This is a genomic window from Velazquezella soli (genome assembly GCF_977018685.1).
Genome location: NZ_CDRNXF010000004.1, coordinates 663,917 through 777,032, shown reverse-complemented (window position 1 = coordinate 777,032; position 113,116 = coordinate 663,917). Strand labels below are relative to the sequence as shown.

103 protein-coding genes, 1 tRNA gene and 2 riboswitches (2 of these 106 cut by a window edge) are annotated in these 113,116 nt (G+C 60.8%); of the genes, 46 read left to right on the top strand and 58 right to left on the bottom strand.

Translation table 11 applies throughout. From position 1 onward, the window contains the following. A protein-coding gene (locus AC0JZ8_RS07320; RefSeq protein ID WP_471893338.1) for a multidrug effflux MFS transporter crosses the window boundary here: on the top strand, positions 1–823 show its 3' portion. The gene continues 353 nt to the left of window position 1, outside the view; only the last 823 of its 1,176 coding nucleotides appear in the window; its start codon lies off the left edge, out of view; its stop codon occupies positions 821–823. 56 nt (positions 824–879) lie between these two features. On the opposite strand, the gene AC0JZ8_RS07315 is transcribed toward AC0JZ8_RS07320, so the two are convergent. From AC0JZ8_RS07315 to AC0JZ8_RS07305, 3 genes are all read right to left on the bottom strand, one after another. Beyond that, positions 880–2,103, bottom strand: coding sequence for an argininosuccinate synthase (locus AC0JZ8_RS07315; protein WP_113111722.1), 1,224 nt, complete (start codon positions 2,101–2,103; stop codon positions 880–882). Between the two features lie 111 nt (positions 2,104–2,214). Next, on the bottom strand, positions 2,215–2,505 hold the full coding sequence (locus AC0JZ8_RS07310) for a type II toxin-antitoxin system RelE/ParE family toxin (RefSeq protein ID WP_062462402.1): 291 nt from the start codon (positions 2,503–2,505) through the stop codon (positions 2,215–2,217). Continuing rightward, the gene (locus AC0JZ8_RS07305; protein ID WP_471892165.1) at positions 2,502–2,756 is read right to left on the bottom strand and encodes a type II toxin-antitoxin system ParD family antitoxin; all 255 of its coding nucleotides are present in this window, start codon (positions 2,754–2,756) and stop codon (positions 2,502–2,504) included. The genes AC0JZ8_RS07310 and AC0JZ8_RS07305 overlap by 4 nt, the downstream gene beginning before the upstream one ends. A 149-nt stretch (positions 2,757–2,905) precedes the next feature. Here AC0JZ8_RS07305 and AC0JZ8_RS07300 point away from each other — a divergent pair, with 149 nt between their 5' ends. Both AC0JZ8_RS07300 and AC0JZ8_RS07295 read left to right on the top strand, forming a co-directional pair. Then, positions 2,906–3,763 carry an SDR family NAD(P)-dependent oxidoreductase gene (locus AC0JZ8_RS07300; protein ID WP_471892164.1) on the top strand — a complete coding sequence of 286 codons (858 nt, stop codon included), beginning with the start codon at positions 2,906–2,908 and terminating at the stop codon, positions 3,761–3,763. A 72-nt stretch (positions 3,764–3,835) separates the two neighbouring features. Next, positions 3,836–4,477 (top strand): LysE family translocator, encoded by a 642-nt coding sequence (locus AC0JZ8_RS07295; protein WP_062462396.1) that lies wholly within the window; start codon positions 3,836–3,838, stop codon positions 4,475–4,477. A gap of 54 nt (positions 4,478–4,531) precedes the next feature. Here the strand turns inward: AC0JZ8_RS07295 and AC0JZ8_RS07290 are convergent, their stop codons facing one another. The 3 genes from AC0JZ8_RS07290 to AC0JZ8_RS07280 all read right to left on the bottom strand — a co-directional run bounded on the left by AC0JZ8_RS07290 (position 4,532) and on the right by AC0JZ8_RS07280 (position 7,913). After that, on the bottom strand, positions 4,532–5,602 hold the full coding sequence (locus AC0JZ8_RS07290) for a hypothetical protein (RefSeq protein ID WP_471892163.1): 1,071 nt from the start codon (positions 5,600–5,602) through the stop codon (positions 4,532–4,534). 307 nt (positions 5,603–5,909) lie between these two features. After that, entirely contained in the window at positions 5,910–7,148 is a 1,239-nt protein-coding gene (gene rlmN, locus AC0JZ8_RS07285) for a dual-specificity RNA methyltransferase RlmN (RefSeq protein ID WP_430241824.1), read from the bottom strand. Between the two features lie 237 nt (positions 7,149–7,385). Next, on the bottom strand, positions 7,386–7,913 hold the full coding sequence (locus AC0JZ8_RS07280) for an invasion associated locus B family protein (protein ID WP_062462391.1): 528 nt from the start codon (positions 7,911–7,913) through the stop codon (positions 7,386–7,388). Positions 7,914–8,330: 417 nt separating this feature from the next. Here AC0JZ8_RS07280 and AC0JZ8_RS07275 point away from each other — a divergent pair, with 417 nt between their 5' ends. Continuing rightward, on the top strand, positions 8,331–8,894 hold the full coding sequence (locus AC0JZ8_RS07275) for a sigma-70 family RNA polymerase sigma factor (RefSeq protein WP_062462388.1): 564 nt from the start codon (positions 8,331–8,333) through the stop codon (positions 8,892–8,894). 18 nt (positions 8,895–8,912) lie between these two features. On the opposite strand, the gene AC0JZ8_RS07270 is transcribed toward AC0JZ8_RS07275, so the two are convergent. The 4 genes from AC0JZ8_RS07270 to AC0JZ8_RS07255 all read right to left on the bottom strand — a co-directional run bounded on the left by AC0JZ8_RS07270 (position 8,913) and on the right by AC0JZ8_RS07255 (position 11,021). Beyond that, positions 8,913–9,314, bottom strand: a complete 402-nt coding sequence (locus AC0JZ8_RS07270; protein ID WP_471893337.1) for a YkvA family protein — start codon at positions 9,312–9,314, stop codon at positions 8,913–8,915. 64 nt (positions 9,315–9,378) lie between these two features. Continuing rightward, positions 9,379–9,696, bottom strand: a complete 318-nt coding sequence (locus AC0JZ8_RS07265; RefSeq protein WP_192087067.1) for a 4a-hydroxytetrahydrobiopterin dehydratase — start codon at positions 9,694–9,696, stop codon at positions 9,379–9,381. Positions 9,697–9,716: 20 nt separating this feature from the next. Beyond that, the gene (gene thpR / locus AC0JZ8_RS07260) at positions 9,717–10,304 is read right to left on the bottom strand and encodes an RNA 2',3'-cyclic phosphodiesterase (RefSeq protein ID WP_062462385.1); all 588 of its coding nucleotides are present in this window, start codon (positions 10,302–10,304) and stop codon (positions 9,717–9,719) included. Between the two features lie 66 nt (positions 10,305–10,370). Beyond that, a complete protein-coding gene (locus AC0JZ8_RS07255; RefSeq protein WP_062462382.1) occupies positions 10,371–11,021 on the bottom strand; it encodes an arylesterase in 651 nt (216 codons plus the stop codon). 75 nt (positions 11,022–11,096) lie between these two features. On the opposite strand from AC0JZ8_RS07255, the gene AC0JZ8_RS07250 reads away from it, so the two are divergent. The 4 genes from AC0JZ8_RS07250 (at position 11,097) to AC0JZ8_RS07235 (ending at position 15,931) form a co-directional block, all read left to right on the top strand. Beyond that, positions 11,097–11,807 (top strand): ABC transporter ATP-binding protein, encoded by a 711-nt coding sequence (locus tag AC0JZ8_RS07250; protein WP_062581638.1) that lies wholly within the window; start codon positions 11,097–11,099, stop codon positions 11,805–11,807. Then, positions 11,804–14,347 (top strand): ABC transporter permease, encoded by a 2,544-nt coding sequence (locus tag AC0JZ8_RS07245; RefSeq protein ID WP_471892162.1) that lies wholly within the window; start codon positions 11,804–11,806, stop codon positions 14,345–14,347. Before AC0JZ8_RS07250 ends, AC0JZ8_RS07245 begins: the two co-directional genes overlap by 4 nt. Before the next feature lie 156 nt (positions 14,348–14,503). After that, a complete protein-coding gene (locus AC0JZ8_RS07240; protein ID WP_062581634.1) occupies positions 14,504–15,250 on the top strand; it encodes a Bax inhibitor-1/YccA family protein in 747 nt (248 codons plus the stop codon). Positions 15,251–15,373: 123 nt separating this feature from the next. Then, positions 15,374–15,931 (top strand): GNAT family N-acetyltransferase, encoded by a 558-nt coding sequence (locus tag AC0JZ8_RS07235; protein ID WP_062462370.1) that lies wholly within the window; start codon positions 15,374–15,376, stop codon positions 15,929–15,931. Between the two features lie 6 nt (positions 15,932–15,937). Here AC0JZ8_RS07235 and AC0JZ8_RS07230 read toward each other — a convergent pair whose 3' ends face one another. The 4 genes from AC0JZ8_RS07230 to acnA form a co-directional block, all read right to left on the bottom strand. Continuing rightward, positions 15,938–16,327, bottom strand: coding sequence for a DUF2794 domain-containing protein (locus tag AC0JZ8_RS07230; protein WP_062462366.1), 390 nt, complete (start codon positions 16,325–16,327; stop codon positions 15,938–15,940). A 326-nt stretch (positions 16,328–16,653) separates the two neighbouring features. After that, positions 16,654–17,421, bottom strand: coding sequence for a DUF1223 domain-containing protein (locus tag AC0JZ8_RS07225; RefSeq protein WP_471892161.1), 768 nt, complete (start codon positions 17,419–17,421; stop codon positions 16,654–16,656). Positions 17,422–17,599: 178 nt separating this feature from the next. Further along, positions 17,600–18,337, bottom strand: coding sequence for a TSUP family transporter (locus AC0JZ8_RS07220; RefSeq protein ID WP_471892160.1), 738 nt, complete (start codon positions 18,335–18,337; stop codon positions 17,600–17,602). Positions 18,338–18,563: 226 nt separating this feature from the next. Then, positions 18,564–21,257 carry an aconitate hydratase AcnA gene (gene acnA, locus AC0JZ8_RS07215; RefSeq protein ID WP_062462356.1) on the bottom strand — a complete coding sequence of 898 codons (2,694 nt, stop codon included), beginning with the start codon at positions 21,255–21,257 and terminating at the stop codon, positions 18,564–18,566. 281 nt (positions 21,258–21,538) lie between these two features. Between acnA and ccmA the strand changes: the two genes are divergently transcribed. The 5 genes from ccmA to AC0JZ8_RS07190 are packed head-to-tail and all read left to right on the top strand — an operon-like array spanning position 21,539 to position 24,457. After that, on the top strand, positions 21,539–22,183 hold the full coding sequence (ccmA, locus tag AC0JZ8_RS07210) for a heme ABC exporter ATP-binding protein CcmA (protein ID WP_192085688.1): 645 nt from the start codon (positions 21,539–21,541) through the stop codon (positions 22,181–22,183). Continuing rightward, a complete protein-coding gene (gene ccmB / locus AC0JZ8_RS07205; protein ID WP_192085686.1) occupies positions 22,183–22,842 on the top strand; it encodes a heme exporter protein CcmB in 660 nt (219 codons plus the stop codon). Before ccmA ends, ccmB begins: the two co-directional genes overlap by 1 nt. A 40-nt stretch (positions 22,843–22,882) precedes the next feature. Further along, positions 22,883–23,665: a heme ABC transporter permease gene (locus tag AC0JZ8_RS07200; RefSeq protein ID WP_471892159.1), complete on the top strand. Its 783-nt coding sequence runs from the start codon at positions 22,883–22,885 to the stop codon at positions 23,663–23,665. 1 nt (position 23,666) lies between these two features. After that, the gene (gene ccmD / locus AC0JZ8_RS07195; protein WP_062462343.1) at positions 23,667–23,846 is read left to right on the top strand and encodes a heme exporter protein CcmD; all 180 of its coding nucleotides are present in this window, start codon (positions 23,667–23,669) and stop codon (positions 23,844–23,846) included. Then, the gene (locus AC0JZ8_RS07190; protein WP_062462340.1) at positions 23,843–24,457 is read left to right on the top strand and encodes a DsbE family thiol:disulfide interchange protein; all 615 of its coding nucleotides are present in this window, start codon (positions 23,843–23,845) and stop codon (positions 24,455–24,457) included. The genes ccmD and AC0JZ8_RS07190 overlap by 4 nt, the downstream gene beginning before the upstream one ends. 36 nt (positions 24,458–24,493) lie before the next feature. Here AC0JZ8_RS07190 and AC0JZ8_RS07185 read toward each other — a convergent pair whose 3' ends face one another. The 7 genes from AC0JZ8_RS07185 to AC0JZ8_RS07155 all read right to left on the bottom strand — a co-directional run bounded on the left by AC0JZ8_RS07185 (position 24,494) and on the right by AC0JZ8_RS07155 (position 31,217). Beyond that, positions 24,494–25,066 (bottom strand): DUF2585 domain-containing protein, encoded by a 573-nt coding sequence (locus tag AC0JZ8_RS07185; RefSeq protein ID WP_471893336.1) that lies wholly within the window; start codon positions 25,064–25,066, stop codon positions 24,494–24,496. A gap of 11 nt (positions 25,067–25,077) precedes the next feature. Further along, positions 25,078–25,728 (bottom strand): septation protein A, encoded by a 651-nt coding sequence (locus AC0JZ8_RS07180; protein WP_471892158.1) that lies wholly within the window; start codon positions 25,726–25,728, stop codon positions 25,078–25,080. Between the two features lie 55 nt (positions 25,729–25,783). Further along, positions 25,784–27,160 carry a signal recognition particle-docking protein FtsY gene (gene ftsY, locus AC0JZ8_RS07175; RefSeq protein WP_471892157.1) on the bottom strand — a complete coding sequence of 459 codons (1,377 nt, stop codon included), beginning with the start codon at positions 27,158–27,160 and terminating at the stop codon, positions 25,784–25,786. Between the two features lie 16 nt (positions 27,161–27,176). Continuing rightward, the gene (gene mtaB, locus AC0JZ8_RS07170) at positions 27,177–28,463 is read right to left on the bottom strand and encodes a tRNA (N(6)-L-threonylcarbamoyladenosine(37)-C(2))-methylthiotransferase MtaB (protein WP_471892156.1); all 1,287 of its coding nucleotides are present in this window, start codon (positions 28,461–28,463) and stop codon (positions 27,177–27,179) included. After that, positions 28,460–29,380 (bottom strand): diaminopimelate epimerase, encoded by a 921-nt coding sequence (gene dapF, locus AC0JZ8_RS07165; protein ID WP_471892155.1) that lies wholly within the window; start codon positions 29,378–29,380, stop codon positions 28,460–28,462. Before dapF ends, mtaB begins: the two co-directional genes overlap by 4 nt. Before the next feature lie 112 nt (positions 29,381–29,492). Then, positions 29,493–30,080, bottom strand: a complete 588-nt coding sequence (locus AC0JZ8_RS07160; RefSeq protein ID WP_471892154.1) for a biliverdin-producing heme oxygenase — start codon at positions 30,078–30,080, stop codon at positions 29,493–29,495. Positions 30,081–30,143: 63 nt separating this feature from the next. Further along, on the bottom strand, positions 30,144–31,217 hold the full coding sequence (locus AC0JZ8_RS07155; RefSeq protein ID WP_430255322.1) for an MBL fold metallo-hydrolase: 1,074 nt from the start codon (positions 31,215–31,217) through the stop codon (positions 30,144–30,146). A gap of 406 nt (positions 31,218–31,623) precedes the next feature. Between AC0JZ8_RS07155 and ffh the strand changes: the two genes are divergently transcribed. From ffh to trmD, 5 genes are all read left to right on the top strand, one after another. Next, positions 31,624–33,201: a signal recognition particle protein gene (gene ffh, locus AC0JZ8_RS07150; protein ID WP_471892153.1), complete on the top strand. Its 1,578-nt coding sequence runs from the start codon at positions 31,624–31,626 to the stop codon at positions 33,199–33,201. A 12-nt stretch (positions 33,202–33,213) separates the two neighbouring features. After that, entirely contained in the window at positions 33,214–33,528 is a 315-nt protein-coding gene (locus tag AC0JZ8_RS07145) for a chorismate mutase (RefSeq protein WP_062462309.1), read from the top strand. 58 nt (positions 33,529–33,586) lie between these two features. Continuing rightward, complete coding sequence (gene rpsP, locus AC0JZ8_RS07140; protein ID WP_062462306.1) at positions 33,587–33,952, top strand: 30S ribosomal protein S16; 366 nt, start codon at positions 33,587–33,589, stop codon at positions 33,950–33,952. A 131-nt stretch (positions 33,953–34,083) separates the two neighbouring features. Then, the gene (gene rimM, locus AC0JZ8_RS07135; protein ID WP_325265485.1) at positions 34,084–34,650 is read left to right on the top strand and encodes a ribosome maturation factor RimM; all 567 of its coding nucleotides are present in this window, start codon (positions 34,084–34,086) and stop codon (positions 34,648–34,650) included. Between the two features lie 5 nt (positions 34,651–34,655). Beyond that, the gene (gene trmD / locus AC0JZ8_RS07130) at positions 34,656–35,336 is read left to right on the top strand and encodes a tRNA (guanosine(37)-N1)-methyltransferase TrmD (RefSeq protein ID WP_471892152.1); all 681 of its coding nucleotides are present in this window, start codon (positions 34,656–34,658) and stop codon (positions 35,334–35,336) included. Here the strand turns inward: trmD and AC0JZ8_RS07125 are convergent. Beyond that, the gene (locus AC0JZ8_RS07125; protein ID WP_062462303.1) at positions 35,333–36,079 is read right to left on the bottom strand and encodes a sulfite exporter TauE/SafE family protein; all 747 of its coding nucleotides are present in this window, start codon (positions 36,077–36,079) and stop codon (positions 35,333–35,335) included. The two genes, trmD and AC0JZ8_RS07125, sit on opposite strands and share 4 nt — an antisense overlap. A 270-nt stretch (positions 36,080–36,349) precedes the next feature. Between AC0JZ8_RS07125 and rplS the strand changes: the two genes are divergently transcribed. The 3 genes from rplS (at position 36,350) to AC0JZ8_RS07110 (ending at position 38,766) form a co-directional block, all read left to right on the top strand. Then, complete coding sequence (rplS, locus tag AC0JZ8_RS07120) at positions 36,350–36,886, top strand: 50S ribosomal protein L19 (RefSeq protein WP_062462300.1); 537 nt, start codon at positions 36,350–36,352, stop codon at positions 36,884–36,886. Between the two features lie 205 nt (positions 36,887–37,091). Beyond that, complete coding sequence (locus AC0JZ8_RS07115) at positions 37,092–37,889, top strand: transporter substrate-binding domain-containing protein (RefSeq protein ID WP_471892151.1); 798 nt, start codon at positions 37,092–37,094, stop codon at positions 37,887–37,889. Between the two features lie 40 nt (positions 37,890–37,929). After that, on the top strand, positions 37,930–38,766 hold the full coding sequence (locus AC0JZ8_RS07110; protein ID WP_471892150.1) for an amino acid ABC transporter permease: 837 nt from the start codon (positions 37,930–37,932) through the stop codon (positions 38,764–38,766). Between the two features lie 25 nt (positions 38,767–38,791). Here AC0JZ8_RS07110 and AC0JZ8_RS07105 read toward each other — a convergent pair whose 3' ends face one another. Then, entirely contained in the window at positions 38,792–39,820 is a 1,029-nt protein-coding gene (locus tag AC0JZ8_RS07105) for a sensor domain-containing diguanylate cyclase (protein ID WP_092659257.1), read from the bottom strand. 329 nt (positions 39,821–40,149) lie between these two features. On the opposite strand from AC0JZ8_RS07105, the gene leuC reads away from it, so the two are divergent. Both leuC and AC0JZ8_RS07095 read left to right on the top strand, forming a co-directional pair. Continuing rightward, entirely contained in the window at positions 40,150–41,559 is a 1,410-nt protein-coding gene (gene leuC, locus AC0JZ8_RS07100; RefSeq protein ID WP_471892149.1) for a 3-isopropylmalate dehydratase large subunit, read from the top strand. Between the two features lie 212 nt (positions 41,560–41,771). Then, on the top strand, positions 41,772–42,602 hold the full coding sequence (locus AC0JZ8_RS07095) for an EamA family transporter (RefSeq protein WP_471892148.1): 831 nt from the start codon (positions 41,772–41,774) through the stop codon (positions 42,600–42,602). Positions 42,603–42,617: 15 nt separating this feature from the next. Here AC0JZ8_RS07095 and AC0JZ8_RS07090 read toward each other — a convergent pair whose 3' ends face one another. Then, positions 42,618–43,169 (bottom strand): L,D-transpeptidase family protein, encoded by a 552-nt coding sequence (locus tag AC0JZ8_RS07090; protein WP_471892147.1) that lies wholly within the window; start codon positions 43,167–43,169, stop codon positions 42,618–42,620. A gap of 123 nt (positions 43,170–43,292) precedes the next feature. On the opposite strand from AC0JZ8_RS07090, the gene AC0JZ8_RS07085 reads away from it, so the two are divergent. The 3 genes from AC0JZ8_RS07085 (at position 43,293) to AC0JZ8_RS07075 (ending at position 44,897) form a co-directional block, all read left to right on the top strand. Next, a complete protein-coding gene (locus tag AC0JZ8_RS07085) occupies positions 43,293–43,973 on the top strand; it encodes a response regulator transcription factor (protein ID WP_062462280.1) in 681 nt (226 codons plus the stop codon). 24 nt (positions 43,974–43,997) lie between these two features. Continuing rightward, complete coding sequence (locus AC0JZ8_RS07080; RefSeq protein WP_192085657.1) at positions 43,998–44,453, top strand: cyclic nucleotide-binding domain-containing protein; 456 nt, start codon at positions 43,998–44,000, stop codon at positions 44,451–44,453. Positions 44,454–44,534: 81 nt separating this feature from the next. Continuing rightward, on the top strand, positions 44,535–44,897 hold the full coding sequence (locus AC0JZ8_RS07075) for a hypothetical protein (protein ID WP_471892146.1): 363 nt from the start codon (positions 44,535–44,537) through the stop codon (positions 44,895–44,897). A 14-nt stretch (positions 44,898–44,911) separates the two neighbouring features. On the opposite strand, the gene AC0JZ8_RS07070 is transcribed toward AC0JZ8_RS07075, so the two are convergent. From AC0JZ8_RS07070 to tesB, 6 genes are all read right to left on the bottom strand, one after another. Beyond that, on the bottom strand, positions 44,912–45,715 hold the full coding sequence (locus AC0JZ8_RS07070; protein ID WP_471892145.1) for an exodeoxyribonuclease III: 804 nt from the start codon (positions 45,713–45,715) through the stop codon (positions 44,912–44,914). A gap of 111 nt (positions 45,716–45,826) precedes the next feature. Next, positions 45,827–46,486 carry an outer membrane lipoprotein carrier protein LolA gene (locus AC0JZ8_RS07065; protein WP_062581593.1) on the bottom strand — a complete coding sequence of 220 codons (660 nt, stop codon included), beginning with the start codon at positions 46,484–46,486 and terminating at the stop codon, positions 45,827–45,829. 93 nt (positions 46,487–46,579) lie between these two features. Next, complete coding sequence (locus tag AC0JZ8_RS07060) at positions 46,580–49,261, bottom strand: FtsK/SpoIIIE family DNA translocase (RefSeq protein ID WP_471892144.1); 2,682 nt, start codon at positions 49,259–49,261, stop codon at positions 46,580–46,582. Between the two features lie 224 nt (positions 49,262–49,485). Continuing rightward, complete coding sequence (locus AC0JZ8_RS07055; protein WP_062462266.1) at positions 49,486–50,847, bottom strand: ammonium transporter; 1,362 nt, start codon at positions 50,845–50,847, stop codon at positions 49,486–49,488. A gap of 28 nt (positions 50,848–50,875) precedes the next feature. Beyond that, positions 50,876–51,226, bottom strand: a complete 351-nt coding sequence (locus tag AC0JZ8_RS07050) for a P-II family nitrogen regulator (protein WP_062462263.1) — start codon at positions 51,224–51,226, stop codon at positions 50,876–50,878. 210 nt (positions 51,227–51,436) lie between these two features. Then, entirely contained in the window at positions 51,437–52,324 is an 888-nt protein-coding gene (gene tesB / locus AC0JZ8_RS07045) for an acyl-CoA thioesterase II (RefSeq protein ID WP_471892143.1), read from the bottom strand. A 114-nt stretch (positions 52,325–52,438) separates the two neighbouring features. On the opposite strand from tesB, the gene AC0JZ8_RS07040 reads away from it, so the two are divergent. Next, positions 52,439–53,653, top strand: a complete 1,215-nt coding sequence (locus AC0JZ8_RS07040; RefSeq protein ID WP_471892142.1) for a ubiquinone biosynthesis hydroxylase — start codon at positions 52,439–52,441, stop codon at positions 53,651–53,653. Between the two features lie 26 nt (positions 53,654–53,679). On the opposite strand, the gene AC0JZ8_RS07035 is transcribed toward AC0JZ8_RS07040, so the two are convergent. The 4 genes from AC0JZ8_RS07035 to AC0JZ8_RS07020 form a co-directional block, all read right to left on the bottom strand. Next, complete coding sequence (locus AC0JZ8_RS07035; RefSeq protein WP_062462256.1) at positions 53,680–53,868, bottom strand: Trm112 family protein; 189 nt, start codon at positions 53,866–53,868, stop codon at positions 53,680–53,682. Positions 53,869–53,882: 14 nt separating this feature from the next. Continuing rightward, complete coding sequence (locus AC0JZ8_RS07030; protein ID WP_062462253.1) at positions 53,883–54,557, bottom strand: LON peptidase substrate-binding domain-containing protein; 675 nt, start codon at positions 54,555–54,557, stop codon at positions 53,883–53,885. Between the two features lie 162 nt (positions 54,558–54,719). Further along, positions 54,720–55,733, bottom strand: a complete 1,014-nt coding sequence (trxA, locus tag AC0JZ8_RS07025) for a thioredoxin (protein WP_471892141.1) — start codon at positions 55,731–55,733, stop codon at positions 54,720–54,722. An 81-nt stretch (positions 55,734–55,814) separates the two neighbouring features. Next, complete coding sequence (locus tag AC0JZ8_RS07020) at positions 55,815–56,312, bottom strand: prolyl-tRNA synthetase associated domain-containing protein (RefSeq protein WP_471892140.1); 498 nt, start codon at positions 56,310–56,312, stop codon at positions 55,815–55,817. 50 nt (positions 56,313–56,362) lie between these two features. Between AC0JZ8_RS07020 and AC0JZ8_RS07015 the strand changes: the two genes are divergently transcribed. After that, a complete protein-coding gene (locus AC0JZ8_RS07015) occupies positions 56,363–56,575 on the top strand; it encodes a hypothetical protein (RefSeq protein WP_209902384.1) in 213 nt (70 codons plus the stop codon). Further along, a tRNA-Gly gene (locus AC0JZ8_RS07010) sits at positions 56,576–56,650 on the top strand. Between the two features lie 139 nt (positions 56,651–56,789). Here AC0JZ8_RS07010 and AC0JZ8_RS07005 read toward each other — a convergent pair. Beyond that, entirely contained in the window at positions 56,790–57,812 is a 1,023-nt protein-coding gene (locus AC0JZ8_RS07005; RefSeq protein WP_062462241.1) for an aldose epimerase family protein, read from the bottom strand. Positions 57,813–57,933: 121 nt separating this feature from the next. Beyond that, the gene (gene metA / locus AC0JZ8_RS07000; RefSeq protein ID WP_062581576.1) at positions 57,934–58,857 is read right to left on the bottom strand and encodes a homoserine O-acetyltransferase MetA; all 924 of its coding nucleotides are present in this window, start codon (positions 58,855–58,857) and stop codon (positions 57,934–57,936) included. A 62-nt stretch (positions 58,858–58,919) separates the two neighbouring features. Further along, a riboswitch (SAM riboswitch) is annotated at positions 58,920–58,997 on the bottom strand. A 118-nt stretch (positions 58,998–59,115) separates the two neighbouring features. Between metA and AC0JZ8_RS06995 the strand changes: the two genes are divergently transcribed. The 7 genes from AC0JZ8_RS06995 (at position 59,116) to AC0JZ8_RS06965 (ending at position 67,603) form a co-directional block, all read left to right on the top strand. Continuing rightward, positions 59,116–59,766, top strand: coding sequence for a thiamine diphosphokinase (locus tag AC0JZ8_RS06995; RefSeq protein WP_471892139.1), 651 nt, complete (start codon positions 59,116–59,118; stop codon positions 59,764–59,766). 7 nt (positions 59,767–59,773) lie between these two features. Then, positions 59,774–61,588, top strand: coding sequence for an ABC-F family ATP-binding cassette domain-containing protein (locus AC0JZ8_RS06990; RefSeq protein WP_471892138.1), 1,815 nt, complete (start codon positions 59,774–59,776; stop codon positions 61,586–61,588). A gap of 168 nt (positions 61,589–61,756) precedes the next feature. Further along, positions 61,757–62,230: a response regulator gene (locus tag AC0JZ8_RS06985; RefSeq protein WP_062462225.1), complete on the top strand. Its 474-nt coding sequence runs from the start codon at positions 61,757–61,759 to the stop codon at positions 62,228–62,230. A gap of 167 nt (positions 62,231–62,397) precedes the next feature. Beyond that, positions 62,398–62,505, top strand: a riboswitch (TPP riboswitch). A 27-nt stretch (positions 62,506–62,532) separates the two neighbouring features. After that, positions 62,533–63,570 (top strand): thiamine ABC transporter substrate binding subunit, encoded by a 1,038-nt coding sequence (gene thiB, locus AC0JZ8_RS06980; RefSeq protein ID WP_471892137.1) that lies wholly within the window; start codon positions 62,533–62,535, stop codon positions 63,568–63,570. Between the two features lie 15 nt (positions 63,571–63,585). After that, entirely contained in the window at positions 63,586–65,208 is a 1,623-nt protein-coding gene (thiP, locus tag AC0JZ8_RS06975; protein ID WP_471892136.1) for a thiamine/thiamine pyrophosphate ABC transporter permease ThiP, read from the top strand. Further along, entirely contained in the window at positions 65,201–65,875 is a 675-nt protein-coding gene (locus AC0JZ8_RS06970; protein WP_471892135.1) for a thiamine ABC transporter ATP-binding protein, read from the top strand. Before thiP ends, AC0JZ8_RS06970 begins: the two co-directional genes overlap by 8 nt. 213 nt (positions 65,876–66,088) lie before the next feature. Next, on the top strand, positions 66,089–67,603 hold the full coding sequence (locus AC0JZ8_RS06965; RefSeq protein ID WP_471893335.1) for a M48 family metalloprotease: 1,515 nt from the start codon (positions 66,089–66,091) through the stop codon (positions 67,601–67,603). A gap of 107 nt (positions 67,604–67,710) precedes the next feature. Here AC0JZ8_RS06965 and AC0JZ8_RS06960 read toward each other — a convergent pair whose 3' ends face one another. The 5 genes from AC0JZ8_RS06960 to AC0JZ8_RS06940 form a co-directional block, all read right to left on the bottom strand. After that, complete coding sequence (locus AC0JZ8_RS06960) at positions 67,711–68,574, bottom strand: RNA polymerase factor sigma-32 (RefSeq protein WP_062462213.1); 864 nt, start codon at positions 68,572–68,574, stop codon at positions 67,711–67,713. 297 nt (positions 68,575–68,871) lie between these two features. Next, complete coding sequence (locus AC0JZ8_RS06955) at positions 68,872–69,447, bottom strand: CarD family transcriptional regulator (RefSeq protein ID WP_062462212.1); 576 nt, start codon at positions 69,445–69,447, stop codon at positions 68,872–68,874. A gap of 385 nt (positions 69,448–69,832) precedes the next feature. Further along, positions 69,833–70,171, bottom strand: coding sequence for a ferredoxin FdxA (gene fdxA, locus AC0JZ8_RS06950; RefSeq protein ID WP_062462209.1), 339 nt, complete (start codon positions 70,169–70,171; stop codon positions 69,833–69,835). Positions 70,172–70,353: 182 nt separating this feature from the next. Then, the gene (locus AC0JZ8_RS06945) at positions 70,354–70,761 is read right to left on the bottom strand and encodes an RNA-binding S4 domain-containing protein (protein WP_062462206.1); all 408 of its coding nucleotides are present in this window, start codon (positions 70,759–70,761) and stop codon (positions 70,354–70,356) included. 4 nt (positions 70,762–70,765) lie between these two features. Further along, on the bottom strand, positions 70,766–73,966 hold the full coding sequence (locus tag AC0JZ8_RS06940; RefSeq protein WP_062462202.1) for a helicase-related protein: 3,201 nt from the start codon (positions 73,964–73,966) through the stop codon (positions 70,766–70,768). A 375-nt stretch (positions 73,967–74,341) separates the two neighbouring features. Between AC0JZ8_RS06940 and AC0JZ8_RS06935 the strand changes: the two genes are divergently transcribed. Together AC0JZ8_RS06935 and AC0JZ8_RS06930 are read left to right on the top strand one after the other, a co-directional pair. After that, positions 74,342–74,497, top strand: a complete 156-nt coding sequence (locus AC0JZ8_RS06935; RefSeq protein ID WP_082471964.1) for a DUF3309 family protein — start codon at positions 74,342–74,344, stop codon at positions 74,495–74,497. A 40-nt stretch (positions 74,498–74,537) separates the two neighbouring features. Further along, on the top strand, positions 74,538–74,792 hold the full coding sequence (locus AC0JZ8_RS06930) for a YMGG-like glycine zipper-containing protein (protein WP_062462199.1): 255 nt from the start codon (positions 74,538–74,540) through the stop codon (positions 74,790–74,792). Between the two features lie 63 nt (positions 74,793–74,855). On the opposite strand, the gene phbB is transcribed toward AC0JZ8_RS06930, so the two are convergent. Beyond that, positions 74,856–75,584: a beta-ketoacyl-ACP reductase gene (gene phbB / locus AC0JZ8_RS06925; protein WP_192077880.1), complete on the bottom strand. Its 729-nt coding sequence runs from the start codon at positions 75,582–75,584 to the stop codon at positions 74,856–74,858. 81 nt (positions 75,585–75,665) lie between these two features. Beyond that, positions 75,666–76,847, bottom strand: coding sequence for an acetyl-CoA C-acetyltransferase (locus AC0JZ8_RS06920; protein WP_113111682.1), 1,182 nt, complete (start codon positions 76,845–76,847; stop codon positions 75,666–75,668). 230 nt (positions 76,848–77,077) lie between these two features. On the opposite strand from AC0JZ8_RS06920, the gene phaR reads away from it, so the two are divergent. Beyond that, the gene (gene phaR / locus AC0JZ8_RS06915) at positions 77,078–77,680 is read left to right on the top strand and encodes a polyhydroxyalkanoate synthesis repressor PhaR (RefSeq protein WP_113165692.1); all 603 of its coding nucleotides are present in this window, start codon (positions 77,078–77,080) and stop codon (positions 77,678–77,680) included. Positions 77,681–77,771: 91 nt separating this feature from the next. Here phaR and rpmF read toward each other — a convergent pair whose 3' ends face one another. The 4 genes from rpmF to mtgA all read right to left on the bottom strand — a co-directional run bounded on the left by rpmF (position 77,772) and on the right by mtgA (position 80,368). Continuing rightward, entirely contained in the window at positions 77,772–77,957 is a 186-nt protein-coding gene (rpmF, locus tag AC0JZ8_RS06910) for a 50S ribosomal protein L32 (RefSeq protein ID WP_062462189.1), read from the bottom strand. Between the two features lie 168 nt (positions 77,958–78,125). Beyond that, positions 78,126–78,773 carry a glutathione S-transferase family protein gene (locus AC0JZ8_RS06905; protein WP_062583007.1) on the bottom strand — a complete coding sequence of 216 codons (648 nt, stop codon included), beginning with the start codon at positions 78,771–78,773 and terminating at the stop codon, positions 78,126–78,128. A gap of 14 nt (positions 78,774–78,787) precedes the next feature. Continuing rightward, positions 78,788–79,510, bottom strand: coding sequence for a DUF1868 domain-containing protein (locus tag AC0JZ8_RS06900; protein ID WP_471892134.1), 723 nt, complete (start codon positions 79,508–79,510; stop codon positions 78,788–78,790). A 111-nt stretch (positions 79,511–79,621) separates the two neighbouring features. Then, on the bottom strand, positions 79,622–80,368 hold the full coding sequence (gene mtgA / locus AC0JZ8_RS06895) for a monofunctional biosynthetic peptidoglycan transglycosylase (RefSeq protein WP_471892133.1): 747 nt from the start codon (positions 80,366–80,368) through the stop codon (positions 79,622–79,624). A gap of 131 nt (positions 80,369–80,499) precedes the next feature. On the opposite strand from mtgA, the gene AC0JZ8_RS06890 reads away from it, so the two are divergent. Together AC0JZ8_RS06890 and AC0JZ8_RS06885 are read left to right on the top strand one after the other, a co-directional pair. After that, complete coding sequence (locus tag AC0JZ8_RS06890) at positions 80,500–81,414, top strand: polyprenyl synthetase family protein (protein ID WP_471892132.1); 915 nt, start codon at positions 80,500–80,502, stop codon at positions 81,412–81,414. 49 nt (positions 81,415–81,463) lie between these two features. Next, positions 81,464–82,105 carry a LysE family translocator gene (locus AC0JZ8_RS06885; protein WP_471892131.1) on the top strand — a complete coding sequence of 214 codons (642 nt, stop codon included), beginning with the start codon at positions 81,464–81,466 and terminating at the stop codon, positions 82,103–82,105. A gap of 25 nt (positions 82,106–82,130) precedes the next feature. Here the strand turns inward: AC0JZ8_RS06885 and AC0JZ8_RS06880 are convergent, their stop codons facing one another. The 3 genes from AC0JZ8_RS06880 to AC0JZ8_RS06870 all read right to left on the bottom strand — a co-directional run bounded on the left by AC0JZ8_RS06880 (position 82,131) and on the right by AC0JZ8_RS06870 (position 85,454). Then, the gene (locus AC0JZ8_RS06880; protein ID WP_062462176.1) at positions 82,131–82,790 is read right to left on the bottom strand and encodes a YiaD family glycine zipper/OmpA-like lipoprotein; all 660 of its coding nucleotides are present in this window, start codon (positions 82,788–82,790) and stop codon (positions 82,131–82,133) included. Between the two features lie 114 nt (positions 82,791–82,904). Then, on the bottom strand, positions 82,905–84,155 hold the full coding sequence (gene ispG / locus AC0JZ8_RS06875; protein ID WP_471892130.1) for a flavodoxin-dependent (E)-4-hydroxy-3-methylbut-2-enyl-diphosphate synthase: 1,251 nt from the start codon (positions 84,153–84,155) through the stop codon (positions 82,905–82,907). Positions 84,156–84,260: 105 nt separating this feature from the next. Continuing rightward, a complete protein-coding gene (locus tag AC0JZ8_RS06870) occupies positions 84,261–85,454 on the bottom strand; it encodes an MFS transporter (RefSeq protein ID WP_209902410.1) in 1,194 nt (397 codons plus the stop codon). Between the two features lie 219 nt (positions 85,455–85,673). Between AC0JZ8_RS06870 and AC0JZ8_RS06865 the strand changes: the two genes are divergently transcribed. After that, positions 85,674–86,585: a DMT family transporter gene (locus tag AC0JZ8_RS06865; protein WP_471892129.1), complete on the top strand. Its 912-nt coding sequence runs from the start codon at positions 85,674–85,676 to the stop codon at positions 86,583–86,585. Positions 86,586–86,605: 20 nt separating this feature from the next. Here the strand turns inward: AC0JZ8_RS06865 and pyc are convergent, their stop codons facing one another. Next, complete coding sequence (pyc, locus tag AC0JZ8_RS06860; RefSeq protein ID WP_471892128.1) at positions 86,606–90,067, bottom strand: pyruvate carboxylase; 3,462 nt, start codon at positions 90,065–90,067, stop codon at positions 86,606–86,608. A gap of 100 nt (positions 90,068–90,167) precedes the next feature. Beyond that, positions 90,168–90,905, bottom strand: a complete 738-nt coding sequence (locus tag AC0JZ8_RS06855; protein ID WP_062462620.1) for a helix-turn-helix transcriptional regulator — start codon at positions 90,903–90,905, stop codon at positions 90,168–90,170. A 315-nt stretch (positions 90,906–91,220) separates the two neighbouring features. On the opposite strand from AC0JZ8_RS06855, the gene AC0JZ8_RS06850 reads away from it, so the two are divergent. Then, the gene (locus AC0JZ8_RS06850) at positions 91,221–92,996 is read left to right on the top strand and encodes a glucan ABC transporter ATP-binding protein/ permease (protein ID WP_062581549.1); all 1,776 of its coding nucleotides are present in this window, start codon (positions 91,221–91,223) and stop codon (positions 92,994–92,996) included. 368 nt (positions 92,997–93,364) lie between these two features. On the opposite strand, the gene AC0JZ8_RS06845 is transcribed toward AC0JZ8_RS06850, so the two are convergent. Beyond that, entirely contained in the window at positions 93,365–101,860 is an 8,496-nt protein-coding gene (locus AC0JZ8_RS06845; protein WP_471892127.1) for a glycoside hydrolase family 94 protein, read from the bottom strand. A 261-nt stretch (positions 101,861–102,121) separates the two neighbouring features. Between AC0JZ8_RS06845 and AC0JZ8_RS06840 the strand changes: the two genes are divergently transcribed. Next, the gene (locus AC0JZ8_RS06840; RefSeq protein WP_471892126.1) at positions 102,122–103,291 is read left to right on the top strand and encodes a M20 aminoacylase family protein; all 1,170 of its coding nucleotides are present in this window, start codon (positions 102,122–102,124) and stop codon (positions 103,289–103,291) included. Positions 103,292–103,675: 384 nt separating this feature from the next. Here AC0JZ8_RS06840 and AC0JZ8_RS06835 read toward each other — a convergent pair whose 3' ends face one another. From AC0JZ8_RS06835 to AC0JZ8_RS06815, 5 genes are all read right to left on the bottom strand, one after another. Continuing rightward, complete coding sequence (locus AC0JZ8_RS06835; protein ID WP_062462154.1) at positions 103,676–104,650, bottom strand: threonine ammonia-lyase; 975 nt, start codon at positions 104,648–104,650, stop codon at positions 103,676–103,678. A gap of 88 nt (positions 104,651–104,738) precedes the next feature. Further along, positions 104,739–105,551: an endonuclease/exonuclease/phosphatase family protein gene (locus AC0JZ8_RS06830; RefSeq protein WP_062462152.1), complete on the bottom strand. Its 813-nt coding sequence runs from the start codon at positions 105,549–105,551 to the stop codon at positions 104,739–104,741. A gap of 25 nt (positions 105,552–105,576) precedes the next feature. Continuing rightward, complete coding sequence (locus AC0JZ8_RS06825) at positions 105,577–107,037, bottom strand: phospholipase D-like domain-containing protein (RefSeq protein WP_062462148.1); 1,461 nt, start codon at positions 107,035–107,037, stop codon at positions 105,577–105,579. 72 nt (positions 107,038–107,109) lie between these two features. After that, the gene (locus AC0JZ8_RS06820; RefSeq protein WP_092659196.1) at positions 107,110–108,465 is read right to left on the bottom strand and encodes an aspartate aminotransferase family protein; all 1,356 of its coding nucleotides are present in this window, start codon (positions 108,463–108,465) and stop codon (positions 107,110–107,112) included. 126 nt (positions 108,466–108,591) lie between these two features. After that, positions 108,592–110,025 (bottom strand): M20 family metallopeptidase, encoded by a 1,434-nt coding sequence (locus AC0JZ8_RS06815; RefSeq protein ID WP_092660909.1) that lies wholly within the window; start codon positions 110,023–110,025, stop codon positions 108,592–108,594. Between the two features lie 497 nt (positions 110,026–110,522). On the opposite strand from AC0JZ8_RS06815, the gene AC0JZ8_RS06810 reads away from it, so the two are divergent. Both AC0JZ8_RS06810 and AC0JZ8_RS06805 read left to right on the top strand, forming a co-directional pair. After that, positions 110,523–112,118: an ABC transporter substrate-binding protein gene (locus AC0JZ8_RS06810; protein WP_062581538.1), complete on the top strand. Its 1,596-nt coding sequence runs from the start codon at positions 110,523–110,525 to the stop codon at positions 112,116–112,118. Between the two features lie 156 nt (positions 112,119–112,274). Beyond that, positions 112,275–113,116, top strand: the 5' portion of a protein-coding gene (locus AC0JZ8_RS06805) for an ABC transporter permease subunit (protein WP_062462141.1). Its footprint extends 163 nt past the window's final position; only the first 842 of its 1,005 coding nucleotides appear in the window; it begins with the start codon at positions 112,275–112,277; the stop codon falls past the right edge of the window.

The following is a 113,116-nucleotide window of genomic DNA, read 5'->3' as shown; positions in this document are numbered from 1 at the left end:
TCGCGACCAGTTCGTCGGCTTCGAAGCCACCCGCATCATGAACATGATCGGCATCATGCTGGCGGTGGGTCCGGCAATCGGCCCCACGATCGGCGGCCTGTCGCTGTCCGCATTCGGCTGGAAATCTGTCTTCGTGCTGATGGTCATCTTCGGCGTGATCGTGCTCGCCAGCTGTCTGCTGTTCCTCAAGGAAACAACGGTTCCCGACCGCAGCCGGCTCAGACCCTCGATCCTCGTTTCGACCTACTTCTCCCTTCTCACCGACCTGAGGTTCCTTCTTCCGTCTCTTGTCCTCGGCGGCGCGATCGGCGCGCTCTATGCGCAGGGCACGATGCTGCCCTTTGTGCTGATCGGTGAAGTGGGGCTGACCCCGACGCAGTTCGGCCTCGGCATGCTCGTCCAGACCGGCGCTTTTCTCAGCGGGTCGATTGCACTGCGGCTTGTGTCCGGGCGCATCAGCGGGCCGACGACGGTGGTGATCGGGCTCATGTTCAGCGGTATCGGGGGCACGATGATGGCCATCTCCGTTCATCTGCTGCCACCGTCCTTCCTATCGATCATGCTACCGGTCGGTGTCTCCACCTTCGGCATCGCGTTCATCTCACCCTACACGGTGACGGTCGGCCTTGCGCCCTTCCCAAAGACGGCGGGGTCCGCTTCCGCTCTAATGGGTTTCATCCAGATGGGCGGCGGCTTTGTCGGCGGCCTTCTCGCCGCTTTTTTCGGCGATCCGCTGACGGCGATCGGCACGATCATTCCCGCCATGGAATATATCGCCGTCGGCAGCTACATCGCCTACCGGATCATCAACCGCCGCCAATAAAAAGGCCCGCCTCCGTTTCCGGAAGCGGGCTTTGATGATGACAGGTGCAAAAGCGCTTAGCGGAGCTGGTTGCGCTTAGCGAGCGTGCGCAGGCGCAGTGCATTGAGCTTGATGAAGCCGGCTGCATCCTTCTGGTCGTAGGCGCCCTGGTCGTCCTCGAACGTGACCAGCTGGTCGGAATAGAGCGACTTCGCGCTCTCGCGGCCGATGACCATGACATTGCCCTTGTAGAGCTTCAGCGTCACTTCACCTTCGACATGCTCCTGGCTCTTGTCGATCATGGCCTGCAGCATCTCGCGCTCTGGCGAATACCAGAAGCCGTAATAGATGAGCTCGGCATATTTCGGCATCAGCTCATCCTTTAGGTGAGCTGCACCCCGGTCGAGCGTGATGGATTCAATGGCGCGGTGAGCGGTGAGCAGGATCGTGCCGCCGGGGGTTTCGTAGATGCCGCGCGACTTCATGCCGACGAACCGGTTCTCGACCAGATCGAGACGGCCGATACCGTTGTCGCGACCATAGGTGTTGAGCGCGGCAAGCAGCGTTGCCGGAGACATCTCGACGCCGTTGATCGAGCAGGCATCGCCCTTGCGGAAGCCGACCTTGATGGTTGTCGCCTGATCCGGTGCAGCTTCCGGCGAAATCGTGCGCATATGCACGTATTCGGGAGCCTCGACCGCCGGGTCCTCCAGAACCTTGCCTTCGGAGGACGAGTGCAGCAGGTTGGCATCGACCGAGAACGGCGCTTCGCCCTTCTTGTCCTTGGCAACCGGGATCTGGTTCTGTTCGGCGAAGTTCAAAAGGTCCGTGCGGCTCTTGAAAGCCCAGTCGCGCCAAGGCGCGATGACCTTGATATCCGGGTTGAGCGCATAGGCCGACAGCTCGAAGCGGACCTGGTCGTTGCCCTTGCCGGTCGCGCCGTGCGCGATGGCATCAGCACCGGTCTTGCGGGCGATCTCGATCAGGTGCTTGGAGATCAGCGGCCGTGCGATCGACGTGCCGAGCAGGTAGACGCCTTCATAAACGGCATTGGCACGGAACATCGGGAAGACGAAGTCGCGGACGAATTCCTCGCGGACGTCCTCGATATAGATCTCCTTGATGCCCAGCATCTCGGCCTTCTTGCGCGCCGGTTCCAGCTCTTCGCCCTGACCGAGATCGGCGGTGAAGGTCACCACTTCCGCATTGAGTTCGGTCTGCAGCCATTTCAGGATGATCGAGGTGTCGAGACCGCCGGAATAGGCGAGAACGACCTTTTTTACGTCTTTCGGAAGTGCCATGTCGAATTGTCCGTCTGCGGGTGGCGGCGGTTGGATCAACCGTCGTGTCTGGGATGGCGCACTTTTAGCGAGTTTCAAAAGCCGCGCAAGAAAAACCCGGAAGCGACCGCGTCAGAGATGGCGCGACAGGTTCATGCGTTGATGCAGGATGCGGATGATCACGACCTGGGTTTTTGTCTCACGATAGATGATGAAGTGAGACCGATAGGTCAGCGCCAGATACCCGGTCTTGATCCCGCGCACATGCCGGCCCCGTCGCTCGCCGGCAGCGAGGATCCGGCACGCCTGCCTCAGGCTGAAGGTATAGTCCTCAGCCTGTTCGAAGCCCCAAAATTCTTCAGTATGATCGTAGATTCCATCGATATCGGCGACGGCGTTCGGCGCAAAAACCAGCGCCTTCATGGCTGCAGGCGCCGCGCCCGCTTCTGCTCTATGAATTCATCGAAATCAAACGGCTCTGGCTCACCAGAATCTTCGCCTTCTTGGATTGCCGCGCGGATGGCCTCGAGCGAAGCGGCGTCGCTTTCCTGCATCAGGCGCAGCGCGTCCTCGATCACTTCACTGGCGGAGCCATAACGTCCGTTCTCGACCTGCTTTTCAACAAAGGCGGCCAGTTTTTCGTCAACTTTGATAGATCTAAGTTCGCCCATCATGCCGGCTCCGGTTTGATCTCGCGTCATGTTGACGGATCCCGCGGAGGATACCATATCGCGCCGAGCCGTTGAACACCTTTGGTCTCAGAATAGCCCAAACCTTCGAACGCCAAAACCTTTCAACAGAAGCGTCAAAGAGGAGACTTTCCATGTCCATCACTCACCCTGCTCTGAAGAAAGACAATGTCGCCGTCGTCACCGGCGCCGCCTCCGGTATCGGCCTTGCCGCTGCCAAGGAATTTGCGAAACTTCGCATGTGCGTCGTCCTCGCGGATCTCGAGGGCGACCGGCTTTCAGAGGCGTGCCGCGAGGTTGCTGCCCTTTCCGGCGATGGCGAGGCCGATGTCGTGGCAATCGGCACCGACGTCTCGAAGCCGGCGGAGATCGAGGCTCTGGAACGCGCCGTCCTCCAGCGCTTCGGCCGCGTCCACGTGCTGATGAACAATGCCGGCATCCAGCCCGGCAGCAGCCTGTTCGGACCGCAGGTCAACTGGGACAACGTTCTGGCCGTCAACCTGATGGGCGTCGTCAATGGCAGCAGGACATTCGGTCCCGGCATGATTGGCCATGGCGAACCGGCCCTCATCATCAACACCGGCTCGAAACAGGGCATCACCACGCCGCCCGGCGATCCCGCCTACAATGTCTCCAAGGCCGGCGTGAAGGCCTTCACCGAAGCCTTGCAGCACGAATTGCGCAATATGCCCGAACGCAAGGTCAGCGCTCACCTTCTCATCCCCGGCTTCGTCTATACCGGCCTGACCAAGGGCGACCGCACCGAAAAGCCCGATGCCGCCTGGACCTCCGAACAGACGGTGCAGTTCATGCTGGAAAGCCTCGAACGCGGGGATTTCTACATCCTTTGCCCGGACAACGACGTCGACCGCAAGACGGACGAGCGGCGTATGGCCTGGGCGATTGGCGACATCATCGAAAACCGTCCGCCTCTGTCGCGCTGGCATCCGGACTTCACGGATGCATCAAAAAAATTCATCAGCGGCAGTTGATCGGCAGGTTTGGCAGGACTTCGAAAGCCGGATAAAAAGCGACAACCGTCATCCGGCTTTCGAGGACACTTAATGGAATTCCTGCCAAGCCTTGCATCGCTTCTGGCCTTCACCGCAGCCGGCTTGCTTCTGGCTCTGACGCCTGGGCCTGATATGACGCTGTCGATCAGCCGGGCGCTTGCGCAAGGGCGCAGATCGGCACTGTTCGTGGTGCTCGGCACCAGTCTTGGCGTCGTCTGCCACACGCTTCTGGTCGCCTTCGGAATCTCGGCGCTGATTACCGCATCGCCCACCGCCTTCTTCATCCTGAAAACCGGCGGCGCCGCCTATCTGCTGTGGCTGGCGATCCAGGCGATCCGCTTCGGCTCCAGCTTCTCCGTCGAAACCGTGGAGCGCGCAACGGCAAGCCCGCTCGCAAATATCTCGATCGGCTTCTGGGTGAATATCCTCAATCCGAAGGTGATCATCTTCTTCATGACCTTCCTGCCGCAGTTCGTGACGGCGACAGATCCGCATGTGACGGGAAAACTGGTCTTCTTCGGGATCTTCTTCATCGCCATCGGCATGCCGGTGAACCTGATCGTCGTGCTTGCCGCCGATCGGCTTGCGAACTGGCTGCAAAGAAATCCGAAAGTCCTGCGCGGCCTCGACTACACCTTCGCCGGCGTGTTCTCGGTCTTCGCCGTGAAGATCTTCATGACGCAGTCGAGATAAGCTCGCCCTTTCGTTTCAACTACCTTCGCTTCGCGTCGAAGGACGACTCTTCTCTTACTCCCCCTGGCCGCGGGTGGGCGGGGCACCAATTCCGATCTCGGACTGTGGGCCATGCGGGTATTCGACGCTGTGGGAATGGGTGGTCTTTTCGGCCGCCGCCGGCCCGGAAAAGCCTCCGGCACCATAGAAGGCGAGATGCAGGCCCCAATAGCCACTCAAGAAAACCACGATGGCGACAGCCAGCCCGGCAGGGATGGCCGAAAGCTTTTGTTTCAGTCCGGGCAGCAGCCCGTCTGCCCGGTTCTGGTCGCAGGCAACCGCCACCAGGATGGCGGTGATCAACCCGTGGCCGATCAGATCTATACGCCCGAACGGCAAGACGGCCGAGGTGAAGATGACGATCATTGCGATGGCCGAAAGGCGGCGGATAAGCGCGGTCCAGAGAAGACCGAAGCCCATGGTGAATTCGGCGATACCGGCCATGGGAATAAAGACATCGCGGGGCATGCCCATCGTGAGAAAGGGCTTTTCCAGCACCAGCGGATAGAACCATTCGGGATAGGCGAATTTTTCGAGGCTCGACCACATGAGCGCGATGGCTAGCCCCCAGCGCAGCACTTCAAAACGGTGGATACGCCAGTCGTCTTTCATCGGCTCGACGATCAGGTAGGCGGCAACGCCGAGCCCGAGCGCCAAATAGTCGAACAAGTGGAAGAGATCGTAGTCCCGCGCCGCGAGCAGCCATAGGGCAACAATTCCAAGGCCGGCGAAAGGCATGGTCCGCCGCGAGAAGATCAGGGCAGCGATCAGCAACTGCAGCCAGGACACCCATTCGGCAGGCGTCTTCAGGTCCGGCGTCAGGTAAACGCCACCCGTGGCAAAGATCGCGACGAAGAACGAGGCAATGACGACGCGGACATAATCGTCGATCCTCGCCCAGAGCGGCGAGGTAAAGCGATCAAGCGCTTCGAAGACCAACGGTCCAAAACGGCTAGTTTCGATCGCCCGGGCTGCGGCGAAACAAACGAGAACGAGTGCGATCGCTACCCAAAACCAGATATCACGCAGAACAGTTTCGACCGGCTGCAGTGGCGCACCCACGATGTAGGGTGCGAACCATTTCACATGCGCTTCTGCGGTTGTGGAAATTAAGGCAGCAACTATCGTTCCGCCTGTTAGTGAGACATAAAATGCAGACTTCCTAATGGGATGCTGAAACATGGCGGCATCTTCCGGTTGCACCTGGATGAGCCACATCGATATCAGATTATTGCAGTCTGCATATGACCCCTACAACGGAATCAAGCGCATTTGCGCCGCGCCAGGCGGCATTTTTGCCGCCCCTCGAGCGCTCGGTGTCAGAAACGAAAGGACTGATGAGAGGTTTCCAGGCTTCGAGCCGGTTCAGCCAGCAATCGAAGCCCTCCCGGCGTCAGTCGTCTTCGCCATGGCCGGCGATCATCATCGCTTCGAAGGCGAGGCGATCGGTCTTGCGCATGCGCTCCGATTCCGACTTCAGCTGGCCACAGGCGGCGAGAATGTCGCGGCCGCGTGGCGTGCGGATCGGCGAGGCATAGCCTGCCTGGTTGATGAAGTCGGCAAACTTGGTGATCGTCTCCCAGTCCGAGCACTGGTAATTGGTACCGGGCCACGGGTTGAACGGGATGAGATTGATCTTCGCCGGAATGCCCTTCAGCATCTGGGTCAGCAGCTTGGCATCCTCCAGGCTGTCGTTGACGTCCTTCAGCATCACATATTCGAATGTGATGCGACGGGCGTTGGACAGGCTCGGATACTGGCGGCAGGCTTCCAGCAGTTCCTTCAGCGGATACTTCTTGTTGATCGGCACCAGCATGTCGCGCAGCTCGTCGCGCACCGCATGCAGCGAGATCGCCAGCATAACGCCGATCTCCGTGCCCGTCCGATAGATTTCCGGCACGACGCCCGACGTCGACAGCGTGACACGACGCTTCGACAGCGAAAGCCCGTCGCCGTCTGTCGCGATCAGCAGCGCCGTCTTGACGCTTTCGAAATTGTAGAGCGGCTCGCCCATGCCCATCATGACGACATTCGTGACCTTGCGGTCGCCGGTCGGCACGAAAGCGCCAGGCGGCGTATCGGCACCGGGAAAATCGCCCAGCCGGTCGCGTGCCAGAAGCAACTGGCTCAGAATTTCCTCGGCCGTCAGGTTGCGCACGAGGCGCTGGGTGCCGGTATGGCAGAAGGAACAGGTCAGCGAACAGCCGACCTGGCTTGATATGCAGAGCGTGCCGCGGCCCTCTTCGGGAATGTAGACCGTTTCGACCTCGACCGGACGGCCGGCACCGCGCGGCGGGAAGCGCAGCAGCCACTTGCGGGTGCCGTCGTTGGAGATCTGCTCTTCCACCACTTCGGGACGCGCGATGGTGAAATGCGTCTTCAGCATCTCACGCATGTCCTTGGCGACATTCGTCATCGCGTCGAAATCCGACACGCCGCGAATGTAGAGCCAGTGCCAGAGCTGGCTGACGCGCATCCGCGCCTGCTTTTCCGGTATGCCCTTTTCTCGCAGCGCCGCGCCCATATCCTCGCGCGACATACCGATCAGCGACGGCTTTTCGCTATAGAGGTCCGGATTGGCGACGAGCGGCTTCTTGATGGCGACAGGCGCAAAGGCCTCGGAGACCGACATTTCTTCATATCCCGTTCGAATAACATGCCTTCGCCCAGCGCAGGTTTCGCGCATCGCCGTGGCATGTCTTTCTGTGAAATCATGGCGTCCCGGGTAAGCGACTTTCCGAGGAACGGTCGCGCAGGACTAATCTTGACGGGCGCTTTATCATAAAAACGACGCCACGTCACTATTCTTCGTCAAACGCAAAAGGCCGGTCGATGACCGGCCTTCCAATGCGGTGGTGGCAATCTCTGCTTACTTGCAGGATTCGACCTGCTTCAGAGCTGCTGAAATGCCCTGCAGCGAATAGGCGTAGGACGTCTTGGTGCCGCGACCGGATACGGCGCTGACGCTCATCTTCTGACCGGTGCGCATCGCTGCAACGAGAGCCGGTTCTTCGGCGGCGTTCTCGACCCAAGCGGCCTTGTCCTTGGTGAACATCGTGAAGTTCTTGTTGTCGATCGTCACGGTGACCTTGGAATTGGTCTGCATCGTGTAGCCCATCATCGCCTGCGGTTCGTAGGAGATGTTCTGGCCCGGGCGCTGCGACACGATGAAGAAGATATCGCCGTGATCGACGCTTGCAGGCTCCTTGGTCGTCGGGACGGACAAGACGTAGCAGACCGTAGCCGCGCCCTGCTTGTAGGAATACGCACCCCACGCCTTGAACTGCTGGATGCGGTTCGGCGTCTGGGCGGAAGCGGTACCCGTGCCGGCGCCAAGTCCTGCGCCAATTCCGGCGAGAGTAAGCGCCAATGCGATTGCGACGGTTCTAGCGGCCATGATCTCCTGCCAATTTTCGTAATTTCAAGGGCCCGAGCCGGGCCAGTACGGACATGCCTTCTCGGCGTCATGTCTGGGCGTCATATGCGGCGTCCCAACGGTCGGGTCCCATTTTGACTTCATTCCGGTTACCAAAGAGTCAACACTATCGGTTGGATGCTGAATATGTAGTGAACCGGGATGTGGTCGAATGCGGCGCAGGGTTGCGTTTGATGATGCCCGTTCCAGACGTCGGGTTTTCTGGGCGCATCACTCAACAACGATTTGGGCAAGAGTTTGTCCGTCCGATGACGCAGGCCGCAGCACTTTGAAACTACGTATAAATCCTGCTTAAAACCGCTACCCGTTTTTCTACCGATACGGTAGGATAGTCGCAAAGCTGACGCCTACTCACAAAGAAAGCCTACTGCCGGTTAGATGCTAGGGGACGAGAGAGACCGCTTCGCCCGCCTGGTCAGGGCAGTGGCTGCAACGCGTGATCAAGACGCGTTCACTGCGCTTTTTGATCATTTCGCGCCACGCCTGAAATCCTGGCTGATGAAGCGCGGCATGAATTCGGACGAGGCAGAAGAACTCGTCCAGGATGTCATGACCATCCTTTGGCATCGTGCCAGCCTCTATGATCCCGCAAGATCAAGCCTGTCGACCTGGCTGTTCCGGGTCGCACGAAACCGCCACATCGATGCAAAGCGCCGCGCCCGAAACCGCAAGTTTGACGGCCAGGAGACATTTCTTGCCTTGGCGGAGGTACCGGGCGTCGACACCCTGTTTGAAAGCAAGGAGCGCGACGAGCGGGTCCGTGATGCCCTTTCTCAGATTCCGGACGAGCAAATGAAGCTGGTGCGGGCCGCCTTTTTCCTGGGTCAGTCCCATTCCGAAATCGCCGCTTCGACTGGGCTTCCGCTGGGCACCGTAAAGTCGCGCATCAGGCTGGCGTTCGAGCGCCTGCGGCGAGCACTGGAAGAGACTTCACCGAACTGAAGCGGCGGGGCGGCCGGATCAGCCGCTCGTCTTCATTCCGGCTGCAATATCGGGGTGATCGGCAAGCGCGCTGTCTGCTGCGTCGTAATGTCCGTCGTTGATATGGCCCTGGATCATGCGCAGAGCCGCAGCAAGAACCGCGATATCATCGCTGAACCCGACGACCGCAAAGAAATCTGGGACGATGTCGATGGGGAGAATGAAATAGGCAAGCGCTGCCAGCAAGGTCCCGCGAACGCGCAAGGGTGTTTTTCGGTCCACGGCGCAGTAATAGGCGGCGACCAGATCGCGGCTGAATGGAATTTGCCGCGCGGCTCGCCGCATCGTCGGCCAGAACCTGGCACGCACCTGCTCTTCCCGGCGATCCTGCGTTTTTTCGTCGCCGGGCAGAAGGATCTCGCCGATCTTGACGTCATCCACGCTCATTCCGTCACTCCAGATGCTCGCTTCAATGCATCAGCATATGGGAATGCCGGTGTGAAGTTCAATTCCGGGGCGTGACGATCCGTGCGCGAAATGCCTCGTCCATGGCTCGCGCCAGCTTGAAATCACGATCTGTCAGTCCCTTCTTCGCATGCGTGGTGAGCTGCACCTCGACTCGCGAATAGCTGTTGGACCAATCCGGATGATGGTCGAGTTTTTCGGCCGCCAACGCGCATTCCGTCATGAACCCGAAGGCTTGGGGAAACGACGCAAAGACAAAGCTCCTCGTGATCGCGTCGCCATCCAGGCCCATCGTCCAGCCATCGAGAGTGGCGATCTCGCGCTCGATCGCTTCTCTGTCCAGCACCTCATAGGCCATCAGCATACCTTCGCCAGAGACTAGAAACGGTGCTCGGCTGTTTCCATCTCGTCCTGGGCATAGCCGTAGCTGAGCTCGCGCAGCGGGAAGATTTCCTCCGTCAGGTAGGGCCCGCCACCGCAGGATTCCTTGGAAGACATCAGCACGAAACGCGGAACGAGAAAGGGCGCGGTGTGAAAATTCCCGCGCCCTGAAAGGTAATGTACGACTTCATCGAGTCGGCAGTGTTTGAGACGTGCCAAAGTGACATGCGGCGTGAATTTCCGCGGATCCGGCGCCAGTCCGAGACGCTGGCAGATCCGCTCGGTTTCCCCCTGCAGCGCGTGAAGTTCGGGCGACGGGGAGACGCCGGCAAAGATGGAATGCGGCTTCTTCGATCCGAACGAACCGATACCTGTCAGCTTTAGCTGGAATTCCGGACGGTCGATCCGGTCCAGCCGGTCGACGATCTCGTCTGCGGTCCGTCCGTCGATGTCGCCGATGAAGCGAAGGGTGATGTGATAGTTCTCCACATCGATCCACCGTGCGCCGGGGATGCCGCCACGAAGCAGCGACAGGCTCATGGCGACATTGCGTGGAACTTCGAGGGCGATGAAAAGTCTCGGCATAGGGACCTCCTCGAATCTTTTGCAGATGCTAACAGCGGAACATGCAACTCGCTTCCGCGCAAGATATTATTTTTGCTGACTACCGATGTCCCCAAGGAAGGCTTCGACGGAAGGAAGGCTCTTTTCGACCATGGCCGCGACACCCTTTGCGTTTGGATGCATGCCGTCTTCAAGCTGCATTCCGGCAACCGTGGTCACGCCATCAAGGAAGAACGGATAGAGCGGCAGCGCGTGTTTCTTGGCGAGCCTTTCGTAGATCGGGTTGAACTTCTGCGCATAGTCGCTGCCCATGTTCGGCGGCGCCATGATGCCAACCAGATAGATCGCAATGTTGCGCGCCTTCAGCCGCGTGATCATCGCATCGAGGTTCTTTTCCGTCTGCTCGGGTGCGATGCCGCGCAGCGCATCGTTGGCGCCAAGCTCAAGGATCACGCCATCAGTGCCATCTGGAACCGACCAGTCGATGCGTCCAAGCCCGCCGGAACTGGTGTCGCCGGACACGCCGGCATTGTTGATCGCCACATTGAGGCCCTTCGCCTTCAGCGCTGCCTCGAGCTGGGCGGTGTAGGATTCTGCCGGCGCCAGTTGGTAACCGGCCATCAGACTGTCTCCAAAACCGACGATCTGGAGGGTCTTGTTCTGGGCGAAAACCGGGGCTGCGGTCAGTGCTGCCAGTATCATGACGAGGAATTGAAGCGGTCTTGCTTTAAAACGCACGATCGGTCTCCTAGATTTGGGCTTAACCGCAGCGCGGCATGAATTGCTCTTGAAGCCTATATAGGACGGTCTGCATTGACTAAAACCATCATCACGCTGCGAAAAGCCGATCTCACCCTCGGCAGCGCGGCGGCATCCGTTCACGTTTTGAAGAGCATGGATCTTGACGTCGACGCAGGAGAAGCGGTCGGCATCGTTGGTCCCTCCGGTTCCGGCAAATCGACACTGCTGATGGTGCTGGCCGGCCTCGAACGCCTCGACAGCGGCGAGATCGTCATTAACGGCCAGGCGCTTCACAACCTTTCCGAAGATGCGCTGGCGGATTTCCGCGGCCGCAATATCGGTATCGTCTTCCAGTCGTTTCACCTCATCGCCAACATGACCGCGCTCGAAAACGTCGCGGTCCCGCTGGAGCTTGCGAATGCGAAAGATCCGTTCGAGATCGCCCGCCGCGAGCTGACAGCCGTTGGCCTCGGTGAGCGGCTGCACCACTATCCCGGCCAGCTCTCCGGCGGCGAGCAGCAGCGCGTGGCGATCGCCCGCGCACTCGCCCCCTCGCCTGCCGTGCTGATCGCGGACGAACCAACCGGCAATCTCGATACCGAGACCGGGCGCCAGATCGCCGACCTTCTGTTTTCCAAGCAGGCCGAGCGCGGCATGACGATGATCCTCGTCACCCATGACATTTCGCTTGCTGCCCGCTGCTCGCGCCAGATCCGCGTCCGCTCCGGCGAAATCATCGACGACGGAGCAGGCGCTCCGGCCGTTCAGGTCGCATCCGTATGATGGTCGCGGTCCCCCGGCTGAAAATTGCACTGCGCCTGGCATTGCGGGAAATGCGCGGCGGCCTTAGCGGCTTCTACATCTTTCTCGCCTGCATCGCGCTTGGCACCGGCTCCATCGCCGCTGTCAATTCCGTTTCGCGCGCCATTACCGAAGCGATTGCCGGCCAGGGCCAGCAACTGCTTGCCGGCGATATTCGTTTTGAGCTGAACAACCGCGAAGCGACCGAACAGGAACGCGCCTTCTTGAGCGGGCTCGGCGAGATGTCTGTCTCAACCGGCCTTCGCTCCATGGCCCGCAAGCCGGATGGATCCGAACAGGCGCTGGTCGAGGTCAAGGCCGTCGACGGCGCCTATCCACTCTACGGAGAGTTTAAGGCCGAGCCGGCCGCGCCCCTGCAGGAACTCGTCGCCAAACAGGGCGAGACCTTCGGCGCACTGGCCGTTCCGCTTCTGCTCGAGCGCCTCGGCATCAAGACCGGCGACGAACTGTTGCTCGGCAATATCAGGCTCGTCCTGCGCGGCACGATCGCGTCGGAACCGGACGCGGTGTCCGATGGCTTCGGCTTTGCGCCCCGCCTGATGGTCAGCCGGGAAGCGCTGCAGGCGTCGGGCCTGATGGCAAACGGCAGCCTTGTCGAACACGCCTACAAGATCAAGCTGCGTGATCCTGCCAGCCGGACCGGGTTGGCCGATCGCGCCAACCGCGAATTCCCGGCAGCCGGCTGGTCGATCCGAAGCAGCGACCGCGCAGCCCCCTCGCTTACCGAAAACGTCGAGCGCTTCTCGCAGTTTCTGACGCTGGTCGGCCTCACCGCGCTGATCGTCGGCGGTGTCGGCGTGGCGAACGCCGTGCGGGCCTTCCTCGATGCCAAACGCACCACGATCGCCACGTTCAAATGCCTCGGCGCACCCGCAACTGTTGTCACGCTGATCTACCTGTTCCAGATCATGGTTCTGGCAGTGATCGGCATTCTGGCCGGCCTCGTCATCGGCGCCGTTTCGCCCATCGTGGCACTGCGCTTTCTCGAAGGCGTGCTTCCGGTACCGGATGGCATCAACATCTATCCGTCGGCGCTTGGGCTTGCCGCCCTGTTCGGTCTGCTGATCACCTTTGCCTTCGCCATTCTGCCGCTTGGACATGCGCGCGAGGTCCCTGCCACAGCTTTGTTCAGAGAACAGAGTTTCGACACGGGCCGGCTTCCATCCTGGCCGTATCTGGCAGCCGCAGGCGCAGCACTCGCCGCTCTCGCAATCCTTGCGATCTTCTCGTCCGAAAATCACTTCGTCGCCTCGGTCTTCCTCGGCGCGGTCGCCTGCGCGTTCGTGCTGCTGCGGCTTGTGGCGGCGCTCATTGCGTGGCTTGCCCGTCGTGCCCCGCGCGTCAGTTCGCCGGCCTTGAGGCTGGCACTCGGCAATATCCACCGTCCCGGCGCCCTGACGCCCTCGGTCGTGCTCTCGCTCGGCCTCGGTCTGGCACTCCTGGTGACGCTGGCGCTGATCGACGGCAACATGCGCAACCAGCTGACCGGCAACATCGCCCGCAACGCGCCGAACTTCTTCTTCGTCGATGTCCAGAGCGCCGAAGTCGATGGTTTCCGCAAGCTGCTGCAGGAGCAGGCACCCGGCGCCAAGCTGTTCGAGGTGCCGATGCTGCGGGGTCGCATCCTCGCCTTCAACGGTCAGGATGTCAGTCAGATGAATGTTCCGGCAAAGGGCCGTTGGGTTCTGCGCGGCGATCGCGGCATCACTTACGCCAAGAACAAGCCGGAAAGCTCGACCCTGACGCAGGGTGAATGGTGGCCGGCCGACTATGACGGCGAGCCTCTCGTTTCATTTTCGGCGGAAGAGGCAGGCGAACTCGGACTGAAACTCGGTGATACGGTCACCGTCAACGTGCTCGGCCGCAACATCACCGCCAAGATCTCCAGTTTCCGCAACGTCGAATGGGAATCGCTGTCCATCAACTTCGTCATGGTCTTCTCGCCCAACACGTTCCGCGGCGCGCCGCATGCCTGGCTTGCGACCCTCACCGATCCATCGGCAACGGCGCAGCAGGAAGCGACAATCCTGCGCTCCGTCAGCAATGCCTATCCGACCATCACGAGTGTTAGGGTCAAGGATGCGATCGATATCGTCGATCAGTTGATCGGCCAGCTGGCAACCGCGATCCGGGCAGCGGCCGCCGTGGCGCTGATCGCTTCGGTGCTGGTGCTTGCCGGGGCGCTTGCGGCCGGAAACCGCGCCCGTACCCACGATGCCGTGATCCTGAAGACGCTGGGCGGAACGAGATCCATGCTCATTCGTGCCTTTAGCTACGAATACATGATCCTCGGCTTCGCCACCGCCGTGTTTGCGCTTCTGGCCGGCGGCGTATCCGCCTGGTTCATCGTGTCGCGCATCATGCGCCTTCCCTCGACCTTCCTGCCAGATGTGGCGATCATCACGGTTGTGGCCTCGCTGGTGCTGACCGTCGGCATCGGGCTTATCGGCACGTGGCGGGTGCTGGGCCAGAAGGCGGCGCCGGTCCTCCGGGAATTGTGATCGGGAGCTTTGGGATCCATTGCGTTCCTTCCCCCTTGTATAGGCGTGGTTATCGCCTCATATTTGATGGTAGGCTTGCTGGGCTCCGCAGCGGCGCCTGGGTCTGACCGTTAGGGCCCGACACCGTGACAAATTCCGGAGCTTGAAGAGGATACTATGGCTGACTTCAACAACTATCAAAACCGAGCCGCCCAGACGGGTGCGCAGTCCGGTGCGATGATCGATGAAGGCCTGCGCGCCTATATGCTCAAGGTCTACAACCTGATGGCACTCGGCCTGGCAATCACCGGCATCGCGGCATTCGCGACCTGGCAGATGGCCGTCGCCGATGGCCAGCTGACCCCCTTCGGCCAGCTGCTGTTTGCAAGCCCTCTGCGCTGGGTCGTGATGCTGTCGCCGCTCGCCGTCGTGTTCTTCCTGAGCTTCAGGATCAACAAGATGAGCGTAAGCGCCGCCCAGGCAACCTTCTGGGGCTACGCTGCCCTGATGGGTCTTTCGCTGTCGTCGATCTTCCTGGTCTTTACCGGCCAGAGCATCGTGCAGACGTTCTTCGTGACCGCAGCTTCGTTCGGCGCTCTGTCGCTCTACGGCTACACGACGAAGAGAAGCCTGTCGGCAATGGGCTCGTTCCTGATCATGGGCCTGTTCGGCCTGATCATCGCCTCGATCGTCAACATCTTCCTGGCGTCTTCGGCACTCGGCTTCGCGATCTCCGCGATTGGCGTGCTGATCTTCGCAGGCCTTACCGCCTACGACACGCAGAAGATCAAGGAAATGTACTACGACGCGGATGATGCGACGGTCATGGGCCGCAAGGCGATCATGGGCGCCCTGACGCTCTACCTCGACTTCATCAACCTGTTCACCTTCCTGCTTCAGTTCATGGGCAACCGTAACAACTGATCCACGAAGTGGAAGACAGACCAGACGACAAACAAGAAGGCGGCCGCAAGGTCGCCTTTTTTGTTGCCCGCCGGGAGGCTGCGTCATAGGCTTGCTGCCTCACCTCAAGCCCCAAGTCCTGCCATGCCCCAGCACCTTCGCGACGTCACAACCGACGACCTGCCCGCCATCACGGCCATCTACCGGGACAGTGTGCTGAACGGCACCGCAAGCTACGAGATCACCCCGCCTGATCTGAAAGAGATGACCGCGCGCTTCCACGCCATCCGCGAGAAGGGCTATCCTTACATCGCCGCCATCGACGACGCCGGCGTCCTCATCGGCTATGCCTATGCATCCGCCTTCCGCACGCGGCCGGCCTATCGCTGGCTGGTAGAGGATTCGATCTATCTCTCTCCGGGGGCGCGTGGAAAGGGTGCCGGGAAGGCACTGCTGCAGGAACTGCTCAGCCGCTGCACAGCGCTCGGCTTTCGCCAGATGGTGGCCGTGATCGGTGGCGCAAGCCCCGCATCCGTCGCGGTCCACAAGAGCCTAGGCTTCGAAATGACCGGTACGCTGAAAGGCACCGGCTTCAAGCACGGTCAGTGGCTGGACACGGTCCTGATGCAGATTGCACTCGGCGAGGCTAGGGATACACCGCCTGACCCGACGGTCTATCCCGGTTCGCTGTTCACCGAGTGAACCAGTTCAGTCGATGAGCTTCAGCGCCTTGTCGAACACTTTCAACACCTGTGGCAGCTCGTGACCACGCTTCAGGATCACGCCGTTCGTGTTGATGACGGAATAGGCACCCTGCTTGTTGGCAAGCTTGGGGTTCTTCTCGATCCTGAACAGCGGCAGCTCGCCCGATCGCTTGAAGATCGAAAAGACGGCCTTGTCCTTCAGGTGGTCGATCGCGTAATCCTTCCACTCGCCCTCGCCCACCATCCGACCATAGATCCACAGGATGGAGTCGAGCTCTCGACGGTGAAATGTCACGGGCGCAGGATCGAGGCTCTGTCGGTATTCGCTGAGATTGACGACGACGGCAGCATCGTGAGGCCGGTGGCCCCTCGGAAATTCAGGCTGATCGGTCATCAAGACTCCCAATCATAGATGTCAAAGCAGTGACAGTGTGCCCCGACATTTTAGAAATTGCAACGCTGCCATACCAGGTTACCGGCTGCCGCGATGTTTTCTGAGAAAGCCGTATTTCGGTCAAAACAGCGCCCGAATTGCAAGCGAGATTGCAGATGTTGGTTTGGCGCGTTCTTTAGCGCCATTTGGCCCGGTTCGGTTCGCTGACCCTTACCCCCAGCCCCCCAGTGGATTTGGACCGGGCCGCCAACAAACTTCCCGTCGAAAAGAATGAGCGCGCGGCGCTCCGCGACCAGCTTGCTGGTGAGCGGTGTTGGTATGCCCTGTCAGTCGTCCAGCTTCTTGCGCCCGGCCATCAGGATTGTTGCGCCGATGATCTCGGCCGGCTCGCCATTCGGGCCCGATGCCTGAAGCAGGATTGCGCAACCGTCCTTCTTGGACTTGCCCATCAGCTTGCCTGGCAGCTTCAGCGACATGGTCTGGCCGTTCCACATGCCAACGGACTGCACGTCGTAGACGCTATGCCAGTAATCCATGTTCTTGCCGCTGTTTTCGCCCTTCGTCACCTCGACCTGCTGCTTCTTCGTGAAGTAGGCGACGACGACTTCGGCCTCGGCCGGTATCTGTGCATTGCCGGCGCCGATCTCGATCTCGATCTCGTCTCCGTGCATGGCAGCCGAGACGGGAACAACCAGCCCCTCTCCCTTGCTGCGCATACCATCGACCTTGGAGTTGATGCCGACCAAGTCCGTACCTTTGACATGGTCGCGACCGTTGATGATGGCCTGCGGCGTGTACACGCCGCTGCGGCCCATCGTCTTGGCATAGCCGTACTGACGCTCGGTATTCTCTTTGGAGGCAAGCGTATCGGTCCAGCCGAGATAGTTCCAGTAGTCGACGTGATAGGACAGCGCCACGACGTCGCCCTGGGCCACAAGCTGGCTGAACGTGGTGTCCGCAGGCGGACAGGAGGCACAGCCCTGCGAGGTGAACAGTTCCACGACGCCCTTCGGGGCCTTCGATTCCCCTGCCGAAGCCGTACCTGCCATCAGCAGACCGGCAACAAGGAGCATGGAGCGAAAACGAAGCAGCATGAATGGCAAACCCTTTGATAGGTTGTTTGTTATCCACGATTGCGAGGGGCAATCAAGGCCATAACGGTGGGACGCCGGATAAGTAACCGCGGCACCGGTTCAAGAGGAAGTCACGAACGGGTGAGGATCCGACATGTGATCGCTCTCTCAAGATACCGTGTCCGATCTGTTTTGCCGGTCAAAACAGGCTGAGCAACCCCTGGGTCAGGTAGACCGCGCCGACGCCGGTCACCACCCATCGGGTCCAGCTCCGAAAATTGGCGTCCGTCATCTTTTGCAGGATACCATTGCCCGCCCGAGCGCCCAGGATGGCGATCGGCGCGGCGATCAGCACCGCCACCATGTCGACGGTCGGAAGGTTCGAAGCGGCATCCCAGTAGAAGGCGATCTTTGCCAGATGCGAGATCGTCTGGATCGACGCCTTGGTGGCGATGACCTTGCGCCGGTCCATCTCTGTGCGAATGAAGAAGATATCGACCGTCGGACCTGCCACGCCGACGCTGATCGTCATGCCGCCGGACAGCAGTCCAGCCAGAAACGCATGCGAGGGACGGGACGCATCGAGCTGCAGCCTGTTGACCGGCAACCAGACGAGAACAGGCATCAGGCCGACACCGATCAGAACCACGATCAGGCTTGGCATATAGCTCGTCAGAAACAGGATGAGGGCGGAAACCGCCACACCAGAGCACAGGATCGAGAGGATCTTCCAGTCGATATAGGCACGGGAGAACCAGGCGCGGGATCCGTTGGAGACCATCTGGATGACGCCCTGGATCGCGATGGCGGTGCCGACCGGATAGAGAAACAGCAGGACCCACAAGAGGATCAGCCCGCCCGCCATGCCGAAAATCCCAGACAGAAGCGACGTCAGGAAAACCGTAACGGCCATGCCGATAAAAATGATGAGGGACAAGGAATGAAGACCTTAACGTCGGTGGCCAAGGCGAAATGCTCACCACCGCATCCCCGTGCTGGTCAGGGGAATTGAGCGACCCGGCACATGCAAGGTCGGAAAACCGGTTCTCCAGCCCAGGAGTTTAGGCTGACGAAGTCTTGCGAAAAGCACATCCAGGCGGGTGAGCCGATCGCCGTCAAAGAATGTCCACCCGCCGGTCTGACCGGCGGGTGGAGGATTTTCATTAAGCGACAAGATCGCGAAGAACGGTCTGCAGAATGCCGCCGTTGTTCATGTAGATCACCTCGTCCAGCGTATCGATGCGGCAGAGGATGTTGATTTCCTTCACCGAACCGTCGCCATAGGTGATCTTTGCGATCTTCCATTCGCGCGGCTTGATATCGCCTTCGAGACCGACGATCTCGACCGTCTCGTCACCCTTGAGGTCGAGCGAAGCCCAGGTCACGCCCTCTTCGAAGACGAACGGGACGACGCCCATGCCGACCAGGTTGGAGCGGTGGATACGCTCGAACGACTGGGCGATGACTGCCTTGACGCCGAGCAGGTTGGTGCCCTTTGCAGCCCAGTCACGCGAGGAGCCGTTGCCGTATTCGACGCCGGCGAAGATGACCAGCGGCGTGCCCTCGTCCTTGTACTTCATGGCCGCATCGTAAATCGACATCTCTTCCTTGGACGGATAGTGGATGGTGTAGCCACCTTCCTTGCCGTTCGGGCCGAGCATGTGGTTGCGGATGCGGATGTTGGCGAACGTGCCGCGCATCATGACTTCGTGATTGCCGCGACGCGTGCCGTACTGGTTGAAGTCGGCAACGGCGACGCCGTTCTCCGAAAGGTAAGCACCAGCTGGCGAAGCAGCCTTGATCGAACCGGCCGGCGAGATGTGGTCGGTGGTGATCTTGTCGCCGAACAGGCCAAGCACGCGTGCGCCGTGGATGTTCTTGAGACCGGTTCCCGTCTTGCCCATGCCGACGAAATACGGCGGGTTCTGCACATAGGTCGACTTGTCGTCCCATGCATAGGTGTCGCCGTCAGGGATCTGGACTGCCTGCCAGTTCTCGTCGCCCTTGAACACGTCCGCATACTTGCTCTCGAACAGTTCGCGGGTGACGTATTTCTGGATGAACTCCTGGACTTCCTTGGAGGTCGGCCAGACGTCCTTGAGGAATACCGGCTGGCCATCGCTGCCGATGCCGAGCGGTTCCGTGGTCAGGTCCTTGCGTACCGAGCCGGCCAGCGCGTAAGCGACGACGAGCGGCGGCGAAGCCAGGTAGTTGGCCTGGACGTCAGGCGAGATACGGCCTTCGAAATTGCGGTTGCCGGAGAGAACGCCGGCGGCAATCAGGCCCTTGTCGTTGATCGTCTTGGAGATCGGCGCCGGCAGAGGACCGGAATTGCCGATGCAGGTCGTGCAGCCGAAGCCAACGAGGTTGAAGCCGATCGCATCGAGCGAATCCTGCAGGCCCGACTTGGCGAGATATTCGCCAACGACCTGGGATCCCGGTGCAAGCGACGTCTTCACCCAAGGCTTGGACGTCAGACCCTTGGCGACTGCGTTGCGGGCGAGAAGGCCTGCAGCGATCAGCACCGATGGGTTGGACGTGTTGGTGCAGGACGTGATGGCGGCAATCGCCACATCGCCATGGCCGAGATCGTAATCCGTGCCTTCAACCGGGTAGCGGTTTTCAAGCTGGCCCGGCTTCTTGTAGTCGGTGTCCATCGAACCGGCAAAACCGGAGGCGATGTTCTCGAGCGAGATGCGACCTTCCGGACGCTTCGGGCCCGCCATCGACGGTACGACGTCGTTGAGGTCGAGTTCCAGCGTGTCGGTGAAGACCAGCTCGGCACCATCGGTGTCGCGCCACATGCCCTGAGCCTTCGAATAGGCTTCGACGAGCGCAATGCGCTCCTTGGTGCGGCCGGACATGTGGAGGTAGCTGACGGTTTCGGCGTCGACCGGGAAGAAGCCGCAGGTTGCGCCGTATTCCGGACCCATGTTGCCGATCGTCGCGCGGTCTGCGACCGGCATGTTGTCCATGCCCGGGCCGAAGAATTCGACGAACTTGGAAACCACGCCCTTCTTGCGCAGCATCTGCACGACGGTCAGCACGAGGTCGGTCGCGGTAACGCCTTCCTTGAGCTTGCCGGTCAGCTTGAAGCCGATGACTTCTGGCAGAAGCATCGAGACCGGCTGGCCGAGCATCGAGGCTTCCGCTTCGATACCGCCGACGCCCCAGCCGAGAACGCCGAGACCGTTGATCATGGTCGTGTGCGAATCGGTGCCGACGCAGGTATCCGGATAAGCGACGGTTTCGCCGTCCTCTTCACTGGTCCAGACCGTCTGACCGAGATATTCGAAGTTCACCTGGTGGCAGATGCCGGTGCCGGGCGGAACAACGCGGAAGTTCTTGAACGCCTGCTGTCCCCACTTGAGGAAGCGGTAACGCTCGCCGTTGCGCTCGTATTCGAGCTCGACGTTGCGGGCAAAAGCGGTCGGCGTGCCGAATTCATCGACAATGACCGAGTGGTCGATGACGAGATCGACCGGAACCAGCGGGTTGATCTTTTCAGGATCGCCGCCGAGTGCCTTGATGCCGTCGCGCATGGCTGCGAGATCGACGACTGCCGGAACGCCGGTGAAGTCCTGCATCAGCACGCGGGCTGGACGATAAGCGATCTCAGCCTCGGCCAGACCCTTGTTGTTGAGCCATTCGGCAACCGACAGGATCTGGTCCTTGGTAACGGACTTTCCGTCTTCGAAGCGCAACAGGTTTTCAAGCAGAACCTTCATCGAGAAGGGCAGTTTGGAAACGTCCGGCAGACCATTCTGCTCGGCTTTCGGAAGGCTGTAATAGACATAGTCCTTACCGCCTACGGTAAGGACGGAGCGACAATTGAAACTGTCGACAGATTTAGCCACGGATAAACCCCGCTGATGTAAGAGCCAACACGCGCGTGCGGACGCCTATGCACTTCATGCACATCAGGATGCGGGTACGACCATTTCCGCTGTCCGCACGAAAGGACTTTTGATGATCCTCAAGTTCGGCGCTAGATGAAAATCACGCCGGCCGCTGGCGTGTTGCGATGCTTATAGATAATTTCTAAGAAGCGTTCCAGACACTTTGACGCAGGTCGCCAAACATTTTTTGGTAGCGGTGTGATCGAAGGCTTAATCGGGTCCAAAAAGGCATAGACCATATGCGGCTGATTGCCGAAAATCTGAGCGCCCGGCGCGGCGAAGATCTGATCTTCCAGGGCGTCTCCTTCGCACTGTCTGGCGGCGAAAGCCTTGTTCTGACGGGGAAAAACGGATCAGGAAAATCCACGCTGCTGCGCGTCGTCGCAGGCCTCCTGCGCCCCGAAAGCGGCACCGTCACCTGGCAGGCGGACACGGCTGACAAGGGCATGCGGGCCGCCGAAGCCTGTCATTACCTCGGCCACCGCAACGCCATGAAAGCCGAGCTTTCCGTGCATGAGAACCTGACATTCTGGCAGAAGTTTTTCGGAGCCTCGCCGCAGGGCAAATCTCTTCCGGTCGACGAAGCGGCCGACGCGGTCGGCCTTTCCGACATCACCCATCTGCCGTTCGGATATCTTTCCGCCGGCCAGCAGCGGCGCATGGCATTTGCCAAGCTTCTCGTCTCCTTCCGGCCGGTCTGGATCCTCGATGAACCGACCGCGGCACTCGACGTGAGTGCGGAACGCGTGTTCACCGGGCTGATCGAATCACATCTCCGAAACGGCGGCATCCTGATCGCCGCCACCCACCAACCGCTCGGGCTGGAGAACGCCCAGGAATTGCAGATGGCGGGTTTTGCCAGCTTTGCGGAGGAGGTCTGGTGATGACCGCTCTCCTTCTGCGCGATCTGAAGCTCTCCGTGCGTGCCGGCGGTGGCGCGCTGATCGGCGTCTTGTTCTTCATCACGGTTGTCGCCGTCATTCCCTTCGGCGTCGGTCCCGATCTCAACCTCCTGTCGCGAATCGGTCCGGCTATCGTCTGGATCGGAGCGCTCCTCTCCGCCCTGCTCGGCCTCGACCGGATGTTCCAGACCGACCGTGAGGATGGATCGCTGGACGTGATGTTGATGCAGGAGCACCCGCTGGTCCTGACCGTGCTTATCAAATGCCTGGCGCACTGGATCGGCAACGGTTTGCCGCTGGTCATCGCCTCGCCGCTGCTTGGCCTGTTCATGAACATGAACGAGGTGGCAATCGGCGCTACCATGCTGACGCTGCTGGTCGGCACGCCGGCACTCACCTTCATCGGTGCCGTCGGCGCAGCTGTGGCGGTCACCCTGCCGCGCGGCGGGCTGCTTGTCTCGATCCTCGTCCTGCCGCTTGCCGTGCCGGTGCTGATCTTCGGGGTAAGCGCTTCCTATGCGGCGGTGGAGGATCCTGCTCCATTCCTGCCGCCTTTTCTGATACTGGTGGCAATCACGATGTTTTTTGCAGTGCTTGGGCCCCTTGGCGCAGCGCTCGCTTTGCGAAACGCCGGCGATTGATTAGATGGAACCTCTTCTCGTCCTGAAGTAGAAAACCCAGATGTCCGAAAGCCTTGCCATCACCAAATTCAGCGATCTCGCCAACCCGACCCGATTTCTCGGCCTGGCGTCGCGCGTCCTGCCCTGGCTGTCGGCGGTGACCGCGATTCTATTTGCAGCAGGCCTCTATCTGAGCTTTGCCGGCGACGGCGACTATCAGCAGGGGCTGACGGTTCGCATCATGTATGTGCACGTGCCCGCGGCATGGCTGTCGATGATGTGCTACACGGTGATGGCGCTTTCGGCGATCGGCACGCTCGTCTGGCGCCATCCGCTGGCGGACGTTGCCCACAAGACCGCCGCCCCGCTCGGCGCCGCTTTTACGCTGATCGCTCTTGCCACCGGCTCGCTCTGGGGCAAGCCGATGTGGGGAACCTGGTGGGTCTGGGACGCGCGGCTCACCTCCGTCTTCGTGCTGTTCCTGATGTATCTCGGCCTGATCGCGCTCAACCGCGCCATGGATGATCCGGGCAAGGCCGCACGCCTTTGCGCCATCCTCATCCTGGTCGGCTTCGTCAACATTCCGATCATCAAGTTCTCGGTGGATTGGTGGAACACGCTGCATCAGCCGGCAAGCGTCATTCGCATGGGCGGATCGAGCATCGACGGGTCTTTCCTGCGGCCGCTGCTTGTGATGGCACTGGCCTTCACGATGTTGTTCTTCACCCTGCACATCGCCGCCATGCGCAACGAGATCTGGCGCCGCCGCGTGTCGGCGCAGCGCCGGATGGCAGCAAGAATGGCCGGCGACAAACCCGGCCTGACGACTGAGATGAGCACGTGACATGAGCCACACATTCTATATCGCCATGTCCTATGGAATTGCCGGCCTCGTCTCGCTCTGTCTGATCGGCTGGGTCTGGCTCGATGGCCGCGCCCGCCGAAGGGAGCTTGCGCAGCTCGAAGCCGCCGGCATCCGCCGCCGCTCGGCAACGTCGCCGGCGCCGGAAGGCGGCAAGGCATGAGCGCCGAACCCTCGTCCTCGCAGGACATCCAGCCGAAACGTCGCGGTCTTGCCCGTTACGCATTCGCGCTGATCCCGCTTCTTGCTTTCGCAGGCTTTGCCGCAATCGCCGGCAAGATGCTCTACGACCAGGATGTCAACGGACGCGACATTTCCGCCATTCCGTCAGCCCTGATCGGCAAAAAAGCGCCGTCCCTGGCGCTGCCGCCTCTCGAAGGGTCCCGGACGCAAGCGCTGACCTCCTCTGCCATTTCAGGCAAGCTGACGCTGGTCAATGTTTTCGCGTCCTGGTGTGTCCCCTGCCGGCAGGAACATCCGATCCTGAAGCAACTGGCAGAAGACAACAGGCTCACCATCGTCGGCATCAACTACAAGGACCGCAACGACAACGCGCTGCGCTTCCTCGGCGAACTCGGCAACCCCTACAAGGCGATCGGCATCGATCCGAACGGCAAGTCCGCGATCGACTGGGGCGTCTACGGCATTCCGGAAAGCTATCTGGTCGGCCCCGATGGCACGATCCTCTACAAGAAGGTCGGCCCCTTCGACACCCGCAGCGTCACCCAGGATCTGCTACCGGCAATCGCGAAAGCGGCAGCGGGAAAAGGCTGAGCCGCCGCTTGCTGATTCCAGACCTTGCTCAACGCCTCACAGCGCGTTTTGCCAAACCTTGATGGCATCCACCGGCCAGACCAGCATCAGCACATTCAGTGTCAGGTTGTCGCGGATCAGCCAGCCGGTGAAGAGTTCGAAGAACAGGGCGATGCACACCGTGAGCCAGACGGGCGCACGCGCGGCAAAAAGGAAGCCGAGCGCCATGAACACCGTGTCCATCGCCGAGTTGATGATGCTGTCGCCCGAATAGCCAAGCGCCATCGTCGCGGTCCGGTAGCGGTCGATGATAACAGGCGAATTCTCGGCGATCTCCCACGCGGCCTCGATGAGGACAGCAAGCGAGAACCGGGCCGGAATAGGCGCGCGGCGCAGGATCAGCCAGCCCAGGCCGTAGAACAGGAAGCCATGGATGATGTGGGACGGTACATACCAGTCGCCCAGATGCTGGGAATTGCCCGGCGAGTTCACCTCAGGCTCGAACAGTTTTATGTAGCCGCATTCGCAGATCGGAACGCGGCCCATCGCGTAGAGAATGACGATCTGCGCCACAAACAGCACGAGTGCTGCGACAAGCCAGCGTCGTCCCGATGAACCGCTTGGCGGCAGGACCCCGGCAGTCACACTTCGGAACCCGTTTTCGGCTCTTCGACGGAGTGGCGCATGATCAGCGGCATCTGCGAAAGGGTGAACAGGATGGTGATCGGCATCGTGCCCCAGACCTTGAAGTTGACCCAGGCCTCGTCGGAGAAATTGCGCCAGACCACCTCGTTGAGGACGGCGAGAAACAGGAAGAAGATCCCCCAGCGCAGGGTGAGCTTTCTCCAGCCCTCTTCATTCAGGCTGAAGGCGGCGTTGAAGACATAGCCGAGCAGCGACTTGCCGAAGAAAAGCCCGCCGAGCAGCACCACGCCGAACAGCGTGTTGACGATGGTCGGCTTCATCTTGATGAAGGTTTCGTCCTGCAGCCAGATCGACAGCGACCCGAATACCATAACGACCACGCCCGAGACAAAGGGCATGACCGGCAGGTGCTTGAAGACGATCTTGGAGATCACCAGCGAGATCACCGTGGCAACCATGAACAGCGCGGTTGCCACCAGAAGCGGGCCGCCGACGGCCGAAAGTGCCGGGAATTTCTGCACCAGCCATTCGCCGCGCAGGTTGCCGAAGAAGAACACCAGGAGCGGCCCGAGCTCCAGCGCCATTTTCAGGCCCGGATGCTGCTTTTCTTCCTTGGTCGGCTTGGTGTCGCTCTCAATCGTCTGCATGGGGTCCAACTTCAAAGCCAGTGATTGCCTGGAGCAAAATCGTTTCTGTGTGTCATCAATGGGGCGCGGGCGCCAGCCCGGCGATCGCTTCGGCGAAATCCTTGGCCTCGAAAGGCTCGAGATCGTCGACCCCTTCGCCGACGCCGACGAAATAGACCGGCAGCTTGTGCTTGGCGGCGATCGCGACAAGGATACCGCCGCGCGCGGTGCCGTCGAGCTTGGTCATGATCAGACCGCTGACGCCGGCGATATTGCGGAAGATCTCGACCTGGTTCATCGCATTCTGGCCCGTCGTCGCATCGAGCGTCTGCAGCACCGTATGCGGCGCGTCCGGATCGAGCTTGTTCAGCACGCGAACGATCTTTTCGAGTTCCGCCATCAGCTCGGTCTTGTTCTGCAACCGGCCGGCCGTGTCGATGATCAGCACATCCGACTTGTTGGCACGCGCCTGTTCGAAAGCGTCATAGGCAAGACCCGCCGCATCGGCGCCGAGCTTGGTGCCGATGAACTGCGATCCCGTCCGGTCGGCCCAGATCTTCAGCTGCTCGATGGCAGCGGCACGGAACGTATCGCCGGCGGCCAGCATCACCTTCAGCCCCGAGCCCGAAAGTTTTGCCGCCAGCTTGCCGATCGTCGTCGTCTTGCCGGTGCCGTTGACGCCGACGACGAGAATGACATGCGGCTTGTGGCTGAGATCGAGCTGCAACGGCTTGGCAACCGGCGTCAGCACCCTGGTGATCTCCGCCGACATGATGCGCGACACATCCTCGCCGGTCACGTCCTTGCCGTAGCGTTCGGAAGACAGCGTGCCGGTGATCCGCATGGCGGTCTCGACGCCGAGATCGGCCTGGATCAACAGATCCTCGAGATCCTCGAGCGTCTGGTCGTCCAGCTTGCGCTTGGTAAACAGCGCCGCGATCTGGCCGGTGAGCTGCGACGAAGTCCGCGACAGGCCTTCGCGCAGACGCTGGAACCAGGTGAGTTTGGCCGGCGGCAAGATGGTGACCGTCTCCGGTGCCGCACTGGCGGTGGAAAAGCCCTTGGGAAGAACGGGCGTCGGCAGTGGAGCGGAATCGACATCTGCGGCCGCTTCCGCTTCCAGCAGCGACAGTGGCACGAGCCCGAGTTCGGAGGTTTCCTCGACACCCGGGAGAATGGCACCCTCGTCCTCTGCGGCAGCCTCGGAACCCGGCTCGTCGACGTCAGCCATATCGGCAGGCTCATCCGACGCCGGTCCGCCGGCAGTCTCCATCTCGATCGCGGCCACCGGATCGACAGCGGCGACGGGCAGGTCTTCCGCGCGGGTCTTGGGTTCAAGCTCCGCCTGAACGGCATCCGCTTCTGTGATCGGCGCCGGAGCGCGATCTTCGACCTGTTGTTCGGGGGGGACGTCGCCGAAGGTGAAGACGCGTTTGATGAAACTCAGTGCCATAAGAAATCCGTTCCGGTCAGGCCGCCCGCTCTGTGGCGGGAGCGGCCATGACCCGCATGTCGAGATGTTTGCCGTTATGGCCAGTTATCATAATGCGCTGGATGTGCCGGGGAACCAGCCCCGGCACGGCGACCAGCGAAAAGTTTTCGGTATGCGCCAGGCCGTTGTTTTCAACGATGACGATCTGTTCGGTCCCCACCATGCGGTCGAGGTGGGCATTATGCAACGCTTCACCCGTTGCACGAAGTCGCGCGGCACGGTCCTTGACCAGAGCCCGGTCGAGCTGCGGCATCCGCGCAGCCGGCGTTCCGGGACGCGGGCTATAGGGGAAAACATGCAGGAAGGAAATGCCGGCGTCTCGCGCAAGCGTCGCCGAATTTTCAAACATCTCTTCCGTCTCGGTCGGAAATCCGGCGATCATGTCGGCGCCGAATGCGATCTCGGGCCGCAGCCGGCGGGCCTGTTCGATAAAGGCGAAGGCTTCGCGGCGACTGTGGCGGCGTTTCATCCGCTTGAGGATCATGTCGTCGCCATGCTGCAGCGAGAGGTGCAGATGCGGCATGAAGCGCGGCTCGTCGGCGATCAGATCCCAGAGGTGATTGTCCGCCTCGATACTGTCGATCGAAGACAACCGCAGCCGCAGTATATCAGGCACCTGCCTCAGAAGCGTCTTCGCAAGAAGCCCGAGGGTCGGCTGGCCGGGAAGGTCGCCGCCGTAGCTGGTGGCATCGACGCCGGTCAGCACGATCTCGCGATACCCGCTTTCGGTTAGCCTGCGCGCCTGTTCGACGACCGCGCCCATCGGCACCGAACGGGAATTGCCGCGACCGTATGGAATGATGCAGAAGGTGCAGCGGTGATCGCAGCCGTTCTGGACCTGGATGAAGGCCCTCACGTGACCGTCGATATGACGGATCATCTGCGGCGCCGTCGCCTTGATGCTCATGATGTCGTTGACGCGCAGCTTTTCTTCCGACGACACGCCGAAATCCGGCAGCGCGCGATAGGATTGGCTCTTCAGCTTTTCCTCGTTGCCGAGCACCATGTCCACTTCGGGCATGTCGGCAAACGTCTGCTTCTCGGTCTGGGCGGCGCAACCCGTGACGACGATGCGGGCATGAGGATTGTCACGACGCACGCGGCGGATCGTCTGGCGGGCCTGGCGCACGGCTTCGGAGGTTACCGCACAGGTATTGACCAGCACGGCATTGTTGAGCCCTGCCTTTTCGGCCTCCGCCCGCATCACTTCCGATTCGTAGGTGTTCAGCCGACAGCCAAAGGTGATGACCTCGACGCCACTCAATGGACCTTCGCCCCTTGGTAAGCGCCCTGCCCCAATTCTTCGTCACGCGAAAATTCACCGGTGACCGGATCGACCTTGCCGGACCATTCCCATTCCGCAGGCCCGGTCATCACCACGTGATCGTCTTCACGCCACTCGATGACGAGCGGCTGCCGGGTGGGCGCTGAGGCAACATCGATGGTCACGGTGCGACCCGTGCGGCCGGTGCGCGCAGCGGACACGCCGGCGGCACAGGCGGCGGAACCGCAGGCAAGCGTCAGCCCCGCGCCGCGTTCCCATGTGCGGGTACGCAGCGACGTTTCCGATGTCACCTGCGCCAGCGTGATATTCGCCTTTTCCGGAAAGATCGGATGGTTTTCGAGAAGCGGTCCGAACCGTTCCAGATCGAAGTCCATCGGGTCGCGATCGACCCAGAAGATCGCGTGCGGATTGCCGATCGCCATCGCAGACGGCGAATGCAGGATCGGCGCATCAATCGGGCCGATCTGCAGCTCGATCCGGCTGGTGTCGTAGAATTCTTCCGACAACGGGATCTTGTCCCAGGCAAAGGCCGGCTTGCCCATATCGACCGAGATCGTGCCATCCTCGTGCTCACGCGCATTGAGAATGCCGGCAACCGTCTGGAAGGTGAAAACCTTGCGGCCGGTCTCGGAGCTCAAGGCCTGCACGACGCAGCGCGTGCCGTTGCCGCAGGCCTGGGCCTTGCTGCCGTCGCAGTTCAGGATGTCGATAAACGCGTCGGTACCCGCTATCTTCGGATCGTGGATCGCCATGATCTGGTCGAACTGGGTCGCAGCATCCGCGTTGAGCGCAACGGCTGCTTCCGGCGTGACCTTGTCGGCGCGACCGCGCATGTCGATGACCAGGATCTTGTTGCCAAGCCCGTTCATGCGCGCAAATTCGACCTGTTCTGCCATGATTGCCAACCCGTGCGGTAATTTACCGGTCATCGGCCGTATATGGCGGAAAACGCCATGAATTGCCAGTAGCGCGCGCAACTTGTGCGGCGAGCGCCATTCTCCGATCCTGTCATCCGAAGATCTGGTCGACCAGCGCATGCACCCGGCGGAACGCCGCCCTGGCGCCTTCTGCTGCCTCGAGTTCCTCTGCCTCGGTCAGCAGAAGCTCGTTATAGGCCGAAACGAAGTTGCGCCAGTGCAGGCCGCGGCCGTCCGTGTGGCCGGCCAGATGCCGCGCGCCGAAATCGTCCGACAACCCGAGCTTGGCCGCTTCCTTGCGCAGGAAGGCTGCGCCGAGATTGGAGCCTTCGGCGACATAGAGCCAGCCGAGCGCGGTCGCAGGGTTCAGGGGGCCGGTCGTTGATCCCAGCTGTTCCGGCACGCCGCCGAGATCCGCGATGTCGTGGCGAAGCGCTTCCAGCCGGCAACGCTCGGCAAGGCCGGGCAGCAGCCGGTTGAGTTCGGCGGCCGCGTAGAGCGGCGCGACATCGGCGTGGAACCGATGCTGCACGTCGAGAAACAAGGCATAGCGCTCGCGATTGGCGAATGGCTCCGCCTGCATGATCCGCTTGTCGAGCGTATCATGCGTGCCCGCTGTCTGCGCCTTGAGGCGCTGGATGCGAGTAGCGTCCGTCAGGCGGTCCAGTTCGATCTGCATATCTTGCCCCATTCACTCATGTTTCCGCATCAAGCAAACTGTGGAGTGGCTCGTCAAGCTCCGTCACGCCGGAACGTCGAAAACCTCACCTGCCCGCATCGGCCGGAATCGTTCACGCGCAATACCACGACTGTCGAGCGCCGCAAACAGCGCCTCGACCGGCTGGTCGATGCCCTCGTCCGTCAGCTTGACCGTGCCCCAGTGATGCCCGGCAACAAAGGAGGCTCCGCAAAGCTGCATCCCTTCGACGGCTTCCTGCGGATCCTGATGCTGCGCCTTCATGAACCAGCGCGGCTCATAGGCGCCGAACGGCAGGTTCGCGAGGCGGAAAGGACCATGCTTACTGCCCGCGGCGCGATAGTTGACGCCCTCGTGAAATCCGGTATCGCCCACATGATAGACCTTGCCGGCCGGCGTTTCAAACACGAAGGCCGCCCACAATGCCTTGCGCCGGTCGCCGAGACCCCGCGCCGACCAGTGATGGCAGGGCTCGCAGTGAAACACGACGCCGGGCGCGACAGTCTCGCTGCCGCCCCAGTCCATGACCGTGATCTTCGCATCCGGAACCTTCGAGCGGATGATCGCATCATTGCCGAGCGGCGTGATGAAATGCGGCTTGTCGCGGCCCTCAAGCACCCACAGCGTCTCGAGATCCAAGTGGTCGTAGTGATTGTGGGTGACGAGCACGATATCAATCGGCGGCAGATCACCGATGCGGATACCCGGCGGATTGACCCGCTTGGGCCCGGCGAAGGAGACCGGACTGGCACGCTCCGACCAGACCGGATCGGTCAGAATATTGACGCCGGCAACCTGGATCAGCAGCGACGCATGGCCGACCATGGTGACGACAAGACGATTGCCGGTCACGCGCGTCTCCGGCACGGCCTGCGGAAACGGGCTGGCAAACGTGTCCGGCCAGGGAATATTGCCGTTGCCGAACTTCCAGCGCAGGAGGTCGAACGTTCCACGCGGCTCCTCTCCGCCGGGATTGAAGAAATGCGTTCCGTCGAAGTGATCGGACACCGGCCCGGAATAATAGCTGTTGGCTGCCATGGCACCTCGTGCGGTCAACCCGCCGGCAAGGGCCACCACTGCGCCGATCCCGGACCATTTGAGAAAATTGCGACGTTTCATGAGGTCTGTTCGATCACCAGGGTTTGCAAGAGCTGCGCCATCAAGGCCACCTCTATCTAGGTTCGCATATATCCCCTATAGAATACGGCAATTCGCGCACGGGCGGAAGCTTGCGGCAACATCAGATCTCCGGCATCTCGTCAGCGGACGCCCTCGCCCGCGGCAAAACCCCGGCGCGCCTTGACTTCCACCCCCATTTCCTGTTTAAGCCCGGCAATCTGCTGACAAGTCCGAGAACTTGGAGCCGCCGACCGGGAGCCGAACTATTCGGAAACCCGGAGGTCAACACCCGACAGCGCGTGGCGCCCTCGGGTGCTATTTGGCTTTGCGTACTCCTTGGTGCCTTGTATTTGCCGGCGAAAGAACCGACGTTTTTGGGCACCCGGAAACGAAGAAGGAATACACGATGTTCGAAAACCTCCAGGACCGTCTTGGCTCCATTCTGAATGGACTGACCGGCCGTGGCGCATTGAGCGAAGCGGATGTGTCCGCCGCCCTGCGCGAGGTTCGCCGTGCGCTTCTGGAAGCCGACGTGGCGCTGGAAGTGGTGCGCGCCTTTACCGACAAGGTTCGTGAAAAGGCCGTCGGCGCCGAGGTTCTGAAGTCGATCAAGCCCGGCCAGATGGTCGTCAAGATCGTCCATGACGAACTGGTCAAAATGCTCGGGTCCGAAGGCGTCGGCATCAGCCTGCATGCCGCGGCCCCTGTTGTCATCATGATGGTCGGTCTGCAAGGTTCGGGTAAAACCACGACCACAGGCAAGATCGCCAAGCGGTTGACCGACCGCGAAAAGAAAAAGGTGCTGATGGCGTCGCTCGATACGCGACGTCCGGCAGCTCAGGAACAGTTGCGCCAGCTTGGCGCCCAGACCGGCGTCGATACGCTGCCGGTCATTGCCGGCCAGTCGCCGACCGATATCGCCGCGCGCGCCGTCCAGGCGGCCAAGCTCGGCGGCCATGACGTCGTCATTCTCGACACCGCCGGCCGCACGCATATCGACGAACCGCTGATGGCCGAAATGGCGGAAATCAAGCGGAAGTCCAATCCGCATGAAATCCTGCTGGTGGCCGATAGCCTGACCGGCCAGGACGCCGTCAACCTGGCGCGCAATTTCGACGAACGCGTCGGCATTACCGGCCTTGTTCTGACCCGCATGGATGGCGATGGCCGCGGCGGTGCAGCCCTTTCGATGCGTGCCGTCACCGGCAAGCCGATCAAGCTGATCGGTGTCGGCGAACGGATGAACGAACTCGAGGAGTTCCATCCCCGCCGTATCGCCGACCGTATTCTCGGCATGGGCGACATCGTTTCGCTGGTCGAAAAGGCAGCCGAAAACATCGATGCGGAAAAAGCCGCGGCGATGGCCAAGAAGATGCAGTCGGGCAAGTTCGACTTGAACGATCTCGCCGACCAGCTGCGCCAGATGAAATCGCTCGGCGGCATGGGCGGCATCATGGGAATGATGCCCGGCATGGCCGGGATGAAGGACAAGCTTGCCGCATCTGGCATGAGCGACAAGATGTTCGACCGCCAGATCGCCATCATCGGCTCGATGACGAAGGCCGAACGCGCCAACCCGGATATGCTGAAGCACTCCCGCAAGAAGCGCATCGCAGCCGGCTCCGGCACGGACGCATCCGAAATCAACAAACTGCTGAAAATGCACCGCCAGATGGCCGACATGATGAAAATGATGGGCGGCAAGGGCAAGGGCGGCATGATGAAGCAGATGATGGGCGGCCTTGCCGGCAAGATGGGTCTTGGTGGCATGGGTGGCGGAATGGGTGGAATGGGCGGCATGCCCGATCTTTCCAAGCTCGATCCCAAGCAGCTGGAAGCCCTGCAGAAGCAGGCTGAAGCTGCCGGCATGAAGCCTGGCTCCATGCCGGGTCTCGGCGGTGGAATGCCGGGTCTTGGCGGCGGAAAGTTCCCCGGCCTCGGCGGCTTCCCGGGTCTTCCCGGCCTGCCTGGCAAGAAGAAGTGAGGGGAGGACGCGATGGTTGACCCTGAGATCAAGGCAAAGCTTTCAAGCTACCGCCAGTCGATCGACAATATCGATGCGGCACTGGTGCATATGCTGGCGGAACGCTTTCGCTGCACCAAGGAAGTGGGCGTCCTCAAAGCCCAATACGATTTGCCGCCGGCAGACCCGGCGCGCGAGGAATACCAGATCGAACGCCTTCGCCGCCTGGCGGACGACGCTCATCTGGACCCGGATTTCGCCGAGAAGTTCCTGAACTTCGTCATCAAGGAAGTCATCCGGCATCATGAAGCCATCGCCGCCGAACACGGCGGTAAGGAAACAGCTTAAACCAATAACGACACGGCCCGCCGGGACGGCGGCCCAGACAAACCTAGGAGTGAATACAATGCCCTTGAAGATCCGTCTTGCCCGTGGTGGCTCGAAGAAGCGTCCTTACTACACGATCGTCGTCGCTGACGCCCGTTCGCCGCGTGACGGCCGCTTCCTGGAAAAGGTCGGTTCGTGGAACCCGATGCTTGCCAAGGACGACGCAAAGCGCGTTGAAGTCAACGTAGAGCGCGTTCAGCATTGGCTCGACAACGGCGCACAGCCGACCGACCGCGTTCTGCGCTTCCTGGCAGAAGCCGGCGTTGGCCAGCGCGATGCCAAGAGCAACCCGGAAAAGGCAAAGCCGGGCAAGAAGGCTCAGGAACGCACTGCCGAGCGCGCAAAGAAGATCGAAGACGCCAAGGCAGCTGCTGCCGCGGAATAAGATCTGCCTCTTCTCAATCAACGGGTGGTGCGGCAACGCACCGCCCGTTTTGCTGTTTTCATTCAGCCGAGACTGTTTTCATTTCACTGTGTTGCGCTTAAATGGGCGCGAAGAAACCGGAGCCTTCCCGCATGACCAAGCTCGAAAACCCAGTTCTGATGGCAACGATCGGCGCTGCCCAGGGCCTGCGGGGCGAGGTGCGGGTGAAATCCTTTACCGAGGATCCGATGGCGCTCGGCGACTACGGCAATCTTTACACCGCGGACGGCCGGGTCTTCGAGATCCTCGATATCCGCGAGGCGAAAACCGTCGTCATCGTCCGCTTCCGCGGCATCAACAGCCGCGAGGATGCAGAAGCGCTGAACGGCATCGAGCTGTTCGTCGACCGTGACAACCTGCCGGACGAGGAACTGGACGACGACGAATTCTATTACGCCGACCTCGAGGGCCTCGAAGCCGTCGACAAGGACGGCAAGAGCTTTGGCACTGTCAGCGCCGTGTTCGATTTCGGCGCCGGCGACCTTCTGGAGCTGAAAGGCCCCGGCCGCCGTCCGTCGCTCATTCCGTTTACCGAGGCAGCCGTTCTGGAGATCGATCTCGAAGGCGGCAAGATCCTGATCGACCCGGAAGCAGCAGGCCTGATCGAAAACCCCGACGAAGACGGCGCGAACTCGAATTTTCCGCGCAAGGACAAGTGACCGCGATGCCGTTTCGCGCCACGGTGCTCACCCTCTACCCGGAAATGTTTCCCGGCCATCTCGGCTTTTCCCTCTCCGGAAAAGCGATGGAACGCGGGCAGTGGTCGCTTGAGGCGATGCAGATCCGTGATTTCGCCGAGGACAAGCACCGCACCGTGGACGACACGCCGGCCGGCGGCGGCGCCGGCATGGTGCTAAGGGCGGATATTCTCGGCAAGGCGATCGATTCCCTCGCAAACGACAGCCGTCCCCGCCTGCTGATGAGCCCGCGCGGAAAGCCGCTCAGCCAGAAGCGGGTCCGCGAGCTTGGCAATGGCGAGGGCGTTGTCATCGTCTGCGGTCGTTTCGAAGGCGTCGACCAGCGGGTGATCGATGCACGTCAGCTCGAGGAAGTTTCGATCGGCGACTATATCCTTTCGGGCGGCGAGCCGGCCGCGCTGACGCTGCTCGACAGCGTTGTGCGCATCCTGCCGGGCGTGATGGGCAATGCGCTTTCCGGCACCCACGAAAGCTTCGAGCACGGCCTGCTCGAACATCCACACTATACGCGTCCACAGGTCTTCGAAGACCGGGAAATCCCCGCCATTCTGACCTCCGGCAATCATGCCGCGATCGAGAAATGGCGGCTGGAACAGTCGCTGCGGCTCACCCGCGAACGCCGCCCGGACCTGCTGAACGAGAGCTAGCCGGTCACGAAATAGTAGACGGTGAGGCCTGCGCCGACCGCCACCACGCACCAGCGCAGCACTGCCTGCGGAACGCGCCGTGCGAGCCACACGCCGCAATAGCCGCCAAGCGCGCCGGCCGGCATCATGATGATCGTTTCCGGCCAGGCAATCACGCCGCCGCCGACAAAGACGACGATCGCGACGCCGGCAATCAGCGCCGCCAGCATGTTCTTCAGCGCGTTGAGATGGTGATAGCTGCCGCCGGTCGTCATACCCAGCACCGCCAGCATCATGATCCCCATTCCGGCCCCGAAGAACCCACCATAGATCGATGTCAGGAACTGACCGATGACCGAAAGCGGCGAGTTGGCAGGGCGCTCGGACGAGGCTTTCGGCTTAAGCCATGGGCCTGCCGCAAACACGGCGGTCGCAGCGCCCAGGAGCCACGGCACGACCTGGCGAAACGCGTCATTGTCGAGCGCCAGCAGGATCAGCGCTCCCAAAATCGAGCCGATGACGGAGACGATTGCGAGCGCCAAAGCACTTCGCCAGTGGCTGGCAATCTCGCGGCGATAGGCAAGCGTCGAGGTGACATAGCCCGGAAACTGCACGATCGACGATGTTGCGTTGGCCGAGATCGGCGGCACGCCGGCAAGCGTCAAGGCGCCGAAGACGAGAAACGTTCCGCCGCCGGCAATCGCGTTGGCGGCGCCCGAGAAAAAGCCGGCCGCGGCCAGCAGCACCACCATGGTGATCGACATGAATCCTCCCGAATTCTTTTCGGTCAGCCTTTAGACCTGCTATAGAGAGGCAGCAAGCGGCGAAAACGCCACCGATCGCCACAAAATTGCGGCATGCCCGATGACAAGCGCATGCCTTTCGTGTAATGGCGCGAACGGAAATGGGAAAACTGTCCCGTCTGCCAGCAACAAAGAATGGCGAAACGCTCTGCCGCGAGGCAGATCCAGAGGCTTTGACCAACGGATCCTAAGAGCGCTCTGGCTGTTTCAGAAAAACCTGAGGTTTGACACATGAACATCATCCAGCAGCTTGAGGCCGAACAGGTCGCCAAGATCGAAGCCAAGCGCTCGCTTCCAGAATTTTCCCCGGGCGACACCGTCCGCGTCAACGTCCGCGTGACGGAAGGCACCCGTACCCGCGTACAGGCCTATGAAGGCGTTTGCATCGCCCGTTCCGGCGGCGGCATCAACGAAAGCTTCACCGTTCGCAAGATCTCCTACGGCGAAGGCGTCGAGCGCGTATTCCCGGTCTACTCGCCGCTCGTCGAAGGCGTCGAAATCGTTCGCCGCGGTCGCGTCCGTCGCGCCAAGCTGTACTACCTGCGCGATCGTCGCGGCAAGTCGGCTCGTATCGTCGAGAACACCGGCACGCGCGCACGCAAGCTGAACGAAGCCGAGCGCGCTGCAGTTGTCGAAGAAAAGGCACGCATCGAAGCTGAAAAGATCGCAGCAGCACAGGCTCTCGCCGCCGACAAGGCAGCAGCAGAAGCCGCTGAAGCGAAGGCTGCGGAAGAAGCAAAGGCTGCAGAAGCAGCATCTGCTGAATAAGATTTCCCTTATGGGATACGAAAAGGCGGCCGTTTGGCCGCCTTTTTTTGTTGCCTGCGATTGCCCTCGGGCATTGATATCGACCCCACTGCAGTTGCGTCTGCAAAGGCAAACCCAGCGATCTTCGTCTGAGGGAATGGTTGTGCTTGTCTTCCCGCAGAAATTGGTGAGATTTGGCTGAGATATTTCTCTTGAGGATCGCCCCGTGCTGAAAAGACGTTTTGTCATTGCCGCCCTCGCAGTTGCAAGCCTGGCACCGGTCTGCGCCTTCGCGCAAAACCTGCCGGACCTGAAGGGCCGGTCTGTTGTCGTGGTTACCGAAAACGCCTACCCACCCCTGCAGTTCGTCGATCCGAAGACGGGCGAGGCGATCGGCTGGGAGTATGATGCGATGAACGAGATCGCCAAGCGGCTGAATTTCAAGGTCGAGTACCAGAATGTCAGCTGGGACGCGATGATCCAGGCCGTGTCCGATGGACAGTACGACATCGGCATGACCGGCATCACCATCAAGGATGAACGCAAGGCACAGGTCGATTTCTCCGATCCCTACCTGCGCTCCGAACAGTTCATGCTGGTGCGTGGCGACGAAACCCGCTTTGCCGACGAAAAGGCCTTTGCGGCCGTGGACGGCGCTCTGATCGGCGCCCAGCCCGGCACCTCGCCGTTCTACACCGCCGTCTACAGCATCCTCGACGGCAACGAGCAGAACCCACGCATCAAGCTGTTCGAAACCTTTGGCGCAACTGTCCAGGCTCTGAAAGGTGGAGACGTCGATCTCGTGCTGACTGACAGCGTCGCGGCCAAAGGCTATGTCGACGCGTCAAACGGCGGGTTGAAGGTGATCGGCGGGCCGCTCGGAGCCGAAGATTTCGGCTTCATCTTCAAGAAGGGATCGGATCTCGCAGCCCCCGTCAACGCCGCGATCGCCGCGCTGAAAGCAGACGGCACGCTGGATGCCCTGAACAAGAAGTGGTTCCTCGACTACAAGATGGGCCAGTGACCACCAGGATGGCAGGCACCGCGGACAGGGTCGAAACCTGATGACCTTTCAGACCCTGCCGACATCGGGCGGCGATGGTGATCGTCCGTGGTGGCTAGCAGCCGTCGTCGTCATAGGCCTCGCGATCGCAGCCGTGATCGTCGTCAACGATCTCTATGCCCAGGTGTTTGCCACAGTCTCACGCGGCATCTGGGTGACGGTGTTCGTGACGGTCACCGCCTTCGTGCTTGCCACCGCTTTGGGCCTGGCGATTGCGCTTGCCGGTCTTTCCGATCGCCTTGCGCTGAGGCAGGCGGCGCGCTTCTATGTGGAAGTCGTGCGCGGCATCCCGATCCTGGTTCTTTTGTTCTACATTGCCTTTGCCGGCGCACCGGCGATCGTCGGTTTTTACAATGTCCTGATCACGCCATTGGTCGACGGCGGCTGGCTGGAGCCGATGCAGGTCCGCGATCTGTCGCTGATGTGGCGAGCGATCATTGCGCTGACGATCGGCTATTCGGCCTTTATCGCCGAGATCTTTCGCGCCGGTTTCCAGTCCATCGATCGCGGCCAGGTCGAAGCGGCCATGGCGCTCGGGCTGACGCGGGGTCAGCGCTTTCGCCTTGTCGTATTCCCGCAGGCGATACGGGTGATCTTCCCACCCCTCTCGAACGACTTCGTTGCCATGGTGAAGGACAGTTCTCTCGTTTCGGTTCTCGGCGTGGCCGATATCAGCCAGGCCGGCAAGATCTACGCCTCCGGCTCGTTCCGGTTTTTCGAGACCTATTCGATCGTCGCCTATATCTACCTGATCCTGACGATCGGCCTGTCGATTGCCTTGCGGCAAGTCGAAAAGAGGATGCGGGAACAGGGGATCAGAAAGGCAAGCCGTCTATAGAAGGCATCGCCCGCATTCGCCGCCGTCAGGATGACCTGAGGACGAACCTGTCGCGGCCGGAGGCCTTCGCCTCGTACAGCGCTTCATCCACGGCCTGCAACAGGCTGAGGCGATCCGACCCTGCATGCGGCGCAAGGGCAGCACCCACGCTCAGACGTGCATTGACGATATGCCTGCCCACGGCAAACGGGCTGCGGAACCGTTTCACGAGGCGTTCCGAAAGACCGGCCAGCGCATCGGCATTGGCAAGGTTCGGTACGAAGACGGCGAACTCGTCGCCACCCATCCTGACGGCAATTTCCTGGACACCGAGGCATTCGGTAATGCGTTGCGCCGCCTGCTTCAGCACTTCATCGCCAGCGGGATGGCCGAGCGTGTCGTTGATCGTCTTGAACCCGTCCATATCCATGTAGAGAACGCCGACCGTCTGCTGCGCCGAAAACGCATCGGCCAGCATGCCGTCGACGATCGAGACCAGCGCCGCGCGATTGTAGAACCCGGTCATCGGATCGGTGATTGCGGCCAGCCGCAGCTTTTCCTCGGCAAAACCCATCACATGATTTGCCTTCTGCAGCCGCAAAAGACCGCTCGCCACCTCGGCGAAATGCATGAGATTGGCGATCTCCCGGTCGCTGAATTCGCGCGGCTCGGTATCGAGAAGGCAGAAGGCACCAACGGGAAGACCCGGCTCCAGCGCGACCGGCGCACCGGCATAGGACCTGAAACCCGGCTCGCCCAGCACATAAGGAAGATCGCGCAGTTCCGGATGGCGGGCAAGATCGGGAACCACCACGACCTCGTTGTCGAACACGACACGGGAGCAGATCGAGATGTCGCGCGGGCATTCGCTCGTTCGAATGCCAACTTGGCAGGCCACCCGATGCCAATCGGCGTCGACGATGTTGACGGCCGCATAAGGCGTCGTGAACACATCCTTGGCAAGCTTCACAAGCGCCTCGAGCTCCGGCGTGGAGGGTCCGTCGGCGGAAATCAGGGCCCGCACAGAGAGCAGGCGTTCAGCCTCGTTGTCGGGAAGCTGGGCTGGCAAAGCCATTCTCGTCTCCTCTTTCAGGCCCGGGAGGCGCTGCAGACCGGCCCCCCATGAGGGGGTTCCTTTAGTAGCGTTCTCGCATGTACGTTTTCTGGAGGCAATTGCCGAGAATTCAAAAAACTGCTACACCCTTTGCCATGGGATCGAAATTCGGATGTCTCGCGAACCGCATGATCGTGCTGCAGGACCACAAGCGTCTGCCGTCACGCTTTTTTGCGCGCGTATCCGGCGCTCTATGCAGCCGACTTAGCTGACCGGGCAGACATGTCCGGCGCGGCCTAAGATGCCGCCTCTATTTCCCCACCCATTCTCAATCTTATTGGACCGCAGCCATGAGCGCACCTCGTACTTTGTATGACAAGATCTGGGACGACCACGTCGTCTCCCGCGATGAAAACGATACCTGTCTTCTCTATATCGACCGTCACCTGGTGCATGAGGTGACGAGCCCGCAGGCCTTCGAGGGCCTGCGCCTTGCCGGACGCAAGGTGCGCTCGCCGCAGCGCACGCTCGCCGTCGTCGATCACAACGTGCCGACCTCGCCTGACCGTCACCTCGGCATCAAGAACGAGGAAAGCCGCATCCAGGTCGAGGCGCTGGCCGAAAACGCCAGGGATTTCGGCGTCGAATACTTTTCCGAAAGCGATGTCCGCCAGGGTATCGTCCATATCGTCGGGCCGGAACAGGGTTTTACCCTGCCAGGCATGACGATCGTCTGCGGTGACAGCCATACCTCGACGCACGGCGCCTTCGGTTCGCTGGCGCACGGCATCGGCACGTCGGAAGTGGAGCATGTTCTCGCCACCCAGACGCTGCTGCAGACCAAGGCGAAGAACATGCTGGTCCGCGTCGACGGCAAACTGCCGGCGGGCGTCACGGCAAAGGACGTCATCCTGTCGATCATCGGCGAAATCGGCACCGCCGGCGGCACCGGACACGTCATCGAGTTTGCCGGCGAGGCGATCCGGTCGCTCTCCATGGAAGGCCGCATGACCGTCTGCAACATGACGATCGAAGGTGGCGCTCGTGCCGGCCTGATCGCTCCTGACGAGACGACGTTCGAGTATATCAAGGGCAAGCCGCGCGCGCCGAAGGGCACCGCCTGGGATATGGCCGTCGACTACTGGAAGACGCTGCACACGGACGAAGGCGCCCATTACGACAAGGTCGTGGTGCTGGACGCAGCCGCCCTGCCCCCGATCGTTTCCTGGGGCTCCTCGCCCGAGGACGTGACCACGATCGAAGGCACGGTGCCGGATCCGGACCAGATCAAGGACGAGAACAAGCGCACCTCCAAATGGCGCGCACTCGAGTATATGGGCCTGACGCCGGGCACGAAGATGACCGACATCACCATCGATCGCGTCTTCATCGGCTCCTGCACCAACGGACGCATCGAGGATCTGCGCGCTGCGGCAAAGATGGTCGAAGGCAAGACCGTGGCGCCCACTGTCTCGGCCATGGTCGTTCCGGGCTCCGGCCTCGTCAAGGAACAGGCGGAAGCCGAAGGTCTCGACCGGATCTTCAAGGCTGCCGGTTTCGATTGGCGCGAGCCTGGCTGCTCCATGTGCCTTGCCATGAACGACGACCGCCTGAACCCCTATGAACGCTGCGCTTCGACCTCGAACCGCAATTTCGAGGGCCGTCAGGGCTCCAAGGGCCGCACCCACCTGGTCTCACCGGCCATGGCAGCAGCTGCCGCCGTCGCCGGTCGCTTCGTGGATATCCGCGACTGGAAATAGGCTGAAGGCTCTTCATGCCAGACAAGCGAAGCCGCTGGATGTGAAAGCATCCGGCGGCTTTTTGCTGCGATGAGCAGCGCTCACAGCCGGTTCAGGAAAACACGTTTGACCTTTCGGGACGCGCCAATACGGTAGATTTTTAAGGAGATCGGTACGGCAATGCCTGTCTGCCCGCTCCGTCTTTTGCCGCGGGCCGGAAGGATCGCCAAGCAATGAGCCCGACCGTCATCGCGCTGGCGCTTACAGCCGCCGTCATGCATGCCAGCTGGAATGCATTCCTGCGCTCGGGCGCCGACAGGCTATGGTCGATCACCGTGATGGGCATCACGGGCATTCTCGCCGCTCTCCCGGTCATGCTGTGGTTTCCATGGCCGACGGCCGCAGGCCTCGGGTTTATCCTCGCCTCATCGATGCTGCAGGTGGCCTACAGCATCTTCCTCGTCTTCGCCTACCGGCTGGGCGACCTCGGACAGGTCTACCCGATCGTGCGCGGCTCCGTGCCGCTTCCGGTGTCACTCGGCGGCTTCCTGATGATGGGACAAACGCTCACCTCTTCCCAGATTCTCGGCGTCATCCTGGTAGCGGCTGGCATCATGAGCCTCTCGACCGGCAGCCAGCGCGCGCCGACCACGTCCATTTTGTGGGCGCTGCTGACCGGGCTAATCATCGCCACCTACGCGACGGTTGATTCCATCGGCGTACGCTATCTGGCCGATCCGGGTGCCTATGCCGCCTGGGTGCTGTTCACCTATGGCGTGCTTCTGATTGTCGCGTATACGCTGATGCGGGGCCGCTTGCGCCTGGACATCCGCGAGCGGGAAACCCGCAAGGCCCTGCTGGCCGGCATCTTCGTGCTGATCGCCTATGGCGTCGTCATCATCGCCTACTCCATGGGACCTGCCGGTCCCATCACCGCAATCCGCGAAACGAGCGTGGTCTTCGCGATGATCATCGGCAGGCTGTTCCTCGGCGAGACACTCACACCGAAGCGCATCGTGGCCGGGCTCATCGTGGCGGCCGGTGCGATTGCCATCGGCCGGTAGCCTATCCCAGCACCCTCACCCCAGCACCCGCACAAGCGTCCCCTTGCGCAGAAACGGCAGCAGCCGCTTCATGTCGCGCGGGTGAACCGCGACGCAGCCGGCGGTGGGCTTGTAACCCGGGCGGATCAGGTGGAAGAAGATGGCCGAGCCGCCGTGGCGCTTGCGCGAGGTGATGTTCCAGTCGAGCACGAGGCAGATATCGTAGAGTTCGTCTGCCCGTTGCATCTCCTCGTGAGAGGGTTTGAACGGGGCCTTCACCAGGCGGTTGTAGGCCGGGTGCTTCGGCTCGTCGCACCAGAGCATGTCGCGGCCGATGCGGCGAAGCGGAAGCCGCGTGGCCGGCACCGAAAGACGGTCGCCGCGGATGAAGCCGCTGATGATCCGCATCGCGGCAATCGGCGTTCCCCCGTCGCCTTCCCGCTTGAACGCCGTCGTCCCGGATCGCCCCAGCGCTGCCTGAACGGTGATCCCGCCGCATGTCACGATGGCACGCCGGCGGTCACGCGGCGCGGTACGAACCACGACGACGGGTCCGGTTTTGTTATCTTTCTCGAGAAAACGATGCATTTCACTCACAAGGTTTTGCTTTGAATATGATTTCGTTTGAATTCATAGCGGGTTGGGTTTTACATCGAAGATCCCTAGATACGTCTTACAAACGCAATAGGCGCTACGGAAGGCAAGAACTGCATGGCGAGAACGATACTGCTGGTCGATGACGACGATGATCTGCGCGAGACCCTTGTGGAGCAGCTCGGCTTCTACGACGAATTCTCGATCCTGCAGGAAGCCAATGCAACCAAGGCGGTCAATACCGCCAAGGCGACCCAGGTCGATCTGCTGATCATGGATGTCGGCTTGCCGGATATGGACGGCCGCGAGGCGGTCAAGGTTCTGCGCAAGAACGGCTTCAAGGCCCCGATCATCATGTTGACCGGCCACGACACCGATTCCGACACGATCCTCGGCCTCGAAGCCGGCGCCAACGATTATGTGACGAAGCCGTTCCGCTTTGCGGTTCTGCTTGCGCGTATCCGCGCCCAGCTTCGCCAGTACGAACAGAGCGAGGACGCCACGTTCACCGTCGGCCCCTACCTGTTCAAGCCGAGCCAGAAGCTTCTGACCACGGACGATGGCAAGAAGATCCGTCTGACCGAAAAGGAAGCGGCGATCATCCGCTATCTCTATCGCGCAGGGCTGAAGGTCGTCACACGCGATATTCTTCTGGAAGAAGTATGGGGCTATAATTCCGGCGTTACAACGCATACACTGGAAACCCATGTCTATCGTCTGAGACAGAAGATCGAGCGCGACCCCTCGAATGCTGAGATTCTGGTGACGGAAAACGGTGGATACAAGATCGTTCCTTAACCCCGAAGACCGCAAACCCGTAAAATGGCACTGTCCGACGATATCCGGCTTCTGTCGCAAGTGCCGCTTTTCAGGGAACTGGATGGCGACCAGCTGCGGCTGATTGCGTTCGGGGCGGAACGGCGCTCGACATCCGGCGGCCAGGAGCTGTTTCGCGAGCGTTCCCCCGCCGAATCCGCCTTCATCGTCTGCAAAGGCAGTTTCGACCTCTACTCGACCACCCGCGACGGCACCGTTCGTCTCGACAAGACGGTCGGGCCCGGCACGCTTCTATCCGAGCTCGCGCTGGTGACCATGGTCGAGCGCAAGTTCACGGCAATCGCGGCCGAAGATTCCGAAACGCTCAGGATCGGCCGATCCCTGTTCGAGCGCCTGCTGGAAGAATATCCCCAGGTCGGTCGTCTCATCGAAAACCGCATCCGCGACAACATCGTCAACCTCGCCAAGGCGGCGCTCGCTATGCAGCACCGGTTCCGCTGAGGCTTGGCTAAGACCTGCCTCCCTGACTGACTATTCCTCACACTAGACGCTTCTTTAACCACGAAACTGAAGCAATACCGCATGGCAATTTCCGCGTGTTATTTTGCGCGAAAAAGCTCAGGGGTGGTCATGCAGGGCAAAAAAAGCAGTGTCGGTAAAGCGGCAATCATTGTCGGAGCCCTCGCCGGAATAATTGCATCGCTTATTTCCTGGGAGGAGCTTCCAGCTCCAGCTGGTGAGTTCGCGTTCTGGGCAACCAAAATCTTCGCTGGTTTGGGCGGTGTCTATCTCTTGGGTTTGCTGATCTGGTCTTGGAAATCAAACCGTGAGATGAATCGTCTGATCGATCAACGCGCCCGGTTCCAATCGCGAATGACGCCGGAAAACCAAACCTATTTCAATGCTCTAAGCGACGATCCATCGGAACATAAGCACAGCCGATAGACGGCACCCGCCGCTTAGAACTTGAACACCGCCGTTACCGGAACGTGGTCCGATGGCTGGGTCCAGCCTCGGGCTTCCTTCAGCACCTCGATCCGGTCGAGAAACGGGCCAAGGTCCGGCGATGACCAGATATGATCGAGACGGCGACCCTTGTTGGCGGCTTCCCAGTCCTTGGCGCGGTAGCTCCACCAGGTGTAAATCTTTTCCGGCTCCGGCGTGTACTGGCGCATCAGATCGAGCCAGCCGCCCTTGGAGATGATCTCCTTCATGCCCTCAGTTTCGACCGGCGTGTGACTGACGATCTTCAGAAGCTGCTTGTGCGACCACACATCGTGCTCCAGCGGTGCGATATTCAGATCGCCGACGAGGATCGACGAAATGCCGGGCGTCGCATCGGCCTTCAAAACCTTCATCTCTTCGACAAAATCCAGCTTGTGGCCGAATTTCGGATTGATCGTCCGGTCCGGCTCGTCGCCTCCCGCAGGCACGTAGAAATTATGCACCCGGATGCGCCGGGTACCCGTCCCGAAAAGCGCCGAGATGTGCCGGGCATCGCCGACATTGCAGTAATTCTGGCGGTGATCTTCCGAGAGCGGGATCCGCGAGGCGATGGCGACGCCGTGATAGCCCTTCTGGCCGTGCACGATGATATGCGCGTAACCGAGGTCTCTCAGCGGCTGGTAGGGGAACTCAGGCTCCTGGCACTTGATCTCCTGCAGGCAGAGAATGTCCGGCTGGTTGCGGGTAATGAACTGCTGCACGATCGGCATGCGAAGCCGGACCGAGTTGATGTTCCAGGTGGTGATGGAGAATGTCATGCCTGCCCTCGCTGATGGGCATCACCTCTAGGCAATTTCGGATAGCAGTAAAAGCAAAAAGGGCCGCGTTTCCGCAGCCCTCCAAAAGCGATCCGTCTCGGCAGATGGGTCTTACTTCACCTGATCATAGGGAATGGTGAACACTCGCTCGTCCATCGCCACGCCGTTGCGGACGTTATAGACCATCACGGACGTATCCTTGTTCTGGGCGTCGGTGATCGTCCACTGGCGAAGATCGAAGGTCTTGGTGTCGAACATCATGGTGATGGTCGAATCGCCGAAGATCGATTTGTTGCCGAGCACGATCGTCGTGAGGTCGGTTTCTTCCCGCACGCTGCGCACGGTCGCGGAGGTGAGGTCGATACGCTCGGACAAAAGCAGGCTGAGCGGCGTCTTCGACAGGGGATAGATATCCCAGGTCTTGAGCTTGACGTTGCCCACCACCACGTTGCGGCCGTCGGCGATCACGCGCAGCGGCGATGGATCCTCGAAGTTGAAGCGCAGCTTGCCGGGACGCTCGATAAAGAACTTGCCGCCGGTCTGTTCGCCGCGTGGCCCGAACTGAACGAACTCGCCCATCATCGTCTTCACCGACGAGAAATGGTCGGCGATCCGCTGAGCCGAGGCACCGGCTGCGGCCTGCGCCAGAACGGGCTTTGCCGCTCCCGCAACCAGCAGCCCGGCAACACCGCCGGCAAGGCCGAGCGAGAACTGGCGACGGCCGAGCAGTCCGGTCATGCTTTTGGAAAGAGTGGTCTTTTGTTCTGTCATTCTGGTCTCCTTCCGTGTTTCTGTTGTGGAAACACGGCGTCTTGATGGCCGCTTGCGCCGGATCACGAACCCCTGAAGACCGCTTTACCGGCCTTACCGATCCAGCACATCCGCTTCGGTCGGCACGAGGATTTCGCGCTTGCCAGCGTGGTTGGCAGGACCGATCAGGCCCTCCTGCTCCATCCGCTCGATCAGCGATGCCGCGCGGTTGTAGCCGATGCCGAGACGGCGCTGGATGTAGGATGTGGAGGCCTTGCCGTCTTTGAGCACCACCGCCACTGCCTGGTCGTAAGGATCGTCCGAGTCCGAGAGGTTGGAAGTGCCGGCAGGTCCTGCGCCCTCGCCATCCTCGTCGTCATCAGCCGTGATAGCTTCGAGATATTGGGGCGACCCTTGAGTTTTCAAGTAGGCGACGATCTCTTCGACCTCGGTATCGGAGACGAAAGGCCCGTGGACACGCTGAATCCGACCGCCGCCCGCCATGTAGAGCATATCGCCCTGACCCAGCAGCTGTTCGGCACCCTGTTCGCCGAGAATGGTACGGCTGTCAATCTTCGACGTGACCTGGAAAGAGATACGGGTCGGGAAGTTGGCCTTGATCGTGCCGGTGATGACGTCGACCGAGGGGCGCTGCGTCGCCATGATCACATGGATGCCGGCCGCACGCGCCATCTGCGCCAGACGCTGGACAGCGCCTTCGATATCCTTGCCCGCTACCATCATCAGGTCGGCCATTTCGTCGATGATGACGACGATATAGGGGATCGGCTGCAGGTCGAACTCTTCCGTCTCGTAAACCGCCTCGCCGGTCTGGCGATCGAAACCAGTCTGGACGGTACGGGTCAGAACCTCGCCGCGCTCCATCGCCTGCTCGACGCGCGAGTTGAACCCGTCGATATTGCGCACGCCGATCTTCGACATTTTCTTGTAGCGCTCTTCCATCTCGCGGACGGTCCATTTGAGCGCAACGACAGCCTTTTTCGGATCGGTGACGACCGGAGACAGGAGATGCGGGATGCCGTCATAGACGGAAAGCTCGAGCATCTTGGGGTCGATCATGATCAGGCGGCACTTCTCCGGCGTGTAACGATAGAGAAGCGAGAGGATCATCGTGTTGATCGCGACGGATTTACCAGAACCGGTGGTACCGGCCACGAGAAGATGCGGCATCTTGGCGAGATCGGCGACAACAGGCTCGCCGCCGATCGTCTTGCCGAGTGCCATGGCAAGCTTTGCCTTGCTGGTTTCGAAATCCTTCGAGCCGATCATTTCGCGCAGATAGACGGTTTCGCGAATTCGGTTCGGCAGCTCGATCCCGATCGCGTTGCGGCCGGGAACGACCGCGACACGGGCGGCGATGGCGCTCATGGAGCGGGCGATATCGTCGGCAAGTCCGATCACGCGGGACGACTTGATGCCCGGCGCAGGTTCCAGTTCGTAGAGTGTCACGACAGGGCCCGGGCGGACGTGGATGATCTCGCCCTTGACGCCGAAATCCTCCAGCACGCCTTCCAGCATGCGGGCGTTCTGCTCCAGCGCGTCAGCCGACAGCGAAGCATCGCGGGCAATCGCCTTTGGTTCGGCAAGCAGGTGCACGGAGGGCAGTTGGAACCCTTCCGGCGAAATGAACGAGCCCTGCGCATCGCGACCGACGCGGGCGCTGGGCTTGGGAGGCGGTGCCGCCGGGACGACGCGCGGAGAGCCGTTGCCAGCAGATTTCGACCCGCGCGCGGCCGCGAAATCCTCATCGTGGTCGGCAAGGATCCCGGCCGGGCGACGTGGATTGTCTGCCGTATCGAGCGACGGATCATCGTCGTCATCCGCGTCATTGGAGGACATCGGCGGTGCAGATACGATCCGGCGTGGCGACAGGACCCGCTCCGGTGCGCCATCGAGCGACGGCTCCATCCGGCTTCTGCCACCGGCAGAGGCCTGCTTGGCACGAACCGGCTCGTTCAGGGTGCCGAATTCGTCGTCGTTGAAATCATAGGGCTGGTCGAAACCGACACGGGCGCGGGGCTTTGCCCCAGTCAACCGCCGCAGGCGCGCCTGAGCGATATACCAGTAATGGGCCAGTGCGCCGAACGCCAGGAAGCCCCCGAAGAGGCCATTGTCGTCGCCGTCATCGTCCTCATCCTGACGGTTGCGCGCGGAGACGGCAGCCACGGGCGCATCGTCGTCATCGCTTTCCGTCTCGACGGCCTCGCCGACAAAGCCGGACGCAAACAGCATCAGCCAGATGCAGGGAATGGTAAAGATGCAGCCGAGCACGATTGCGACCATGCCGGTCGGATAGGCGCCGACGAAGAGAGCCGGGAAGCGCAGGATCATGTCGCCAATGACGCCGCCGATGCCGTTCGGGATCGGCCAGGTCGCCGGCGCCGGAAAGCAGCCGAGCGTCGCCGAGGCGAGAAGCGTACCGCCGCCCCATGCTGCAAGCCGCGCCGGAATGCGATCGTAACGACGCCCGGAAATCAGAGCGAGTGCCAGGGCAAGGATCGGAAGCAGCGCAAAGATGCTGGCAAGCCCGAGGAACTGCATCATCAGGTCGGCGAAGGCTGCGCCCGAAAAGCCGAGGATATTGGCAGGCGGGTTGTCGGTGGCGTAGGAGAAACTCGGATCTGCGACATTCCACGTGGCAAGGGCTGCCACCGCCAGCGCCAGCAGCGTGAAAATGCCAAAGCCTGTCAGCGCGAGCGCCTGTCGCCAGACAAAGGCCGTGAGTACCAGGCGGGTGGATCGATTTGCCATAGCCGCCGAACTGCTTCTGCCCATCTTGTCTGCCCGCCGTCCTGAAAAACCGCCTGTTTCATGAACCGGCAGGTTTCGGCCGGTCACGCAATTCCAGGCAGAATACCCCCGCGATGGTTAACGCGACTTTAACCAAGATTGATCGGCTGGAATTCGCTTGGAAAAACGCAAAAGCCCGGACCAGAGGCCCGGGCTTGTGTGATGGTCATCAGAGATTGACGCTGCCTTCGAGAGGCAGTTGCAGCCTCTTACGAGTGGTAGGCAGCTTCGCCGTGCGAGGCGAGATCGAGACCTTCGCGTTCTGCTTCCACGGTGACGCGCAGGCCGACGACGAGATCGACGATCTTGTAGATGACCAGCGAGCCGATACCGCACCATGCGATGGTGACGAGAACGGCATAGACCTGGGTCATGAACTGACCGCCCATCGTGACGCCTTCGGCATAGCCGATACCGCCGAGCGAGGCGGATGCGAAGATGCCCGTGGCAAGAGCGCCGAACAGGCCGCCGATGCCGTGGACGCCGAACACGTCTGCCGTGTCGTCATAGCCGAACTTGTTCTTGATGACGGCAACGAAGAAGTAGCACAGCGGCGAGACGATCAGGCCCATGACGATGGCGCCCATCGGACCGGCAATGCCGGCAGCCGGCGTGATGGCGACGAGACCGGCGATCATGCCCGAGACAGCACCGAGCAGCGAAGCCTTGCCGCGGGTGAAGGTTTCGACGACGCACCAGGAGAGGACGGCTGCAGCGGTTGCAACAAAGGTGTTGACCGTTGCGAGCATTGCGCCGCCCGAAGCTTCGAGGTTGGAGCCTGCGTTGAAGCCGAACCAGCCGACCCAGAGCATTGCAGCGCCGACCAGCGTCAGCGTCATCGAATGCGGAGCCATCATGTCCTTGCCGTAGCCGGTGCGCTTGCCGACCATGATCGCACCGATCAGACCTGCAAGACCTGCATTGATGTGAACGACGGTGCCGCCGGCAAAGTCAAGCGCGCCCCAGCCGAAGATCAGGCCGTTTGCGTCCCAGACCATGTGGGCGATCGGGAAGTAGACGAAGGTAACCCACAGGATGCAGAACAGGATCGAAGCCGAGAACTTGATGCGCTCGGCGAAGGCGCCAATGATCAGTGCAGGCGTCAGAGCCGCAAAGGTCATCTGGAACATCACGAAGATGAATTCCGGAATGACCACGCCGTCGGAGAAGGTTGCAGCCGTCGAGTCCATGTTGACACCCGACAGGAACATTTTCGCCGTACCACCCCAGAAGGCGGAGGTGCTGCCGCCGAAGGCAAAGGAATAGCCGTAGGTGACCCAGATGATCATGATGGCGGCGCCGGCAACGGTGCACTGCATCAGGACCGACAGCATGTTCTTGGTGCGGACGAGGCCGCCGTAAAATAGGGCGATGCCCGGCATCAGCATGAACAGCACGAGAAGCGTGCAGATGAACATGAACGCGGTGTCGCCCTTGTCGGCAACCGGGGCCGCGGCCGCGGCAGCGACTGCCGGTGCGGCAGCGTCCTGCGCAAAGGCGACGGCGGGCGCGGCGAAGGCCGCAGCCGCGGCACCGAGGCGCCCGAGAGTGGAAAATTTGGTGAATTGCATAGCTTGAAGACTCCCCTGTCAGCCGTTCTTACAGCGCTTCAGTATTGGTTTCGCCGGTGCGGATGCGCACGGCCTGCTCGATCGAATAGACAAAGATCTTGCCGTCGCCGATCTGGCCGGTCTTGGCGGAAGAGGCGATTGCTTCAACGGCTTTTTCGACGAGGTCGGTCGGAACCGCGATCTCGATTTTCAGCTTCGGCAGGAAGCTGACCGCATATTCCGTCCCACGGTAGATTTCCGTGTGTCCCTTCTGGCGTCCGTAGCCCTTTACTTCGGTCACGGTAAGGCCCTGGATACCGACAGCGGTGAGGGCTTCGCGCACCTCATCCAGCTTGAATGGCTTGATAATGGCCATTACAATTTTCATCTGGCTTCCCATCCTTTGTTGCTCGGCTCGGGGCCGATTCTCCTGGATCACTGCCTGATCAAGAGCAGCGACTGACATGACACATTCAAGGGTCATGCCAGTTTGAGAAGCCAGATTAAGCTATTGATAAGAATGACCCTTTCAGAACGTCGCCAAATAACGGGCAACGCGCCGGCCAAATTGCGGCGAAAACTTGTGCAGTTTTCTCAAAATGCCCAAATATTATTCATTTGCTCTTTTACGAATCAAACCTTCTTGCGCGACGGATGCGACGAGTTCACCGGATCGACTGTAGATTGCGCCGCGGGTCATGCCGCGCGCGCCGGATGCGCTGGGACTGTCCTGCGAATAGAGCAGCCAGTCGTCGAAACGGATCGGACGGTGGAACCACATCGCATGGTCGATACTCGCGGCCTGGATGGTTGGATCGAAGATCGAGGTGCCGTGCGGATAGAGAGATGCATCGAGAAGCGTCATGTCGGAGAGATAGGCAAGCAGCGCTGCCTGGATCGCCCGGTCGTCCGGCACCGGGCCGGTGGTCCTTACCCAGATATCCTGGCGCGGCTCCAGCTTCTCCTTGGACAGATAATGCGCAAGCGATGTTGGCCGCATCTCGATCGGACGCTCGCGAGACCAGTAGCGGCGCACGGCATCCGAGCCGTGCTTGAGGAACATCTGCTTGAATTCGCTTTCCGGCATCAGCTCTTCCGGCATGGCGACGGGCGGCATCGACATCTGATGGTCGTAACCGCCTTCTTCGATCTGGAACGAAGCGGACATCGAAAAGATGGCATGACCATGCTGGATGGCGACAATCCGTCGCGTGGTGAAGCTCGCCCCGTCCCTGATACGCTCCACTTGGTATATAATCGGCACCAGCGGATCTCCAGGCCGCAGGAAATAGGCATGCAGCGAGTGCACGAAGCGATCGCTGGCGACCGTCCGCTGTGCCGCAACCAGCGCCTGGCCGATCACCTGTCCGCCGAACACTCTCTGCCATCCCGTGTCGGGGCCGGTCCTGCCGCGAAACAGGTTCTCCTCCAGCTTTTCGAGGTCGAGTACTGTCAGCAGTGCGCTGATGGGATCGATCGGGGTAGAAGAACTCGACATTAAGACGGACTCCGGCGGTAGGAAGCGGGCACTTGATGATCTATATCTAAGGCTAAGCGTTTCGAGCTCAAATGGAAACGCCACGAAGTGTTTGACGTGCTCGGGAGTTTTTCAATGCTGGACATGCTGGTTGTGGGTGGTGGTTATGTGGGCCTTGCGGCGGCGGTCGCGGTCAAGCAGGCGGCGCCGCATCTGGAGGTCCAGGTCGTCGAGGCCGCACCGGCCGGTGTCTGGGAAAAGGACGAGCGAGCCTCCGCGATCATCGCGGCCGCCAGCCAGATGCTCGACATCCTCGGCACCTGGGACGAAATCTTGCCGCACGCCCAGCCGATCAACCGGATGATCGTCACCGACAGCCGGACATCCGATCCGGTCCGCCCGGTCTTTCTCACCTTCGACGGCACGATCCAGGCAGGCAGGCCGTTTGCCCATATGGTGCCGAACGTCGCGATGGTGCGCGCCCTGCGCGGTGCCGCCGAACGGCTCGGCGTATCGATCCGTCACAGCCTTTCCGCCACCGGCTTCGAGACGACCGCAACGCATACGACCGTGAAATTTTCCGATGACTCGACCGAGGAAACCCGCCTTCTCGTTGCGTGCGACGGCGTGCGCTCGAAGCTGCGCGACATGGCCGGTATCCGCACTGTCAACTGGACATACGACCAGTCCGGCATCGTCGCGACGGTTGCCCATGAACGCGACCACGAAGGCGTGGCGGAAGAGCATTTCCTGCCGTCCGGCCCGTTCGCCATCCTGCCGCTCACCAACAATCGCTCGTCGCTGGTCTGGACGGAGCGCACCGATGCCGCCGAGCGCCTGATGGCATCGGACGACTTGATCTTCGAGGAAGAGCTGCAGCGGCGCTTCGGCCACAAGCTGGGCGAGATCCGGCTGGTCGGCGGTCGCAAGGCCTATCCGCTCAGCCTCACCCTGTCGCGTGCCTTTGTCGCACCGCGCTTCGCGCTTGCCGGCGATGCCGCCCACGGCATTCATCCGATCTCCGGCCAGGGTCTCAACCTCGGCTTCAAGGATGTCGCAGCGCTTGCCGAGACGATCGTCGAGGCGGATCGCCTCGGCCTCGACATCGGCTCGCTCAATGTGCTCGAGCGCTACCAGTCGTGGCGGCGTTTCGATACGTTCCGGATGGGCGTGACGACGGATGTGCTGAACCGGCTGTTTTCCAACGACGTCACGCCAATCCGTATCGCCCGCGATTTCGGCTTGGGCGTCGTGGAGCGGCTTCCGAAGATCAAGGATTTCTTCATCGGCCAGGCCGCCGGAACGACGGTCAAGGATAACCCGAAACTGCTGAGCGGCCGATCAATCTGAAGGCTGCTCACGGCTCGATCTGAAGGCTAGTCCTCGAGCTTGCGGGCTTCCGACATGAGCATGATCGGGATCCCGTCGCGGATCGGATAGGCAAGCCGCGCGCCTTGCGACACGAGCTCGTTGTTTTCGCGATCGAGCGACAGCCTGCCCTTGGTCATCGGGCAGACGAGAAGATCGAGCAGTTTCGGGTCCACCTTGCTGAGTTTTTCGTCCATGACCGGTCTTTGCCTTACTGCAGCACGTTCGCAGTCCCGGACCCCTGCGCGAGCAGGATCTCGGTGATTGCGATCAACGTATCAGCCCGGCTCTTCAGATCCGGTGCCTCCAGAAGCGCCTGCTTCTCGGCAGGGCCAAAGGGCGACATCATCGACAGCGAATTCACCAGCGTCCGGTTTCCGGCCCGCTCGATGCTTTCCCAGTCCGCCTCCAGCTTGTTGGCGTCGAGATAGGCCTTGAAGACCCGCAGCAGTTCCGGCCGATTGACGGCTTTTTCATCATCCTCGTCGGTCAGATCGGACAGGAAAGGCGCGTGTCTGAACTTGCGGAACGGATGGCCGCCACCGATCTCATCGAGCAGCCTGAAGCGGCAGATCCCGCTGAGCGAAATGATGTAGCGGCCATCGCCGGTTTCGGCAAAGGACGTGATCCGGCCGGCGCAACCGATCGACGACAGCGCCGAGCGCCCGCCGCCGAGCGGCTCATCCGGTTCCATCAATGATGGCTGCACGATGCCGATCAACCTGTCGCCCGCAAGCGCTGCATCGAACAGGGACAGATAACGCGGCTCGAAGATATTGAGAGGAAGCTGGCCTCCCGGCAGGAGCAAAGCCCCAGTCAGCGGAAAGACCGGGATCGTTTCCGGAAGATCCTCCCGCTTCAGATAGCGCGCGTTTCCCACATGCATTGGTCCGATACCTCCCAGACCACATTCACCGGACAAAAATGTCTGTCAGAATCTGGCCGTTGTCCAAACCTGGCCGTTCAGCCAAACCTATAAAACTAATGTGGGGCATCGTCGCCGGAACGCAAGGCTGCGATCCGGCTTAGCGATCAATCGGCAACACAATCAGGAGAACAGGATCGACGAAAGACGACGGCGCCCGGAAATCGTAGCCGGATCTTTCGGCCCCCAGACCTCGAAGAATTGCAGCAGCTGGCGGCGCGCGCCATCGTCGTCGAAGGTGCGGTCCTTGCGCATGATGGTCAGCAGGTGATCGGCCGCCTTTTCGCGTTCGCCCTGGACGTTGAGGATCTTGGCGAGGCTCACGCGGGCCTCGTGATCGTCGGGGTTGGCGGCAAGCTGCTGCTCGAGTGCGACAGGGTCACCCAGCTTGCGGGCTTCCTCGATCTGCTCCAGCTTCTTGGCGACCGCCTGTATTGCGGGATCGGCAGCCATCTCTTCGGGCAGGGAGGCGAGCATCTCGCCGGCGCGGGCCGTTTCGCCCATGCCGATCAGGCACTGCATCATGCCGGCCGCAGCCTTGGGGTTTTCCGGGTCGGCCTGCAGCACGGCGCCGTAGAGCTGTGCGGCACCCTGGATATCGTCCTGTCCGAGCAGGGTTTCCGCATCGCCGAGCACCGCCTCGATCTCGGCCGCCTGGTCCATGCCCTCTGGACCTGCGACCTTTTCGATGAACTCGCGGATCTGGCTTTCCGGAATGGCACCCATGAACCCGTCGACCGGACGGCCATCGGCAAAGGCGATCACGGCCGGGATCGACTGGATCCCGAGCTGTCCCGCGATCGAGGGATGGTCGTCAATGTTCATCTTGACGAGCCTGACGCGACCCTGGGCTTCGTTGACGACCTTTTCGATGACGGGCGTCAGCTGCTTGCACGGACCGCACCAGGGCGCCCAGAAATCGACGAGAACCGGCTGGCTGCGCGATGCCTCGATCACGTCCTTGCCGAAGCCTGCGGTTGTCGTGTCCGAGATATAGCTACCGGCAGCAGCAGGGGCAGAGGAAGCCGCGCGCGCCGGGGCCGCTGCAGGCGTCGAACCGAAGTTCACCGTCGCGTTTTGGCCGCCGTAGTTACCGGCGCCATAGGAGCCACCATAAGGATTGTTCGTGCCGCTCATGAAAGTGTTCTCCCGGAAAAAGTCCAATCGGCACACGGCCGATGCGCATTATGTCTTACTCTGAATTGCAAAGATCGTATGTCAGCCCGTCACTTTCAAGACAAGCGGCGTATGGCCCGTCGCCTCCAGAAAGCGGATAAGATCGTCGCGACCGATCGACGTCGTCGCATCGTTTGAGAGTGGATGGCCATTGATCACCTCTTCGCTCATCAGGTCTTCGTCGAGCACGAACGTGACGTTGTTATCCGTGTCGTTCAGCGCGCCGAACACGGTGACGGAGCCCGGCACGACGCCGAGAAATTCCAGCATCTTTTCAGGATTGCCGAACGAGACGCGACTGGAGGCCCCGATCACCTTGTGGACGGTCTTTAGATCGACGCTGGCATTTTCTTCGACCGTGATGACGAAGAACTGGTCCTTCTTGTCTTTGACGAACAGGTTCTTGGTATGCCCGCCCGGGATCTCGTCACGCAGACTGGCTGATTCCGATACCGTAAACACCGGTGCATGCGCTTTCGTCTTGTGGGCAATATCGAGGCTATCGAGAAAGGCGAACAGGTCTTCTGCGGTTTTTGGCATGATCGATCTTGGCTGCTCTTGAGGTGTTGGCCCCGGCCGGCGGGGTAAGGATGGCGGACTATAGACAGATTGTTCGGACCGGCCAAGATGCACGCTTTGGCGCAAACCCATGTTTCGCAGGGGCTTTCGAAGCTCATGAAAAATTCTTCATCGAGATCGTCATTTCCCTGTTGCATTTGAAAAAAGTCTGGGCCATATACCGCCCGTCGCCGGCAACGAGCGGCACCGACGATCCAGACTACCACCGGGTCGACGGTTTATGAGCGGGTGTAGCTCAGTGGTAGAGCACAACCTTGCCAAGGTTGGGGTCGAGGGTTCGAATCCCTTCGCCCGCTCCAAATTCTCTCTTCAGACGAAAAAACGAATAACGGTATTGGTACCCAGTAGGGTACCTCGTCTATTATCGTCATTCGCTGGCTGCCTGCATCCTCGCAGCCAGACTGAGGCCGCCTTTCGGCAGCCTCAGCCCTCATCGCCTCAGCTCTTCGAAAACACGTAGTCGGTTTCCTGGCGCAGGGTTTCGCCCGGGCGAAGCACTGCATTGGGGAAAGTCTCGTGGTTGATTGCATCGGGCCAGACCTGGGTTTCCAGGCAGAAGCCGGCGTAAGGCGCGTAGGGACGGCCTTCCATGCCGGGCACCGGCAAGGCGAGCTTGAAGCCCGCGTAGAACTGGATCCCCGGCTCCGTGGTGCGCACTTCGAGCTGCACGCCGGAATACAGGCTGCGGGCAAGCGCGACCGAGCGCTTGGCAGTCCTCTCCTCCGAGAGGCAGTAGTTATGATCGAACTTCACCTGTTCGCCATCGGCGCCGGTGCGCTGGATCGGACCCATCTCGCTCAGGTCGAACGTGGTGCCAGCAAGCGGCATCAGGACGCCGGTCGGCACCATCCTTTCATCCACCGCCGTCAACTCAGCCGCGGCGATCATCATGTCGTGGCCGAAAATGTCGGGACGACCGTCGAGATTGAAATAGGAATGCTGGCAGACGTTGGCGGGCGTCGGCTGGTCGGTCACCGTGTCGTAGATCACCGAAAGCACCCCGTCTTCCATCAGCTGGTAGGTCGCAGTGACGGTGCAATTGCCGGGATATCCGGCGCGTCCGTCCGGGTCGGTGATCTGCAGCACGACTCGGTCTTCCGCGTGATCGACGATCGACCAGATGCGCCGGGCGATACCGTCGGATCCGCCGTGCAGATGGGTTACGCCGTCTTCGTTGAGTTCCAGCTGGTATTCTGTGCCGTCGATCGAGAAGCGGCCATCGCCAATGCGATTGGCACAGCGACCCGGCGTGGCGCCGAAATAGGGAGAATAGGCCTCATAGTCCGCAAAGTTGTCGAACCCCAGCACCAAAGGCGGCTCGTGGCCGGCAAGCCGCAGATCCTGAATAACCGAGCCCCAGGTGAGAACCTGGGCTGTCAGCCCGCCGCCCGACAGCGTGATCCGATGCACCGCCTCGCCGCTCTTCGTCGTGCCGAAAATCTCGAATTCATGACCCGTCATAACCCATCTCCCGAATGTTTGCGGCAAACTGCGTGATTTCGGTCAAAGCTGCAACGAGGCCAGCGGAAAAATCCGTCAGGCTATCATCCAGCAAGGATGACGGGGCAGAAACCGGTCTCCATCACTCGGTGCCGATTTTTTCGACGTCGTAAGGCGTCGTCTGGTAGATCTCGTTAATCCAGTTTCCAAACAGCAGATGCGCATGACCGCGCCAGCGGTTGAGCGGAGCCAGCGTATCGTCGTTGTGCGGAAAATAGTCGTGCGGCATCTTGATCGGTATGCCGGCATCGACATCGCGGAAATACTCGTCGGCGAGCGAGGTGGAATCGTATTCCACGTGATTGAACATGAACAACCGCCGGCCGGCCCGCTCATGCACGAGGCAGAGGCCCATCTCGTCGGATTCCATCAGGATCTCGAGATCGTTGCCGGCCTTCTCAACATCCTCCCGACGAACTTCCGTCCAGCGCGACACCGGAACCTGGAAATCGTCGGAGAAACCGTTGAGATAGACCGACGCCGGCGACAGGTTGCGGTGGCGATAGACCCCGAATGCCTTTTCCTTCAGCCCGTGCTTTGGAACGCCGTGGAAATGATAGATGGCGGCCATCGCCCCCCAGCAGACATTCATGGTGGAATGCACGTTGGTGGTGGTCCAGTCGAAGATTTCCTTCATTTCCTGCCAATAGGTGACGTCCTCGTATGGCAGGGTTTCCACCGGCGCACCGGTGATGATGAAACCGTCGAACTTGCGGTGCTTCACCTCTTCCCACGTCTCGTAGAACGACAGGAGATGATCTTCCGATGTGTTCTTGGCCTTGTGGCCGCCGATGCGGACCAGCGAAAACTCGACCTGCAGCGGCGAAGCGCCGACAAGGCGCGCCATCTGCACTTCGGTCTTGATCTTGTTGGGCATGAGGTTGAGAAGCCCGATCTGCAGTGGCCGGATGTCCTGCCTGACCGCCATCGTTTCGGTCATCACGCGCACGCCCTCGGAAACGAGCGTGTTGAAGGCAGGCAGCGTATCGGGGATCTTGATCGGCATCTCTTCAACCCAAAAACAAAAAGCCGGCACGAAGAATCGCAGCCGGCCCGTGGGAAGTTTTTGAAACTCTTCTCGCGGCCCTTTAGCGACTTTTTTTACGTGGCTGCAAGCCGGCCGGCCAAATCACCACGGAATTTCGACTTTTCAAATAATCCTTGCCACGCCCGCCGTCAATGGCAGCAAAAATACCCGCTTTCGCCGCATCAATGCGACACGCGCCTTTCCCTTGTCAGCCGGTTTAGGATAAGGGCATGGGCAATGGCCAACTCGACCTTCACGATCCTGCTCGGCGGTGACCTCACCGTAACCGACCGACTGCAAAAGGCAGTTGCCGCAAGCCGCTTCATCGCGGCCGACAGCGGCATGCGCCATGCAGAGGCGCTGGGTGTGATGCCGGAGCTCTGGGTGGGCGATTTCGATTCCTCCGACGCAGACCTGATCGCGCGCTTTCCGGATGTCGAGCGCCGGACCTATCCGCCGGAAAAGAACGAGACGGATGGCGAGATTGCGACGGCTGAAGCGATCGAACGCGGCGCGACGCGGCTGATCCTGATCGGCGCGCTGGGCGGCGAACGGTCCGACCATGCGCTCCAGCATTTTCTGCATGCGATGAGCCTTGCCGAGCGCGGCCATGACGTTCTCCTGACATCCGGTGAGGAAGAGGCCGTGCCGTTTCTCGCCGGCACGATGACGCTCGACCTGCCCAACGGCACGTTGTTTTCCGTCATCGGTTTCACAGGCCTTGCAGGCCTCGACATTCTTGGCGCGCGCTATCCACTCAAGGATTACACGCTGCCCTTCGGTTCCTCCCGCACCGTGTCCAACGTTGCAGAAGGGCCCGTCCAATTCCATTTACGTGACGGGAGGGCGATGATCCTTGCCCGTCCAAACGATTTTTCCGGAGCATAGACGCCGCATGGCACCGCCAATTCTGAAACTCGACGATATCGTTCTAACCTTCGGCGGCACGCCGCTTCTCAACGGAGCTGCCCTGCAGGTGGAGCCCGGCGACCGCATCTCTCTCGTCGGCCGCAACGGCTCGGGCAAATCGACGCTGATGAAGATCGCCGCTGGCATGGTGGAAGCGCAGTCGGGTGAGGTTTTCCGGCACCCCAATGCGACGATCCGCTATCTCGAACAGGCGCCGGATTTTGCTGGTTACAAAACCGTGCAGGCCTATGCGGAAGCGGGGCTTGGACCTGGCGACGATCCCTACCGCGTCACCTATCTGCTGGAGCATCTCGGCCTGACAGGAGAGGAAGACCCGGTCAGGCTTTCCGGTGGCGAGGCGCGACGCGCAGCACTTGTCCGCGTCATGGCGCCGGAACCGGATATCCTGATGCTGGACGAGCCGACCAACCATCTGGATCTGCCGACCATCGAATGGCTGGAAGACGAGCTGCGCAAGACCCGCAGCGCGCTCGTCGTCATCAGCCATGACCGTCGCTTTCTCGAAAAGGTGTCCAACGCCACAGTCTGGCTGGACCGCGGCACATCCCGCCGCCTGTCGCGCGGTTTCGGCCATTTCGAAGCCTGGCGCGACCAGGTTCTCGAAGAGGAAGACATCGAGCAGCACAAGCTCGGCAAGGCGATCGAACGCGAAGAACACTGGATGCGCTACGGCGTGACCGCAAGGCGCAAGCGCAACATGCGCCGCGTCGGCGAACTGCAGGCCATGCGTGCCGACTACCGTGGCCATAAGGGACCGCAGGGCTCCGTTCAGGCCTCCGTCGCCGAAGGCCGCGAGTCCGGCAAGCTGGTAGTAGAAGCGGAAAACATCACCAAGACCTATGACAAGCCGATCGTCGCGCCATTCTCGATCCGCATCCATCGCGGCGACCGGATCGGCCTGGTTGGCCCGAATGGTGCTGGCAAGACGACGCTTCTCAAGATGCTGACGGGCCAGCTCGCCCCCGATGGCGGCTGGATCAAGCTCGGCACCAATCTCGAAATTGCCACGCTTGACCAGAAGCGCGAGGACCTCGACCCCGCAGATACGCTGTCTCACTACCTGACAGACGGCCGCGGCGAAACGCTGCTGGTCAACGGCGAACAGCGGCATGTCGCGGGCTACATGAAGGATTTCCTGTTCCAGCCGGAACAGATCCGCACGCCGATCAAGAACCTCTCCGGTGGCGAGCGCGCGCGCCTGATGCTGGCCCGCATGCTGGCAAAGCCGTCGAACCTTCTGATCCTCGACGAACCGACCAACGACCTCGACATCGAGACGCTGGACCTCTTGCAGGAAATCGTCGCGGGCTATGCCGGCACCGTCATTCTCGTTAGCCATGACCGCGACTTTCTCGACCGCACCGTGACCTCGACGATCGCCCCGACAGACCCGGATGCCCCTGATGGCCGCTGGATCGAATATGCAGGCGGCTATACCGACATGCTGCAGCAGCGCAAAGGCATGGCCGACGAAAAGCGCCGCGCCGATAAGGCGGAAAAGGCGAAAACGGACAGCACTGCTCCGGCTGCGACCAAGGCAAAGGGCAAGCTCTCCTTCAAGCAGAAGTTCGCGCTGGAAAACCTCCCCAAGGACATGGCCAAGGCGCAGGACGAGATCGCTACATCCGAACGGAAGATGGCCGATCCCAAACTCTTCGCCAAAGACCCGTCGGCGTTTTCGAAGCTTGCCGCAGAAACGGCAAAACTACGCGATCGTGTCGCCAAAATGGAAGAAGAATGGCTGGAGCTTGAGATGCTCCGAGAACAGATTGAAGGATAGTTAAAGAATTCCTATACTTAACAAATAAATATCCACCGTTTTATTTGTCGCGAGCCGGAACAAACATTCCCCGGTGACGTTCGGCATCCATCAAGTGGTCGAAATGCGTAGTGCGGTATGAATGCCGACATGCCGACCAGATGGAAACAAAACGGTTAGGAATGTCCAATGCTGACTAATGTGATGCGTCGTCGGCTGGCGAGTGATGCAATGGAACAGCGCGTTCTGATCGTCGAGGACGAATTCCTGATCGCGCTTGATGTTGCCGAGACTGTCGAGAGCATGGGTCTCAAGGTTGCAGGCTTTGCCAGCGCCCGCAAGCACGCCCTGTCGCTCGGCGCATACGCCGATATCGCGCTGGTCGACGTCAATCTCTCCGACGGCCGGACCGGTCCGGAAATCGGACGCGAACTCGCTGCCGAATACGGCCTGACGGTCATCTTCATGACGGCCAATCCGGAAGACGTGAAAGACGGCGTCGAGGGATCGCTCGGCGTTCTGACCAAGCCTGTCATGCCGCATGTGGTGGAGCAGACAATCGACTATGCTATCGCCAACCGTCTCGGCGGCATGGCGATCGTGCCGCGTGACCTCAAGATATTCCGCAACGACTCCCAGTCAGGCTACGCGCTCAACGCGTGAACCTTGTTGCCAAAGAACTACTAGCAAGAAAGCCGTCCGGCACGCCGGGCGGCTTTCTTGCTATCGCGACTGCTATCGCACGATGCCTTTCGGTCCTTTGGCCCTGAACGCAAGACGGCAGGGTTCGACACCACTTGCCAGACAATTCCTTCACCGTTACATCTAACCCCGCTCTAACGGGGTGCTGCGCGGTAACGCGCGGCTGAGAGGCTTTCAGCCAACCCGCGGAACCTGATCCGGCTAACACCGGCGGAGGGATTAGACGGCTCACGCTCAGCGCCTATTCCCCTTGTAGATTGACTTTGAAGGAGGCGTTGATGCGCAAACTCTTGCTATTGCTCACCGTGGCTGCGGCCACCATCATCATGTCGCCGGCAGCCAAGGCCGAAGACAAGGTGCTGACCATCTACACCTATGAAAGCTTTACTGCCGACTGGGGCCCCGGCCCCAAGGTGAAGGCGGCTTTCGAAAAGACCTGCGCCTGCAAGGTCGAATTCGTGGCTGTCGCCGATGGCGTAGCCCTTTTGACCCGGCTGAAGCTGGAGGGTGAGACGACCAAGGCCGATATCGCGCTCGGCCTCGACACCAACCTGATTTCGGAGGCCAAGGCCACCGGCCTGTTCGAACCGCATGGACTGCAGGCATCGTCCGGGAATGGCGGCATCAGCGTTCCCGGCAATTACGCCGATGATACGTTCCTGCCCTATGACTACGGTCATTTCGCCGTCGTCTACGACACGAAGACCATCACGAACCCGCCGAAGAGCCTGAAGGAACTGGTGGAGGGCGATCCGTCGCAGAAGATCGCGATCGAAGATCCGCGCACCTCGACACCCGGCCTCGGCCTGCTTTTGTGGATGAAATCCGTCTATGGCGACAAGGCGCCGGAAGCCTGGGCAAAGCTGAAGGGCCGCATCCTGACCGTCACACCCGGCTGGTCGGAAGCCTATGGCCTGTTTACCAAGGGCGAAGTGCCGATGGTTCTGTCCTATACGACCTCGCCTGCCTACCACATGGTGGAGGAGAACGAGAACCGTTACCAGGCGGCTGCTTTTTCCGAGGGACATTACGTTCAGATCGAAGTGGCCGGCATGCTGAAGGGCGCCCGTGACAAGGATCTCGCCCGTGACTTCCTGAAGTTCATGGTGTCGCAGGGCTTCCAGGATGTGATCCCTACCACCAACTGGATGATGCCGGTGACGAAGACGTCGCAACCGCTGCCAGACGCTTTCGGCAAGCTAGTTCAGCCGGAAAAGACATTCCTGATGGGATCTGACGAAGTCGCGAAGAACCGCCAGGCATGGATCGACGAATGGCTCAATGCCATGAGCATGAACTGATCGGCTGAACCGGGCATGCTGCTGACCGCTGCCGAGCGAAGACGGGGGATTTCGGGCGGGGTGATAAGCCTCGGCGCGATCGCGCTTTTCGTCGGCATCGCGGTCTCGGCCCTGCTGTCCTGGGACGCCCCTGAAACGCAGGGGCGATTGTTCTCGGCCTATACCGGCCGCATCCTGCAGTTCACGCTGTGGCAAGCGGCGCTATCGACCTTGTTCTCCGTATGCCTTGCCCTTCCCGTGGCGCTGTCACTGGCAAGACGGCCGCATTTCATCGGCCGTATCTGGATCGTGCGGCTGATGGCGTTGCCGATGGGTCTGCCGGTTCTGATCGGTGCGCTGGGTCTGATCGGCATCTGGGGGCGCCAGGGCGCGGTCAATAGTTTCCTCTCGACATTGGGGCTTGAGCAGCCGATCAGCATTTACGGCCTGACCGGTATTCTCCTCGCCCATGTCTTCTTCAACCTGCCGCTGGCCGCCCGACTGTTTCTCGTGGCGCTCGAGCGGCAGCCTGCGGAATACTGGCTGCTCTCCACCAGCCTCGGCATGAAGCCGTTGTCGATCTTCCGTTTCATCGAGGGGCCCGCTCTCATCCGGGTCGTGCCGGGCATTGCCGGGCTGATCTTCATGCTCTGCGCCACCAGTTTCACGCTGGTCCTGATTCTGGGCGGCGGGCCGGCGGCGACGACGCTGGAAGTGGCGATCTACCAGTCGCTGCGCTTCGATTTCGATCCGCCGCGTGCCATCGGACTGGCGGTGCTACAGATCGCCGTGACGGGCCTGATCCTCGCCGCCCTCGCGTTTCTCCCCGCCCCCGACGGCACGCATGTCACTGCCGGCCGCGCCACCCGCCGCTTCGATGGGCGCACATGGGGCGCACGGGCCTGGGACGGCTCGACGATCCTCGCTGCGACGCTGTTTCTCGTCCTGCCGCTTGCCTCGATCTTCATTGCCGGCATCAAGGCCGATCTCTGGCGACTGGCCTCCAGCCCCGCCTTCCTCAACGCAGCCTATACAAGCCTGTCGATCGCGCTCTTGTCAGGCCTCCTGGCCGTCAGCGTCGCGCTGGCGATCATCCATGCGCGCATTGCCATAAAGGATGTCCGCCACCCCGGCATCCCGGCGCGCGGGCTGGCGGCGATGCTGGGTGCGACGTCGTCGCTGGTGCTGCTGGTGCCGCCGGTCGTGATCGGGACAGGCTGGTTCCTGCTGCTTCGCCCGTTCGGAGATGTCTCGCGTTTTGCCCCCGCACTGGTCGCGGCCATCAACATGCTGATGGCCCTGCCCTTCGTGATGCGGGTGCTGGAACCGGCGATCGAGGATCATCGGCGGCAGACGGCACGCCTAGCCGCGAGCCTCGGCGTAACAGGCTTCTCGAGGCTGCGGCGGATCGACCTGCCCTTCCTGATCGGCCCAATCCTTACGGCACTGTCGTTTGCCATGGCGCTCTCGCTCGGCGATCTCGGAGCCGTGGCCCTGTTCGGCTCCACGGAACTGACGACCCTGCCCTGGCTCGTCTACAGCAGGTTGTCGAGCTACCGAACGAACGACGCCGATGGGCTTGCCCTGCTTTTGGGCATGATATGTCTGGCGCTCACGATCCTCGGAAGTCTGAGCCGGCGAAAGGGATACGATGGCTGACGGCATCCGCCTGGAAAAGACTGCGCTGCAACTCGGCACCAAACGGTTCAGCTTCGATATTGCCATGACCGACGGCGCGATTACCGCCGTGACCGGGCCGTCTGGTTCGGGGAAATCGACCCTCTTGAACCTGATCGCGGGCTTCGAGATACCGGAGTCCGGCCGCATCCTGATTGCCGGCGAGGACGTGACCCACGCGCACCCCTCAAAGCGGCCGATTTCGCTGGTGTTCCAGGACAACAATCTGTTCGCCCATCTCGACCTCGTCACCAATATCGGCCTCGGCGTCGATCCGTCCCTCAAGCTTTCCCGTGAGGACAGGGTGAGAATTTCGCAGTCACTCGAGCGTGTCGGGCTTGCAGGATTCGAGACGCGCAAACCGGGAACGCTGTCCGGCGGCGAGAGGCAGCGCGCGGCATTTGCGCGGGTGCTGGTGCGAAAAAGACCCGTCCTTTTGATGGACGAGCCGTTTGCGGCGCTTGATCCCGAACTCAGGTCTTCGATGGCGTCGCTGCTCCTGGACCTGCACCGCGAAACCGGCAATACGGTGGTGATCGTCAGCCACGACCGCGCCGAGGTTCAAAAGCTTGCCGATGTGGTGGTTGCCGTCGACGATGGCACCATCGTCAACTCCGCCGCAAACACGGCTATTCCCTACGCCCGCTAGAGGCCAGTCGACGGAGCGTCGTCACGAATAGAGACAGGCGAAAACCAACGTTATCGCAGTGCCACAATTTGGTCTTGCGGCGATGTCATCGCCTTGGTTTATCAGAAGTCAATTGCAAACGCGCCGGCTGAACCTATCTCTTTTATCTGTGCATGCGATGCGAAAATCGGTACGAAGCGAAGGTGAACAGGACTGACGGTGCAGAAGACACGGATCAAAACACGCGAGGACGCGACACCCGGCAGGACCGGGCAGACCAGCGCACCGCGCCGTTGGAGACGCTTTGCCGTCGTGTTGCTCGCAAGTGCAGCACTCGCAGGCTGCCAGTCCGTGTTCGATCAGGCCTACACGCCGAATGTTTCTCCATCAGACTCGCCGCAGATCGTCGACGAGGTTCAGAAGAACGATCCGCGGGCGCAGATGGGTGCACGCGAGCATCCCCGTATCGTGGCAAGCTATGGCGGCGAATATCGTGACGCCAAGACCGAACGGCTGGTCGCCCGGATTGCCGGCGCCCTGACCGCCGTTTCGGAAAATCCGACGCAATCCTTCCGGATCACTATCCTCAATTCCCCGGCGATCAACGCCTTCGCCCTGCCCGGTGGCTATCTCTATGTCACCCGCGGATTGCTGGCGCTCGCCAACGACGCTTCGGAAGTCGCGGCCGTGCTGTCGCACGAGATGGGCCACGTCACCGCCAACCACGGCATCGAACGCCAGCGGCGCGAAGAAGCCGAAGTGATCGCCAGCCGGGTGGTCGCCGAAGTTCTGTCGAGCGACATCGCCGGCAAGCAGGCGCTTGCCCGCGGCAAGCTGAGACTTGCAGCGTTTTCGCGCCAGCAGGAACTGCAGGCGGACGTGATCGGTGTGCGGATGCTGGGCGAAGCCGGCTACGACCCCTATGCCGCTGCGCGCTTCCTCGATTCGATGGCGGCCTATGCGCGCTACTCGGCGGTCGATCCCGACAGCGACCAGAGCCTGGACTTCCTGTCCAGCCACCCGAACTCCGCCCAGCGCGTCGATCTGGCCCGCCGGCATGCCCGCAATTTCGGCCAGGAAGGCGTCGGCGACAAGGGTCGCGACTATTTCCTCGCCGGCATCGACGGTCTTCTCTATGGCGACAGCCCCCAGGAGGGCTATGTGCGAGGCCAGACCTTCCTGCACGGGGGCCTTGGAATACGCTTCGACGTTCCGCCGGACTTCCGCATCGACAACAAGGTGGAAGCGGTTCTCGCGACGGGACCGGGCGAAACCGCGATCCGTTTTGATGGCGTGGCCGCCGGCGACACCAGCAGCCTGCCGAACTATCTGACCAGCGGCTGGGTGGCCGGGCTTCAGCCGGAAACCGTGCGCGAGACGACCGTCAACGGCCTGCCGGCCGCAACCGCACGCGCCTCTGCCGAACGCTGGGATTTCGACGTGACCGTGATCAAGGTCAATGATCAGATCTTCCGGTTCCTGACGGCCGTTCCGAAGGGCAGTCCCGCTCTGGACACGACCGCACAGATCTTGCGCAACAGTTTCCGCCGCATGACACAGCCTGAAATCACGTCGCTGAAGCCGCTCCGCGTCCGCGTCGTGAGCGTCGGGCCGCAAGATACGATGGCATCGCTGTCAAGCCGGATGATGGGCACCGACCGTAAGCTGGACCTGTTCAAGCTGATCAACGCCATTCCGGTCGGCGCGACATTGTCACCGGGCCAAAAGGTCAAAATCATTTCCGAATGAGGCTTGTATAAAAGCTTCAAAGCGCGGAGGCCGTTTCAAGGGCCTGCGCGCTTTGAAGCATCGTATCGAGATGTCGCGACCGCCAGAGCGGCGCGGGCACAGTGTGTTTAGGACACAAGCGCCATCTGCGGATTTGCGGTGACAAGTGCCGACTTCAGCTTCTCGATCGCGCGGCTTTCGATCTGCCGCACACGCTCCTTGGAAATTCCGAGCTTGGCACCCAGCGCTTCCAGCGTCGCACCGTCATCCGTCAGCCTGCGGGCGCGGATGATCATCTTTTCGCGGTCGTTGAGCTTGGTGAGGGCACCCTGCAGCCATTTCAGACGACGCTCGCCGTCAATCATCCCAGAGACCTGTTCGTCCGGCAGTGGTTCGCCGCTGGCCAGCATGTCGAGGCGTTCGCCACTGTCTGCATCACCGGAAATCGTTGGAGCCTGAAGCGACGAGTCATTGCCGGAGAGACGGGCATCCATGGTCTGCACGTCGGAAACGCTGACGCCGAGTGCGACGGCAATTTCCTCATGGATGGCCTGGGCCGTGAGGTTGGAGTCGCCGCGGGCAAGTTTTGCGCGCAGGCGGCGCAGATTGAAGAACAGCGCCTTCTGGGCTGAACTCGTACCACCGCGAACGATCGACCAGTTGCGCAGGATATAGTCCTGCATGGAGGCACGGATCCACCAGCTGGCGTATGTGGAAAAGCGGACATCGCGGGCCGGTTCGAACCTTGCCGCAGCCTCGAGCAATCCCACATAACCTTCCTGAACGAGATCGCTCATGGGTAGACCGAACCCACGGAATTTCGACGCCATCGCGATGACGAGACGCATGTGGGCGAGTGCAATCTGGTTTCGAGCGCCCTGATCCTGGCGGTCTTTCCAACGGATTGCCAGATCACGCTCTTCCTCGCGGGCGAGATACGGAGCCGACATCGCTATCTTGATCATTGTGCGGTCTGCGGACATGGCTGTCATAGTGTTCTCCGTGGTGCCGTGATCGACAAAGGGCAGAACCAAAAAAAACGCTGAATTGCGGGATTACCGATATTCCAGCCTTGATTTTTGCGAATTTCTGCCGATGTCCCTCAAGTGTCTCGCGGAGGTCTTGGACCGGTTAGGCAATCGCCCCGCTATTGGTTAGGACGGAGAACACGCAGCACGATGCAGCATTAAATTCGCCGTTCCGGCGGGTTAACGCGTTTGTGTTGTAAAGGTTCCAACAAAAAACCCGGCACTAGGCCGGGTTTTTGGTGTTGTCTTTCAGAGACAAAATCAGGCTGCTTCTTCTTCCTGAGCTTCATCTTCCTCGACTGTCTTGCCGCGCTTGGGACCCTTGGCAAGGTTGACCTCGATCAGGCGAACAGCTTCCGTATCGGACATCTTGTTGACGGCGGCAATTTCGCGCGCCATGCGATCCAGCGCCGCTTCATACAGCTGACGCTCGGAATAAGACTGCTCGGGCTGGTTTTCGGCGCGGAAAAGATCGCGCACCACTTCTGCAATGGAAATCAGATCACCGGAATTGATCTTGGCATCATATTCCTGTGCGCGACGCGACCACATCGTGCGCTTCACGCGGGCCTTGCCCTGGACCACCTTCAGTGCACGTTCGACGAAATCCGTCTCGGAGAGCTTGCGCATGCCGATGCTCAAGGCCTTGGCGACCGGAACCTTCAGGCGCATTTTGTCCTTTTCAAAATCGATCACGAAAAGCTCGAGCTTCATGCCCGCGACTTCCTGTTCTTCGATAGAGGTGATCGTGCCGACGCCATGCGCAGGATAAACAATCGATTCACCAGTTCTAAAGCCCTGGCGTGCGGGAGAATTCTTTTTCAGTTGGGTCGTCATTCGATTCACAAACTCCCTTTGACTCACCCGTTTTATCGGGTCTGGGGAAACCGGGTCTGTCAGGCCCGGATGAGACGGGGGAAACCGTCGGGTCACTCCATACTGATCCGACAACGCGCGCAAAAACAGACCAACTCGCGAAACGGCGACGACAACATCAAAGTGTTGCAATGTCACGGGGAACGCGGGGAGCGATCTGTTTCTTTCGTGATGTTTTTCGGGCACGCGAGTGCCACCTTGTGGAACAGTGAGTAAGCTCTACCACAAAAAAGTGCGGAAATCAATAATTTGCTTTTATTCTTGCAAGCCGCGTGACAGTCGGACAGTGCCCAACCAAAAGACAGCTGATTCGAGCGGGTGACGGGCGCACCGTCACCATCCGGGTTTAATCGCCGGAACCTGGCTCTGCCGAGAAATACTTTTCATACTTGCCTTCTTCGCCGTCCATTTCCTTGGCCTCCGGAAGCGGATCCCGCTTCACGGTGATGTTCGGCCAGATCTGCGCGAAGTCGGAGTTCACCTTCAGCCACTTGTCGAGACCTGGTTCCGTGTCAGGCTTGATGGCCTCAGCCGGACATTCAGGCTCGCAAACGCCACAATCGATGCATTCGTCCGGGTGAATGACCAGAAAGTTCTCACCTTCGTAGAAGCAATCGACCGGGCATACTTCGACACAGTCTGTGTATTTGCAGCGGATGCAATTGTCTGTCACGACGAATGTCATGCGAAACTCCGAATATCGCAGATTGCGGCACGCTGCCGACGAAAGGTGCGGCAGGCGAAAAGCCGGCAGGCTTCAGCACTCAAGGAAGTCATGCTTTTCGAGTGTCACCTAATGCCTTTGCTGCAACTGCGCAAGAATAAACCGTGCGTAAAAACCGGGTCTTGAGGGCGGATTTTCTAAACCTAGTTTTCGCCCGCTTCGGGAAACAGGCGTTCGGTCTCCCGCCTTTCCTTCTTCGTCGGACGCCCGGAGCCCGGCAGGCGTTGCGCCTGCTCGAACGCCGTCAACTTCTGGCGTTCCTCCGGAGGCGGCGTCAGATCTTCGTAGAGAAGCCGCGCCTCTTCGAACGGTCCGCGCCGATCACCCCCGGACTTGACGACCAGAACGACATCGCGCCGTTCCAGCTTGATGTCGAGGCGGTCCCCGGTCTTGACCTGATAGCTTGGCTGAGACACCAGCGCGCCGTTGATCCGGATGCAGTTGGACTGGATCAGCGACTGCGCGATGGAGCGTGACTTTGCCATGCGCGCGAAAAAGAGCCACTTGTCGATGCGCTGTCGCGAACCTGCATGCAGCTCTTTTTCAACCATGCGCCTACTTCTTCATCTGCTCCTTGAGAGCAGCAAGCTTGGCAAAGGGCGAATCCGGATCGATCGGCTTTTCCTTGCGCGGTGGCTTGGCCTCAAAGCGAGCGGGCTGCGGTCCCTTGTTACGGTCCGGACGATCGTTACGATCTCCGCGCTCGGGACGATCGCCCCGGTTTTCAGGCCGACGGTTGTTGTTGTCGCGGTTTGGACGACCACCGTCACGGCGCTCGCCATCCCGACGACCATCGCGACGGCCTTCCTTGGGAGCGGCTTCGCCCTGGGGGCGGGCTTCCTGGGTGCGGCCTGCTGAGGCAGCACCGGCATTGCGCTGACCCTGGCCGTTACCACGGCGATCACCCTGCTGTGGCCGACCACCCTGGCGCTGGCTGTTCTCGCGACCGCCACCCGGGCGCCACAGGAGAACAGGCTTTGCTTCTTCGGGTTCGACGGCAGCGGCAGATTGAGTCGAGGCGGCTGTCTCGGCCTGAGCGTCCGGCTCGGCCGTTGCAGGTGCCTCAACGGTTTCAGCTTCCATGGAAGCGGCGACGTCAGGCGCTGCAGCTTCTTCACTCGCAGCGTCTTCTGCAGGAGCAGCAGCCTCAGCAGGCGCCACAACCTCAGCGGAAGCTTCGGTTGCTTCAGTTTCTTCGCCCTGATCGCCTTCGGCAGTCGGTGCGGCCTCGTCTGCTGCAGCCGTTGGCGTGGCAGGGGCAGCCGCAGCTGGCTCCTGGCCAGCCAGGAATGCCTGCGCCTCTTCAGGCTTCACGGCATCGGCGCGATAGCCGAGGCCTTTCAGAATTTCTTCCATATCGTCAGGCGTTGCGCCGAGGATCGACAGCATGGCTGTCGTCGTCACGAAGCGGCGACCGTCATAGGCGCCTTCTGGACGCGGGCTGGAGCCCGGCTTCCACTGCAGCAGCGGACGGATGAGATCGGCCAGACGCTCGAGAATGTCGATACGAACGGCACGCTTGCCGAGGAAGCGGAAACCGGCGAGCTTGTAGAAGGTACGCTCGAAAGCAGGATCCGCGACGACCGATGTGCGGCCGGCAGCAAGCGCCGGAATGAGATCGCCGTAACCCGGCTTGTCGATGCCGTCGTTCTTCAGCGCCCAGAGAAGCGTGATAAGCTCGGCCGGAGCAGGCTTCAGCAGCGCCGGCATGAACACATGGTAGGCGCCGAAGCGGATGCCGTAGCGGCGCATCGAAGCGCGCGCATCCTGATCGAGCGTCTTCACGTCTTCGGCAACATCGCGCCGGAACATGACGCCGAGGTTTTCGACCAGCTGGAAGGCCAGGCCCTTGGCGAGACCCTGCAGGTCTTCAGCGCGCGACAGATCGTCCAGCGGCTTCAGCACGGTCGCAATGTGATGGTTCACGAAACGCTCGATGCGCGCAACGACGTGTTCGCGGGCATTGCCGGTCAACTGCTCGTCGGCAAGCAGGATCAGGCGCGGGCGCATGATATGGTCGCTTGACGCAAGCCGGCCGACAGGTTCGCCGAGCCAGCGCACGGAACCGTCCGAGCCGACAGCAAGGTCGTTGTTGCCGGATGCATAAAGCCGCGCGGCGCGTGCCTCGAACTCCAGCGCAAGCGCCTTTTGCGCGGCACCCTGGACGGCCTTCGCATCTGGACCCTCCGTGCCGGCTATAGGCGTGAATCGGAATCCAGCCAATTGCCCCACATGATGGCCTTCGACGAAGACATCCCCATTCACACTGATTTCAGCTTCCAGCATCGCATTCTCTCTTAGGCGCTTCATGAGCACAGATGTCCTGCGATCAACAAAGCGTTTCGTCAACCGTTCATGTAACGCGTCCGACAACCTATCCTCGATTTCCCGTGTCTTTTCTTGCCAGTGTGTCGGATCGGCAAGCCAGCCAGGGCGGTTCGAAACATAGGTCCAGGTACGAATCTGCGCGATTCGGGCCGACAGGGTGTCGATTTCTCCGTCGGTCCGGTCGGCGCGGCGAACCTGTTCTGCCATGAATTGCTCGTTCACCGTGCCGAAGCGCACAAGATCCGAGAAAAGAGTCGAAATGAGGTCTGCGTGTTGCGCAGGGGCAATCCGCCGATAGTCCGGCAGAGCGCAGGCCTCCCACAATTTTTCCACCCGCTCCGGCGTTGTCGCCGTATCGCGGATTTCTGCGTAGCGCGACAGATAGTCGAGCGCCTGGATATCGATTGCCGGCAGCGCGCGGGCAAGCCCCGCCACGGTCGGCGGCCGGTCGAGACTGGCACGCAGAGCGGCAAGCGAGGAATAGTCGACGCTTTTCGTGCGCCACTGCAGCACTTTCACCGGCTCGAAATGATGACCCTCGATCCGCTCGACCAGTTCGTCGTCGAACGGCTGGACCTGCCCGGTGACACCAAAGGTTCCGTCACGCAGGTGGCGGCCCGCACGCCCGGCAATCTGCGCCATTTCGGACGGATTGAGATTGCGGAACTGATAGCCGTCGAACTTGCGATCCTGAGCGAAGGCAACGTGATCCACATCGAGATTGAGGCCCATGCCGATCGCATCGGTTGCGACGAGATATTCCACATCGCCTTCCTGATAGAGAGCGACCTGTGCATTGCGGGTGCGCGGGCTCAAGGCGCCAAGCACGACAGCCGCACCACCGCGCTGGCGGCGGATCAGTTCGGCGATCGCATAGACCTCTTCCGCAGAGAAGGCGACGATCGCGGAACGCTGCGGCAGGCGGGTGATCTTTTTCTGACCGGCATAAAACAACTGCGAGAGGCGCGGCCGTTCGACCACGGTGATCCCGGGAAGCAGCCGTTCGAGGATCGGCCGCATGGTGCCGGCACCGAGCAGCAACGTCTCCTCGCGTCCGCGAAGATGCAGGATGCGGTCGGTGAAGATGTGCCCGCGCTCGAGATCGCCGGCCAGCTGTACCTCGTCGATAGCGACGAAGGCGGCCTTTGTCTCGCGCGGCATCGCCTCGACGGTGCAGACGGAAAAGCGCGCCATATGCGGCGTGATCTTTTCCTCGCCCGTGATCAGCGCGACATTGTGATAACCGACCTTCTCCACGACACGCGTATAGACCTCGCGTGCAAGCAGGCGAAGGGGCAGACCGATGACGCCGGAACCGTGCGCAACCATGCGCTCGATGGCATAATGGGTCTTGCCGGTATTGGTGGGGCCTAGCACGGCCGTGACGCCGCGGCCGCTGAGAATCATGGGCTGAGAATGCAAAGCCAGTTCCTGCTTATCCGCCGATGCGATCCTCCACGGAAACGCAATCGCAGTATCAGATGGCCATGCTCGACGATAAACGCAAGCCGATATGTTGTCCTCGACAAGGCGAGACCACGATTTCCAGGATCAACATGTGTACGATACGCACGCCAGTTTCGTTCGAACAAACGTGAACGAATCGGCGACGATTGCGGATTCCGGAGCGTTCTCGATCTGTTTCGAACATTACCCGGCTTTCCGACGCATGGCCAAAGTGTAACCCGTTAACCACACTTCACGGGCGAGCTAGTGGTGAGTGGAACAAAAGTTCCCATGCTACGTTTTCTCGGCAATCCCAACCGGACATGTCGAGCCGGGAGGTCAGCGGAGTACAAGCCTATGCTCGGAACCATCCTACTTATCGTACTGATTTTGCTTTTGATCGGCGCGCTGCCGAATTGGGGGCACAGCCGGAACTGGGGTTATGGTCCGTCCGGCGGTCTCGGCCTCGTTGTGCTGATTATCATCATCCTCCTGCTGATGGGCAGGATCTAAAAGCGGCGAAGCCGCACGTTACCAAGGGAAGGAAAGTGACATGAAAAAAGTTTTGCTCGTCGGCGCTCTCGTCGGAATGCTGGCATCCTGCACATCCACTGAAAAGGGCACTGCAATCGGTGCTGCTTCAGGCGCCGTTATCGGTGGCGCTGTGACCAACAGCTGGGGTGGCGCTGCAGTCGGCGCTGTCGGCGGCGGTCTGGTTGGCGCTGCTATCGGCGAATCGCAGAAGCGCAACGGTTACTGCGTCTATCGCGACCGTTATGGCCGTACATACGAAGCGCGTTGCCGCTAAGTCCTGCGTTTAGTCGCAGTATAGAAACCGGCGTCCCATGGGCGCCGGTTTTTTTGTATCCGCTTACCCGGCGAAATACTGACCGCCATTTGCGCTGAGCGTCGAGCCGGTAATGAATCCGGCTTCTTCAGAGGCTAGAAACAGCACGCAGCGGGCGATTTCTTCCGGCTCTCCCAACCGTCCGACAGGTATCTGCGGGATGATCTTTTCGTCCATCACCTTTTGCGGGATGGCACGCACCATGTCGGTTCCGATATAGCCGGGGCAGATCGCATTGACGGTGATGTTCTTCGAGGCCCCCTCTTGAGCCAGCGCCTTGGTGAAGCCGAGATCGCCCGCCTTGGCGGCGGAATAGTTCACCTGCCCCATCTGGCCCCTCTGGCCATTGATCGAGGAGATGTTGATGATGCGGCCGAATCCGCGCTCGCGCATGCCGGGCCACACCGGATGGGTCATGTTGAACAGGCCGGAAAGGTTGGTATCAATGACCTCCTTCCACTGCTGCGGCGTGATCTTGTGAAACATGCCGTCGCGGGTGATGCCGGCATTGTTGACGAGGACGTCGATCGGCCCGAGCTGCGTTTCGACTTCAGCGATGCCCTTCACGCAGGCATCGTAATCCGACACGTCCCACTGGAACACCGGAATGCCCGTCGCCGCGTGAAACTCAGCGGCCTTTTCGGTATTGCCCGCAAAATTTGCGGCGACCGAATAGCCTGCCGCTTTCATGGCAGTGCTGATCGCAGCCCCGATGCCGCGCGTGCCTCCTGAAATCAACGCGATACGCGCCATGTAAACTTCCTTTCATACCGTCGCCGCCGTCAGCGTAACGGAGCTGCTCACGCCGATAACGTGGGCAGCTGCCACCCAGTGCTAGAGCGCTTCCAGACACATGGCGACGCCCATACCACCCCCGATGCAGAGCGTCGCAAGCCCCTTTTTCGCGCCACGGCGCTTCATTTCGAACAGCAGCGTATTGAGAATTCGCGCACCCGACGCACCGATCGGGTGACCAATGGCGATCGCTCCGCCGTTGACGTTGACGAGCGACGGATCGAGGCCCAGATCCCGCGTGACCGCGCAGGACTGTGCGGCAAACGCCTCATTCGCTTCGATCAGGTCGACATCGCCGATTTTCCAACCGGCTTTTTCCAGCGCGCGACGCGAAGCCGGGATGGGCCCGGTTCCCATGATCTGCGGATCGACGCCAGCAGTGGCCCAGGAGACGATGCGCGCCAGCGGCGCAATGCCACGACGACCGGCTTCTTCCTCCGTCATCAGCAACGCTGCGGCGGCGCCATCGTTAAGGCCGGATGCGTTGGCGGCAGTCACTGTGCCTTCCTTGTCGAAGGCCGGCCGAAGCTTCGCCATCCCCTCCAAAGTCGCACCGGCACGGATGTATTCGTCGTTCTCGACGCGCAACTCGCCCTTGCGGGTCTGGATCAGGAAGGGAACGATCTCGTCCCTGAAGCGGCCAGCAACCTGCGCTGCCTCCGCTTTGTTTTGCGAGGACACCGCGAACTGATCCTGTTCCTCGCGCGACAACTGCCACTGTCGGGCGATGTTTTCAGCGGTGATGCCCATGTGATAGCCGTAGAACGCGTCGGTCAAGCCATCCTTGATCATCGTATCGATCATCTTGAAATCACCCATCTTCACGCCGCCGCGTAAGTGCGCGCAATGCGGTGCCATCGACATGGATTCCTGTCCACCGGCGACGATGATCTTGGCATCGCCGAGCGCGATCTGCTGCATGCCCAGTGCGACCGCACGAAGACCGGAACCGCAGAGCTGGTTGACGCCCCAGGCCGTCGCCTCCTGCGGCACCCCGGCCTTCATCGCCGCCTGACGTGCGGGGTTCTGTCCCTCGCCGGCAGGCAGGACCTGCCCCATGATGACCTCGTCCACTTCCCCCGCCTCCACGCCACCGCGCGCCAGCACCTCCTTGATTACCGCGCCGCCAAGTTCGTGTGCGGGGACGTTCGCAAATGCGCCGTTGAAGGAGCCGACGGCCGTTCGTGCTGCGGCTGCGATAACGATGGATGGATTGGACATGATGTCTCCTCTTTCCGTTTCTTGGCACCGAGACTGGCAAAGCCTGAGCGCCCTGTCAAACGCCCGGTTTTCGCCCGAAACACCCGGTTTTTCATCGATTTGCTGCGCAGCATGGTGATCCATCGCGGCGCACAAATCGATTGTCAGTTGCGCCAATTTAAGCTTACATTCGAGGCGGGAGAAGATGCCAAGCACTAATAATCGCGCGAATGGCGAAGTGGAGGGAAATCATGGCAAAGACCGAAGGTGACGTGACGATCAAGAAATACGCTAACCGGCGTCTCTACAACACCGGAACAAGCACATACGTGACGCTCGAAGACTTGGCGAAAATGGTCAAGAAGGGCGAGGTATTTACGGTTCAGGATGCCAAGACGGGCGAGGACATCACGCACTCGGTTCTGACCCAGATCATTTTCGAGCAGGAGTCCAAGACGGGAAACACGCTTCTGCCGGTGTCCTTCTTGCGACAGCTGATTTCCTACTACGGCGACCAGATGCAGATGGTGGTGCCGACCTTCCTCGAACATTCGATGAAGACGTTTTCGGACCAGCAGGTGCAGATGCGCGAGCAGATGACGAGTGCGTTCGGTGACACGCCGATCGCCAAGAACCTGCACCTTCCGATGCAGATGATGGAAGAACAGGTGCGGCGCAATACGGACATGTTCCGTCAGGCCATGCAGATGTTCACGCCCTTTGCCGGTGCCGCGACGCCGCCTCAGCACCAGTCCGCCCCACCATCGGGCAAGAAGGCGGAAGCCAAGGACATCGACGAACTGAAGGAGCAGCTCCGCGCGCTTCAGGGTCGTCTCGACAGCATGAGCACCTGAACGGCACCTCCTGCGGGAAGAAGCGCGCCTTACCGAGCGCCTAACAAAAAAGGCCGGCAAAGCCGGCCTTTCAAGCAATCATCAGAAAAGCTTACGCGCTTTCCTTCGGCGTCAGAACCTGACGGCCGCGGTACATACCGGTCTTGAGATCGATATGGTGCGGACGGCGCAGTTCGCCGGAGTTCTTGTCCTCGACGAATGTCGGGGTCTTGAGAGCGTCAGCAGAGCGGCGCATACCGCGCTTCGACGGGCTCGTTTTTCTTTTAGGTACAGCCATTTTCGTTACTCCACTTCGTGCAAAACAGGGATTTCCGGCCGGAACTGAGGCCGAACATTCCATGTCTCGATCTCGGAAATTTCGCGCGCTTATACATGCCAACCGGGTACTTGACCAGTCCCTGCAGGGATATTGGCGGGATTTTTTCGCAAACCACGCCGAAACACCTCAGGCCTCGTCTTCTTCGACGATTGCTGTCTCCTGAAGGGCCGCTTCCTGCCATGAAACCCAGGCCGGATGCGACGTCATTGCCTCCATATACGCAAGCGTGTCGGCGTCGTCTACCAGATCATAGACCGCAAAGCGATTGACGACCGGCGCAAACATCGCGTCCGCTGCGGTAAACTCGCCAAACAGGAACGGACCGCCGGATTTTGCCCGCAGTTCCCGCCAGATCGTTCCGATCCGGGCGACGTCGTCCATCACCCCGTCGGGGAGATCGATGCGGCGCTTCGGCCGGCGAAAATTCATCGGGCAGGCATTGCGCAGCGCCCGAAAGCCAGACAGCATCTCCATCGAGATGGAGCGGGCGACAGCACGATCCGCAGACGACGCCGGCCAGATCCCGTTTTCAGGAAAGAGCTCGGCTGCGTATTCGATGATCGACAGCGACTGCCAGACACGCACGTCGCCATGATGCAGCACCGGCACCTGGCCATTGGGCGAGATCGCCTTGTAGCGCGGATTTCCGGCCGGATAATCGAACGGGATCAGCACTTCCTCGAAAGGAACGCCGGCAGCTGTGAGCGCAATCCAGGGCCGGAAGGACCAGGACGAATAGTTCTTATTTGCGATATAGAGGACGAGTTTTTCCATCGGCGCGGTTTCCATCAGGTCTCGGAATCGAAAATCATCAGTTCGTGGAAATGGTTCATGTCCTCGAACGAGCAGAATGCCGGCGGCCGCAATTCCAGCACCGGGGCCGCGCGCTGGATCTCAGCGGTCACCTCGTCGAGCATCGCCTGCCAAGCCGGCAGCGCTGCATCCGACAGGCGCTCGATCACATAGGCAAAGGTAATGTGGAACGCATAGTCGTCGTGATCCGGATGGCGATAACCGAGGAGCCGCGCCAGCGCATCGCGCCAGGCCTTCATCACCTTGCGGTCATGCTCGGACTTCCCCTCGACCACGAGACCCGACGGCTTGGCGCTTTTCACGGTGACCTGGAACGGATCCAGCGTCGAGAAACCTTCGAGCCGAGCCGCCATGATTTCCGTCATATCCTCGATCGGCGTCTCAAGCGGCATATCGTCCGGCCAGAAGCGAGGCTTGCGGCGGTATTCGATGACACCCTGAAACAGCGTCATGTGGAGGCTGGTGATCGGTGTGAAGAGAAAACGCTCGGCTTCCGGCATCTCGAGATAGCGCGCGCGTGCTGACACAAGCAGCGCCTGCGTTGCCGATCCTTTTTCCAGATGGCAGACGATCGTGTTGCCGGGCTCGGGCAGAAAGCCGCCTCGCCGTCCGTAACGCGTTCCGAGCCGCGGCGGCGATTTTGGATTGTGCGTCGCCGAGTATCTGAGGAGATCGGGCGAAATCAGTCTGGCATCCATCGGCGGTCCACTTTCTGCGCAAACGCACTCACAAAGCGTGCTCGATGCGCTCTTACGCCAGCGTCGATACTGACAGATGACATGAGGGACGTTTAACGCTTAGTTTTGACGTCACCCATAAATGCATTTGATGTAATCGCTGGATGCGCGCGCGCGCCGTTCCACGACACCGGCCAGCCGCTGCATTCCGCGGCCGGGCTTGCTGGCGACCCGCGTGTGCGGATTGGGAAGTGCGACGGCGAGCAAGGCGGCCTGACGGGCACTCAGCTTGGCGGCTGGCACCTTGAAATGATACTGCGCGGCCGCTTCCGCACCGTAGATGCCAGGCCCCCATTCCGCGACGTTGAGATAGATCTCCATCAACCGCCACTTCGGCCAAATGAAATCCTCAGCCAGCGCCAGCGGCAGTTCCAGCCCTTTACGGATGAAGGAGCGGCCGTTCCATAAAAACAGGTTCTTGGCCGTCTGCATCGGAATGGTGCTCGCGCCACGCGTTGCCTCGCCGTCCAGTGCATCCTGCACGACGCCGCGCATCTGGCGCCAGTCGACGCCGCCGTGGAAACAGAACTGGCCGTCCTCCGACATCATCACGGCCCGCACGAGATTGGGCGAGATGTCCTCGATATCAACCCACTGGCGGTCATACCCGCGCAGAAGAAACAGTTCCGACAGCATGAGGGTGGACACCGGCCGCGTGAATGGCAGCGCATAGACCGGGATGAGAAGATAGGGCAGCACCACCAGCGCAATCACGAACAGGATGGCGCGGCGAAGCCACGTGGTGGCAGGCAGGCGAAAACGGCGCGCCGGCCTCACGGGTTCGTCTTCTTCGGCATGCTGTTCAGGTACGATATCCAAGGTGCTTCTACCCGCCCGTTTAAAGTTTCATAGCCGGTGGCGCTTTCGAAGGCCAGTCCACCGGCTGAAACTTCGGCAATGCTGGTAAATCGACATTGCCTGTATCGTCGCCTCATGCCAAACAGCCCGGCATGAACACGACCGATCCTGCATTCGAAAGCCGGTTGAAAGACAGCGCAGTCGCCACCGAGGCGCTGCTTGTGTCGCTTCTTTCGGATCAAACGTTGCCCGACGAAGTCACGCGCCCGGCCCATCTGATGGCCGCGATGCGCCATGGTTCGCTGAATGGCGGAAAGCGCCTGCGACCGTTCCTGCTGCGCGAAAGTGCGCTTCTGCTTGGTGGGAACGAACAGGCCGCCATGCGCATCGGTGCCGCACTCGAATGTCTGCACTGTTATTCGCTGATCCACGACGACCTGCCCGCCATGGACGACGACGACCTTCGCCGTGGTCAGCCGACGGTCCACAGGGCATTCGACGAGGCGACCGCGATCCTTGCCGGCGATAGCCTGCTGACCTACGCCTTCGACATCATCGCAGCGCCTGAAACAGCCCTGCCGGACCGGGCAAAGACGGAACTTGTTCTGGCCCTCGCCCGCGCCGCCGGTTCCGGCGGCATGGTGGGTGGCCAGGCGCTCGATCTGGCTGCGGAAAAATCGGCACCGGACGAGGCAGGGATTACCACGCTTCAGGCGATGAAGACCGGCGCACTGATCCGTTTCGCCTGCGAGGCAGGTGCGATCATCGCGGGCGCAGATCAGGAACATCGTCAGCGCCTCAGAAAATTCGGCCAGGTCATCGGGCTTGCCTTTCAGCTCGCCGACGATCTTCTCGACATCACCTCCGATGCCGAGACCATGGGCAAGGCGACCGGCAAGGATGCCGCCCGCGGCAAGGGCACGCTGGTTGCCATGCATGGCACAGGCTGGGCGGAAGAGAAGCTCGATACACTGACGGCAGACGCCGTCGACCTGCTTGCACCCTACGGCGAAAAGGCATTTATTCTGCAGCAGACGGCGCGCTTTATCGCCAGCCGCCAGAACTGACGAGACGGGACAGAGGCAAGTCTCCCGGATCAGACCCGAGGAGCAAAGCATGCCGGATGTATTCGCCTACCTGCCCTATATCTGGCCAGCCTATCTCGCCTATCTCATCGCCGTCCTCAGCCCCGGACCTGCCAATTTTGCCATTATCGGGATGGCGATTTCGCATGGCCGTCGAAACGGGGTGATCCTAGCACTCGGCGTCTTCTGCGGCTCGCTGACCTGGGCCTGCGCTGCCGCTCTCGGGCTTGCCGCAGTCCTGCGCAGCTACGCGATCGCGCTCGAAATCATGAAGGTTCTCGGCGGGTTCTATCTGATCTATCTCGCCTGGAAGGCATACCGCTCGGCGCGGACCCCGGATATCGAGACCGCATCGAGCGAGAGCAGGACGTCCTATACGGCAAGGCAACTCTGGCTGCGCGGCTATGCCATCCACGTCACAAATCCGAAGGCGATCTTCGGCTGGCTGGCGATCATTTCGCTCGGCCTGCCCGCGGATGCACCACCTTCGGCGATCCTGCTGATCGTGGGCATCTGCTCGACCTCAAGCCTGGTCATCTTCACCGGATATGCGGTTCTGTTTTCGACCCGCCACGCGCTTCGCGCCTACAAGGCCGCCCGGCGCTGGATCGAAGGCACCATGGCGGTGTTCTACAGCATTGCCGGCGTGAAACTGCTGACGAGCCGGATCTGACCGGCTCGTCGATATCTGACCGAACTCAGCCCTGCTCGATCGGCGCGATCGCGACTTCGACGCGGCGGTTCTGGGCGCGACCATCCGGCGAGGCGTTGGAGGCAACCGGCTGCGACGGGCCATAGCCCATCGTCGACACACGGCGCTGATCGACGCCGCGACCACCGAGATAGTTGGCGACCGAGACGGCACGGCGTTCCGAAAGCGCCTGGTTGTGCTGCAGGCTGCCGGTCGAATCCGTGTGACCGTTGACGTCGATATAGGTCTTGCCGAACTTGTTGAGCACGATCGCAACCGAATCGAGCGTGGCATAGAACGGTGGGATCACCTGGTCCTGATCGGTGGCGAAGGTGATGTTCGACGGCATGTTGAGAATGATGCGGTCGCCGTTGCGGGTCACCGATACGCCGGTTCCCTGCAGCTGCTGGCGCAGTTCGGCTTCCTGGCGATCCATGTAATTGCCGATGGCGCCACCGGCGAGACCGCCGATCGCAGCGCCGATCAGCGCATTGCGGCCCTTGTTGCCGCCGCCGATCAACAGACCGCCGACCGCGCCGAGACCGGCACCGATGGCAGCGCCACCAGCCGTGTTCGACATTTTCTGCTGACCCGTATAGGGATCGGTCGTCGTGCAGGCAGAGAGATACGTCGCGCAAGCTGCGACGATAGCAATTTTTTTCAACATATGAATCAGTTTCCCCGTCGTCCGTAGTACCCCTCATTTACCATGAAATACGGCAATAGCGAGGAGAGGCCGCGGCAGCCGGGATAAGGAATTATCCCTATCCGGGAATGACGCTTACTCGGCGGCGGTTTTCTGGCCGAAGCGGTTCTCGATGTAATCGATGACCAGCTTTTCGAAATCCTGAGCGATATTGGGGCCGCGCAGCGTCATCGCCTTCTGGCCGTCGATAAAGATCGGGGCGGCAGGCGTCTCGCCAGTGCCGGGCAGCGAGATGCCGATATCGGCATGCTTGCTTTCGCCGGGGCCGTTGACGATGCAGCCCATGACGGCGACGTTCAGAGCCTCGACGCCCGGATACTTTTCGCGCCAGATCGGCATGTTCTTGCGGATATCGTTCTGGATGTTCTGAGCCAGCTCCTGGAACACCGTCGACGTGGTGCGCCCGCAACCGGGACAAGCGGCGACCACCGGAATGAACTGGCGGAACCCCATGACCTGCAGGATTTCCTGCGCAACCTGCACTTCGCGGGTGCGGTCACCGTTCGGTTCCGGCGTCAGCGAGACACGGATCGTATCGCCGATCCCGTGCTGCAGGACATAACCCATGGCAGCCGACGAGGCGACGATGCCCTTGGTGCCCATGCCCGCCTCGGTGAGGCCAAGATGCAGCGCATGGTTGGAGCGCTCGGCCAGCATCGAATAGCAGGCGATGAGATCCTGCACCTGGCTGACCTTTGCGGAGAGAATGATCCGGTTGCGCGGCAGGCCGATGTTTTCTGCAAGCTCGGCCGAAATCAGCGCCGACTGGACGATCGCCTCATGCATCACCTGGCGGGCCGATAGCGGCGAACCGGCTTCGGAATTGCGGTCCATCAGCGTCGTCAAAAGATCCTGGTCGAGCGAGCCCCAGTTGACGCCGATGCGGACAGGCTTGTCGTAACGGATCGCCATCTCGATGATGTCGCCGAACTGCTTGTCCTTCTTGTCCTTGAACCCGACATTGCCCGGGTTGATGCGGTATTTTGCCAGCGCTTCGGCGCAGGCCGGATGATCGGCCAGAAGCTTGTGGCCGATATAATGAAAATCGCCGATCAGCGGCACGTCGAGGCCGAGGCGCAGCAGACGCTCGCGCACCTTCGGCACGGCGGCAGCGCTCTCGTCGCGATCGACGGTGATGCGGACAATCTCGGAGCCTGCCTTGTAGAGCGCGGCGACCTGGGCGACGGTCGCATCCACATCAGCCGTATCCGTATTGGTCATCGACTGGACGACGACAGGCGCACCACCACCGACGATCACACCGCCGACATCGACGGCAACCGTGGCGCGGCGGGGCTTCGGATCATAGTCAATCGGTGCGTTCATGGGATCGTCTCGTTGCCTTTGCCCTGGGGCTAACTGGGGGCATAAACCGTCTTTCAGGTGGCGTATGACCGCCGGCTTGTCAACCAGCGGCCATGAATAGTTGGGTTAGTGATGCGCGCCGTCCGCATGCCTTGCAAGGTTCGAGAGAAGCAGCGTCACCAGGATCAGCACCGACAATCCCGCGAAAATGCTGCCAAGTCCCGTATGCTCAGCGATAAAGCCGATTGCCGAAGGTGCAACGAGAATTCCGGAATAGCCCATCGTGGTGACCACGGACAAACTGACGCCCGCTGCCATGCCCGGCAGATTGCCGGCCGCGGAAAACAGGATCGGCACGATGTTCGAAATGCCGATGCCGGCGATAGCAAAGCCTGCAATGGCCATCGTCGAACTGGTCGCAAAACCGATCGTCAGCATGCCCAGCATGGCGATGACGCCGCAGACCCTAAGCGTATTGACGGCACCGAACCGGTCGCGGATGAGATCGCCGGCAAAACGCATCGCCGCCATCGTGAAGGAGAAAGCCGCAAAGGCGAAGCCGGACAGCGTCAGCGAGGCCGACAGCTCGTTGCGCATGTAAAGCGCGCCCCAATCAAGAATGGATCCCTCGGGGATCATGCAGAACAGCGCCATGATTCCGAGCAGCCAGGGAAGCGGTGACGACGGCAGGCGGCGTCCGGCCCCGGCCGCCCTCTCCTCCGGATGCGGCGCATCCTGAAGCACCATTTTCCAGGCGACGGCGATCATGACGGCGGCGACGACGGTTACGAAAAGCGCATGCGGAAGAACGCCGATCCGTTCGAGAAGAAAGCCACCGGTCGAGGCGCCGAGCAGGCCGCCGAGGCTCCAGAACGCGTGGCAGGATGACATGATCGCGCGGCGCATGCCTTTCTCAGTCGCAACGGCATTGGCATTCATTGCCACATCCATCGCGCCGATCAGGCCGCCGAACAGAAACAACGCAACCGCTCCGCTCCAGATGCTGCCAATCAGCGACAGCAGAAGAAGCGTCGGCGTCAGCAGGACCGCGGTGACCTTGGAGACGATGCTCGATCCGAACCTTGCGATCTGGCTGCCGGCGATCGGCATCATCACGATGGAGCCTAGCCCGAAGATCAGGATCATCACGCCGAGCGACTTTTCGCTCAGCTCCAGACGTGCCGCAAATTCCGGGATCTTTGGCGCCCAGGCACCGATCATGAAGCCGTTCATCAGAAACAGCAGCGATACGCCGATCCGCTCCGGTGTGATGAAAGCACGTCGGGTCTTGGCTTCCGCCGGCGAAGACAAATCGTTCATCAGGTTGCTTCCTCCAGGCGCTGAGATTTATTTAAATCGATTTAGATTGCAATCTTTCGCGCTCAGCATGAGTTTCACGATTTATGTCTCCGGTTCACGCTTGTCACCCCTTAGCAACGACGGATGTAGCGCGACGAAGCTGATTGCAATCGCTGCAGAACGCCTTAAGCATTCGGATATGCAATGATATGAGGCGTCGGTATCCGGCGTGTGACTTTCTTGAAATCCAGCATCGGCAGCGGCATTCTTCTCGTCAGTACCTCCTACTTCGTGTTCACGCTTCATGATGCGGTGATCAAGCTGCTGGTGGTCGATGTCGGCGTCTGGCAGATCATATTCTTCCGAAGCCTGACGGTTCTGATCGCCTGCCTCGTCATCGGGGGACGCGGTTTCATCCCGCGGGTTGTCCGCTCTCCGATTGTCCGGCCGATGATGGTGCGCAGCGTGATCCTTCTCGCCGCATGGGTGTCGTTCTACACGGCCGCCAAGTCGCTGCAATTGGCCGAACTGACCACGATCTATTACGCCAATCCGATCGTCGCCACCCTGCTTGCCATTCCGGTTTTGGCGGAAAAAGTGCCCGCGGTCCGCTGGGTGGCGATCATTCTCGGCTTCGTCGGCGTGGTAATTGCCGCAAATCCGGCCGGGCTGACACTTTCGCTCCCGGTCGGTCTCGCGCTCCTCGCGGCAATCCTCTGGGCCATCGGCAGCGTTCTCTTGCGCAAGACGGCGATGAACGAGAAGACCCTTGTCCAGATGACGCTCACCAACTTCTTCTTCGTGGTGATGACCTTCGTCATGGCCGTGCTGACATGGCAGCCGGTCGATCTGAAAAGCGGTGCGCTTCTGGCGCTCGTCGGCATTCTCGGCGGCACCGCCCAGGCGACGCTGTTCGAGGCGATGCGACGGGCGCCGGTCTCGGTGCTTGCCCCGTTCGAATATTCCTCGCTGATATGGGCGTTCGTGCTGGGCTACGCCATCTGGCAGGACATTCCCGCAAGCAATGTCGCCGCCGGTGCCGCACTGATCTTCTGCGCCGGACTGCTGATCGTCGCCAGCGAGCGGCTGGCGGCGAGGCGCTATCGCCTCGCTCAACCTGCGGACGGATCGGACGGACCGGCGGGCGCCTGAGCCGTCAACAGTTTGACCCGTCAGGCCCCGTAGACGACGAGCAGATCCTTGGCGTCGATCTGGTCGCCGGCCTTGACCAGCACTTCGGCAAGCGTGCCGTCTTTTTCGGCGTGCAGCGCGGTTTCCATCTTCATCGCTTCGATGGACACCAGCACGTCGCCGGCCTTGACCGCCTGACCCGCCGCCACGAAGACGCGGGAAATCACGCCCGGCATCGGCGCGCCCAAATGCAGGGGATTGGCGATATCCGCTTTGGCCCGCACAGCCGAACCGCTTCCGCCATGGGCCCGGTCCGGCACCTTGATGCGGCGCGGCTGGCCGTTCAGTTCGAAAAAGGCGGTGACCATGCCCTGCGCATCCGGCGCACTCGTCGCCTGGTTGACGATAACAAGCGTCTTGCCGCGTTCGATATCGGCAAACAGCTCTTCGCCATCCGCGATCCCGTAGAAATAGGCATGCGTCGGCAACACGGAGACCGGACCGTAGGTCTCCGACGCCAGGGCGAAGTCGGTGAACACTTTCGGGTACATCAGATACGAGGCGAACTCGAAGTCGTCGACCTTGCGCTCCAGCTTGTCCTCGATCGTCTTGCGCTCGGCATCGAGATCAGCCGGCGCCAGCAGCGAACCGGGAACGTCCGTATAGGGCTGATCGCCCTTCAGCGCTTTTTTCTGGAGCGCCTGCGGCCATCCGCCCGGAGGCTGGCCGAGATCGCCCTTCAGCATCGACACGACCGAATCCGGGAAGGCGATGTCCTTGGCCGGGTTTTCGACGTCGGCCACGTTCAGATCCTGGCTGACCATCATCAGCGCCATGTCGCCCACCACCTTGGACGACGGCGTGACCTTGACGATATCGCCGAACATCCGGTTCACATCGGCATAGGTCTGCGCGACCTTGTGCCACTTGCTCTCGAGACCGAGCGAACGGGCCTGTTCCTTGAGGTTGGTAAACTGGCCGCCAGGCATTTCATGCAGGTAGACTTCCGACGCCGGACCCTTGAGATCGCTCTCGAAGGCCGCATACTGGCCGCGCACCGCTTCCCAGTAGAACGAGATCTTGCGGATCCATTCCGGATCGAGCCCGGTATCGCGGTCGGTTCGCGACAGCGCCTCGACGATCGAACCGAGGCAGGGCTGCGACGTGTTGCCCGACAGCGCATCCATCGCCGCATCGACGACATCGACGCCGGCATCGACAGCCGCAAGCACGGTCGCAGCCGAGATGCCCGACGTATCGTGCGTGTGGAAATGGATCGGCAGCGAAGTCGCTTCGCGCAATGCCTTGAACAGGACGCGGGCGGCAGCAGGCTTCAGCAGGCCCGCCATATCCTTCAGCGCGATGATATGGGCGCCGGCCTTTTCGAGCTCTTCCGCCAGTGCGACGTAATATTTGAGGTCGTATTTCGGGCGCGCCGAATTCAAGAGATCGCCGGTATAGCAGATCGCGGCTTCGCAGAGCCGGTTCTCCTCGTTCACCGCATCCATCGAGACGCGCATGTTGTCCACCCAGTTGAGGCAGTCAAACACACGGAAGACATCGATGCCGCCCTTTGCGGCCTGTTGGACGAAGTATTTGACGACATTGTCGGGATAGTTCTTGTAGCCGACGCCGTTTGCGCCGCGCAGCAGCATCTGCAGCAAGATGTTCGGCGCCGCCTCGCGGATCAGCGCCAGCCGCTCCCACGGGTCCTCTGTCAGGAACCGCATCGACACGTCGAAGGTCGCACCGCCCCAGCATTCCAGCGAGAACAGGTTCGGCAGCGCGCGTGCATAGACCCCGGCCACGCGGGCGATGTCGTAGGTCCGCATGCGGGTGGCAAGCAGCGACTGGTGGCCATCACGCATCGTCGTATCGGTGATGAGAGCGCGGCTTTCGCTGCGCATCCACTCGGCGAATTTCTTCGGGCCGAGCTCATCCAGTTTCTGCTTGGTACCAGCAGGAATATCGCCGTTGATATAGGGCAGAACAGGCTTTGCGGCCTTTTCCGATGGTACCGGACGACCCTTGGTTTCCGGATGGCCGTTGACGGTGACGTCGGCCAGATAGGTCAGAAGCTTGGTGGCGCGGTCGGCGCGCTTGACCTGTTCGAACAGTTCGGGCGTCGTGTCGATGAACCGCGTCGTATAGGAATTGTCGCGGAATTTCGGGTGCGTGATGATGGCTTCGAGGAAGGTGAGGTTCGTCGCCACGCCGCGGATGCGGAACTCGCGCAGCGCCCGGTCCATGCGGGCGATCGCTTCCAGCGGCTGCGGCGCCCAGGCCGTGACCTTGACCAGCAGCGGATCGTAGAAACGGGTGATGATCGCACCCGTATATGATGTTCCGCCATCGAGACGGATGCCGAAACCCGACGCCGAGCGATAGGCGGTGATGCGGCCGTAATCCGGAATGAAACTGTGCTCGGGGTCTTCGGTGGTGATGCGGCACTGCAGCGCATGGCCGTTCAGCCGGATGTTCTCCTGGGCCGGAACGCCCGATTCCGGCGTGCCGATCGCAAAGCCGTCGAGGATGTGGATCTGCGCCTTGACGATATCGATGCCGGTGACGACTTCGGTCACCGTGTGTTCCACCTGGATGCGCGGATTGACCTCGATGAAGTAGAATTTGCCGGTGTCGCTATCCATCAGATATTCGACCGTGCCGGCGCCGACATAGTTGGTGGCGCCCGCGATCTTCAGCGAATAGGCGGCCAGTTCGGCCCGCTGCTCCTCGGAAAGATAGGGCGCCGGAGCGCGTTCCACGACCTTCTGGTTGCGCCGCTGGATCGAGCAGTCGCGCTCGAACAGGTGCACCACATTGCCGTGGGTATCGCCAAGGATCTGGCTTTCCACATGGCGGGCGCGTTCGACCAGCTTTTCGAGATAGACCTCGTCCTTGCCGAAGGCCGCTTTCGCTTCGCGCTTGGCCTCGACCACTTCCCTGGCGAGGTCCTTCGGATCGCGGATGGCACGCATGCCGCGACCGCCGCCGCCCCAGGACGCCTTGAGCATGACCGGATAACCGATCTCCTCGGCCATCTTCGCCACGACATCCATGTCGTCAGGCAGTGGTTCGGTTGCGGGTACCACCGGCACGCCGACCGAAATCGCAAGATTGCGCGCCGCAACCTTGTTGCCGAGCTGGCGCATCGTATCTGGACGCGGGCCGATGAAGATGATGCCGGCCTCGTCGCAGGCATCGACGAATTCAGGGCTTTCCGACAGAAGGCCGTAACCTGGATGGATCGCATCGGCGCCCGAGAGCTTGGCAACCCGGATCACTTCCGGGATCGACAGGTAGCTCTCGATCGGGCCGAGGTCTTTTTCGAGATGCGGACCGCGACCGACCTGATAGCTTTCGTCCGCCTTGAACCTGTGCAGCGAGAGCTTGTCTTCTTCCGCCCAGATCGCCACCGTCTTGATGCCGAGCTCATTGGCAGCACGAAAGACGCGGATGGCGATTTCGGAGCGATTGGCGACGAGAATTTTCGATATCGGCAAGACAAGCCTCCCCAGGTGCCTCGAATGGTGCACCGCAAGAGATCAACATCTCCCGCATTAGGCAAGGGCTATTTGGTCGATAGCCGGCGTCACTTACGCTTCAGGTCACCAGTCCATGGCGAAATGCCATGGCCACCACATGCTGTCGGTTCTTCGCTTTCAGCTTTTCCTGGAGGCCGTTGATATACCAGTCGACCGTGTGGTTGGAGATGTCGAGCGAACGTGCGATCTCGTGCGATGTCATGCCGTCGGCAAGGAGCGCCATGACTTCCATCTCGCGACGGGTGAGTTGGGTATCCAGTCTGGCCGAGGCCTCGAGCGCCGTCGCGTCGCCGGCGATCTCCAGCAGTCTCCAGAAAATGCGCTTGGCGGCCGTGTCGAACAGTGAGATCTCGGTCGGCGATAGATCGATCGGTTTGCCGCCGATGATCATGTTGCCGAGAAATCCGTTGCGTCCATGGATCGGAAACACGTAGCCGTCGTCGAGACCATGGCGGCCCGCTTCCTGCATCATCCGGTCCATCCGCGAACGATGCGGATCGGACTTCAGGGCAAGGATCGAATCGCGCCAGCGGAACGGGCGATGGGCCGCATTCAGCATCCGCATGACAGGGTCGATGACGGTATATTTGCGCGCGCGATAGACCTCGACCCAGCTGTCCGGCCAGCGGGAGATCAAGGTCATTCCCTCGGGATCCGTTTGCCCTTTTCTCAGGACGATTGCATAGAATTCGAAACCGTAGGTTTTGAGGAGTGACGCAAGATTGTTCGCCACTTCCTTCGTCGTTCGTGCCTCTTCAACCAATACAAGCAACTGCACAACAAATTGGATGCTCAAATTCGCCCCCAGACCGTCTCCCCGACGATCGGCTTTATTCTTATAAAAAACCGACGCCGGCATAGAACCCGACCGCCCGCTTAACATAGTTATCATTTATACCACGTACATGCCGAAATCTTGTGATTGACGCAGCGATCAGGATCGGCATCAGCATACCGCATCGGTAACCTAACTACGGGCGAACCCTTGCTCTCACTGGATTATTTTCGGAAAAGAAGTTCACCGGCTAGGTTCGTCTCGGATTCGCCCTGTCCTTGCCATAACTATGCTGCCAATCGTTTCATGCCTGCACTTCAATAGGAGTTGCGCCCGTTGACGCTCTTCCAAGTTTACGCCCGAGCTTTGCAATATCTGACGAAGAACCGCTGGCGGGTCGCCGCGGTCGTCGTCGCCAACATTATTCTGGCCATCATCACGATTGCCGAACCGATTCTGTTCGGTCGAATCATCGACGCGATCTCCTCCAAGAGTGACGTCACCAACGTTCTGCTTCTGTGGGCGGGCTTCGGGGTCTTCAATACCGTCGCATTCGTGCTCGTTGCACGCGAAGCCGACCGTCTGGCCCACGGGCGCCGCGCTTCGCTGCTGACGGAAGCCTTCGGACGCATCATTTCCATGCCGCTGTCCTGGCACCACCAGCGCGGCACGTCGAACGCCCTGCACACGCTGCTGCGTGCCTCCGAAAGCCTGTTCGGTCTGTGGCTGGAATTCATGCGAACGCATCTCGCGACCGCCGTTGCAATCCTGCTGCTGATCCCGACCGCCATCTCGATGGATTGGCGCCTCAGCATCGTGCTTCTGATCCTCAGCATCTTCTACTGGATCATCGGCGTTGCCGTGATGAAGCGCACGAAGGAAGGCCAGGCCGCGGTCGAAACCCATTACCACCAGGTTTTCAGCCATGTCAGCGATTCGATCAGCAACGTCTCTGTGATTCACAGCTACAACCGCATCGAAGCCGAAACTTCGGCCCTCAAGAACTACACCAAGGATCTGCTGAAGGCGCAGTATCCGGTGCTGGACTGGTGGGCTTTGGCCGGTGGCCTTAACCGCACGGCATCGACGGTCTCGATGGGCGTGATCCTTGTGATCGGCACTATGCTGGTGCAACAGGGCAAGATCCGCGTCGGTGACGTCGTCGCCTTTATCGGCTTCGCCAACCTTCTGATCGGCCGCCTCGATCTTCTGCGCCAGTTCGCAACCCAGATTTTCGAAGCCCGCGCCAAGCTCGAGGATTTCTTCGTTCTGGAAGATTCCGTCGAGGAGCGCGCCGAACCGACGGATGCACGCGATCTGGGAGATACGGTCCGGGGCGAAGTGGAGTTCCGCGACGTCTCCTTCGGCTTCTCCAACACGAGCCAGGGCGTTCACGACGTATCGTTCATCGCGCAGGCGGGGGAAACGATTGCGATCGTCGGCCCGACCGGTGCCGGCAAGACGACGCTGATCAATCTCCTGCAGCGGGTCTATGATCCGCAGCAGGGCAAGATTCTGATCGACGGCGTCGATATCGGCACCATCACCCGCAAGTCACTGCGCCATTCCATCGCGACCGTGTTCCAGGACGCGGGCCTGCTTAACCGCTCGATCAGCGACAACATCCAGCTGGGACGAGAAGGTGCAACGCGGGAAGACATCGTCCGGGCGGCAGAAGCGGCCGCTGCGGCCGAATTCATCGAAACACGTCTCAATGGCTACGACACGACGGTCGGCGAGCGTGGCAACCGCCTGTCGGGCGGCGAGCGCCAGCGTATCGCCATCGCCCGTGCGATCCTCAAAAACGCACCAATCCTCGTTCTCGACGAAGCAACCTCGGCGCTTGATGTGGAGACGGAACAGCGCGTGAAGGCGGCAATCGACAAGCTGCGTCAGAACCGCACCACGTTCATCATCGCGCACCGGCTCTCCACCATCCGCGACGCCAACAAGGTCATCTTCCTCGAGGGTGGGCGGATTGCCGAAATGGGCACGTACGACCAGCTGAGCCGCAGCGGCGGCCGCTTTACCTCACTCCTCACCGCCAGCGGCATCGTCATCGACGAGGACGAGGAAGGCCACAAGCTCCCGGTACCCGCCGAGCACGCCTAAGCCATAGCACCCATACCGAGCGAACATCAGACACCTCGCTTCCAGCAATGGAAGCGGGGTTTTCTTTTTTGTGAGGTAATGCGGGAGCACCGCTTCTTCGCGTGAGCTTCTGCCTACGCGGCTTTGCAGGTGCTTGCCATACCAAGTGCGTGAGCGGCGGTTGGGTCCCGACCTGTTCATGCCGCGCATTGTGAGCGGCATCCCGATCGGCTGGCACGATACGTGGACATCAGAGCAGGACATCGCCCCTGCCCGGATCGGCCGACACTTCTCCTCACCGCGCACAAACCAACAAAAAACCCCGCTGCCATTGCTGGAAGCGGGGTTTCTGTTTGGGATACCATCAGGACGTTCGACGCCCGGTGGGATCAGCTTTCTGCGGGCGGAGCCGGCAATGCGCTGGTCGCTGGCGCCGAAAGGTTGAGGCCGTTGACCGGATCGACAGCGACGCCACCGATCGACGCCTTGCCGTCCTTGACCACAATCTCGTGGGTGACACCATCGAGGGTAAGTTCGGCGGTAAAGCCGTCCCAGCCGCTCGGCAGGACCGGATCGACAAACAGCGTATCGCCAGCACGGCGGATGCCGAGAATGCCTTCGACCGCGGCGCGGTAGAGCCAGCCGGCGGAACCCGTATACCAGGTCCAGCCGCCGCGGCTCTGATAGTCGCCGGCACCGTAGACGTCGGCTGCAACCACGTACGGTTCGACGCGGTAGGTTTCGGCGGCATTCCGGTCAAGCGCATGGTTGATCGGGTTGAGCATCTGGAAGCACTTCCAGGCATCGTCGCCGCGCTTCAGCCGGGCGAGCGCGAGCACGACCCAGATTGCACCATGGGTATACTGGCCACCGTTTTCACGCACGCCGGGTGGATAGGCCTTGATGTAGCCCGGATCCCTGCGTGTGTCCTGGAAAGGCGGGGTGAAGAGGCGGATGATACCCGCATCCTCGTCCACCAGTTTATCCATGACCGCGTTCATAGCCTGCTCGGAACGATCCGGCCTGCCTTCGCCAGACAGCACACTCCAGGACTGGCCGAGCGAATCGATGCGGCATTCGTCGCTCTTGGCCGAGCCGAGCGGAGAACCGTCGTCGAAATAACCGCGGCGGTAATACGCACCGTCCCAGCCATCCGATTCCAGCGCAGCCTTCAGCGTATCGATATGCTTGCTCCAGCGATCGGCACGCGAACGATCCTTGCGGGCTTCCGCATAGGGCAGGAAGTTTCGAAGCGCAGCCGCCAGGAACCAACCGAGCCAGACGCTCTGACCACGACCGGCCATGCCGACACGGTTCATCCCGTCGTTCCAGTCGCCACCGAGAATGAGCGGAAGATCCAGGTCTCCGGTCCGCTCAACAGCGAGATCGAGCGCGCGTGCTGCGTGTTCATACAGATCGGCTACCTCGTTGGAGATCTCCGGCTGGATAAAGGCGTCGTGCTTGTTTTTTTCCAGCATCGGTCCGGTGAGGAACGGCAGCTTCTCATCGAGCATCGACAGATCGCCGGTCACCGACACATACTGGTGGATCGCGTAGGCAAGCCACACCACGTCGTCGGAGATCGTCGTGCGAACACCGGCGCCGGTGTTGGGAAGCCACCAGTGCATGACATCGCCTTCGCGGAACTGCCGCGACGCCGCATTGAGGATCTGCTTGCGGGCAAGCGACGGCTCATGCAGCAGGAACGCGAGCGTATCCTGCAACTGGTCGCGGAAGCCGAAGGCACCCGATGCCTGGTAGAAGGCGGTACGGGCCATGATGCGGCAACCGAGTGCCTGATAGGGCAGCCAGTGATTGACCATGTTGTCGAGCGACTTGTCCGGCGTCGAGATCTTCAGGCGGCCGGTGAAACCGCTCCAGAAGCTGCGGTTCCCCGCAAGGATATCCTCGAACCGGTCGCCGCGAAGTGCCAGTGCAAGGCTTTCCGCCTCCTGCTTCGTGGCAGCATCGCCAAGGAAGAAGGTGACTTCGGTTTCTTCACCCGGCGCCAGTTCGACGTCGTAGGCAAGTGCTCCGCACGGGTCGCCGTCGAGATCGAGCGAGCCGCTGAGGCTTGAACCGGAAACAACCGCTGCCGGCAACTGCACCGAACCGAATTTGCCGACAAACTCCCGACGGCTTGCCGTGAAGCCCGACGGTGTCTCGTGCATGCCGAGGAAGGCAAAGCGCGAGAAGTTGATGCTGAACGGGTTGGTCGCAAACAGCGTGCCCGTCGCCTCGTCGCGGCTGGACAGGATGAATGGCGAGGTCTTGGCAGGATTGGTGCCCAGCAGCCATTCGACATAGCCGTAGATGCGCAGCTTCTTCGTTTCCGAACCGGTGTTGCGAAGCTTCATATGCGAAAGCTTTGCGGATCGGTTGCGATCCACCGTCTGGGTCAGCGACAGCTTGACGCCATCTTCCTCGGTCGAGAACACCGAATAGCCGAGGCCGTGACGGGTTTCGAACACGGTTTCCGGACGACGTGACAGAGCAGCGAACGGCGTGACCACGGTGCCCTTGTCGATATCGGCCACGTAGAAGCCTTCACCGGGACGGTTGATGACGAGATCGTTGGTCCACGGCGTCATCTGGTAGTCGCGCGAGTTCTGCGCCCAGGTAAAGCCTGCGCCTTCCGCGGAAACGTGGAAGCCGAAATTGTCGTTGGAGATGACGTTGATCCACGGATGCGGCGTCGACTGACCACCGTTGAGGCGCACGACATATTCGCTGCCATCTGCGGAGAAGCCGCCAAAACCGTTCCAGAACTCAACTCCGGCCGGGCCTTCGCTGGTCTCGACGGGAGCGGAATAGATCTCGCCATTCAGCAGCGGACGGCGATCGACTTCGATCTCCTGATCCTTCGGCGGTGCGAAGATCGTGCTGGTCCGGTTCAACTGATCGCTGATGCGGCCGTTGCGCGCATGAAGCACGACGCGGGACGCGGCAATCAGACCATCGGCGCCGGCACCTTCGATCAGGTCGCGGCGCAGCGCGAAGACGTGCTGGCGTCCACCTTCCTGACCCATGCGGGCAGACATGTGTTCGATCGACGTCTGTACTTCCTGAGCACCCTCGGTCGCCCGCTCGTTGAAGATGACGAGATCAGACACAACGCCGCGCGAGCGCAGGTACTGCTGCGCAAGGATAGCTTCCTTGGCAACCGGCATGTCGTTTTCGTCATTGATGCGCAGCGTGAAGATCGGCAGGTCGCCTGACACCGCCGACGGCCACAGCCCCGACTGTGCCTGCATGCCGGCCTTCAGCGTCGGCTGATCGGCCCGAAGCTGCATGTCCGGATAGACCAGATAGCGGGCGAGATGCTGGAAGGCCGCGGCATCCTGCGAGGTAACGCCGAGATGGCGCATCTGCACCTGCGTGCGGGTCCAAGCCTGGGTGAGTTCGTTCTGGAAGGTTTCGGCATGACGATAATGTTCGATCGCCTTGTCGAGATCCTCGCGCCGGGGCGCAGCGATCGTCCAGAAGATAACGCTGACCTTCTTGCCCGCCGGCACACGAACCGTGCGGCGCAGCGACAGGATCGGATCGAGCGTAAAGCCGTCGGTATTCGACAGCGACGCACCCGGATCGAAAGCCGCAGCTTCCGACAGCGTGCGACCCCGACCGAGGAACTTGCGACGGTCTGTCTCGTATTCGGTCGGTCGCGAAGACCCGGCATTGTCGGCGGCAAGATGTGCCACGATCATGTCGGGATCGCTGAGATCGCGTTTGTTGCGCCACGCACGGATGACGTCACCCCGCTTGCCGATCTCGGTGCGGATAAACATGCGCGAGAACACGGGATGGCCACTGTCGCCATCGTCGCCGGCAATCACAGGCTCCATGTAGGAGGTCACTTCGATGAAGCGGTCCTCGTCGCCCATGTTGAGCAACGTCACGCGACGTCCCTCGGCATCGTGTTCGGTGCCGACGATGACTTCGACCGTGCTGGTCAGTTCGCCGACCGTCTTGTGGAATTCGGCCTTTTCGTCACCGAACACCGTCTTGGTCTGCTCGCCTTCGGCGCGGCGCGGCTCGGCCGTGGTGGACCACCACTCGCCGGATGTCGTGTCGCGCAGGAAGATGAACTGGCCCCAGCGGTCTTCGGTCGGATCCGCCTTCCAGCGGGAAACCGAAAGGTTGTTCCAGCGCGAATAACCGGAACCGGTCGCCGTCAGCATCAGCGAGTAGTGGCCGTTGGAGAGCAGAACCAGTTCGCGGTCCTTGGTGGCCGGGTTGGTGACGGTGCGGATTTCCGGACGCAGCAGCTCGCCGCCGCCGGTACCTGGCTTTTCCTCGTGCTTGGCGCTCATCACTGGAATGTCGCGCGGAGCCTTTTCCTGCAGCAACAGTTCCGCCGCTTCGATCACAGGATCGGCGTGGAAGAGTTCGCGCAGCAGGCCGTTCATGACGACGTTGGCAACGGCTGCAATCGACATGCCATGGTGGTGGGCATAGTAGTTGTAGACGACCGCGCAGCGCTTGCCTTCCGGCACGCGGGTCGGCGTGAAGTCGACCGCATCGTGGAAGCCGTAGATGCCGAGTGCGCCGAGTTTGCGCAATTCGTTCAGGTTTTCGACGGCCGCGATCGGATCGTACTGGCTGGCGAGGATCGAGGCATAGGGTGCGATAACGGCATTCTGGCCGAGACCGCGCTTCAGACCCAGCGTCGGCACACCGAAGTTGGTGTACTGATAGTGCATCTGGTGATCGAGCGCGTTGAACGCGGCTTCCGAAATGCCCCATGGCGTGCCGAGACGGCGGCCGTGGTTCATCTGTTCCTTGACGATCAGATTGTTGGTCTGGTTGAGGATACCGCCTTGACGCTCCTGCATGACGAGCGGCGGCATCAGGTATTCGAACATCGAACCCGACCAGGAGACGAGCGCACCGCGCGCGCCGATCGGCACGACGTGACGGCCAAGCTTGTACCAGTGCTCGGTGGGCAGATCACCCTTGGCAATCCCGAACAGGCTGGTGAGACGCGCTTCGGACGCGAGAAGGTCGTAGCAGGCCTCGTCGACCTCGTTGCTTTCGACCCGGTAGCCGATCGACAGAAGGCGGCGGTCCTTGCGGAACAGGAACTTGAAGTCCATTCCGAAGGCGATCTTGCGGGCACGATCACGCAACACGGCGAGACGGTCGCGCAGTTCCTCGATATTGCCATTGTCGAATGTGCTGTCGCCGATATGCGCTTCGCAGACGGCAACCAGCGACGCTGCCCACTTGGTCACTTCCTCGCTTTGCGCGGAACGCACCTCATGATCGAGATTGTGCGACAGCTTCTGGATGTCGCGGGCAAGCACCGACAGGTTGATGATGCGGATCGAGGCGAACTCGTGCTCGCGCTTGACGGCGGCAAGCGCGTTGGAGAAGCCGATGATACGCTCCTCAAGACGGCGCCGCAGCGGACGGACGGTCTTGCGATCGTCCGGCAGCGACTTCAGCGTTTCTTCGAGAATGCCGACGACATCGCCGAGACCATCGAGATTGCCCTGCAGATGCGCGGAAGGCGCTTCCGCCCAGACACGGCAGGCCGACGAGATGGCGATCAGATGGCCCGCGAAATTGCCGCTGTCGACCGACGACACATAGCGCGGCATCAGAGGCTTCAGGGTATCGGTGTGATACCAGTTGTACATATGGCCGCGGAACTTGTCCGCACGCTCGACGGTCGCAAGCGTCTGCTCGATCCGTTCGATCGTTTCGGTAAACGAGATCCAGCCGAAATGCCGCGCCGAGACAATCGACAGAAGGTAGACGCCGATATTGGTCGGTGACGTCCGCTTGGCGATCGAGGGATTGGGCTTTTCCTGGTAGTTGTCAGGCGGCAGGTAGTTCTGCTCGGCCGTGACGAAGGTTTCGAAATAGCGCCAGGTCCGCCGCGCGATCTTGCGCAGCTCGACCGAGACGTTTTCCGGTACGAACAACTTGTCTTCAGTCTCAGCGGACTGGCTGACATACCAGGCAACCAGCGGCGAGAAAATCCAAAGGATGGCGAACGGAATGCCGACCAGGAACGCGTTGTCGCCCGGAAGGGCCGCAAGGATCACCGAGAGAACGGCAATCGCCGGCGCATGCCACATGGCACGGTAGTAATCGGTGGGGCTGCCCTGGGCGCCGGACTGGATCGAGGCCGCGGTCTTCCATTCCAGCATCAGCTTGCGGCTGACGAGCAGGCGATAGAGCGACCGGGCGATCGCATCGGTCATGATGCAGGCGGAATCGGCGATGAACACGATGCGCAGTGCGACCTGCGCATTGGTGGAGCGCACATCCGACCAGACCGAATAGAAATGGGCGCTCGTGACATTGTCGCTGGAGCGCGGCAGAAGGTTGGTGAGAAGCGAAATGGTCGGCGCCACGAACAGCGAGAAGATCAGCAGGATCTGCCAGATCAGCGCACCGAGCGGATCCATGAAGTACCAGCCGAGGATGGAGGCGAAGAACCATGCGATCGGGGTCAGCGACCGGCGCAGGTTATCGAGCATCTTCCAGCGGCCAAGGGCGCTGACGCCCCGCTTGGCTTCAAGAATGTAAGGCAGGAGCTGCCAGTCGCCACGCGCCCAGCGATGCTGGCGCGAGACCTCGACCTCGTAGCGAACCGGGAAATCCTCGACCAGCTCGACATCGGTGATCAGCGCGCAGCGCGAGAACGAGCCTTCGAGAAGGTCGTGCGAGAGAACGGCGTTTTCTTCGATACGGCCCTTTAGGGACGTCTCGAACGCGTCGACGTGATAGAGGCCCTTGCCCGTGAACGAGCCTTCGGCCGTCAGGTCCTGATAGACATCGGAGACCGCAAAGACATAGGGATCGAGACCGCGGCCGACCGAAAACACGCGCTGGAAGACAGAGGCTTCCTTGCCGGTCGTCAATGACGGCGTCACGCGCGGCTGCATCAGACCGTAGCCGCGCACGACCTGGTGCGTATCAGGATCGATGACGGGACGGTTGATCGGGTGATGCATTTTGCCCACCAGCTTGGTCACCGCATCGCGGATCAGGCGGGTGTCGGCATCGAGCGTCATGACATACTGGACATTCTCCGGCACCATGTTGGCGCCCTGGAGATAGGTCGTGTCGCGGTCGCCGCGCAGAAGCAGGTTGAGTTCGTGCAGCTTGCCGCGCTTGCGCTCCCAACCCATCCAGGCGCCTTCGTTCGGGTTGAACAGGCGGCGGCGGTGCAGGAGGTAAAAGCGCGTCCCCGCCTCTTCCATGTAGCGGGTATTCAGCGCTGCAATTTCACGCTTGGCATATTCGAGAATTTCGAGATCGGCTTCCTGTTCCTCGAACTTGGCGTCGCGCCAGTCGCTGAGGAGGGCAAAATAGATCTCGCCCTTGGGGTTGGCCAGATAATGGACTTCGAGATTGCGCACGAGTTCATCGACAGTGTCGCGGTCGGCGATCAGGCAGGGCACCACGACCAGCGTGCGCGCCTCCTCGGGAATGCCTTCCTTATATTCGTATCCGACGAGACGGGCGGGTTTGACGAAATAGGTCACGACCGTGTTGAACAGACCGGTCGCGCCTTCCGACGCGGGCAGCGCGAACATCAGAAGCAGGAAGAAGACGACCACCAGCGGAATGGCAGCCGCCACGAGGAAATAGCCGGTAACGGCGAGCGCCAGAAAGGTTAAAAGCATAACCGGGCCGCCGATGGCGAACCAGCCGAGCTTGCGGTAGGCGCGCACAGCCCGCTGCAGCAGCGGCGGCTGGTAGCCAACGGCCGTCTCCAGCTCCTTGCGGCGGCGCCCGACGATGAAGGCGCCGACATTGGTTTCCCGCTCGTCCGGATCGTGCGCCCGTGCTGCGATCGCAAGATCGACGGCAGCCTGGGTCACCTCGGCTTCGCTGCGCTTGGCCACGCGGGCGATCTTTTCGATGCGGCTGCGGAAGGCATTGCGCGAGCCGAAATCGAGCGCTTCGTAATCCGTGTGCTCGCGGAAGATCTTGTCGATCTGCGAGACCTCTTCGAACCAGACGCTCCATTCCGTATCGTCGATGAGGCGCAGGCTCTTGATGATGTTGCCCATCGTCACGTTGCCGGACGACAAGCGGCTCTGTTCCGCCTGCATTACGGTTTCGACAGCCTTGCCGGACGCGACCAGCCGCTTCTCAAGCCATTCGATCGCAAAGCCGGAATTCTGCGAGGCATTGCGCAGGCGATAGAGGAATTGGCTTGTGAACGTGTTGTCGTCGGTGAGGCCTTCGAGGCTCTTCAGGAGCTCGGCACCGGCAGTCTCGTCGTTCAGACGAATGATCTCGTCGGCGGCATCGTTGGCGCGGCGGCGCATGTTGCGCGAGCGATCAACGCGGCTGGCGATACGACGCAGGTTCTCAATGAGAACGAAGCGGATGAACGATGGCAATGCCCAGAGTTCGCCGATCTCCAGCGGCTCGTCGGTCTGGTAACCCTCGACCATCTCGGCCAGCGTTTCGCGCGAAATGCTGCTGTGGGTGTGCGCCACATAAAGCCATGCCAGCGAGAGAACGCGCGGGATTTCCTGGCTGCCGATCTTGGTCGTCGGCAATTGCTTGAAGAATTTCTTCGGGAAGTCGCGGCGGACTTCCTGGATCGCTTCCTCGACAATGTAATAGTTGTCGAGCAGCCATTCGGCGGCAGGCGTGATCGAAGCACCCGCATCGACATCCTGCGCGGCGGCGCGATAGACCCTGAGGATTTCCTTCTCGTTTTCCGCGTGGCGCGTGAAAAACTCGAATTTCATGAAGCCCGGCAGATCGGCTGCACCTTGCCGACCCAGCGTTTCTCCACATTGCCGAAGATCATCAGCCGTAAAATACGTCGCGCGGATCGAATCGTTATGATCGATCTGCTTGCTTTCCGTTTCGCGGGTAGAAGCCGAAGGCTGAATATCAGGGGACATGGATGAACTTCTGAATGAATTTCGTTTCACGAACTAAGATGCGAAGCATGAGATAGAGAGCGATCCTTATATTGCAAATCGTGGATCAATCGCTATCGCATCTGCTCACGCAGTAAGACATTGTCGGCTCTAGGGCCAACAGCCTGAATAAATGCTGAATGCGAGGCTGTTCATTTGCCTGAACGATGATGGCACTGCTAAACGTGAACGATACGAGTGAGCAGCTTGGACGCGTTTGCAGGCAGATAGGGTGATGGAACGATGACGATCAAGTTTACCAACGACATGAGCGAAGTTGTGGCAACCCGCCACTTTCTGCATCAGCATCCCGAACTTGGCCTCTCAGAATTCACCACTTCGGACTATATCGCGGCAAAGCTTGAGGAATTCGGTTACGCCGTCACCCGCGGCCTCGGCAAGACCGGCATCGTTGCGACCCTGAAGAATGGATCGAGCGAGCGATCGGTCGGCATTCGCGCCGATATCGACGCGCTTCCGATCGAGGAAGAAACCGGCGCGGACTATGCCAGCCTCAACAAGGGCGTCATGCATGCCTGCGGTCACGATGGCCATACCGCCATGCTTCTGGGTGCCGCAAAGATACTCGCACAGCGCAAAAACTTCGACGGCACACTCAATCTGATCTTCCAGCCGGCAGAAGAAAATTTCGGCGGCGCCAGGCTGATGATGGAGGACGGACTGTTCGATCGCTTTCCCTGCGACGCCGTCTTCGGCCTGCACAATGACCCAGGCCTGCCCTTCGGCAAGATCTTCGTCAAGGAAGGGCCGATCATGGCGGCGGTCGACGAATGCCGTATCGTCGTCAACGGCCGCGGCGGCCATGGCGCCGAACCTCAGGATGCCGCAGACCCGATCGTCGCCGGCGCCAGCATCATCATGGCGCTGCAGACTGTCGTTTCTCGCAACATCCATCCACTCGATCCGGCCGTCGTCACGGTCGGCGCATTCAACGCCGGCATCGCCAGCAATGTCATTCCGGAGCGGGCAGAAATGGTTATCACCATCCGGTCCTTCGACCCTGCCGTGCGAGACAAGCTGGAGGAACGGATCCGCGGTGTAGCAGTTGGCCAGGCGGCAAGCTACGGCATGACAGCGACGATCGAATATACCCGCGGCTACGACGCGACCGTCAACCACAACGCGGAGACGGACTTTGTCAGGGACCTGGCGAAGAAGGTTGTCGGCCCGGAAAACCTTGCCGAAATCGAACGGCCGATGATGGGCGCCGAGGACTTCGGTTATTTCCTTGCAGAGAAGCCAGGCACCTATTTCTTCTTAGGCACCGCAAGAACCCAGAACGATCCCCCGCTCCATCATCCGAAATTCGACTTTAACGACGACGCCTTGCCGATCGGGACGAATTTCTGGGTGGAACTGGCAGAAGCCTATTTGCCGACGACTCAGGGCTGAAACAGTAAGCCTTCCGATCCGGGCGCGGATCGGAAGGCTTAGTTGCTATTGAGATCTTGAATTTCGGATACGTGTTAGGTGAGAATACCGAGCGTGACTGCCCCGATGAACACGAAGGCGGCAGTCACAAGGCCTGCATATGCTACCCACTGCCACCTGCTGACAACGCCCGCGGCGCGGTGAGGGAATGCCCGAGTATGATGCTGGATCGGCTGCATGCGAACCTCCCGGTTTTGTGTCTCTTCCCATGTAGTTTAGCTTAACTCTACCAAGCTGATAGAGATAACTTTCTCCTAAGCACCACGTTCCTTGGAAAATACTTTTTTCTTAACGCCCCAATGTGCCGGTTAACGGTTTATTATGCCTGCGGCCTAAAACGAGACCTCAGGCGGCAAACCTGTCGAGCGCCAGGCGGAACACGTCCGGGTCGATATTGCCGCCTGAGCAGACCGCAATCACCGTCTCACCAAGGCTCTCGCCATGGAAAAGCGCTGCCGCCAGCGCAACCGCGCCGCCCGGTTCAACGACGATCTTCAGACGGTTGAAGGCAAGCGCCACCGCATGCAGCGCTTCATCTTCCGTCACCACTATGCCCGGGCCGCAGAGACGCGACATGATCGGAAAGGTAATCGTGCCAGGCTGCGGCGTGACGATCGCGTCGCAGAGCGAACCTGATTGTGTGGCGTTCTTCTGGATCGTTCCGCTCGCGAGCGAACGGGTCACATCGTCGAAGCCTTCAGGTTCGCAGGGATGCACGGTAAAGCCCGGTGCACGTGCTTCGAGCGCCAGCGAAATCCCGGAGATGAAACCGCCCCCGCCGGTCGGCACCAGAACACTGGCCTGCGTGATCCCCTCTTCCGCAGCCTGTTCGGCGATTTCCAGACCTGCCGTCCCCTGCCCGGCGATGACAAGCGGTTCGTCGAATGGCTTGATGAGGGTCAGGCCTCTTTCGCTCGAAAGCTGCCGGCCGATCTCGTCACGATCCTCCCTGGCGCGATCGTAGAGCACCACTTCGGCGCCGTAGGCCCGCGTGTTTTCAATTTTGATGCGCGGCGCATCGGCGGGCATGATGATGACGGCCGGAATGCCATGCATCCTGGCCGCCAGCGCCACGCCCTGCGCATGGTTCCCGGACGAAAAGGCGATAACGCCCTTCGCGCGAACGTCCGCCGGAAGATACGAAATTGCTGACCACGCGCCACGGAACTTGAACGAGCCGGTCTGCTGCAGGCATTCGGGTTTCACGAAGATGCGCCGCCCGGCGATGTCATCCAGAAATGACGAGAACAGAAGCGGCGTACGGCGGGCATGGCCGGAAAGACGGCCGCGCGCGGCTTCGATCATAGCAATATCGGTCATCGGGAAATCCTTGGGGACGAACAGGCGAGACCCCGAACCTATTCGCCGATGCTGCAGGCGTAAAGATGCCGACGGCCGACAAGTGCCGCTATCCTTCAGCCGTTGAACCGAGTTTCACCACCGTCTTGATTGGAAGATGGTCGGACGCGAGCCGCGCAAGCGGCGTGTCATGGGTCACGACCCTCTCAATCAGGCCCGGCCGGTTCGCCATGATCCGATCGAGTGCCAGCACCGGCAGGCGCGACGGAAAGCTTGGAACCGCCGGCGGCAGGCCGAATACGGTAGCGAGTGTGTTGAGCGCCGAGCGGTCACCCAGCCGCCACTCGTTGAGATCGCCCATCAGCACTGTCGGATGCTCGTCGCGGGAGCCGATGATCTCGAGCAGCATGCGCGCCTGCTGCTGACGCGACCGGTTAAGAAGACCAAGATGCGCCGCAATCACGCGAAGTGTGCTGCCATCCTTCATCTCGAGTTCGGTGATCAGCGCCCCGCGCGGCTCCAGCCCCGGCAGTTTGACCTGATGCACGTCGCGGACGAGACCTTCGCGGAAAAAGATCACATTGCCGTGCCAGCCATGCGCCTTGGCGACGCCGGAGATCGGCACCGGAAGCAGCCCCGTCTCGCGCTCCATCCAGCCGAGATCGAGCAGGCCGCGACGTTCGCCAAACCGGCTGTCCGCCTCCTGCAGAGCAATCACATCCGCGCCGATTTCGCGGATCACGTGAGCGATACGGGCAGGATCGAACTTGCGGTCGATGCCGACGCATTTATGCACGTTGTAGGAGGCGATCAGCATGCCGCTGTCTCTGTCATGCACGGAATGAACGCCTTCGCCGCGGTTCTTGCGGGCCTTGATCGATGCCAGGATGCTGGCCGGAAGGTTGGGACGTTTCTGATGCATGATATCGCGCTTCGGTCTTGCCGGTTTAAAGATAGGGCGATCCCAACCAAAGAACTTTCTCGATCAGGCGAACGGGAAACGGCCGTGATCTCAGGCTGTGAAGCGTCACCTCGGTCGAAGAGGAAATCATCAAGTCTATCCTTCGTTCCAAAGTTCGCGCAAAAGCCTCGTCCAGCACTTCCAGATCCACCTCGAAATTCAGCCGCAGCGAACGCGGATCGAGATTGGAAGACCCCACGTAGGACCAGCGGCTGTCGACGGTCAGAAGCTTGGAATGATTGAAGGCGCCGCTTGCCCGCCAGATACGGCAGTAGTTCTTCAGCATCTGGTCGAACTGCGCCGTCATCGCCCGATCGACAAGCGTCAGGTTGTTCGCGCCGGGCACGACGATATCAACCCGCACACCGCGCCTTGCCGCCGTAACCAGCGCGGTAATCAGCTCCCGGTCCGGCAGAAAATAGGGCGACACGATGCGGATCGATGACCGGGCGACGGAAAATGCGCCCATCAGCATCTTGTGGTTGGTCTCGACGCTACGGTCCGGTCCGGTCGAAACGACCCGGGCAATGACCGCCTTGCCGGGTTCCGCTGCGGGCGCGACAAGCTCCCACGCATCATCTTCCAATGTCTCGCCCGTGGTGAACTGCCAGTCGGCTGCGGCAACGGCAAAAAGGTCGGCCACCAATGGCCCGGTAACCTTGAAATGCGTATCGAGCGAAAACCCATCGCCATTGAATTCGCTCGAGAAACTTTCGCGAATGTTGATGCCGCCGGTAAACGCGACGCGGCCATCCACGACCAGGATCTTGCGGTGGGTTCGAAGGTTTGCGTAAGGCAGCCGCAAGCCGACGATGACGTTGCCGTTGAAGACGCTGACCCCGACGCCGCCATCGCGCAGCATGCCGAGTACGCTTGGAACCGAGTAGCGGGCGCCGACCGCATCGATCAGCACACGCACTTCCACACCCCGCTTTACCGCAGCAATCAGGGCCTCGACAAACTGGCGTCCGATCCTGTCCCGATCGAAGATGTAGGTTTCCAAAATGACGCTCTTCTTCGCCTTGCGGATTGCACCCAGCATGGCGGCATAGGCGGCGTCGCCGGTATCCAGCGAAAGAATCGAATTTCCGGATGTGAGGTGATGGGAAGTCACCCGGTCTCCCAGCGTCTTCATCGCGCGGAACCGGTGACCAAAATCCTTGATGATCAGTGCATCTGTCGCGTCGTAGGAGGCAAAATGTGCCCACTCGCGGCCCTGCAGCAGGGCACGGCGATCACTGATGACCGTTCGGCGGATGCGATTGACGCCGGCAAGCATATAGAGCGACGCGCCGATGATGGGCGACAGGACGATGATGCCGACCCAGCCAATCGCCGAGCGCACTTCTTCCTTCGTCATGGCCGCATGGATAGCGGCTGCCGTGCCGGCAACGAGCGAAAAGACGAACAGGATGTGCGGCCAGTAGGTATGGAAGAGGTCAAGCATGAGGCGAATATATGCGCCCCATCGCTTTGGGCAATCGGAGCCGGACAAAGGTTAGCCCGGCTCCTGATGACATCAGGCGTCGAGCTGCTTTTTCAGCACGTCGAGCGACGCTTCGAATGTGTCGAACAGCACGTCCAGCTGTGACTCATTGATGATGAGAGGTGGGCAAAGCGCCAGCGAGTCGCCGATCGCACGGCTGATCAGCCCCTTCTCGACCATGATCGAAAACAGTTTCGGGCCGAGCTGACCGGTGGCAAACCCTTCGCGCGGAGCAAGTTCGAGTGCACCGATGAGACCGATGCCACGCGCTTCGATCGCCAGCGGATGACCTTCGAGTTCCTTCAGGCGCGACTGGAATTTTGGCGCAAGCGCCCGGACGTTTCCGACCAGATCGCGCTCTTCGATGATCGCGATATTCTCAAGCGCAACGGCCGCCGCAACCGGGTGGCCGGCGGCGGTGACGCCGTGTCCGAACGTGCCGATCTTCGCGGATTCGTCCGCGATCGGGGCGTAGACGTTCTCGTTGATGAGAAGCGCCGAGATCGGCTGGTAGGACGAGGAGATCTGCTTCGACAGCGTCATGAAATCCGGCTGCAGATCGAAAGTCTGCGTCCCGAACATGTTGCCGGTGCGGCCAAAGCCGCAAATCACTTCGTCGGCGATGAATAGGATGTCGTATTTCTTGAGGATGGCCTGGATGGCCGGCCAGTAACCGGCAGGCGGCACGATCACGCCGCCAGCACCCATCACCGGCTCGCCGATAAAGGCTGCGACGGTTTCGGGGCCTTCGCGCAGGATCAGGTCCTCGAGTTCCTTGGCACACCGTTCGACGAAGGCAGCCTCGCTCTCGCCCTCAAGCTTGAAGGCGCGGTAATGCGGGCAGGATGTGTGGAAGATGCCGGGCAGCGGCAGATCGAACGACCGGTGGTTGTTCGGCAGACCGGTCAGGCTCGCGGAAACGGCGGTCACGCCGTGATAGCCCTTGATCCGGGAGATGATCTTTTTCTTCTCCGGCTTGCCCATGGCGTTCGACCGGTACCAGATCATCTTGATCGCCGTATCGTTGGCTTCCGAACCCGAATTCGTGAAAAACGCCTTCGACATCGGCACCGGCGCCATCTGCACCAGCTTTTCGGCAAGCTCGATCGACGGGCCGTTCGCCCGCGATGTGAACGTATGGTAATAGGGCAGCTTGCTCATCTGCCGCGTGGCGGCCTCGACCAGCCGGTTTTCACCAAAGCCGACAGCGACGCTCCAGAGGCCGGACATGCCTTCGATGTATTTCTTGCCGTTGTTGTCGTAGACGTAGATGCCTTCGCCGCGTTCCATCACCAGCGCACCGTCGCGCTCCAGAGCGCGGGCGTTCGTGTAGGAGTGCATGTGATAAGCCTTGTCGCGGGCTTCCATGGAATTGGGCTGTACCGTCACGAAGGGCCTCCTCTGCACCTGACTGATTTTGGCGTCATTCTTACGGCGAAACGCCGATCTTGGACAGCGCAAAACACTGTCCAAGAACTTCTCCGTTCGAAATAGTTGACACGACGGCTTACATGTTCACTTCACCGTCATTGCGGCGACCGGCGGCTCGGTACCGGCAGGCATCGGGCTGATATAGGCCTGGCCTTTCAGCCGCTTTTTCAGGTCCGCCCAGGCGGCCTCGCGCAGCTGCTCGCTTTCCAGCGCCGCAAGACCCGTGGCGGCCATCGCCTTGGCAACAGACACCATGCCCTTGTGAGCAAGCTCGCTCTTGCCTTGCGCGACGACCTGCCATGTATGAAGCTGGGTTCCGATAGCAAGCGTTGCGCCATAGGCCTGCACGGTCGGCACCACCCAGCTGACATCGCCGACATCAGTCGAGCCGCCCATCTGACGAAGCTCGCCATGCGCCGGAAGCACGAAATCCGCCAGCGGAACATCGCGTTCGTCAAGCCGCTCCTGGCGCCAGCTCGCCGCGATATCCTCCGGCGTCAGCGTCGCACGAATCTTGGCCGCAAATTCCTGGTCGGCGGCATCAAAAGGTGGCGGGCCGAGGCTTTCCCAGACATCCTGCATCGCATCCATCAGCGGCGTGTTGACGACGAGGTTGGAAACGCCGGCAAGGATTGTGCTTTCCACCTTGGTCTCGGTCATCAGCGCCGCACCTTCCGCGACCTTCTTGACCCGCTCGATCAAAGGTAGCAGGCCCGGCAGTTCGGGTGCGCGAATGACATAGCGGACCTTGGCATGCGCCTGGACGACGTTCGGCGAAATGCCGCCGCTGTCGAGAACCGCGTAGTGGATGCGGCAATCGGATGGCATGTGTTCGCGCATATAGTTGACGCCGACACTCATCAACTCGACGGCATCGAGCGCACTGCGGCCAAGCTCCGGAACCGCCGCGGCATGCGCCGCACGCCCGGTAAAGGTAAAATCGACACGGCAGTTGGCAAGCGATGTCTCGCGCTGGACGCCTGCGAAATTGCTGGGGTGCCAGCTGATGGCGATATCGACATCTTCAAATGCGCCGGACTGCACCATGAACGCTTTGGCAGCCCCGCCCTCTTCCGCCGGGCAGCCGTAATAGCGCACGCGTCCCGGCGTTCCGTTGGCTTCGAGCCAATCCTTGAGAGCCGTTGCGGCAAGAAGCGAGGCGGAACCGAGAAGATTATGGCCGCAGCCATGGCCGTTTGCGCCGGCAGTGATCGGATCGTAAGCGGTTTCGCCCGCCTTCTGGCTCAACCCTGCAAGAGCGTCGAACTCCCCGAGAAAGGCAATCACCGGTCCACCTTCCCCAGCCTCGCCGATCAGCGCGGTCGGAATGCCGGCCACGTTATCGGTGATCCGGAACCCTTGAGTTTCCAGCATTTCCCGATGCGCTGCCGCGGACAGGGTTTCCATGTAGCAGGTTTCCGGCGTCTCCCAGACGCGGTCGGACAGCTCCCGGAAAACCTCGGTCTTGCGGTCGATAAGAGTTAAGATGTGGGGAAGATTGGAATTTACGGTCGTCATAATATGCGCCTCGATCAAGCATTCGGTCCTGAAGGCGCCAAACCCTAACCGTTTCCCGCCCAATGACAATGGACCGGCAGCTTAAAAAATAAGCGCGGCTGAAAAAATCAACATGCCGCGCTCGACAACGCAACGCGTGAAACTTGGTATCTCGACAAGTGCATCATAATCGCTATGCTCGCGCCCGACGTCACAGGAAGACCAAGGATACCGCAGAAGACGATAACAATTTTGCGTAAATAAGGCCGACGCCGTGAGTTCATGCTCATGAAAGCCGAATACTTGGAAATCCGTCGTCAATTCGAGAAAACATGGGTTGAGTGCCGAAAAGGTATCGGAGATCCGTCGAAGACTGAAGAATACGGTCAGCAAACAAAAGATTTGCGACCAGGAGGTGAGACACACAAGCAGGATTGACGCGCACGTAAGCGTATCATCAAATTCAAAACACGGCCTAGCCTGGCAGTTAGCCGGCTCAAGGTCATTGGGAGACCGATATGAAATACAAGCTCGCCCTTGCCACAGCCCTGCTGTCGGCAACAATTTTCGCAGGCGCTGCGAACGCCAAGACCTTCGTGTATTGCTCCGAAGGTTCGCCAGAAGGCTTCGACCCCGGCATGTACACCGCCGGCACGACGTTCGACGCTTCGGCCCACCCGATCTACAACCGCCTGCTCGAGTTCAAGCCTGGAACGACGCAGCCGGAAGCCGGTCTTGCCGAGAGCTGGGACATTTCGTCCGACGGCACCGTCTACACATTCAAGCTGCGCCCGAACGTGAAGTTCCAGACCACGGAATTCTTCACACCGACGCGCGCGCTGAATGCCGATGACGTGATCTTCTCCATCGGTCGTCAGATCGACGAGAAGAATGCCTGGAACAAGTACATCAACGGCGCTTCCTGGGAATATGCCGACGGCATGGGCTTCCCGAAGCTGATCAAGTCGATCGAAAAGGTCGATGACCTGACCGTGAAGATGACGCTGAACCGTCCGGAAGCACCTTTCCTCGCCAACCTGGCCATGCCGTTCGCTTCGATCCTGTCGAAGGAATACGCAGACAGCCTCGACAAGGACGGCAAGAAGGAACAGCTGAACCAGAACCCGGTCGGCACCGGCCCGTTCACCTTCGTCGCCTACCAGCAGGATGCCATCATCCGCTTCAAGAAGAACGCCGATTACTGGGGCACCGCTCCGAAGATCGACGACCTCGTCTTCGCGATCACCAGCGACGCTGCCGTTCGTTACCAGAAGCTCAAGGCCGGCGAATGCCACCTGATGCCTTTCCCGAACGCCGCTGACGTCCAGTCGATGAAGTCGGACCCGAACCTCCAGGTTCTGGAGCAGGAAGGCCTCAACATCGCCTACCTCGCCTACAACACGACCCAGGCTCCGTTCGACAAGCCGGAAGTGCGCATCGCGCTCAACAAGGCGATCAACAAGAACGCGATCGTCGACGCCGTCTTCCAGGGCATGGCAACGCCTGCGACCAACCCGATCCCGCCGACGATGTGGTCGTACAACAACTCCGTCAAGGACGACACATACGATCTCGAAGCCGCCAAGAAGATGCTGGCCGATGCTGGCGTCAAGGACCTCTCCATGAAGGTCTGGGCGATGCCGGTTTCGCGTCCCTACATGCTGAACGCGCGCCGCGCCGCTGAAATCATCCAGGACGATTTCGCCAAGATCGGCGTCAAGGTCGAGATCGTTTCCTACGAATGGGCAGAATACCTGCAGCGTTCGAAGGCAAAGGACCGCGACGGTGCTGCCATGCTCGGCTGGACCGGCGACAACGGTGATCCGGACAACTTCCTCGACACCCTGCTGGGTTGTGACGCCGTCGGCGGCAACAACCGCGCTCAGTGGTGCAACAAGGAGTTCGACGAACTGGTGAAGAAGGCCAAGGTCACGTCCGACATGGCCGAGCGCACCAAGCTCTATGAGCAGGCGCAGGTCGTCTTCAAGAAGGAAGCACCTTGGGCAACCCTCGATCACTCGCTTGCTATCGTCCCGATGGCAAAGGGTGTGACCGGCTTTACCCAGAGCCCGCTTGGCGACTTTACGTTCGAGACCGTCGATATCGCTGAGTAATCCAGCCTAATCACAACTTTTTGCCGCGGGGAGCGTTGCGTTTCCCGCGGCATTTTCTTATGAGACGCCCAAAAATGCGGCGCGACGCCGAAATGGCTCGGTTCGTGGCTTGACACGGTCTGAAATCGACCGGAGCCCCTTCCACAAAGGCTTACAATGTTTGGTTTGCTACTGCGGCGCCTCGCCGTGCTGATCCCGACCTTCCTCGGGGTCTCGATCATCGCCTTTTCCTTCATCCGGCTCCTGCCGGGCGATCCGGTCATGCTCTTGTCCGGTGAGCGCGTCATGTCGCCCGAGCGGCATGCGCAGATCAGCGCCCAGCTTGGCATGGACCGCCCGATGGTCATCCAGTATTTCGATTATCTCGGCGGCGTGCTGACCGGCGACTTCGGCTCCTCGATCGTCTCCAAGAAGCCGATCCTCGACCAGTTCTGGGCGCTGTTTCCAGCGACCGTCGAGCTGTCCATCTGCGCAATGATCATCGCCGTTGCGCTCGGCATTCCCGCCGGCGTCATCGCCGCCATGAAGCGGGGTTCGATCTTTGACCAGGGCCTGATGGGCATCGCGCTGGTCGGCTATTCGATGCCGATCTTCTGGTGGGGCCTGCTGCTGATCATTCTGTTTTCCGGCACGTTGCAGTGGTTCCCGGTTTCGGGTCGCATCTCACTTATGTTCTACTTCCCGCAGGTCACCGGCTTCATGCTGATCGACTCGCTGCTGTCGGGGCAAAAGGGTGCCTTCTCCTCGGCCATCAGCCATCTGGCGCTGCCGTCGATCGTGCTTGCCACCATCCCGCTTGCCGTCATCGCCCGCCAGACCCGCTCGGCCATGCTGGAAGTGCTGTCCGAAGACTACGTGCGTACCGCCCGCGCCAAGGGCCTGTCGCCGTTCCGCGTCGTCGGCGTGCATGCGCTGCGCAACGCGATGATCCCGGTCATCACCACCATCGGTTTGCAGATCGGCGTCATGCTTGCGGGCGCGATCCTGACCGAGACGAT

What these genes read in the sequence shown, in the direction of transcription:
- AC0JZ8_RS07315 (WP_113111722.1), bottom strand. Translation starts at nt 2,103, where the DNA reads ATGGCACTTCCGAAAGACGTAAAAAAGGTCGTTCTCGCCTATTCCGGC.
- AC0JZ8_RS07310 (WP_062462402.1), bottom strand. Translation starts at nt 2,505, where the DNA reads ATGAAGGCGCTGGTTTTTGCGCCGAACGCCGTCGCCGATATCGATGGA.
- AC0JZ8_RS07305 (WP_471892165.1), bottom strand. Translation starts at nt 2,756, where the DNA reads ATGATGGGCGAACTTAGATCTATCAAAGTTGACGAAAAACTGGCCGCC.
- AC0JZ8_RS07300 (WP_471892164.1), top strand. Translation starts at nt 2,906, where the DNA reads ATGTCCATCACTCACCCTGCTCTGAAGAAAGACAATGTCGCCGTCGTC.
- AC0JZ8_RS07295 (WP_062462396.1), top strand. Translation starts at nt 3,836, where the DNA reads ATGGAATTCCTGCCAAGCCTTGCATCGCTTCTGGCCTTCACCGCAGCC.
- rlmN (WP_430241824.1), bottom strand. Translation starts at nt 7,148, where the DNA reads ATGTCGGTCTCCGAGGCCTTTGCGCCTGTCGCCATCAAGAAGCCGCTC.
- AC0JZ8_RS07280 (WP_062462391.1), bottom strand. Translation starts at nt 7,913, where the DNA reads ATGGCCGCTAGAACCGTCGCAATCGCATTGGCGCTTACTCTCGCCGGA.
- AC0JZ8_RS07275 (WP_062462388.1), top strand. Translation starts at nt 8,331, where the DNA reads ATGCTAGGGGACGAGAGAGACCGCTTCGCCCGCCTGGTCAGGGCAGTG.
- AC0JZ8_RS07265 (WP_192087067.1), bottom strand. Translation starts at nt 9,696, where the DNA reads ATGGCCTATGAGGTGCTGGACAGAGAAGCGATCGAGCGCGAGATCGCC.
- thpR (WP_062462385.1), bottom strand. Translation starts at nt 10,304, where the DNA reads ATGCCGAGACTTTTCATCGCCCTCGAAGTTCCACGCAATGTCGCCATG.
- AC0JZ8_RS07245 (WP_471892162.1), top strand. Translation starts at nt 11,804, where the DNA reads ATGATGGTCGCGGTCCCCCGGCTGAAAATTGCACTGCGCCTGGCATTG.
- AC0JZ8_RS07240 (WP_062581634.1), top strand. Translation starts at nt 14,504, where the DNA reads ATGGCTGACTTCAACAACTATCAAAACCGAGCCGCCCAGACGGGTGCG.
- AC0JZ8_RS07235 (WP_062462370.1), top strand. Translation starts at nt 15,374, where the DNA reads ATGCCCCAGCACCTTCGCGACGTCACAACCGACGACCTGCCCGCCATC.
- AC0JZ8_RS07230 (WP_062462366.1), bottom strand. Translation starts at nt 16,327, where the DNA reads ATGACCGATCAGCCTGAATTTCCGAGGGGCCACCGGCCTCACGATGCT.
- AC0JZ8_RS07225 (WP_471892161.1), bottom strand. Translation starts at nt 17,421, where the DNA reads ATGCTGCTTCGTTTTCGCTCCATGCTCCTTGTTGCCGGTCTGCTGATG.
- ccmA (WP_192085688.1), top strand. Translation starts at nt 21,539, where the DNA reads ATGCGGCTGATTGCCGAAAATCTGAGCGCCCGGCGCGGCGAAGATCTG.
- ccmB (WP_192085686.1), top strand. Translation starts at nt 22,183, where the DNA reads ATGACCGCTCTCCTTCTGCGCGATCTGAAGCTCTCCGTGCGTGCCGGC.
- AC0JZ8_RS07200 (WP_471892159.1), top strand. Translation starts at nt 22,883, where the DNA reads ATGTCCGAAAGCCTTGCCATCACCAAATTCAGCGATCTCGCCAACCCG.
- ccmD (WP_062462343.1), top strand. Translation starts at nt 23,667, where the DNA reads ATGAGCCACACATTCTATATCGCCATGTCCTATGGAATTGCCGGCCTC.
- AC0JZ8_RS07190 (WP_062462340.1), top strand. Translation starts at nt 23,843, where the DNA reads ATGAGCGCCGAACCCTCGTCCTCGCAGGACATCCAGCCGAAACGTCGC.
- AC0JZ8_RS07180 (WP_471892158.1), bottom strand. Translation starts at nt 25,728, where the DNA reads ATGCAGACGATTGAGAGCGACACCAAGCCGACCAAGGAAGAAAAGCAG.
- ftsY (WP_471892157.1), bottom strand. Translation starts at nt 27,160, where the DNA reads ATGGCACTGAGTTTCATCAAACGCGTCTTCACCTTCGGCGACGTCCCC.
- dapF (WP_471892155.1), bottom strand. Translation starts at nt 29,380, where the DNA reads ATGGCAGAACAGGTCGAATTTGCGCGCATGAACGGGCTTGGCAACAAG.
- AC0JZ8_RS07160 (WP_471892154.1), bottom strand. Translation starts at nt 30,080, where the DNA reads ATGCAGATCGAACTGGACCGCCTGACGGACGCTACTCGCATCCAGCGC.
- AC0JZ8_RS07155 (WP_430255322.1), bottom strand. Translation starts at nt 31,217, where the DNA reads ATGAAACGTCGCAATTTTCTCAAATGGTCCGGGATCGGCGCAGTGGTG.
- ffh (WP_471892153.1), top strand. Translation starts at nt 31,624, where the DNA reads ATGTTCGAAAACCTCCAGGACCGTCTTGGCTCCATTCTGAATGGACTG.
- AC0JZ8_RS07145 (WP_062462309.1), top strand. Translation starts at nt 33,214, where the DNA reads ATGGTTGACCCTGAGATCAAGGCAAAGCTTTCAAGCTACCGCCAGTCG.
- rpsP (WP_062462306.1), top strand. Translation starts at nt 33,587, where the DNA reads ATGCCCTTGAAGATCCGTCTTGCCCGTGGTGGCTCGAAGAAGCGTCCT.
- rimM (WP_325265485.1), top strand. Translation starts at nt 34,084, where the DNA reads ATGACCAAGCTCGAAAACCCAGTTCTGATGGCAACGATCGGCGCTGCC.
- trmD (WP_471892152.1), top strand. Translation starts at nt 34,656, where the DNA reads ATGCCGTTTCGCGCCACGGTGCTCACCCTCTACCCGGAAATGTTTCCC.
- AC0JZ8_RS07125 (WP_062462303.1), bottom strand. Translation starts at nt 36,079, where the DNA reads ATGTCGATCACCATGGTGGTGCTGCTGGCCGCGGCCGGCTTTTTCTCG.
- rplS (WP_062462300.1), top strand. Translation starts at nt 36,350, where the DNA reads ATGAACATCATCCAGCAGCTTGAGGCCGAACAGGTCGCCAAGATCGAA.
- AC0JZ8_RS07110 (WP_471892150.1), top strand. Translation starts at nt 37,930, where the DNA reads ATGACCTTTCAGACCCTGCCGACATCGGGCGGCGATGGTGATCGTCCG.
- AC0JZ8_RS07105 (WP_092659257.1), bottom strand. Translation starts at nt 39,820, where the DNA reads ATGGCTTTGCCAGCCCAGCTTCCCGACAACGAGGCTGAACGCCTGCTC.
- leuC (WP_471892149.1), top strand. Translation starts at nt 40,150, where the DNA reads ATGAGCGCACCTCGTACTTTGTATGACAAGATCTGGGACGACCACGTC.
- AC0JZ8_RS07095 (WP_471892148.1), top strand. Translation starts at nt 41,772, where the DNA reads ATGAGCCCGACCGTCATCGCGCTGGCGCTTACAGCCGCCGTCATGCAT.
- AC0JZ8_RS07090 (WP_471892147.1), bottom strand. Translation starts at nt 43,169, where the DNA reads ATGCATCGTTTTCTCGAGAAAGATAACAAAACCGGACCCGTCGTCGTG.
- AC0JZ8_RS07085 (WP_062462280.1), top strand. Translation starts at nt 43,293, where the DNA reads ATGGCGAGAACGATACTGCTGGTCGATGACGACGATGATCTGCGCGAG.
- AC0JZ8_RS07080 (WP_192085657.1), top strand. Translation starts at nt 43,998, where the DNA reads ATGGCACTGTCCGACGATATCCGGCTTCTGTCGCAAGTGCCGCTTTTC.
- AC0JZ8_RS07075 (WP_471892146.1), top strand. Translation starts at nt 44,535, where the DNA reads ATGGCAATTTCCGCGTGTTATTTTGCGCGAAAAAGCTCAGGGGTGGTC.
- AC0JZ8_RS07070 (WP_471892145.1), bottom strand. Translation starts at nt 45,715, where the DNA reads ATGACATTCTCCATCACCACCTGGAACATCAACTCGGTCCGGCTTCGC.
- AC0JZ8_RS07065 (WP_062581593.1), bottom strand. Translation starts at nt 46,486, where the DNA reads ATGACAGAACAAAAGACCACTCTTTCCAAAAGCATGACCGGACTGCTC.
- AC0JZ8_RS07060 (WP_471892144.1), bottom strand. Translation starts at nt 49,261, where the DNA reads ATGGGCAGAAGCAGTTCGGCGGCTATGGCAAATCGATCCACCCGCCTG.
- AC0JZ8_RS07055 (WP_062462266.1), bottom strand. Translation starts at nt 50,847, where the DNA reads ATGCAATTCACCAAATTTTCCACTCTCGGGCGCCTCGGTGCCGCGGCT.
- AC0JZ8_RS07050 (WP_062462263.1), bottom strand. Translation starts at nt 51,226, where the DNA reads ATGGGAAGCCAGATGAAAATTGTAATGGCCATTATCAAGCCATTCAAG.
- tesB (WP_471892143.1), bottom strand. Translation starts at nt 52,324, where the DNA reads ATGTCGAGTTCTTCTACCCCGATCGATCCCATCAGCGCACTGCTGACA.
- AC0JZ8_RS07040 (WP_471892142.1), top strand. Translation starts at nt 52,439, where the DNA reads ATGCTGGACATGCTGGTTGTGGGTGGTGGTTATGTGGGCCTTGCGGCG.
- AC0JZ8_RS07035 (WP_062462256.1), bottom strand. Translation starts at nt 53,868, where the DNA reads ATGGACGAAAAACTCAGCAAGGTGGACCCGAAACTGCTCGATCTTCTC.
- AC0JZ8_RS07030 (WP_062462253.1), bottom strand. Translation starts at nt 54,557, where the DNA reads ATGCATGTGGGAAACGCGCGCTATCTGAAGCGGGAGGATCTTCCGGAA.
- trxA (WP_471892141.1), bottom strand. Translation starts at nt 55,733, where the DNA reads ATGAGCGGCACGAACAATCCTTATGGTGGCTCCTATGGCGCCGGTAAC.
- AC0JZ8_RS07020 (WP_471892140.1), bottom strand. Translation starts at nt 56,312, where the DNA reads ATGCCAAAAACCGCAGAAGACCTGTTCGCCTTTCTCGATAGCCTCGAT.
- AC0JZ8_RS07015 (WP_209902384.1), top strand. Translation starts at nt 56,363, where the DNA reads ATGGCGGACTATAGACAGATTGTTCGGACCGGCCAAGATGCACGCTTT.
- AC0JZ8_RS07005 (WP_062462241.1), bottom strand. Translation starts at nt 57,812, where the DNA reads ATGACGGGTCATGAATTCGAGATTTTCGGCACGACGAAGAGCGGCGAG.
- metA (WP_062581576.1), bottom strand. Translation starts at nt 58,857, where the DNA reads ATGCCGATCAAGATCCCCGATACGCTGCCTGCCTTCAACACGCTCGTT.
- AC0JZ8_RS06995 (WP_471892139.1), top strand. Translation starts at nt 59,116, where the DNA reads ATGGCCAACTCGACCTTCACGATCCTGCTCGGCGGTGACCTCACCGTA.
- AC0JZ8_RS06990 (WP_471892138.1), top strand. Translation starts at nt 59,774, where the DNA reads ATGGCACCGCCAATTCTGAAACTCGACGATATCGTTCTAACCTTCGGC.
- AC0JZ8_RS06985 (WP_062462225.1), top strand. Translation starts at nt 61,757, where the DNA reads ATGCTGACTAATGTGATGCGTCGTCGGCTGGCGAGTGATGCAATGGAA.
- thiP (WP_471892136.1), top strand. Translation starts at nt 63,586, where the DNA reads ATGCTGCTGACCGCTGCCGAGCGAAGACGGGGGATTTCGGGCGGGGTG.
- AC0JZ8_RS06970 (WP_471892135.1), top strand. Translation starts at nt 65,201, where the DNA reads ATGGCTGACGGCATCCGCCTGGAAAAGACTGCGCTGCAACTCGGCACC.
- AC0JZ8_RS06960 (WP_062462213.1), bottom strand. Translation starts at nt 68,574, where the DNA reads ATGACAGCCATGTCCGCAGACCGCACAATGATCAAGATAGCGATGTCG.
- AC0JZ8_RS06955 (WP_062462212.1), bottom strand. Translation starts at nt 69,447, where the DNA reads ATGACGACCCAACTGAAAAAGAATTCTCCCGCACGCCAGGGCTTTAGA.
- fdxA (WP_062462209.1), bottom strand. Translation starts at nt 70,171, where the DNA reads ATGACATTCGTCGTGACAGACAATTGCATCCGCTGCAAATACACAGAC.
- AC0JZ8_RS06945 (WP_062462206.1), bottom strand. Translation starts at nt 70,761, where the DNA reads ATGGTTGAAAAAGAGCTGCATGCAGGTTCGCGACAGCGCATCGACAAG.
- AC0JZ8_RS06935 (WP_082471964.1), top strand. Translation starts at nt 74,342, where the DNA reads ATGCTCGGAACCATCCTACTTATCGTACTGATTTTGCTTTTGATCGGC.
- AC0JZ8_RS06930 (WP_062462199.1), top strand. Translation starts at nt 74,538, where the DNA reads ATGAAAAAAGTTTTGCTCGTCGGCGCTCTCGTCGGAATGCTGGCATCC.
- phbB (WP_192077880.1), bottom strand. Translation starts at nt 75,584, where the DNA reads ATGGCGCGTATCGCGTTGATTTCAGGAGGCACGCGCGGCATCGGGGCT.
- AC0JZ8_RS06920 (WP_113111682.1), bottom strand. Translation starts at nt 76,847, where the DNA reads ATGTCCAATCCATCCATCGTTATCGCAGCCGCAGCACGAACGGCCGTC.
- phaR (WP_113165692.1), top strand. Translation starts at nt 77,078, where the DNA reads ATGGCAAAGACCGAAGGTGACGTGACGATCAAGAAATACGCTAACCGG.
- rpmF (WP_062462189.1), bottom strand. Translation starts at nt 77,957, where the DNA reads ATGGCTGTACCTAAAAGAAAAACGAGCCCGTCGAAGCGCGGTATGCGC.
- AC0JZ8_RS06905 (WP_062583007.1), bottom strand. Translation starts at nt 78,773, where the DNA reads ATGGAAAAACTCGTCCTCTATATCGCAAATAAGAACTATTCGTCCTGG.
- AC0JZ8_RS06900 (WP_471892134.1), bottom strand. Translation starts at nt 79,510, where the DNA reads ATGGATGCCAGACTGATTTCGCCCGATCTCCTCAGATACTCGGCGACG.
- AC0JZ8_RS06890 (WP_471892132.1), top strand. Translation starts at nt 80,500, where the DNA reads ATGAACACGACCGATCCTGCATTCGAAAGCCGGTTGAAAGACAGCGCA.
- AC0JZ8_RS06885 (WP_471892131.1), top strand. Translation starts at nt 81,464, where the DNA reads ATGCCGGATGTATTCGCCTACCTGCCCTATATCTGGCCAGCCTATCTC.
- AC0JZ8_RS06880 (WP_062462176.1), bottom strand. Translation starts at nt 82,790, where the DNA reads ATGTTGAAAAAAATTGCTATCGTCGCAGCTTGCGCGACGTATCTCTCT.
- ispG (WP_471892130.1), bottom strand. Translation starts at nt 84,155, where the DNA reads ATGAACGCACCGATTGACTATGATCCGAAGCCCCGCCGCGCCACGGTT.
- AC0JZ8_RS06870 (WP_209902410.1), bottom strand. Translation starts at nt 85,454, where the DNA reads ATGAACGATTTGTCTTCGCCGGCGGAAGCCAAGACCCGACGTGCTTTC.
- AC0JZ8_RS06845 (WP_471892127.1), bottom strand. Translation starts at nt 101,860, where the DNA reads ATGTCCCCTGATATTCAGCCTTCGGCTTCTACCCGCGAAACGGAAAGC.
- AC0JZ8_RS06840 (WP_471892126.1), top strand. Translation starts at nt 102,122, where the DNA reads ATGACGATCAAGTTTACCAACGACATGAGCGAAGTTGTGGCAACCCGC.
- AC0JZ8_RS06835 (WP_062462154.1), bottom strand. Translation starts at nt 104,650, where the DNA reads ATGACCGATATTGCTATGATCGAAGCCGCGCGCGGCCGTCTTTCCGGC.
- AC0JZ8_RS06830 (WP_062462152.1), bottom strand. Translation starts at nt 105,551, where the DNA reads ATGCATCAGAAACGTCCCAACCTTCCGGCCAGCATCCTGGCATCGATC.
- AC0JZ8_RS06825 (WP_062462148.1), bottom strand. Translation starts at nt 107,037, where the DNA reads ATGCTTGACCTCTTCCATACCTACTGGCCGCACATCCTGTTCGTCTTT.
- AC0JZ8_RS06815 (WP_092660909.1), bottom strand. Translation starts at nt 110,025, where the DNA reads ATGACGACCGTAAATTCCAATCTTCCCCACATCTTAACTCTTATCGAC.
- AC0JZ8_RS06810 (WP_062581538.1), top strand. Translation starts at nt 110,523, where the DNA reads ATGAAATACAAGCTCGCCCTTGCCACAGCCCTGCTGTCGGCAACAATT.